The following is a 115,013-nucleotide window of genomic DNA, read 5'->3' on the forward strand; positions in this document are numbered from 1 at the left end:
GTCGACGCCTTCACGGTGCCGGCGCGGGTCGAAGTCGGACCCGAGCAGCTCGCGCAGAGCCGCGAAACTGTCGGGGTCGCGGGCCCAGGCCATCGAGGCGCCACGGGCCAGCGACACGGCCTCGGCCCGGATCCGTGGGATCTTGAACGGACCGTAGGTCTGCGGCAGCAGCACCAGCTTGCGCTTGCGCAGCAGGGCGAGCTTCTTCGGCCAGGCCACGGTCCGGAACCGGTGCTCGCCGTAGATGTCGCTGAAGCTGTCGCCGCCGCTGACGTCGAGCACCACGTCCGCGTCGTCGATCGCGCTGACGCCCTGGTTGCCGAGGCCGCCGAACGCCGCGCTGAGCCGCATGTTCACATAGGACTCGGGACGGTGGTAACGACGGGAGTGGCGGGCGCCGGACAGCCTGATCGGCACCGCCTGGCCGTGCACGTACGCGGTGCCCTGTCGTTCACCCCAGCCGTCGTCGAAGACCGTCATCCGGGCGTCCGGCACGCGGGCCAGGAACGCTCCGATCGTGGCCGCGCGCAACGCGCCGACGCCAAGGTTCAATGTGGACCCTGGAACACCGAACAGACACGCACCGACGCTCACAGCGACATCACCGCCTTCTCACAGGTGTACGCCTCGGCATACCTAGATCGGCATTCCATACCGCGCAGTCGGGCCAGACCGAGGAAGACCTCGTCGTCCCACCAGTCGCGGTCCTTCTGTGACGGGAAGTTGGCATGCAGCAGCTCCACCTTGCGGCGGGCGCGCTCGTCGGGCAGCGGCACGTAAACGTTACGCCGCCCCAGATCGCCGTCCCATTTCGGGATCTCGTAGTGCAGTACGACCGCGTCGCGGAACGCGGTCGGCGCGAGCTCGGCCAACAGCCGGTGGTCCTGGTGCGCGTCGTCCTTCGCGGGCGCGACCACCAGGTCGGCACCCCCGATGGCGGCCGCCTGGACGACCTCCTTGGCCCGCTCCCAGTGCGCCGGCGCCCGCCCGTCGGGCAGGTCGTGCAGCGCGAAGGTGATGCGGGCGCCCGGCAGGAACGCGGCCGCGGCGGCCCGCGCCTCCGCCTGGCGGTCCGGCGTGCCGCTGAGCAGCACGTAACGGACGTCGAGGTCGGGCACGGAATCGGCCAGGGTGAGCAGCAGGCCGCCGGCGCCGATCTCGATGTCGTCGGGGTGCGCGCCGAACAGGACGACCCGCCGGATTCCCGGCAGTGCGAACGGAAGCATCGGCGTCAGGAGACCAGCGCGGGGGCGAGCGAGCCGCCGGTGCGGTTGGAGTCCCAGAGCATCCACGGGCAGCGCGCCGAGAAGTAGAGCTGTTCGAGCTCCGCCCGGTCCTTGAACGTGTCGGCCGCCCGCCAGAAGCCCTTGTAACGCTGGGCGATCACCCGTCCGCTCGGCATCAGCCGCTCCAGCGCGTCCGGCACCAGCTCTTCGCCCTCACGCATGTGGTCGAAGATCTCCGGCCGGAGGATGAAGTAGCCGCCGTTCTCCCACTGGGTGAGCTCGCGCATCGGCGTGATGCCGGTCACCCGGTCGCCGTTCTCGATGTCGAGCACGTGGTGCGTCGACTGCACCGGCACCGCCAGCAGGCTGGCCACCGCGTCCGTCTGGCCGAAGCGCTTGACCATCTCGTCGAGCGGCGCGTTGGTCAGCGTGTCGGCGTAGTTGGCCAGGAACACCGGCTCGTTCTCGACGTGCGCCCGCACCCGCATCAGCCGTTCGCCGATGGTCGAGTTGAGCCCGGTGTCGATGAACGTGATGTTCCAGTCGGTGATGTCCGACGAGAACAGGTGCAGGTCCCGGTCACCCATGGTGAGCGTGAAGTCGTTGGACAGCGTCTCGTCGTAGTGCAGGAAGTAGTCCTTCACCGCGGCGGCGCCGTAGCCGAGGCAGAGCACGAAGTCGGTGTGCCCGAAGTGCGCGTAGTACCGCATCACGTGCCAGAGCAGCGGACGGTCGCCGATCATCGCCATGGGCTTCGGCGCGGACTGGGCATCCTCCCGCATCCGCATGCCGAGGCCGCCACAGAACAGGACGACCTTCATCACACCACCTCGAGGTCCGGGATCGGGAAGACCAGCCGGCCGCCCCACTCTCGCACGTAGGCGAGTTGCGCCGAGAGCTCGGTGCGCAGGTTCCACGGCAGCACGAGCACGTAGTCCGGGCGGTCCTGCGCGATCCGCTCGGGCGCGTGGATCGGGATGTGCGTACCCGGCAGGAACATGCCCTGCTTGTGCGGGCTGCGATCGACCGTGTACTCGAGCAGGTCGGCCCGGATGCCGCAGTGGTTGAGCAGGGTGTTGCCCTTGCCCGGCGCGCCGTAGCCGACGACCCGCTTGCCCTCGGCCCGCGCGGTGAGCAGGAAGTCCAGCAGGTCCCGCTTGATGTCGAAAACCGCCTCCGCGAAGCCCTTGTGGCCTTCGACGGTATGCAGTCCGGCTTCGGCTTCGGCCTCGAGCACCGACTTGACGTTGCTGGAGGTCTCACCGGCCGCGGCGCCGTGCCGGGCGTGCACGCGCAGTGACCCGCCGTGCGTCGACAGCTCCTCGACGTCGACCACCACGAGGCCGGCGGTGGCCAGCGCGCGTTGGGCGGTGAGCAGCGACAGGTACTGGTAGTGCTCATGGTAGATCGTGTCGTACTGGCGCCGCTCGATCAGCCGCAGCAGGTGCGGGAACTCCAGCGTCACCAGGCCTTCGGGCTTGACCAGCGCGGCCAGGCCGGCGGTGAAGCCGACGAGGTCGGGCACGTGCGCGTAGACGTTGTTGCCGGCCACGAGGTCCGCGCGGCCGTGCTTGGCGGCCAGCGCCGCGCCGGTCTCGGCTCCCAGGAACTCGTTCTCGGTGCGGATTCCCCTGCTCCGCGCGACTTCGGCGATGTTGGCCGCCGGCTCGACGCCGAGCACCGGGATGCCCCGCGCGACGAAGTGTTGCAAGAGGTAGCCGTCGTTGCTGGCGACCTCGGTCACCAGACTGTCGGGGCCGAGGCCCAACTGCTCGGCCATGGTGTCGGCGTAGCGCTTGGCGTGCGCGACCCACGAGTCCGAGTACGAGGAGAAGTAGGCGTAATCGGAGAAGATGTCTTCGCCGGGCACGTATGCGGGCAACTGCACCAGAAGACAGCTCGAGCAGAGCCGGACGTGCAGTGGGTAGAAGGTTTCCGCGCTGTCCAGCCGTTCGGCAGGAAGGTAGCTCTCGCACAGCGGGGACATGCCCAGGTCGACGAACGTTTCGGTCAACTCCGCCGCACAAAGGCGACATACGGCAGTTGTCATGCGCAGGTACCCCGATTTCGAGCAAACACCGGTCAGCGCGGACAGTCGGCCCCGGCCCGCGCCCGGCGAAACGCTAGCCAGGTGGCGCATGGCCATGGGGCGTGGAGTAAGAAGTCCGACACTAGTCCGGTCCGTCCCGCCGAGCCGTCCGTAGACTCGCGTTTCTCACCCCGGACAACGCTGCGGAGCTTCACCATGCGCACACTCGTGACCGGCCACGACGGCTACATCGGCAGCGTGCTGGTGCCGCTGCTGCGGGCCGCGGGACACGACGTCACCGGCCTCGACATCAGCCTGTACGCCGACGGCGTGCTGGGCCCGATCCCGCCTGCGGTCCCGGCCCTACGGGTTGACCTGCGCGACGTCGAGCCCGAGCACCTACGTGGCTATGACGCGGTGGTGCACCTGGCCGCCCTCTGCAACGACCCGATCGGCAACCTGAACCCGGACCTCACGTACGACATCAACCACCGGTCGACGGTGCGGTTGGCCAAGGCGGCGAAGGAAGCCGGCGTCGGCACGTTCCTGTTCTCGTCGTCCTGCTCGCTCTACGGCGCCGGTCTCGACGACCGCCCGCTCGACGAGGAGGCCGGCTTCGCGCCGGTCACCCCGTACGGCGAGTCGAAGATCCTCTCCGAGCAGGACCTGGCCGGGCTCGCGGACGACGACTTCTCCCCGGTCTACCTGCGCAACGCCACCGCCTACGGCTTCTCGCCCCGGCTGCGCGGCGACCTGGTGGTCAACGACCTGACCGCGCACGCGCTGCTCACCGGCGAGGTGCGGCTGCTGTCCGACGGCACCGCCTGGCGCCCGCTGGTGCACGTCGAGGACATCTCGGCGGCGTTCCTGGCGCTGTTGGAGGCGCCGCGTGACGTAGTGCACAACCGGGCCTACAACATCGGGCAGACCAGTGAGAACTACCTCATCCGCGACGTGGCCGAGATCGTCCGCGACGTGGTGACCGGTTCCACGGTCACCTTCGCCGGCGGCGCGTCGGCCGACTCCCGCAACTACCGGGTGAGTTGCGACCGGATCGCCGCCGAGGTGCCCGGCTTCCGTCCAGCATGGACGGTGCGCAAGGGCGTCGAGCAACTCGTCGAGGAGTACGGGCGCCACGGGCTGACCATCGAGCAGTTCACCGGCGAGGGGCACCAGCGGCTCAAGAAGATCCGCGCGCTGCTGGCCGCCGGCCGGATCGACGAGCAGCTCCGGTGGACCTCGTGACCCGCTGCTCCGCCTGCGGCGAGGGCGAGCTCGTCCCGTTCGCCGACCTGGGCACGATTCCGGTGTTCTGTGGCGTGCACTGGGCCAGCCGGGACGAGGCGCTCGCCTCGCCGCTCGGCCGGATGGAGCTGTCCTACTGCCCGTCGTGCGCGTACGTGCGGAACGTGGCCTTCGAGCCGGAGCTCCTGCACTACGACACGACGATGGACACCAACCTGCACCATTCGCCGGCGTTCCAGTCGTTCTCGGCGGAGCTGGTCAAGCACCTGACCGAGCGCTACCCGTTGCGCGGCGCGACCGTGCTCGACATCGGGTGCGGGCAGGGCGAGTTCCTGCGTGAGCTGTGCCACGTCGCGGGCGCGCGGGGCATCGGCTACGACGCGATGTACGCCGGCCCGGTCGGCCCGGACCCGTCCGGTGCGGAGTTCCACAGTGGACATGCTCCGCTCGACGGGACGACGCCGCCGTTCGACTTCGTCACGTCCCGGCACTGGTTCGAGCACATCGACGACCCGTACGACTTCCTCGTGACGTTGCGCACGCTGGCCGGCGACCGGCCCGTGCGGGGCTACCTCGAGGTGCCGGACGCCTGCTACGACATGGCCACCGCGGGCTGGGAAGTGATCTACCCGCACGTGTCGTACTTCGACGCGTACTCGCTGCGCCGGATCGTCGAGCGTGCCGGCTGGCGGGTCGAGGACACCGGCCCGCTGTTCCAGGGGATGTTCCGGTTCGTGGAGTTCTCGGCCAACGTGTCCGGCCCGCCCGCCTCGACCGCGCCGCTGCCCGGCGCCGACGCGGTCTCCCGGCAGTTGGAGGCCATCCGCGGCTTCGGTGCCCGGCACTTCGCCGAGCGGGACAAGTGGCGCACCCTGATCGCCGACCGGATCGCCGACGGCGACCACCCCGTGCTCTGGGGGGCCGGCTCGCGTGGGGTCCAGTTCCTGCACCTCGCCGACCCCGACGGCAAGCTCGCGGCCGTGGTCGACGTGAACTCCCGCAAGTGGGGTAGGTTCCTGCCCGTGACAGGGCACGAGGTCACCGCGCCATCGACGCTGGCCGGCTTGGGCACCCGCACCGTCATCATCACCAACCCGGCGTACCGGGACGAGATCGGGGCGACGCTGCGCGACCTGGGCGTCGACGCCGAGCTTCTGGTGGCGTGATGCCCCGGGTCACCATCGGCGTTCCGGTCTACAACGCGGCCCGCTACCTGCCGGTGGCGCTCGACGCGCTGCGCGTTCAGGACCATCCCGACTTCGAGATCGTCATCAGCGACAACGCGTCGACCGACGAGACGTGGGACATCTGCCAGCGCTACGCGGTGGCCGACCCGCGCATCCGGCTGTGGCGCAACGAGCGCAACCTGGGCGGCCACGCCAACTTCGGCAAGGTCGTCGAGCTCGCGTCGGGTGAGCTGTTCAAGTGGGCCGCGTACGACGACATCTGCCGGCCCGGTTTCGTCAGCGCGTGTGTCGCCGCGCTGGACGCCGCCGGGCCGCGCGCGGTGCTCGCCTACCCGAAGACGGTGTTGATCGACGAGGACGGCGTGGAGGTCGGCGCGTACGCCGACAAGCTCGACCTGCGCGACCAGCGGGCCTGGAAGCGGCTGTCCGGGCTGGCCAACAACATCAGCCTGTGCCACGCGCACTTCGGGGTGTTCCGGATCGAGGCGCTGCGCCGCACCGGGCTGATCCGGCCGTTCCTGTCGTCGGACTACACGCTGATGGCCGAGGTCGCGGCGATCGGCGAGATCCACGAGGTGCCGGAGCGGCTGTTCCTGCGCCGGGTGCACGGTGCGTCGACCCGGCAGGCGGGCAACAGCGCGGCAGCGGCGACGACGTGGTTCGCCCCGGAGGGCGGAGGCAAGTCCGCACGGTCGCCAAGGGCGAACATGCTCCGCCAGACCGTACGCGTGCTGCGCGGCCATCCGGGCGGGCTGACCAACTCGGCAGCCTTCCTCGGCACCTGGTTCGCGCGGCGGGCCCGGGTGCGGCTCGGCGCGTTGCGGCGCCGGCTGAGCGGCAAGCCGATGCCGGCGCTGACCGAGAGCGGCGCGTAGGTGGTCTCGGCACCGACCGCCGCGCCGCCGGCCCCGCGCAAGCCCGGCGTCGGCAGCGCGATCGGCTGGTCGTACGTGCTCTCGGGCGGCCGGATCGGCTCCACGGTCCTGGTCACCTTCGTGCTGGCGAAGCTGCTCGGCCCGAGCGAGTTCGGCGTCGTCGCGATGGCGACTGTGTTCATCACGATCGCGCAGACGATCCTCCAGCAGGGCCTGGTCTCGGCGATCGTGCAGCGCGACAAGCTGACCTCCGAACACCTCGACGCCGCGTTCGGCGTGATGGTCATCTCGGGCTTCGTGGTCGGCGGCGCCGCGGCGGCGCTGAGCCCGGTCTGGGCGCTGGTCAACCGCGAACCCCAGCTCACGACCGTCTGCCTGGCGCTGTCACCGCTGGTGCTGATGCAGGCGCTGACCATCGTGCCCGAGGCGGTGCTGCGCCGGGAGCTCGCGTTCAAGTCGGTCGCGGTGCGTACCCTGAGCGCCTCGGTGGTCAGCGGCGTGGTCGGGGTGGTGCTGGCGCTGCTCGGCGCCGGCGTGTGGGCCCTGGTCGCGCAGTCGCTGGTCAACGCGTTCGTCGGCCTGGTCGTGCTGTGGACGGTCTGCCCGTGGCGGCCGTCCCGCCGGCCCCGGCTCGGTGCGGTGCGCGACCTGTGGAAGTTCTCGATGCACTCGGCCAACGCCGGCCTCGGCTCGATGCTGAGCTCGAAGGCCGACCTCATCTTCACGGGCCTGTTCTTCGGCCCGGTGGCGACCGGCATCTACCGGCTGGCCGCGCGACTGCCCGACATGCTGGTCGACGTGACCGTGCGGTCGCTGCAGCAGGTGGCGCTGCCGTCGCTGTCCCGGCTGCAGAACGACCGCCCGGCGTTCATCCGGCACCTCACCACGCTCCAGCACCTGGGCGCGATCACCGGCCTGCCGCTGCTCGGCGTCCTGGTCGCCGGGTCCGGCCCGCTGGTCGGTTTCCTGGGGCCGCAGTGGGCCGGCACGGAGGTCCCGCTCGCGCTGCTCTGCCTCTACGGCGCGCTCAACGCGTACGGGGTGCTGCTCGGCCCGGCACTACAGGCGATCGGCCAGCCGGCCAAGCTGGCGGTGATCCTGTGGACCCGCGGCCTCCTCGGCGTCGGGGTGTTCGCCGGGGTCGGCACGCTGCTGCACGACTCGACCGCCGCCCGGCAGGCGACCGCGATCGCGCTGGCGGCCATCGGAATGCAGATCGTGATGAACGCGGCCTCGGTCTGGGTCACGGTCTCCCGGGCGGTCGGCGGGTCGATACCGCGCTTCCTGGCGCCGACCCTCCCGGCGGTCCTCGCGGGCGGGGTCGCGGCGGCGGTCCCGCTGCTCTTCGACGCGGCAAGCGTCTCGATCGAGCCACCGTTGCTGGCGCTGTTCGTCTACTGCGCGGTGGCCGCGATTCTGTCCGGCGCCCTGCTGTGGGTGCTCGACCGCCGCCTACGCACCCTGGTCCGCAAGAAGCTCGGCGGCCGCCTGTCCTGGCTGCCGCTGAGCCACCCACGGACGGGCCGGCACGAAGCCTGACCGCCGGACGCGCGTCCCACCGCGACTGACTGGAACTCGTCGCGGTGGGCTGGTCCCCATTTCCTACCGGCTGCGGGCGGTGATGTGGCCGTGGGAGGTGGTGGCGCGGATGTCGAGTCGCGCGTCGCCGTCGTTGCGCAGGGCGTTGTCGATGCGGCCGTAGCCGGTGCCGGCGTCCAGGGTGGCGGAGACGCCGGTGGCGGCGGTGACGGCGATGTCGCCGGAGTGGGTGCGGAGCACGACGGCGCCGGCGGCGGCTTCGGTGATCCGGATGTCGCCGCGTGCGGTGCTGATCTGGGCGGGTCCGCCGAGCCGGCCGATCTCGACGTCGCCGTCGATGGCGGTGAGGTGCAGGCTGGCGGCTTCGTCGATGCTGATTTGGCGGTAGGCGCCGTCGAAGGTGACGTCGCCGAGGCGGCCGACGCTGCGGACCTCGCAGCAGGCGGTTTTGGCGTCGATGCGGGAGCCGGCGGGCAGTTCGATGGTCACCTCGATGGATCCGGAGGAGCCGACGAGCTTGTTCTTCGAGGTCGGGTCGGTGATCCGTAGGACGCCGTCGTGGTAGTCGACGGTGGTCCGCTGTGCTGCTTTGACGTCGCGGTTCTTGGCGGCGTTGGCGGGCTGGATCCGGACGGTGGTGTCGGTCTGGTCGGTGGCGATGAGTTGGACGCGTCCGGCGGGGATGTCGAGGATGGCGGTGATCGGGTTGGGGGTGTCGAAGTTCCGCATGTTGTTGTTCATGCGTCGACTATCGGCACCGGGGCTGCCACGCCCCCGCCACGGACCTGACACGTCCGCTGACACGGCAAAGCCGCACGCGGATGGGCACTATCGTTCGGGTGTGCACATCCGATTTGACGTCCCAGCCGATCCGGCCTACCCGGGCCGCGTGGCCGCCGCACTCAGCGGTGTCGCGCTACGCAAGTACGGCTACGTCGGCGCGGTGCTCGCGGCGTTGGGCGTGATCGGTCTCGCCATCTCGCAGGGGCTCTCCTGGGGCGACCAGATCTCGCCCCTGTACATCGCGATGATCGTCGGTGGCGTGCTGGCGATGCTGTACTCGCCGCTGCTGAAATGGCGCGCCCGCCGGCGCTCCGGCGGCTACACCGTCGACGGCGACTACGACATCACCGACGACAACATCATGATGCGCAGCGGCACGGAGACTGGCGGCATCGCCTGGGACGGAGTCGCCCAGGTGACGGAAACCCCCGAGTTCTGGATCGTGTACGTCGGCCGGATGCCGGCAACCGTGATCCCACGCCGCTTGATGTCCACCGCGGACGACGAGACGTTACGCGCCTTCCTGACCAGACGTGAGCTGCTCGGCGGTTAACGCGACAGGAAGGCGAGCTGGGCCGTCTTGTCCGGTGTCGTCACCACGGCGTCGAAGACGAAACCTAGGCTCCGCCAGCGGATCAGGGCGCGTTCGTTGTGGATGTCCGGCTCGATCACGATGCGTTTCGTGCCTGGGTGGGCGAAGGCGAACCGGAGCAGGGCACCGGCCACCGCGCCCAGGAAGCCGGGGACCGGCTGCTGCGCAGGGGCCAGGAACAGGTGGATGCCGAAATCGCCGTCGCGCACCTCGTAGTACTCGCCGATCGGGTCAGCGGCCGGCTCGTACGTCTGGAAGATGCCGACCGGCGTGCCGGCGAGCCGCATCAGGTACGCGTGGTGGGTCGCCAGGCCGTCGACGAACTCGTAGATCTCCTGGACGACCTCGGGGGAGTGCTCGGTCATGCCCCAGAAGCGGGCGCGTGGCTGGCTGACCCAGCCGTGCACCAGGTCCCGGTCGCGCGCCGGGTCCAGCCGGACCAGCGCGAAGGGGCCGAACCCGGGCAGGTCCTCCGCGTACGCCGGATCGGTCATCGCCGGCTCGCCAGCGGCAGCGGGCACACGAGCATCCGATGTGGACGCCAGCCCGGGAACGGCACGAGGTCGCCGACGTGTGCGAAGCCCAGTGCCCCCAACGCGCGCCAGACCCGGGTGTTGGTCTCGGCCACCGCCATCGTGACGCGCTCCTCGGGCCGGCTGGTCAGCAGGTCGAGGATCAGCGGCACGCCGAGCCGCTGCCGGCGGTGCTCGGGGAGCACGAACGCCTCGCAGATGGCGAACGTGCGCCCGGCCCATTCCCGCGCCACGGCCGGGTCGGCGTCGGCCAGGTCGCGCCACCACAGCGTTTCGGTCGGCAGTGGGCAGCCCAGCACGGCGCCCGCGAGTTTGCCGTCGACGTGGGCGACCGTGGCGGTGAAGCCCGGCGCATCGACGGTCCAGGCCAGCCGCTGCTCGACGGTCGGGTCTTTGTGGTCGACGAGATGCAGGTCGGCCGCGTGCACGTCGCGATAGACCCGGGACAGCTCGGCGATGTCCACGGTCGTCGTCAGCGTCACTGACGTCAAGGAAGGCTCCTAGAACTTTGGTTAGGCTCACCTAACCACAGGAGGTCGGATTTCGGTAGTCGCTTGTGGAGTGTCAATCGGTTACCGAGCGTCGCCCTGTTGGCAACGGTCGGTCAACGGCCAGGAAACGGCTGCGCAACGGGCGCTGCGGACGATGTGACTCCCATCGACGCATGGAGGATCGATGCTTGCCGATCATGGGCGCCGCCGCACCGCTTTAGCACTCGTCCTTGCCACGACCCTGGCCCTCGCCGGTTGCGGCAGCAAGACCGGTCAGAACGCGTCCGCCGTCGGTGCCAGCGTGGACACCTCGGGCGACGCGGTCAAGGTGGGGCTGCTCAACTCGCTCTCCGGAACCATGGCGATCAGCGAGGTCACCGTTCGCGACGCGATCCTGCTCGCCGTCGAGGAGATCAACGCGGCGGGCGGCGTACTCGGAAAGAAGATCGAGCCGATCAGCGAGGACGGCGCGTCGGACTGGCCGACGTTCGCGGAGAAGGCGGAGAAGCTCATCAAGGAGAACGCCGTCGCCGCCGTGTTCGGCTGCTGGACATCGGCCAGCCGCAAGGCGGTCAAGCCGGTGTTCGAGGAGAACAAGTCGCTGCTCTTCTATCCCGTGCAGTATGAAGGGCTGGAGCAGTCGCCCTACATCTTCTACACCGGCGCGACCACCAACCAGCAGATCGTGCCGGGCCTCGACTACCTCAAGTCGCAGGGCAAGACATCGGTCTACCTGGTCGGCAGCGACTACGTCTTCCCGCGCACGGCCAACAAGATCATCAAGGCGTACGCCGAGGCGAACGGGATGAAGGTCCTCGGCGAGGACTACGCCCCGCTCGGCTCCACCGAGTTCGGCACGATCGTCAACAAGGTCAAGGCGGCCAAGGCCGCGGCCGTGTTCAACACGCTCAACGGTGACAGCAACGTCGCGTTCTTCAAGGAGTACAAGTCGGCCGGGTTGACCGCGGCCGGCACGCCGGTGGTGTCGGTGTCGATCGCGGAGGAAGAGGTCAAGAGCATCGGCACGCAGTACCTGGCCGACCAGTTGACCGCCTGGAACTACTACCAGACCACGCCGGGCGCGGCCAACCAGAAGTTCGTCGCGGCGTACAAGGCGAAGTACGGCGCCGACAAGCCGACCAGCGACCCGATGGAGGCCGCGTACGTCTCGGTCCACCTGTGGAAGGCGATGGTCGAGAAGGCCGGCTCCTTCGAGGTCGAGAAGGTCAAGGCCGCCGCCGACGGCGTCACCTACGACGCCCCCGAGGGACTGGTCACGGTCGACGGCGCGACGCAGCACATCCACAAGACCGCGCGGATCGGCAAGGTGGGGCCGGACGGCCTGATCACCGAGGTGTGGAACTCCGGCGCTCCGCTCAAGCCGGACCCGTACCTCAAGGGCTACCCGTGGGCGACAGGCCTGTCGTGATGACGGTCCTCGTCGGTCAACTCTTCACCGGAGTCAGCATCGGGGCGGTGCTGTTGCTGATCGCCCTGGGCCTATCCCTGACCTTCGGCCAGATGGGCGTCATCAACATGGCGCACGGCGAGTTCATCATGGCCGGCGCCTACACGGTGTACGTCCTGCAGGGCGCCATCGCCGGCGCGGGCGTCTCGTTGCTGGTGGCGTTGCCGGTGGCCTTCCTGGTCGCCGGCGCGCTCGGCGCCGCCCTGGAATACCTGCTGATCCGCCGGCTCTACGCCCGGCCGCTGGACACCCTGCTGGTCACCTGGGGCGTGTCGCTGATCCTCCAGCAACTCGCCCGCGACATCTTCGGCGCGCCCAACGTGCAGACCCGCGCGCCGGACTGGCTCACCGGCAACGTGCCGGTGTTCGGCGACCTCACGCTGTCGACCAACCGGCTGTTCATCCTGGGTCTGGCGATCCTCGCGGTGGCCGGGCTGACGCTCGTCCTGCGGCTGACCCCGCTGGGCCGGCGGATCCGCGCGGTGGTGCAGAACCGCGACCTCGCGGAGGTCTCCGGCATCCCGACCGGCCGGGTCGACCGCCTGACCTTCTTCATCGGTTCCGGTCTGGCCGGCGTCGCGGGAGTGGCGCTGACCCTGCTGGGTCCGATCGGTCCGACGATGGGCACCAACCTCATCATCGACGCGTTCCTGGTGGTCGTGGTGGGCGGCATCGGGACACTGAAGGGCGGCGTGATCGTCGCCTTCGTGCTCGGCACGCTCCAGTCGCTGGTGGAATACACCACCACGCTCAGCGTCGCCAAGGTGGTCGTCTTCGTGGCGATCGTCGGGTTCCTCCAGTGGCGGCCCCAGGGCCTGTTCACCCTGCGCACCCGGAGCCTGGCATGACGGCGACGACGGCGCCGTCCACCCCCGACACCGCCGCACGGGCTCCGACGCCGCAGCGGCGACGGACTCTCGGCCGGCCGGCCCGGGCCGCGATCGGCTTCGCGTCCGGGGCGCTGCTGCTGTTCGCCCTGGCACCGTCCGTGCTGTCGGACTTCCGGCTGAGCCTGCTCGCCAAGTACCTGTGCCTCGCGATGGTGGCCGTCGGCATCGGTCTCGCCTGGGGCCGCGGCGGCCTGCTCACCCTTGGCCAGGGCGTGTTCTTCGGCCTGGGCGGCTATGCCATGGCCATGCACATGAAGCTCGCCGACGCCGGACCCGCGCAGTTGCCGGACTTCATGGCGCTGTACGGACAACTCGACGAGCTGCCGTGGTGGTGGCGCCCGTTCGCGAGCCCGTGGTTCGCGCTGCCGGCGACCGTGCTCCTGCCGATGCTCGTCGCGTTCCTGCTCGGCTCGCTGGTCTTCCGGCGTCGGGTGCGTGGCGCGTACTTCGCCATCCTCAGCCAGGCCCTCGCCGCCGCACTGGTGATCTTCCTGATCGGGCAGCAGGGCACGACAGGCGGCACCAACGGGTTGACCGACTTCCAGGGCTTCTTCGGGTACGACCTCGACGACCCGGTCAACCAGCGGATGGTCTACTTCATCGTCGCCGGCGGCCTGCTCCTGCTGCTCGCCCTGGCCCGCCAGCTCATGCACAGCAGATACGGCGAGCTCCTGGTGGCGGTGCGCGACGGCGAGGAGCGGGTGCGCTTCCTCGGCCACAACCCGGCGACCGTCAAGCTCGTCGCGTACGTGGTCGCCGCCGGGATGGCGGGTCTGGCCGGAGCGCTGTTCGTGCCGGCCGTGGGCATCATCAACCCGGCCCTGATCGGGGTCGTGCCGTCGATCGAGTTCGTCGTCGGCGTCGCGGTGGGCGGCCGGGCGGTGCTGCTGGGCCCGGTCCTCGGCGCGGTCGCGGTGGCCTGGGCCCGGACGAGCCTGTCCGAGGAGTTCCCGGCCGCGTGGACGTACCTGCAAGGGCTGTTGTTCGTCGTGGTCGTCGCGTTCCTGCCGGGCGGCCTGGCGGCGTTGCCGGCGCTGCTCCGGCGACGGCGAGGGGAGGTGGGCACGTGAACGGGCTGGAGATGCGCGGGCTGCGCGTGAGCTTCGACGGGTTCGTGGCCGTCGACGGTGTCGACCTCACGGTGGCGCCGGGTGACATCAGGTTCCTGATCGGCCCCAACGGTGCCGGCAAGACGACGCTGGTCGACGCGGTGACCGGGCTGGTCAAGGCGACCGGCTCGGTCCTCTTCGGGGGCCGGCAGTTGCTGGGCCGGCCGGTGCACCGGATCGCGCGGCTCGGGGTCGGGCGCACGTTCCAGACGTCGTCGGTGTTCGAGGGCCTCAGCGTGTTGCAGAACCTCGACATCGCGGCGGGTGCCGGGCGGGGCGCGTGGACGATGGTGCGGCGCCGCCGAACGGTGCCCGAGGTCGTCTCGCGGGCGCTGGAGACGATCGGCCTCACCGACCGGCGGGACGCGCTGGCCGGCACGCTCGCCCACGGTCACAAGCAATGGCTGGAGATCGGAATGCTGCTCGTGCAGAACGTCGACCTGCTGCTGCTCGACGAGCCGGTGGCGGGCATGAGCCACGAGGAGCGCGACGCGACCGGCGCGCTCCTGGCGTCGATCAGCGCCGAACGCACCGTGGTGGTGATCGAGCACGACATGGACTTCATGCGGAGCTTCGCCCGTACGGTCACGGTGTTGCACGCGGGCCGCGTCCTGAGCGAGGGCACGGTGGCGCAGGTGCAGGCCGACCCGCGGGTCCAGGAGGTCTATCTGGGTGCTGCCGCATGATGCTGTCGATCGAGGACGTCGCCGCGGGCTACGGTCGCACGTCCGTCCTGCATGGAGTGTCCGTCGCGGTGCCGGACGGCCGCATCTCGGCCCTGCTGGGGCACAACGGCGCGGGCAAGAGCACGCTGCTGCGCACCGCGATCGGCCTGCTGCGCCCGCGCCACGGCACGGTCACCTTCGACGGCGCCGACGTCACCCGGCTGGCGCCGCACGAGCGGGTGGCCCGGGGAATGGGCTACGTGCCGCAGGGCCAGCAGTGCTTCCCGCACCTGACGACCGAGGAGAACCTGCGGCTGGTCGCCGACACCCGACGCGGCGGCCCGGCCGCGATGGCGGAGGCGATGGACCTGTTCCCGGCGCTGGGTCCGCTGCTGGCCCGGCGGGCCGGTCTGCTCTCGGGCGGTCAGCGCCAGCAGCTCGCCATCGCCCGCGCCCTGATCACCGCACCACGGCTGCTGCTGCTCGACGAGCCGACGGAGGGCATCCAGCCCTCCGTCGTGGCCGAGATCGAGCGCGCCATCCTGGAGATCAGCCGGGCCAGGGGCATCTCGTTCCTGCTGGTCGAGCAGCACATCGGCTTCGCGGTGCGAGCCGCGGACCGCTACTACGTCCTCGAGTCCGGCCGGGTCACCTCACAGGGCGCGGGCGGCCAGGCGGCGGAGGCCACCGTGCGAGCGGCACTGGCCGTCTGAGCCGTCAGGCCCGGCGGCGGAGCAGCTCGCGGAGCGCGTCGAGCTCGGCTTCGAGGGCGTGCCGGCCCTGGGCCGTGATCCGGACCCAGGTCTTCGGCCGGCGGCCGTGGTAGCCGCGTTCGAGCTCGATCAGGTCGGCCTCCTCCAGGACGGCGAGGTGCCGGGAGAGGTTGCCGGGGGTCAGTTCCAGGGCCTCGCGGAGGTAGCTGACCTCCACCGTCTCCGTCTCGGCCGCGATCGTGAGGATGCCGAGCCGGTGCCGTTGATGGACGGTGTCGTCCAGCCCGTTGGTCGGAAAGGGGTCGCTCAAGCGGGCCGCCTCGTGAGCAGGGCGGCGGTGCCGCCGACGAGCAGGATGACCGCCGGCGGCACGGCCGCCAGCAGGAAGCTCCAGCGGCTCAGGTCGCCGGGCTCGAACTCGCTCAGGTGGAACCAGCCGTTGACGGCGACGACGGCCGCGGTGAAGCAGAGCGTCACCACCAGCAGGGCTCGGCTGCGTTCGAGTCGGGCCAGCACGAGCAGGCCGACCGCGATGACCAGGTGCGGGAACATGCCCCGGTTGGCGACACCCAGCAGCGAGATGGTCACTCCGCTGGTCGCCCCGGACACCCCCGCGTCCGTGTTGAACAGCAGGAAGCGCAGGACGACCGGCAGCAGCACGCCGGCGAGCGTGCCGATGACCCCCGCCCGCAGGTAGGCGCGGGTCGGAGTGCGCAGGCCGGTCCGTTCGCCACGCCAGCGATACCAGCCGAGGCTGATCAGAAAGCCGGCGAGCAGCGCGACCAGCCAGTACCAGCCGAGCCCGGTGGAGTGCTCCAGGAAGTCTCCGCCCAGGGCGGCCAGCAGGGGACCGTCGCCCGGCAGGCCGACCATGCCGACCCGCTCGGCCGACTCCAGGTAGAAAGGCAGGGCGGCCGCCATGAGCAGGCCGAACAGGATCAGCGGGAACCAGTACGCGTGGCGGGCCGCACGGGTGCGCCGGCGCAGGTCGGCCATCGACGCCAGGAGCTCACCGGGTGCCGCGTCGTGGTGCGGTTTGTCGGACATATCGCTCCTCCATGGGGTCGATGCCGAGCTTCTGCACTACCAAAAGCTTTGCATCACAAACCATTCTGCGCAAGAGTAGGACGCACAGTGGAGGGTGCGGACGACCTACTTGTCGAGGACGGGCGTGCGGGAGTCGGCCCAGAGGTTGGTGTCGGCCCAGGTGATGCCGGGGTGGTCCGGGCGGGCGACCACGCCGTAGCGGAAGTCGCGGCCGAAGACGTTGCGGCGGAAGGTGACCGAATCGGCCTTCAGGTCGTCGCGGATGCCGATCGAGTAGTTGCCGCCGTTGCAGTAGTTGTCCTCGAAGACCAGGTCACGGACCAGCGGCGTGGTGGTGGAGCCGACCATCAGGCAGGCGTTGAACGGGTCCTGCGTGGCCTTGTCGTAGAGGTCCAGGCGGTTGTGCTTGACCACGATGGCCGTGCCGCCGGTGGTCTGCAGCGCGTCGTTGTGCGAGCTGTCGGTGCGGGCCAGGTCGTGCACCCACGAGTCGACCACGGTGACGTTGTTGCCCAGCCGGGGACCGTCGATGACGTTGCGCACCTCAGCCCGGCGCAGCGTGTAGTTGTCGCAGCAGACCGCCGTCGAGTTGATGCCCGTGCCGTCGATCTCCACGTCTTCCAGGACGAGGTTCTCGGTGGTGTCGAAGGTGCGGACGGCCCAGGTCTTGCGGTCGCAGGTGATCCGGGACTGGCGGATCGTCACGTTCCGCGCGTGCACGTCGACGCAACCCTCGATGTCGAGCCCGGTGAGCACCTCGCCGTCGGTGACCAGGTCGAGGCTCTCGACCTTGGTGAGCGCCAGGCCCTCCGGCACGCCGGTGTTCGACGCGTCGGGCCACGAGGTCGGCACCGGACCCTCAGCCTCGACCCGCACACCGGGGGAGGCGCTCGGGACCTTGGTGGCGGCGGCCGGTGGCGGAGTCGGCTCATCGCTGGGCAGCAACCACGGTGCGACCAGCGCACCGACCAGCACGACGGCCAGCACACCGAGGGCGATCGCGATCGGGCGACGCCAACGGGCCCGGAACGGGCTCGGGGGTGGTGGATCTCCGGGGCCACGCACGTGGGCGACGCCGACGGCGGTGTTGGTCACGGTTCCCCCAGGTTTCGCGCGGCACGACGCCAAGAACGGCGCCGCCGGGCTGCGAACGCACCGACGCTACAAGGCGCGGTCGATCAGTAACAAGGCCGGTTCGGCATTTGCGCGGTCAGCGTGCCTCCTGCCGAGGCATGACCACCTCGCGGACGATGAGTTGCACCGCGGCCACCGCCGGGATCGCGACCAGGGCGCCGAGCACGCCGAACAGGCCGACGCCGACCAGTGCCGCCACGATCGCGGCCACGTCGCTGACCTTGACCGACTTGCGCATCACCTTCGGATAGATCAGGTAGTTCTCGACCTGCTGGTAGACGAGGAAGAACACCGCGGCCGCGATGCCGACCGTGAGCGAGTCGGCGAACGCGACGATGGTGACGATGACGGCACCGATGGTCGCGCCGATCTGCGGGATCAGGTCACAGACGGCGACCACCACGGCGAGGGCGAACGGGTACGCCAGACCGACGATCATCGCGAACACGAACGCGCTGATGCCGGCCAGCACCGCGATCGCCAGCGCGCCGACGATGTAGGCGCCGACCTTGGCGAGGATCTCGTCGGAGAGCAGCCGGACCCGCTCGCGGCGGGACGCCGGCACCAGGCCGTACGCGGCGCTCTTCATCTTGTCGAAGGACGCCATGAAGTAGATGGTCAGCACCAGCACGGTGAGGACCTGGAAGATGGTGCCGAAGAGCAGCTTGGCGCCCCCGAAGACACCGCCCAGCGCGCGGCTGAGCGTCTCCGGGCTGGCCAGTGACTTGACCCGGTCGACAAGGTCGAACTGGCCGACCAGGTCGTTGATGGTGTCGTTGCGTTGCAGCGCCTCGATGTAGCCGGGCGCCGCTGTGATGAAGTCACCCACCTGGGTGACCAGCGGCGGCACCAGCGCACCGATCGCGCCGCCCAGCACCAGCACGAGCGCGAGCGCGACGATCGCCACGGCACCGCCGCGCGGCACGCCGATCTTGCGCAGCCGGACCACCGCCGGGTTGAGGCCGATGGCCAGGAACAGCGCGATGAAGATGAGCACGAGGATGCCGAGCGCGTTGCGTGCCGCGAGATACGTGGCGTACGCGAGGACCAGGCCCAGCCCGCCGACGAAGCCGATCGTGAACGGGCTGCGCCGGAACGGCCGGCCGGGCTTGCCGAAGGGCAGTTCGTCGGTTTCCGCGGACCGTGGCTTGGGAACCGGCTCGTCCTTGGTCGCCTGCTCGTCAACCGTCGGGGCCGGATCGTCGGTGCTCACCGTGGCTCCCCCTTCCACCCGTCCAGGCCCGGCACGTTACAAGACCGGTGCGACGGCCGCACTGCCGCCGCACCGGCCGGCGGCTCAGCGCACGACGCCGATACCCGAAATGGTCTTGTCGTACTCGGTGAAGGTCTGGTTGTTGTAAGGCCCGTAGACCCAGGTGTGCAGCGACTCGGTGGACGTGTCGATCTCGACCAGTCGCACCGGGTTGGTGGTGTTCGAGTGGAAGGTCTGCAGGAACGAGTAGATCTTGTTGCCGTGTACGCCGGTGTCGACCCGGCTGCCGGCGATGCCGACGTGGCCGGAGAAGACGAACCGGATGTTCGCGTACTGCTTGACCAGGTTGTCGTAGAGATACTGCGGGCTGGTCGCCCCGTACGACGCGCTCTGCTCGATGTTGCCGTTGCCGTCGATGTAGTCGTGCGTGACCACGATGACGTTGCTGTGCGGGTTGGCCGCGACAACGCTCCTGGCCCAGTTGACCGCCTCGACCCGGGGCCACAGCTCCAGGGTCAGCACCAGCCACGAGGCGGTGGTTGCCGATCGCGAGCGAGTAGGGGATCCGGGCGGTCTCCAGCGGGCGCATCGCGTTGCGGGCGATCACGTACTGGGAGTGGTCGGGCGTGTCCCAGTTGACCACGTCGCCGGAGGAGGTGACGAACCGGAGGTCGAGCGCGGAACGGTTCCCCACCAACCAGTTGGTCCGGTTCAGGAACCGGGTGTCCGCGGCGTTCAGCACCTCCTGCTGCGTGTCCGGCATGACCGCGAAGCTGAACTTGGTGTCCGCGACGGCACCGGACATCTTCGCGTACGCGATGTGCACGTTCCGGTCACAGGCCGCCAGCCTGGTCCTGCTGACCCGCATTGTCGGTTCCTCCATGCATGGGTGTCCATGGACAACCCGCATGTTAGGTACGCGAAATGGACGCCAGCCGTCGTGATCGTGACCAGTTAGTCGGCGGTGAGCGTACGGCTCTTGTGCTCGGTGGCATCGACGGTCGCGGTGAGCGCGGCCGCGTCGACCTTCCCGTTGCCGTTGGACCCGGCGGCCTCAGCGGCCTCCGCCGGCTCCGGTGCGACGGCCGCCGCCCGTGCCTCGGCCAACGACTGGTGTGCCTTCGCCAGCTCGGCCTGGGCCTCGGCGAGCTGCTTGCGGGCCGCCTCGGTCTCCTGCTGGGTGGCGGCCAGCCGCTCGGCCTCGTCGTCCTGCTGCCGGCGGATCGCCGCGGCGTGCTCCTCGGCCTGGCGACGCAGCTCGACCGCGTATCGCTCGGCCTCCACCCGCTGGGCCGTGACCTGCTGCTCGATGCCGGTGCGCCACTGCGTCAGCTCGCGTTCGGCGGCGGCGCTGCGGGACGCGTAGTCCTGCTCGGCGCCGCTCTGCCGGTCGCTGATCTGCTGCTCGAGCGCCGTGCGGTGCTGGCCGAGCTCCTGCTCGATCGCGGCCCGCCCCTCCGCACCCGACTGCTCCAGCGCGGCGCGCTGCTCGGCGCCCGCGCGTTCGAGCGCGGCGCGCTGCTCGGCGGTCTCCCGCTCGACCGCGGCCCGCTGTGCGGCGACCAGCGCTTCGGTCTCGGCGCGCAGCGCGGCCAGCTCGCGTTCGGCGGTGGACCGCCGGCCGCCGATCTCCTGGTCGACCGCGGCGCGCACCGAGTCGGCCTCCTGCCGCGCGGTGACCAGGATCTGGCTGGACTCGCCGTGCAGCCGTTGGATCTCGGCGTGGGTCGCGGCGAGCTGTGCCTCGACCTCGGCCCGGCGGGCGACGTCGACCCGCTCCTCCTCGCCGCGCCGGGCGGCCAGGGCGAGCTCGAAGTCGCGGACCGCCGAGGCGGCGTGCCCGCGGGCCTCGTCGACGATGTTGTCGGCCTGGTCGCGCTGGGACTGCACCGAGCGGTGCGCGTCGGAGCGGATCTCGTCGGCCTGCTCCTCGGCCAGCGCGAGGATCTGCTCGACGCGGGGACCGAGGTGGCGGAACCGCACGACGTCGATGCTCGCCGCCTCCCGCCGCACCGTGGCCAGCTCGACCTGGAGCTGCTCGACCTGCGCCGAGAGCGTGTGGATCTGACCGAAGTGGTGTTCGCGTTCGGCCAGCAGTGCGGCGATCTCCTGCTCGGCCTGGCTGACGTAGCGGTCGACCTGGCGACGGTCGTAACCGCGCAGCGCGGACTCGAAGTGGGGGGAGTTGTCGCCGCCCAGAGCGAACAGTTCCGCGCCGTTGGACATGGTCACATCCTCACATGCGCCGTCCCGTAGCGCTCCGATACACACCGCATGGCGGGACGTGCGACTGTTGCTGCCGAATTGAGGGGAGTAGACCAATATTAGCCGAGCGCTCAGACGGCGACAGGCCGCACCGCGAACTCGCGATGCGGCCTGACGATGCCAGCCGTTTGCCCCAGCAGCGGGGTCAGGCGGTGGCCGCCGACTTGTCCTCGGCGTCCTTGTCCTTCTTGGTCTCCTGCTTGGGCGCCGCCACCGAGGGGACGATGCCCGCGAGGCCCGACAGCATCTGGCCGAGCTGCGCGGTGACCGCGTCCTTCTGACGGGTGAGGTCTTCGACCTCGCGCCGGGCGGTGTTCGTGGTGATCTCGGCCTCGCTGCGCGCCTCGGTGAGGTGGCGGTGCGCCTCGGACTGAGCTTCCTTGAGGTTCTTGTCGGCCGCGGCGCGGGCCCGGTCGACGGTCTCGGCGGCGGTGCGCTCGGACTCGACCCGGCGCGCCTCCGCACGCTGCTCGATCTCCTTGGCCCGGTCCTCGGCGGCGCGGGCGCGCTCCTCGGCCTCGGCGACCAGCTTCTGGGTCTGCGCGACCTGCGAGGCGTGCCGTGCGGACTCTTCGCGCTCCGACTTCTCGCGACGCTCGGCCAGCTCCAGCGCGAGGGCCTGCAGGTCCTTGTCGCGCTTGTCGCGGGCGTCGCTGAGCATCTTGGTCGCCTCGGCGCGCTTCTCCTCGGCCTCGCGGCCGGCCTTGGCGCGGAGCTGGGTGATCTCCCGCTCGGCGGTGGCGCGCAGCGTGGCCACCTCGCGCTCCACGGTCGACTTGAGCTCGGCGACCTCGTGCGCGGTGACCGTGCGCAACTGCTTGGTCTCGCGGTCGGCGTCGGCGCGCAGCGTGTCGGCCTCGCGGCGGGCCTGCACGCGGACCTCGGCGGCCTCGCGCTCGGCGGCGGTGCGCAGGCTGCCGGCCTCGCGCTCGGCGGTGGCCTTCATGGCCGCGGCCTCGGCGCGCGCCTTGTCGGTGATCTCGCGGGCCTCGAGGCGGGCCGCGGAGAGGATGCCCTCGGACTCGCGCTTGGCCTCGCCCCGGTGGTCGTTGGCCTGCTCCTCGGCGAGGCGCAGGATCTGCTCGACCCGGGTGCCGAGACCGGAGAGCGTCGGCCGGTTGTTCTCCTCGAGCTGCTTGTTGGTGTCGTTCAGCTTCTGCTCGAGTGCGCCGAGCCGCTGCTCGGCCTGGCGCAGGCGGCGCTGCGCGTCGTTGGTCTTCTGCTCCGCGTCGGCGCGCTCCTTCTCGGCAGCGGCGAGGCGGTTCTGCAGGCGCGAGATGGTGTCGTCGACCTGCCTGCGGTCGTAGCCGCGCAGAGCGACGGTGAACTCTTCCGTCGAGTTAGCGTTCTCGAAGAAGCCAAGGGAGGACTGCTGCTGGGGCATTGGGACATCCTGGCAGACCTACCAGGGGGCAGCGCAAGGGCGGTGCGGCCGTTGTCGCCCGACAAAGCATGGTCATCTTACCAGCCTTGGCCGTCGACATAGGAAATTCCGCCGATCGTGGACAAACGGCGAGTCGGCTATTCGCCCCGGAACCTGTTGATCGCTTGTTCGTGCCGCGCGCGCAGCTCAGGATCACGAACGCCCAGCCCCTCGGCAGGTGCGAGGCAGCGGACGCCGACCTTTCCCTGATGCCTGTTGTGTTGTACGTCGAGGGTCGCTTGGCCGGTCTGCTCCAGCGGATAGACGCGGGAGAGCGTCGGGTGGATTCGAGCCGAAGAGATGAGTCGATTCGCTTCCCACGCCTCGCGATAGTTGGCGAAGTGGCTGCCGATGATCCGCTTCAGGTTCATCCACAGATAGCGGTTGTCGAACTCGTGTTGGAAACCACTTGTCGACGCGCACGTGACGATCGCCCCGCCCCGCCGCGCGACGTACACGCTGGCGCCGAAGGTCTCCCTCCCCGGGTGCTCGAAGACGATGTCCGGATCGCGCCCGCCGGTGAGCGTCCGGATCAGCTCGCCCAGTCGGCGCCACTCGCTCGGGTCCTGGGTGTGCTCGTCGGACCAGAACCGGAAGTCCTCCGCGGCGCGGTCGATGACGAGCTCGGCGCCCATCCGCCGGCACAGCTCGGCCTTCTCGGGCGAGGACACCACGCAGACCGGCGTCGCGCCGCCGTGCAGCGCGTACTGGGTGGCGTACCCGCCGAGCCCGCCCGAGGCACCCCAGATGAGCACGACGTCACCCTGCTTCATCGCGGCGCCGTGGTGCGAGACGAGCTGCCGGTACGCGGTGGAGTTCACCAGCCCCGGGCAGGCGGCCTCCTCCCAGGTCAGGTGCCGCGGCTTCGGCATGAGCTGGTTGGCCTTGACCACGGCCAGCTCGGCCAGGCCGCCGAAGTTGGTCTCGAAGCCCCAGATCCGCTGCTCCGGGTCGAGCATCGTGTCGTCGTGCCCGTCGGCCTCCTCCAGCTCGACCGACAGGCAGTGCGCCACCACCTCGTCACCCGGTTTCCATTTGGAGACGCCGGCACCCACCCGGAGCACGACGCCGGCGGCGTCCGAACCCACCACCTGGTACGGCAGCTCGTGCCGCTTGGTGATCGCCGAGAGCTTGGCGTAGCGGCGGAGGAACGCGAACGTCGGCACCGGCTCGAAGATGCTGGTCCAGACGGTGTTGTAGTTGATGGCGCTCGCCATGACCGCGACCAGCGCCTCGCCCGGCGCCAGCTCCGGCGTCGGCACCTCCTGCACGTGCAGCGACTTGCGGGGGTCCTTGTCGCCGGTGGCCAGCCCTTCGAACATGCCGGTCTCGTCGGCCCGCACCACCACACCGCGATAGGTCGGGGGCACCGGTATCCGCCCGAGTGCGGACAGCTCGGACGAAGTGGAACCTTCGCCCGCCATGATCGCTTCGACGATCTCGCGCACCCGGAACCTCCGCAGCCCCCGACAATCCCGCTGATCCGGACGTTACGCACGCCGCCGCCGGCCCGGACCCCGTTCGCGAAACGAGCCACTAGGGTCGGCGCCATGCCGAAGCCGTTTCGCTTCACCGCGTCCATGCCGGGCCTCAACCGGAGCCCGGAGCAGTGGCGCGATCAGATCCGCCGGATCGAGGAGCTGGGTTTCAGCTCGGTGGCCGTGTCCGACCACTTCACCGACGGCTGGGCGATGGACCCGATCGTGGCGATGACGGTGGCCGCCGAGGCGACCAGCCGGCTCCACGTGCTCGCACTGGTGTTCTGCAACGACTTCCGGCACCCCGTGCTGCTGCACAAGTCGATGGCCAACCTCGCGGTGTTCTCCGGTGGCCGGGTGGAGGTCGGCCTGGGCGCCGGTTGGAAGCAGAGTGAGCACGAGGCGGCCGGGCTCACCTTCGATCCGCCGGCCGAACGGGTCGAGCGGCTCGCCGAGTCGATCGAGGTGGTCTCCGGGCTGTTCGGTCCCGCGCCGCTGACGTACGCCGGCAAGCACTATCGGATCACCGAGCTCGACGGGCTGCCCAAGCTGGATCGGCGCCCGCCGCTGCTGGTCGGCGGGGGCGGTCGCAAGGTGCTCGAACTGGCTGGGCGCACGGCGGACATCGTCGGCATCAACCCGCGGCTGACCGCCGGGGGTGGGCTGGCCGCGGCGATGGCCGACATGACCGCCGAGCGGATCGCGCGGAAGGTCGCCTGGGCGCGCGCCGCCGCCCCCGAACCCGAGCGGCTCGAGTTCCAGATGACGATGCTCGACGTGCGGGTGACGGTCGGTGGCGAGACGCACGGCTCGACGTCGAGCCAGGCCGCGGCGGCGACGCCGGAGGAGTTGGCCGCGTCGCCCGCGGTGCTGCACGGCACCGTCGACGAGTGTGTCGACAAGCTGGTCGAGGTCCGTGAACGGTTCGGGATCAGCTATTTCCACCTGGGCGGCAACCTGGCCGCCGCGGCCCCGATCGTGGCCAAACTGGCCTAGCGGGGCGGCTCGACGAGCTCGACCAGCACGCCGCCGGCGTCCTTCGGGTGCACGAAGTTGATCCGGGAGCCGGCGGTGCCGCGCCGGGGTGCGTCGTAGAGCAGCCGCATGCCGCGGTCGCGCAGCACGGCGGCGGCCACCTCCACGTCACGCACCGTGTACGCGACCTGCTGCACGCCCGGGCCGGACCGGTCGAGGAACTTGGCGATGGCCGACGCCGGCGACAGCGGCGCGAGAAGCTGCACGCAGCCGCCCTCGGTGGTCGGGCCGACCGACATCATCGCCTCGCGTACGCCCTGGTCGGTGTTCTCCTCGATGTGCACACAGGTCATCCCGAACACCCGGGTGTAGAACTCGACGGCTTCGTCAAGGTCGGCGACCGCCACCCCGACATGGTCGATGCGGAGCAGTCCCACATCCGAAGTGACAGAGTCGTCAGCGTGCTTCGCGGCGGCGTCCTGGCCCATGGCGATATTCTGGCCGAACGATCGCTAAGGTGACCGGTCGACACCCGTTCTGAGAGGTAAACGACATGACGAGCGTGATCGTTGGCGGCGCGCGCACGCCGATGGGCCGGCTGTTGGGCAACCTCAAGGACTTCCCGGCGACCAAACTGGGTGGGTTCGCCATCAAGGCGGCGCTCGAGCGCGCCGGTGTGGCGGCCGACCGGGTCGACTACGTGATCATGGGTCAGGTGCTCCAGGCCGGCTCCGGGCAGATCCCCGCCCGTCAGGCCGCCGTCGCGGGCGGCATCCCGATGTCGGTGCCGGCGCTGACCATCAACAAGGTCTGCCTCTCGGGTCTCGACGCGATCGCCCTCGCCGACCAGCTCATCCGCGCGGGCGAGGCGGAGATCGTGGTGGCCGGCGGCATGGAGTCGATGACCAACGCGCCGCACCTGATGCTCGGCCAGCGGGGCGGCTACAAATACGGCGACGTCACGGTCAAGGACCACATGGCGCTCGACGGCCTCACCGACGCCTTCGACCAGATCAGCATGGGCGAGTCGACCGAGCGGCTGGGCACCAAGCTGGGCATCGGCCGGGCCGAACAGGACGAGTTCGCCGCGCGCAGCCACCAGCGGGCCGCCGCCGCGCAGAAGAACGGCTTCCTGGCCGAGGAGATCGTGCCGATCGAGGTCCCGCAGCGCCGGGGCGAGCCGATCGTGATCAGCGAGGACGAGGGCATCCGGCCCGACTCGACCGGCGAGTCGCTGGGCAAGCTGCGCCCCGCCTTCGCCGCCGACGGCACGATCACCGCGGGCAGCTCGTCCCCGATCTCCGACGGCGCCGCCGCGGTGGTCGTGATGAGCAAGGCCAAGGCCGAGGAGCTGGGCCTGTCCTGGCTCGCCGAGATCGGCGCGCACGGCATGGTCGCCGGTCCCGACAACTCCCTGCACTCGCAGCCGTCCAACGCGATCAAGAAGGCGCTCGCCAAGCAGGGGCTCTCCGTCGCGGATCTCGACCTGATCGAGATCAACGAGGCCTTCGCCCAGGTCGGCATCCAGTCGATGCGGGACCTCGGTGTCACCGACGAGATCGTCAACGTCAACGGCGGCGCCATCGCGCTCGGCCACCCGATCGGCATGAGCGGCGCCCGGCTGGCGCTCACCCTCGCGCTGGAGCTCAAGCGGCGCGGCGGCGGCACCGGCGCGGCGGCCCTGTGCGGCGGCGGCGGCCAGGGCGACGCCCTGATCATCACCGTTCCCAACGCATGACCGTTCGGCGCAGCCGAAGCGTTCCCGAGCTGGTCGAGCAGGCCCAGGCCGGTGACCACCGGGCCGTCGCGCGGCTGATCACCCTCGTGGAGAACGGTGACGAGCTGCTGCCCGAGATCGCGGCCGCGCTCGCGCCGCACACGGGTCGGGCGCAGGTGATCGGCCTGACCGGGTCGCCCGGCGTCGGCAAGTCGACGACCACCAACGAGCTGGTCAGCCACCTGCGCAAGCAGGGGCATCGGGTGGGCGTGCTGGCGGTCGACCCGTCCAGCCCGTTCACCGGCGGCGCGATCCTCGGCGACCGGGTGCGCATGCAGGACCACGCCACCGACCCGGGTGTCTACATCCGGTCGATGTCGTCCCGCGGGCACCTCGGCGGGCTCGGCGCCGCCACCCCGCAGGCGGTCCGGGTGCTGGAGGGCGCCGGCTGCGACGTGGTGCTGGTCGAGACCGTCGGTGTCGGGCAGGCCGAGGTGGAGGTCGCATCACTGGCGGACACCACGCTGGTGCTGCTCGCGCCCGGCATGGGCGACGCGATCCAGGCCGTCAAGGCCGGCATTCTGGAGATCGCCGACGTGTTCGTGGTCAACAAGGCGGACCGGGACGGTGCGGACAACACCTACCGGGACATCCAGGGCATGATCAGCCTCGGCGAGCGCGGCCCGGGTGACTGGCGGCCGCAGGTGGTGCGCGCGGTGGCCAGCAAGGCCGAGGGCATCACCGACATCATCGAGGCGGTCGACAAGCACCGCGCCTGGCTGGTCGAGCACGACCAGCTTCGCCGCCGCCGGGAGAAGCGGGCGGCCGCCGAGGTCGAGGCCATCACGCTGGGCGCGCTGCGTGCCCGGATGGCCTCGTTCCGCGACGGTACGACCCTTGGAGAACTGGCCTCCGCGGTGGCCGCAGGCGAACTGTCCCCTTATGCCGCGGCCGATCGGTTGCTGTCGACTCTCGAGATCGAAAACTAGGCAACCTTCGGGGCGACGTCGCGCGTTACGTTCCCCGGAGGTGAGCCAGTGTCCGGTCTGATCGTGACTCTGCGCGGCATCCGATCACGGTTTGGCCGGTCGACGCTCGTCGTCCTGCTGTCGACGGTCGCTATCGCGGCCGCCGTGCTCGTGCCGCTGTATTCGAGGGCTGCCGCGCAGTCGGTGCTTACCGACACGGTCGCGGGCCCGCCGCCGATCGTGGCGGGGTTGACGGCGCGCAGCACCGAGCTGCAGGACATGTCGACGAAGGTCGACGCTCGGCTCAAGGCCACGCCGATTGTGGCCTCCGTCCTCGGCAGCCCCCAGGACACCATCGCCAACAGCGTCGACCCCGCCATCAAGCAGAAGAGCCGGGGCCGACTGGTCTACCGCCCGGGCGCCTGCGAGCACCTCACGATCGTCGAAGGGCGCTGCCCGGGCGAGAACGAGCTGATGATCAGCGACCGCACGGTCGAGCGGATCGACGTGCACATGGGCGATCTGGTGCGGTTGCCGGCCACCGGCGGCAGCTCGCGCACCACGATTGGCGCGCCGCCTCCGAAGAACCCCAGCTTCCCGGTCGTGGGCATCTACCGGATCGGGGACCCTACCGACCCGTACTGGGAGACCACCGGCTTCTTCGGTGGCTCCGAGTTCAACGAGTACGGCGACGGCACAAAGATCGTCGACGAGCTGTTCACCGGCACCGAAAGCACCGTGCGGAGCATCCCGCTCGGTCGCCCGGTGGCCTCCATCGAATACCCGCTGGTGCCCGAGAGGGTCCGGCTGGGCGACGTGCCGGAGCTGCTCCGCGAGCTCAACGCCTTGAGCGCGGCCAACTCGATCGAGGACGTGGCGTTCACCATCGGCCTGCTGGACAGCTTGCGGGTCGCCGACCGGCAACGATCGGCCATCACCGCCTCGGTGCCCACGGTCGCCCTGCCGCTGGTGGTCCTCTGCTGGTTCGTGTTGTTCCTGGTGGTCGCGGCCGTCACCGACGACCGGCGGGCGGAGATCGCGGTCGGCAAGCTGCGTGGGCTCAGCCTCGGCGGGATCACCCGGTTCGCGGTCGGTGAGCCGTTGCTGCTGATCGCCCTGGCCGCGCCGCTCGGCCTGCTGCTCGGCATCGGGCTGACCAACCTCGCGGCCGGCGCCTTCCTGGCGCCCGGCGTCGACGTCCAGGTCGGCTGGCCGGCGTTGCTGGTGGGCCTCGGCGCGCTGTTCGGCGCCGTGGCCGCCGCCGTGCTCGGCGCCCGGGAGACCGTACGGGCGAGCATCGGTGCGCTGTTGCGCCGCGTGCCGCACCGCGCGCGGCGAAGGGCGCTGGTGGTCGAGGCGATCGTCGCGGCGCTCGCGCTGGCCGCCCTCTACCAGCTCCTGGCCGGCAGCGACGGGCAGAGCGCGACGCTGGGCTATGCGGCGCCGGCGCTGATCGCCCTGCTCGCCGGCCTGCTCACCGCCCGGCTGCTCGGCCTGGTCGCCCGTCGCCGGCTGCCCAGGGCGGTCCGCCGGGGCCGGCTGCCCACGCTGCTGGCCGCTGCCCAGGTCGGCCGCCGGCCCGAGAGCGCGCGGCTGGTCGCTGTGCTGACGGTGGCGCTGGCGCTGCTGACCTTCGCGGCGACCATCTGGGACGTCTCCTCGGCGAACCGGCTGCGTACCGCCAACGCCGAGATCGGCGCCGACCGGGTGTACGTCGTCAACGCCACCGAGCCCAACCAGGTGCGTGCCGCGGTCGCCCGGATCGACCCGACCGGCCAGGTCGCGATGGCGGTGACGCGGGTCAAGCAGAGCTACAACCTCGACTACGTCGACCTGATCGGGGTGGACGCGGAGCGGATGCTCGCGGTCAGCCGCTGGCCCGACAAGTCACCCGAGCAGGTCGCCGCCGTGGCGAAGAGCCTCGACGACGCGAGCGCACCGACCGTGACGCTGAAGACGGGTCGGGTGCAGGTGCGGGCGACCGTGCGCGCGCTCCAGCAGAAGCGGCCGATGAGCCTCGGCATGGTGGTCGGCGAGCCCGGCGCCGCGCCGCGCTCGATCTACCTTGGTCCGCTCAAGTCCGGGTCCGCCACGTACTCGGGCGACCTGACCTGCGCCCCGGCCGGGTGCCGGCTGCTCGGCCTGCAGGTGCGCCGTTACCCGGGTGACAACGAGCCGGGCGCCGCGACCGTCACGATCGAGAGCCTGGAGCTCGGCGGCGCCCCGCTCGACGCGGCGCTGAGCGTTCCCGGCGCCTGGCGCCCGACCGAGCCCCTGCCGGCAACCCAGACGATGAACATCAGCACCGACGACAGCGGGCTCACGCTCGACGTGACCGGTGCCAGCAGCATGGACATCGTGGCGCAGTACGGCGACGTGTCCGCGGAGGCACCGGTCGTCCTGGCCGGCCCGGCGCCCGCCGACGACCCCGAGGCGGGCAGCTTCTCCTTCCCGCTGCTCGGCAGGGCGCCGGACCCGGTGAAGGTGGTCGACCATGTCGACCTGGTGCCGCGCGGCGGCGGAAACGCGCTGCTCTTCGACGGCCCCGCGATGGTGGACCGGGCCGAACGCTCCGCCGGGCTCAACACCGACCAGATGACCTTCGAGGTCTGGGCGACCGATGCGGCACCGGCCGACCTGGGCGCGCGGCTGGCCGCCGAGGGCGTGCCGGTGGTGCGCACCGAGAGCTGGTCCGCACAGATGACCCAGCTCGGCCGAGCCGCGCCGGCGCTCGCCCTGCGGCTCTACCTGTTCTCCGGGCTGGTCGCCTTGCTGCTCGCACTGCTCGCGCTGGTGCTCGACGCGGGCATCACCGCGCCGTGGCGCCGCGAGCAGGCGCGCGGACTGCGGCTGACCGGCGTCCCGGCCAAGGCCCTGCGGGCGATGGCCAACCGGGAGAACCTGATGGTGCTCGGGTATCCGGTCGTCGCCGGGGTCGTGGCCGGGGTCGGCGGTGCTGCTCTGGTGCTGCCCGCGATCGCGCTGGTCTCGATCGACGGCGGCGACCAGGCTTATCGGCTGGGCGGCTGGTGGCTGCTCGGCTCGCTGTTGTTCCTGTTGGTCGCGCTCGTGGGCGCGGGTCTGGTGCTGCGCCGAGTGCGGGGAGGTGCGCGATGAGCGCGCGAGTCGACACGCTGGACACCGAGGTGGGCTTCGTGCCGCTCGGCGTCACCTGCCGGGGCGTGGTCCTGATCTACCGGCTGGAGGGTTACGACGTGGTCGCGCTGGCCGGCGTCGACCTCGACATCGCGCCCGGTGAGTCGGTGGCCCTGGTCGGGCCGTCCGGTGCGGGCAAGTCCACGCTGCTGTCGCTGATGTCCGGTGTGCTGCGGCCCTCGGCCGGGCGGTTGCACGTCGGCGAGCTCGACCTGGTCAGGGCCGGGCCGGCCGAGGTGCAGCGGCTGCGGGCGGTCGACGTCGGCGTCTCGCTGCAGGGCAGTGCGCGAAACCTGTTGCCGTACCTGACCTGCGAGCAGAACGTGCGGTTCGCCCAGCGCGCGGCCCGCAGCCATGGCCGGCGCCCGCCGGACCCGACGGTGATCCTCGACGACGTGGGCCTGCTGGCCAAGCGCCGCGCGGAGCCGGGTGAGCTGGCACCGGGTGAGCGGCAACGGCTGGCGTTCGCGGTGGCCCTGGCCGCTCGGCCGGGCCTGCTGCTGCTCGACGAACCGACCAACCAGCTCGACGAGCACTCCCGCGACGAGGTGCTGGAGGTGCTGCACCGCCTGCACGCGGCCGGCACCACGGTCGTGGTCGTCACCCACGACATCGAGGTCGGCGCGGCGCTCGGCCGCACCGTGACCATCCGCGACGGCCGGGTCGGCGCCGAGGGCCGGCGCGGAGAGGACTACTCCGTGGTGGGGCGCGACGGTAGCGTGCACCTTCCGACGGAGCTGCTCGACCGGCTGCCGCCGGGCACGCTTGTCAAGATCGCGTCCGACGCCGACGGCACCATCCGGCTCGTACCGGCGCTCGAAGGGGGAAACCGATGAGCAGGACCATCGTCGTCGACGAGGTGACCGTCGCGTACGGCGCGGGCGAGCCGGTGCTGGCCGGCGTCTCCGCGCTCGCCACGCCGGGGCAGGTGCTCGCCGTGACCGGCCCGTCCGGAGCCGGCAAGACGACGCTGCTGTGGACCATGGCCGGGCTGCTGCGCCCGTCGGCGGGCAGCGTGACCGTGGACGGCGAGGCGGTCCGCGACCGGGACTTCGCGGTCGCGCAGCAGATCGTGCTGGTGCCGCAGGACAACGGGCTGGCCGCGATCCTGACCGCCGCCGAGAACGTGCAGGTCGCCCTCATCGCCGGTGGCGTCACACCGCCGGAGGCGCGCCGGCGCACCGCCGAGGCCCTGGAGCGGCTGGGCCTGAGCGGCCAGGCCGACCAGCTCGTCGAGGAGCTCTCCGGTGGCCAGCAGCAGCGCACGGCGATCGCCCGGGGGCTCGCGCTGCACGGTGACGTGGTGCTGGCCGACGAGGTCACCAGCGAGCTCGACGCGACCAACCGGCAGAAGGTCATCGACCTGCTCCGCGAGGAGGCGTTCCGGGGCGCGGCGGTCGTGTTCGCGACTCACGACCCGGAGGCGGCCGCGGCCTGCGACGCGGAGCTGCACCTCGTCGACGGGCGGGCCGAACTGGTGCGGGGTGCTGCCGTCAAGGCCGGCTGACAGGGTTGCCTGGCGGGGCTAGGGTGCCGGCCATGACCGAAGCCAGCACCACGGCTGCCGACGACGCGGCGGCGGCCCAGGCACACGTGCCAGCACAGCGGCCGGAGAGCAACGGCGAGGGTGTCGCGATCTCCGAGGTGGTCGAGCGCGCCACGGCCGCGTCCGGCCGGGTCGCGTCGGCGGTCGTCGAACGACTGCGCAACGAGGGTTCCCTGGCCGCCGAGCGCGGCGCGACCACCGTCGCCGACGAGGTCGTCGAGAAGATCGCCGGGATCGCCGTGCGCGGGGTGCCCGGCGTCCACGACCTCGGCGGCGACGTCGCCCGGGTGTTCGCCGGCCTGCGCGAGCGGGTCGGCCTCGGTGACGCCGACGACGCGGCCGACCGGGGCGTCAAGGTCCGCCTCCAGGGCGACCAGGCCACGGTCGAGATCACCCTGGTCATCGAGTACGGGCAGGTCGTGCGCACCGTGACCGACGCGGTCCGGGCCGAGGTGATCAGCTCCGTCGAGAAGATGCTCAGCCTGCACGTGACCGAGGTGAACATCAGGGTTGACGACGTACACGTACCAGAGGCTTAGCGATCGTTCAGGCGAACCATCTAGACTGGCCCGATGGACGCCGAGGAGATCGCTGCTGGGCGAGCGCGCTGGCAGGCCCGCTACGACGCCGCACGCAAGCGCGACGCCGACTTCACCACGCTCTCCGGCATGCCGGTCGAGCCGGTCTACGGGCCGCCTCCTGGCGCCGACGTGCCCGGTTTCGAGCGGGTCGGCTGGCCCGGTGAATATCCCTACACCCGCGGCCTCTACCCGACCGGCTACCGGGGCCGCACCTGGACGATCCGGCAGTTCGCCGGCTTCGGCAACGCGCAGCAGACCAACGAGCGCTACAAGCTGATCCTCGGCGCCGGCGGCGGCGGGCTGTCGGTCGCGTTCGACATGCCGACCCTGATGGGTCGCGACTCCGACGACGCGCAGGCGCTGGGCGAGGTCGGCCATTGCGGCGTGGCCATCGACTCGGCCGCCGACATGGACGAGCTCTTCGACGGCATCGACCTGGCCTCGGTCACCACCTCGATGACGATCTCCGGGCCCGCGGTGCCGGTCTTCTGCATGTATCTGGTGGCCGCCGAGCGGCAGGGCGCCGACCTGAGCAAGCTCGACGGGACGCTGCAGACCGACATCTTCAAGGAATACATCGCGCAGAAGGAGTGGCTCTTCGAGCCGGAGCCGCACCTGCGCCTGATCGGCGACCTGATGGAATACTGCGCCCGCGAGATCCCCCGCTACAAGCCGCTGTCGGTCTCGGGCTACCACATCCGCGAGGCCGGCTCGACCGCCGCGCAGGAGCTCGCGTACACGCTCGCTGACGGCTTCGGCTACGTCGAGCTCGGCCTGTCCCGGGGTCTCGACATCAACACGTTCGCTCCCGGCCTGTCGTTCTTCTTCGACTCGCACGTCGACTTCTTCGAAGAGATCGCCAAGTTCCGCGCCGCCCGGCGCATCTGGGCGCGCTGGCTGCGCGACGTCTACGGCGCCACCGACGAACGCGCCCTCTGGCTGCGCTTCCACACGCAGACCGCGGGCGTCTCGCTGACCGCGCAGCAGCCGGTCAACAACGTCGTCCGCACCGCCGTGGAAGCGCTGGCCGCGGTGCTCGGTGGCACCAACTCGCTGCACACCAACGCGCTCGACGAGACGCTGGCGCTGCCCACCGACGAGTCGGCCGAGATCGCCCTGCGCACGCAGCAGGTGCTGATGGAGGAGACCGGCGTGACCAACGTGGCCGACCCGCTGGGCGGCTCCTGGTACGTCGAGGCGCTCACCGACGCCATCGAGGCCGAGGCGGAGAAGACCTTCGAGCGGATCCGCGAGCTGGGCTCCGACGGCACGATCACCTCGGGCATCCTGCGCGGCATCGAAGACGGCTGGTTCACCGCCGCGATCGCCGACTCGGCTTTTACTTACCAGCGTGCCCTCGAAAAGGGTGAGAAGAAGATCGTCGGGGTCAACGTGCACACCTCCACCACCGCCAAGGAGCTGGAGATCCTGCGCATCTCGCACGAGGTCGAGATCGAGCAGAAGGCGCTGCTGGGCCGCCGCAAGGCCGCCCGCGACGAGGCGGTCGTCGAGGCCGCCCTCAAGCGGATGGTCGACGTGGCCAGGACCGGCGACAACATGATCCCGGCCATGCTGGACGCCGTGCGCGTCGAGGCGACCCTGGGCGAGATCTGCGGCGTCCTGAAGGACGAGTGGGGCATTTACCGGGAACCCGCACGCTTCTGAGGCCAGCTCTGCTAACGCTGTGATCACGGGGCTGCGCTATCGCCGTCATAGGTGATAGGCAGTACCCGTGTCGGGTCTCGCTGTCGCATGTCGCCGGGTGGTGCACATCTATCGTGCCGAGGCGGGCGATGTCGTCGCCCTCTCCGGTGTCGACCTGTCGATCGGTCCCGGCGAGATGCTCGCGCTGGTCGGCCCGTCGGGTTCAGGCAAGTCCACGTTGGTCGCGCTGCTCGCCGGGCTCATGCGCCCGTCCGCCGGGCGGGTCAACGTCGGCACCTTCGACCTAGGCAAGCTCAGCGACGCCGAGATCTCGCGGCTGCGCGGCACCCAGATCGGTGTGGTGCTCCAGGGCGCCGCCCGCAACCTGTTGCCGTACGCGTCGCTGGAGCGCAACGTCTGGCTCGCCCAGCGCCGCGCCGCCCGCACCGAGGGCATCGAGCTCGAAGATCCGGAGCGCATCCTCGACCTGGTCGGCCTGCGCGGCAAGGGCGCGGCGCGGCTGACCGACCTGGCGCCCGGCGCCCGCCAGCGCGCCGCGCTCGCGGTCGGCATCGCCGCGTCGCCCGGCCTGCTGCTGGTCGACGAGCCGACCAGCCAGCTCGACTCGCACGGCCGCGACGAGGTGCTCGACGCGCTGGAGACGGTCAACGCCGAGCGCGGCACCACCGTCGTCGTGGTCACCCACGACGCCGAGGTCGGCGCGCGCCTGGGCCGGGCGGTCACCATCCGCGACGGCCGGGTCGGTGCCGAAGGACGCGGGGGCCAGGACTTCGCCGTGGTCGCCGGCGACGGCACCGTGCAACTACCGCCCGACGTGCTCGGCCACTTCCCGCCCGGCACCCTGTTCACCGTCGACCAGGCCGACGGCAGCGTGACCCTGGTTCCCGGCGGTGCCGCCCAGCTCCCGGAGTCGCACACCGGCGACGCGGCGTAACCCGCGGATGTTCGGAGTCGTTCGGGGCGCGCTGCGGGCGCGCCGTGCACAGGCCGCCACGGTGCTCGTGCTCACCGGCCTCGCCGTGGCCGTCGCCGCCGCCGCGCCCTGGTACGTCCGAGCCGCGGAACGCTCGGTCGCGGTGGCCGATGTCGACGGTGCCCGTTCCAGCGAGCTGGTGGTGCGGATCGCCGGCCAGGTCGAGGGCGCGATCGCGGCCGGTGGCCGCGTGCGTCCGGGGGCCGACGTGGTCTCCGAGGTCGACCAGCAGGCCGGCGCTTTGGTCGACGTCCCCGGGGCCGACAGCACCGTGTCCCTGCGCGAGACCGGCGCGATTGTCTCTGAGTTGGCCCGGGTGAGCCTACGGGTGGTCTACCGCGACGACATGTGCGAGCACCTGGCGGTCGAGGGCACCTGCCCGCGCGCCGCCGGTGAGGTGCTGCTCAGCCGGCGCACCGCGCAGGCGCTCCAGGTGAAGGCCGGCGACAAGGTCGACTTCGTGCTGTCCTCACAGCCGCCGATCGAGTTCACCGTCGTCGGCATCTACCAGTTGTCGGATCCACTCGGCCAGTACTGGGCGCTGACCGACTTCGGCGGTTCGTCGGCACTCGACCCTGGCGCGGACGGGCCCGGCGACCCGGCCTTCGTCGGCTCCGACACCGTCGCGGCACTGCCGATCAAGGAGATCTCGGCCGACTACCACGTGCGGATCCCGCCCGGCATGTTCCTCGACGACCTCGCCGGGCTGCGTGCCGACCTCGCGCCGGTCGGCCGGGACAACGGCGCCTGGCGGGTCAACACCGACGCCGTCACGCTGGCCAACCGGATCGACCGGGAACGTGACCTCGTCAGCCTCGGCGTCGGCGTGGCGGCCGTACAACTGCTGGTGCTCTGCTGGTTCGGGCTGTTCTTCGCGGTCCGGCACACGGCCGAGCAGCGCCGGCCCGACATCGGCCTGCTGAAACTGCGTGGTGCCGCGCGGTGGCGGCTCTGGCACCTGGCGATCGCGCAGAGCGCGGTGCCGATGCTGTTCGGCGCGGTGATCGGTGCGGCCGCCGGGCTCGGTATGGCAAGGCTGGTCGCCGGCAACGTCCAGGAGACCGGCTCGGCCGCGATCCTGTCCGGCATCGCCGCGCTCGCGGCCCTGGCCGGCGCTGTGCTCGCGGCGGTCGCCGCGGACGCCGGCGGCATGCGCGCACCGGTGACCGACCTGCTCCGGCATGTGCCGTCCCGGCGCCGCGGCTGGCGGGCCGAGGTGGTCGACCTGGTCATCGTGCTGGTCGCCGCGGCCGGCCTCTACCAGAGCTACGCGACCTCGGTCGAGCGCGACGACACGACCGGCCTCTCGCTGCTCGCGCCCGCGCTGGTCGCGGTCCTCGTCGCGCTCGCCGCCGGCCGGCTGCTCACCCCGTTGGCCGGCCGGGTCGGCCGGCGCGCGCTGCGATCCGGCCGGGTCCCGGCGGCGCTCGGCGCCACCCAGCTCGCCCGGCGGCCGGGCACGCACCGCGTTTTCGCGTTGCTGGTCATCGCCGTCGCGCTGCTCGGCACCGCGATCGGCGGCTGGACCGCGGCCAGTGACAGCCGGGTCGAGCGGGCCCGCCACGAGCTCGGCGCCGACCGGGTGCTCACGGTCCAGGCCCGCAGCCGCGCACAGCTCGTCGCCGCCGTGCGTGCCGCCGACCCCGGCGGCCGGCAGGCGATGGCTGTGGTGCGCGGCCTCAACGGCCCCGCGACGGTGCTGCTCGCCGTCGACTCGGCCCGCTTCGCGGCGGTCGCCGACTGGCAGCCGGTGTACGGAGGCCCGCCGCCCGCCACCCTGGCCGACCTGCTCCACCCCGCGGCACCCGCCGCACTGTCCACCGCCGACGGCGAGCTGACCCTCGACGTCGAGGTCAAGCTGCTGCCCGCACCCCTGGCACCCTTGGAACCGGGCGACACCGGCGGTGCCGCGGGTGGTGCCGCCTCGGCCGTGGCCGAACCCCTGCTCGTCCTGCTGCACCTGATGGACCCGGCCGGCGACCAGATCACCGTGCGGTTCGGCCCGGTCAGCGGCCCGCGGGCCAGCTACACCGCGACGCTGAGCGGTTGCGGTGGCGGCTGCCGGGTGCTCGGCATCGAGCCGGTGAACCGCAACTTCGCCGGCCGCTCGGTGGTGCCGGAGCCGGGGACGACGGTCACCGTCTTCGGGCTCTCCGGTGCCGGCGGGCCGGTCCTGCCGCCCGCCGCACTCGCTGACGTATCGCGCTGGCGGGCCGGAGTCGGCGCCGACATGGTCGGCCCCAACCTGACCATGGCGGACGGCGCACTCACCATCACCGCCGTCCGCGCCGCGCGCGAGTCCGACCGGGCCACCCGGGTCTACGCCGTCGACGCGCCCGCGCCGCTGCCGGTGGTCTCCACCGACAACGCGCCGACACCGGCGGCCGGCGACCCCCGGCTGCCCGTCTTCGGGGGTGAGGACGTGCCGATCCGCAAGGTCGGTGTCGTAGGCACCCTGCCCACCGCCGGCCGGTTCGGCTACCTGATGGACCTGGAATACGCGGACCGGATCGCCGAGAACCCCGGCACCGAGGACGTGCCGCAGGTCTGGCTGACCGCCGACGCCGCACCCGACATCGTCGACCGGCTGCGGGCCGGCGGGGTGACCGTGATCTCCGACGAGACGTCGGCCAGGTTGACCGACCGGTTCGGCCGCGAGGCACCACCGGCCGCGTTGGGCTTCCAGCTCGTCGCCGCCCTCGCCGGACTGCTGCTCACCGCCGGCGCGTTCATCGTGGTGGCCGCCGTCGAACGCCCCGAACGGGCGGCCGAGCTCGCCGCGTTGCGCGCACAGGGCCTGCCACCGCGAGTCGTCAGCCGGGTCGCCTGGGGTGGTTACCTCGGGCTCGCATTGGCGGCGATCGCGCTCGGCATCGGCGCGAGCGCGCTGGCCCAGGCGGTCACCCGCCGGCCGATCCCGCTCTTCGTCGACGGCTGGAACGTGCTGCCGGTCGCCGCTGGCCCACAGTTCGTCCCGCTCGGCCTGGCCCTGCTCGGCGCGCTGCTGGTCGTCGGCACGGCCGGCGCGGCGGCCGCGACGCTGCTCGTCCGCGCGGTCGACGAGGAGTCCGCGTGATCGCTCTGGTGACCTTGATGCTCACGGCCCGCCGGGCGCAGGCGGCGCTGGTGGTGCTGCTCAGCGCGTTGGCCACGGCAGCGGCCGTGGCCGGCCCCGTCTACACGGCCGCGGTCGACCGGGCCTCGGCGGTCGCCGAGGTGGCCAACACCCCGCCGGCCGAGCGCACGGTGTCGATCCAGGCCGGGATCGACAGCACCCAGCGGGACCGGTTCGACGCGGTGGCCAACGACCTGGCCGAGCTGCCCCGGTTCGACACCGTGCTGACCGCGGTGGTGCCGGTGCTCGGCCTCGACAGCGAGCCGGGCGAGATCGCCTGGATGACGTTCCGTGACGGCCTCTGTGACCACGTGCGGATCGTCGCCGGGCGCTGCCTGATGGCGGCCGGTGAGGTCGTGGTCGGCGAGGCCACGGCCCACCGACTGGGCCTGACGCCCGGCCGGTCGGCCATGTTGAGCTGGGCCCGCTACGACAACATCAGCCGGACCTGGGTGATCGCCGGCCGGCCGGCCCCGACCACCGTCGTCGGCGTCTACCAGCCCGTCGACCGGGCCGAGCCGTACTGGGGGCGCAGCGGGTATTTCGCACCGACCGCGCCGGACACCACCGCGGAGCCGCTGTTCGCCGGGCGGCCGACGGTCGACGGGCTCGAGCACGACTCCGACAACCGCACTGTCGAGGCGATCCCCGGTCCGGGCGCGTTCGACGCCGACCACCTGCCGGAGCTGTCCGCCGCGCTCGACGAGCTGAGCGAGGACCTGGGCTCCAACGACGAGACGGCCCGCTTCGCTTCGCTCATCGACGAACTGCCCAACCTCTTCGAGCGCGTACGCCGTTCCGACCAGCTCACCCGCGAGCTGGTGCCGTTGGCCGGGCTGCCGCTGATCGGCCTGTGCTGGCTGGTCATCTTCGTCGCGGTGGCCGGCGCGACCGCCGCCCGCCGGCACGAGCAGGCGCTGATCGCGCTGCGCGGCGCGCCCAGGGTCGGCCGGTTCTGGCTCGCCGCCGGGGAGAGCGTGATCGCGATCGCGGTCGGTGCTCCGCTCGGCTACCTGGCCGGGACCCTGGCCACCCGGGCGGTCGCCAACGCCCGATTCGGCCCGATCCCCGTCTTCGACCTCACGCCGGCGCCGGGCGCGGTGTCCGCAGCCCTGATCGCGGTCGCCGGAGCGGTGCTGGTCGGGCTGCTCGCGCTCCGCCGTGACCTGGCCAGCCCGGTGGTCGACCTGCTGCGTCGGGTGCCGCCGCGGGGCGCCGCGTGGCGGACGATCGCGATCGACGCCGCCGCGGTCGTGCTCGCCGTGCTGGCCGCCGTGCAGCTTCGCGCGTTCGACGGGCAACTGCTCGGGCTCGGCCTGCTGGTGCCGGGGCTGATCGGCCTGGCGATCGCGGTGCTCACCGGCCGGCTGCTGGTGCCGCTCGCCGCCCGGCTCGGCCGCCGCGCGGTCCAGCGCGGCCGGCTCGGGCTCGCCCTCGGTGCCCTCCAGGTCGCCCGCCGGCCCGGCAGCCAGCGCCTGTTCGTGCTGCTGGCGGTCGCGGTCGCCGTGCTCGGCTTCGCCACCACCGCGGTCGACGTGGCCGACCAGGCGCGTGCCGACCGGGCCGCGGTGCAGACTGGCGCCATCCGCACGCTGACCGTGCCACCGACCGACTCGGGCACGCTGCGGGCCGCGGTGCGGGCGGTCGACCCGGACGGCCGGTTCGCGATGGCGGTCGGCACCCGGCAGGTGGTCGACGGGCCGCCGGTGCTCTTCGTCGACACCGCCGCCCTGCCTGACGTGGCGATCTGGCGGCCGGAGTACGGCGACCGCTCGCCCGCCGAGGTAGCCGACGAGTTGCGCCCACCGGCAGACGAACCGATCGTGGTCAAGGGCTCGGAGCTCGCTCTGACCGTGGACTATGCCGCGCCGGCGACGGTTGGCTCGGCACCACCGGCGACCCGCACGGAACTGCGGCTGACCGCGTTGCTGCGCCCACTGACCGGCGGCGCGCCGGTGCGCGCCGGCAGCGCCGAGATCGAGCCCGGCCGGCACACCTGGGAGCTGGCCAGCCAGGCCTGTGTCGACGGCTGCCGGCTGGCCGGGATCGAAGCGGTCTACGAGGCGGCCGGCGGTGAGGCGGCCGAGCTGTCGATCGTCTCCTTGGCCGCGCGCGCCGACCGGTCCCAGCCGTTCACCGACGTGGTGCCGGCTTTCACGACCGACAAGTGGCGGGCCGGCGACGACGCCAAGGTGACCGCGGAGGACGGTGGCGTGCACGTGGTCGTGCCCGGTGCGGTCATTCAGCCTCGGCCGACCGTGCTGCTGCCGGCCGGCACACCCGCCGACGTACCGGTGCTCAGCGGCGGCCCACCGCCCAAGTCCGGTGAGGCCGAGGGCGTCGACGGCAACGTGGTGGCGATCCGGCCGGTCGCGCAGGGTCGCGCACTGCCCCGGATCGGCACGGGCCTGCTGATGGACCTCGGGTACGCCGAGCGCCTCGCGACCGGCAACACCGACCTGGCCACCGCCGAGGTCTGGCTCGGGTCGGCGGCTCCGCCCGACATCGAGCAGCGGTTGGCCGAGCGGGGACTAGTGGTGATCGGCCGGGACTCGATGACGGCGGCCGCCGACCGGCTCGACGGGCGTGGCCCGGCGCTCGCGGTCTGGTTCCACCTGCTGGCCGGCGGGGTCGCGGTGCTGCTCGCCGCGTGCGGCATGTGGCTGATGGCGGCCGTCGACCGCCGGCGGGTCCTCGACGACATGGTCGCCCTGCGACGGCAGGGACTCGCGGCGCGTACCGGCGGAAGCTGGGTGCTCTGGGCCTATCTGCCGGTCGCCGTCGCGGCCGTGGTCACCGGTTTGGTGGCGGCCGTCATCGCCTGGGCGGTCGTCGGCCGGTATGTCCCGTATTTCGTCGATGATGACTTCGCGCTCGCGGCGCCGACCTGGCCCGGGCCCATCGCGATCGCCCTGCCGGCGGTAGCAGCGGCCCTGCTATTCACCACGGTGGCGGTCGGTCTGCGTCGCGCGCTGCGCGTGCGAGACTAGGGAACCATGAGCGAACCACGGACCTCTCCGTCGATCTTCACCCGCGGTGCGGTCGATCTCGGCGCACTGCGGCCGTCCGGATCACCGTCCCCGGCGGCCGGTGCTGGTGCGGGCGGGCCGGCCGGACCACCGGCCGAGCAACCCGCGTTCTCACCCTCCGGCGGCGGCAACGCGGCCGTGATCGAGGTGACCGAGGCGACCTTCCAGACCGAGGTCCTCGAACGTTCCATGACGACACCCGTGGTGATCGACTTCTGGGCCGAGTGGTGTGAGCCCTGCAAGCAGCTCTCCCCGGTGCTGGAGAAGCTCGCGATCGAGGGCGCCGGCGCCTGGATCCTGGCCAAGATCGACGTTGACGCCAACCAGCGGCTCGCGCAGATGTTCCGGGTGCAGGGCATCCCGATGGTCTTCGCCGTGGTCGGTGGCCAGCCCGTCGACGCGTTCTCCGGCGTCGTGCCCGAGGCGCAGCTCCGCCAGTGGATCGGCGCGGTGCTCAAGGCCGGCGGCGTCGAGGTCGAGGCACCGGCCGACCCGCGGCTCGAGTCCGCCGACGACGCGCTGATGGTCGGCGACCTCGACGCGGCCGAGGCGGCCTACAAGAAGATCCTGTTCGAGGCGCCGGCCGACGCGGCCGCCGAGGCCGGGCTCGCCCAGGTCGGCCTGTTCCGGCGGGTGCAGGGCGTCGACGCGGCGGCAGCGCTGACCGCGGCGTCCGCGGCCCCCGACGACCTCGAGGCCCAGATGCTCGCGGCCGACGTCGAGGTGCTCGGCGGCGAGGCCGAGCGTGCCTACAAGAGACTGGTCGACCTGGTCCGGCGCAGCGTCGGCGACGACAAGGAGACAGTCCGCAAGCATCTGGTGACGTTGTTCACGATCGCCGGACCCGACGACCCGGCGGTCTCCGCGGCCCGCCGGGCCCTGGCAAGCGCGCTGTTCTGAGCCGGTGAGCGCCGTGCGCCGGATCGCACTCCTGGACGCGCCGTCGAACCTGGGCCTACGACCGCCCACGCCGACGTCAACTCCTGGCTGCGCCAAGGCGCCCGGCGCTCTCCGCGACCACGGCCTGCTGGGCCGGCTGGTCGCCCGCGACGCGGGCTGCCTGACCCCACCGAGGTACGACCCGGGCGACTGGCGACCCGGCGACGGGGTCTGCCACGCCGACGCGATCGCCGCGTACTCGGTGGCCTTGGCCGGTCGCATCGGCGCGATCATCGACGCCGACGAGTTCCCGGTGGTCCTCGGCGGCGACTGCTCCATCCTGCTCGGCTCGGCCCTGGCCATGCACCGCCTCGGCGAGGCGGTCGGCGGCCGGATCGGCCTCGTCTTCGTGGACGGGCACTCCGACTTCCGGCACCCCGGCAACGCCTCCTATGTCGGCGCGGCGGCCGGCGAGGACCTGGCCCTGGCGACCGGTCGCGGCCAGGCCGAGCTGGCCGCCATCGAAGGCCGAAGACCCTACTTCCGCGACATCGACGTGGTGGTGCTGGGCATCCGCGCCCAGGACGAGTACCGGCTGGACCTCCAGGCCGCCGGCATCCTGACCCGCCCGGTGCCGGCCCTGCGCGCCGAGGGCGCGGCACGCTCCGCGCAGTGGGCACGCGACCAACTCGCCGACTGCGCGGGCTACTGGGTGCACGTCGACGTCGACGTCCTGGACCCGGCCGTGATGCCCGCGGTCGACGCGCCCGATCCGGGTGGGATCGCCTTCACCGAGCTCGAGCTGCTGATCGCCGGCCTGGTCGACACCCCGCACTGCCTGGGCATCGAGCTCACCGTCTTCGACCCGGACTACGACCCGGACGGCGCGTACGCGGCCGAGATCGTGAGCTCCCTTGTCGCCGGTCTGGCTCCGATCCGCGCGGCCGCCTCCGCTTCGACCAGGTCACCGCTGGCCTTCACCCAACGCCGCCGCCCGGCGCCCGACGCTGACCGGTTCCGCCCGCCGCTGACGGCCGTCGAACCCGACCCGGAGCCGGCTGCGGTGGCCGTCCTCGCCCCGGTCGTCGAGCCGCCGGCCCCGTCGGAGCCGGAGCCGGAGCCGGTGGAAGAGCCTGAAGAGGTGGTGGCGCCGGCCGCCGAGGAGGAGAGCCCGTCTCCCGAGCGGAAGAAGCCCACGATCGGGCGCCAACGCCGGTCCGCCTTCGACGTGATCCCCGGCGACGCCGGCAAGCGCCGTTCGGCGGCCGACATCCTGGCCGCGCCGCTCGGCGGCGACTCGACCGGTCCGGGCCGCCTACGCCGCACCACCGACGGCGAGGCCGTCCGGTCCGGCGGCCTGCGGCGCGCTACCGACGGCGATGCCGCCACTGACGTCCGTCCGGGCGGCCTGCGGCGCGCTACCGACGGCGAGGCCGTTCGGTCCGGCGGCCTGGGGCGCGCTACCGACGGCGATGCCGCCGCTGACGTCCGTCCGGGTGGCCTGGGGCGCGCTACCGACGGCGAGGCCGCCACTGATGTCAGGCCGGGCGGCCTGCGGCGCGCTGCCGACGGTGAGGCCGCCGCTGACGTCCGTCCGGGTGGCCTGCGCCGCAGGCCCGCGGCGGACGGCGATGCCGTGCCCACCGATGTGCGGCCGGGCGGCCTGCGCCGTAAGGATTCGCCGGCCGACGCCGACGCCGACGCCGTCACGACCGACGCGCGGCCGGGCGGGCTTCGCCGGAAGACGTCACCCGATGACGGGGACGCGGTCGCGCTGGACGTCCGGCCGGGTGGCCTGCGCCCCGATACCGACGAGCCGCCGGCCGCGGACGAGGGCTAGGCGTCGGCCCTCGCTTCCTGCCGATGATCATCGGAGGAAGACTCGTCAGTGCAGGGCGCGGATGAAGCGTTCCGCGGCCGGGACCGCCGTCGTGCCGCTGCCGCCGCCGTTCTCGACGAAGACCGCGAACGCGATGTCGCCCTGCCAGCCCACGAACCAGGCGTGCGTGTGCTCCGGGTTGTCGTCGAACTCCGCCGTGCCTGTCTTGCCGGACACCGCGCCGCCCGGCACGTCCTTGAGGGCCGTCGCCGTCCCCGACGTGACCACCTGCCGCATCATCGACTTCAGTGGTCCGAGCGCGTCGGCCTTCAACGCAGAACCGTCGCCGGCACCCGGCCGGTCCGACAGGACCTTCGGCGTCACCGCCGCGCCCTTCGCCACCGACGCCGTCGCGGATGCCATCGACAACGGCGACACCAGCGTCGTGCCCTGGCCGAAGGCCGCCGCCGCCCGCTCCGCCGCCGAGCCGCCGGTCGACACCTTGCCGCTGAACGCGTCGACGCCCAGGTCCCACTTGGCCTCCAGGCCGAGCGCCCGGCCGGCCGCCGCCAGGCCGTCGTCGCCGAGGGAGGGCGCGAGAGACGCGAACGCCGTGTTGCACGACTTGGCGAAGTCGACCTGGAACGGCACCTTGCCGAGGGCGAAGTTCTCCGAGTTCTTGAACGACCGGCCGTCGACGGTGAAGGTCTTCGGGCAGTCGACCGCCGTCGACGCGGTGACCTTGCCGCTCTCCAGCAGGCCGTAGCCGCTGACCACCTTGAACGTCGAGCCCGGCGGGACTTGCGCGGTGAACGCCAGGTTCTCGCCGCTGCCGCCGTCGGGGCCGTTGGCGGCCGCGAGCACCGCGCCGTCGCTGACCCGCACGGCCACGAGCGCGGACCGCTGCTTGAGGCCCGCCAGGGCGGTGTCGGCGGCGTTCTGCACCGAGACGTCGAGCGTGGTCTTCACCGGCGTGCCGGGCTTGGCCTCCGACCGCCACAGCTCCTCGCCGTCGGTGACCTCGCCGTCCGGGCCCTTGTTCGCGATCACGACGGAGACGCCGGGCGTACCCCGTAGCTGCTTGTCGAGCGCACCCTGGAGGCCGCCGTGGCCGACCAGGTCACCCGCGGCGACCTCGTCCGGCCGTTTGTCGATGTCTTCCTTGAGCGCCGGGTCGGCCGAGCCGAGCAGCGCGCGGGCGAACGCCCTGGTCGGGGCCAGGTCGCGCTTCTCCTCGCGGAACCGGGTGCCCTCCAAAGGCTGGATCTTGGATCGGATCTGCAGGTACGCGTCCCGGCGCAGCGACACGACCTCGAGGAACTGCTCCGGATCCTCCGCCGAGGTGATCCGCTTAGGCAGGTCCGACACGTCGATCTTGGGCAGTGCGGGCCGCACCGACTTGAACGCCGAGTCCAACGCCCGGGCGATGCCCGCGGGGTCGTCGACGCCAGCCGGCTCGACGCCGACCACGACCACGTCGCGGGGCTCGACGATCGGCTTGCCGGCGCCGTCCAGGATGCCGGCCCGTTCCGGTCGTTGGCGCCGCAGCGCGAGCTGGTCGCCGCTCTTGAGCTTGGCGTTGAGGATCGCCGGCTCCCAGATCACCGACCAGACGTCGTCGTTGCCCTGGATCAGCCGGACCGTGGACGGATAGGTCCAGTGCGTGCCGCCCGGCAGCGTCCAGTCGAGGGTGATGGCCGCGGTCGCGCTGCCCTCGACCTCCTTCGGGTCGCCGTCCCGGCGTACCGCCGGCGGGGTCTTGAAAAGCTCCCCGGACAGCTCCTTGAGCGCCGTCGTGACCTCGGTGGCGGCGACCTTGGAACCGGTCGGCTCGACGAACGCGATCTGGCTGAGGTCGCCGGACTTCCACGCGGACAGGAACCCGTCGACGGCGTCGTCGGGACCAGGGTCGCTGGAACATCCGGCCAGGCCGGCCGCGACGAGCGCCAGCCCGGCCAGCAGCGCAGTGGGACGTCTTGTCATCGACCGACGCATGGCAACAATCCTTCCCCCGGAAACATCAGGGACCCTAGTACGCGACGCAAAACGGGTATGAGCACCAGTACTCAGGAAGGCCCGATCCGACGCGGAACCTTTACCGGGACCGCCGTACGCTGACGGGATTGGGCCCCACAACGTGGTGGGTTTCGAGGGGAGTGGCACCGATGGACCGGCGTCCCACGCGTACGTCGCAGAGCACGGCACGGACCCGCGGCGGTGCGCGCCGCCTAGACCGGCCGGACCTGACCGAGGAGTACGACACCGCGCTAGACGACGACGCCGATGTCGTCGCGCCTGTCGGAGCCGGCACGGCCACCGCGACCGCGACCGCCGACGACGGTGACGAGAGCGAGCTCGACGAGCCGGTGCCCAACGCCGAGCGGCTGGTCGCCGAGGCGGTCACACTGGCCGGCCCGGGCAGTCCGGAAGCGGCCCTGGTGGCCCGATTCTGGCGGTTCGCTCCCGACGAGGAGCTGGTCGGCTGCACCGCGCAGGAGATGGCCGACGCCGTCGAAAGCCACCGCGACCTGGCCGAACAGCGGATGCCGGGGCAGCTCAAGCTGCGGATCACCGACCCGGTAGCCGACCTGCCACACACCGTGATCGAGATCGTCATCGACGACATGCCGTTCCTGGTCGGCTCGGTCACCGCCCTGCTCACCGGCCGGCACCTGGACGTCCACCTGCTCGTGCACCCGCTGGTCGTGGTCCGCCGCGAGCCGATGGGCAAGCTGGTCGAGGTGGCCGCCGAGGTCGAGCCCGACGACGCCATCGACGGCGACATCGTGGAGAGCTGGATGCGCGTCGAGATCGACGCGATCCGGCACGCCTCCGAGCGTGAACAGCTCGAACGCGAGCTCGTGCGGGTGCTGACCGACGTACGCGAGGCGGTCGAGGACTGGCCCAAGATGCGGCAGAAGGCCCTCGCGATGGCCGACGAGCTGTCCGCCACCCGCACCACCGACTCCCGCCCGCCGGTGCCGGAGAAGGACATCACCGACTCGGTCGAGCTGCTCCGCTGGCTGGCCCACGAGCACTTCACGTTCCTCGGCTACCGGGAGTACCGGCTGGTGCCGGGCGACGGCGGCGAGCAGCTCCTCGCCGCCCAAATGGGCACCGGGCTCGGCATCCTGCGCCAGGACCAGACCACCCCGCTGGCCTTGAGTGCTCTGCCGCCCGAGGCGCGGGCCAAGGTGCTGGAGAAGCGGCTGCTGATCATCACCAAGGCCAACTCCCGGGCCACGGTGCAGCGCTCCGCGTACCTCGACTACATCGGTTTCAAGGTCTTCGACGACAAGGGTGAGGTGATCGGCGAGCGCCGGTTCCTCGGCCTGTTCTCCAGCGCCGCCTACCGCACCAGCGTGCGCGAGCTGCCGGTGGTGCGCCGCAAGGTCGCCGAGGTGTTCGACCGCTCCGGGCTCTCGCCGCGCAGCCACTCCGGCAAGGATCTGCTCCAGATCCTGGAGACGTACCCGCGCGACGAGCTCTTCCAGATCAAGACCGATGACCTCTACCGCGCGGTGATCGGCGTGCTGCGGATGGCCGGGCGGCGCCAGCTCCGGGTGTTCGTCCGCCGCGACGGCTACGGCCGGTTCATCTCGTGCCTGATCTACCTGCCCCGCGACCGGTTCACCACGCACAACCGGCTGCGCATGCAGGAGATCCTGCTGCGCCGGTTCAACGGCGTCGGGCTGGACTACACGACCCGGGTCACCGAGTCGCTGCTGGCCCGGGTGCACGTGGTCGTGCGGACCGACCCGACCAACCCGCCCGGCGTCGTCGACATCGACGCGCTGGCCGAGGAACTGGCGGACGCCACCCGGCTCTGGGACGACGACTTCAACCTGATGCTCGGCCGCAAACTCGGCGACGAGCAGGGCAAACAGCTCTTCGCGCGGTACGCGGGCGCGTTCCCGGACGGCTACAAGGAGGAGAACAGCCCGTACGAGGCGTTCAAGGACCTGGCCAAGCTGGAGCTGCTGGAAGAGCCCGGCCAGCTCGAGATGCACCTGTTCCGGAAGAACCGCGACGACCTCGACGTGCGGTTCAAGGTCTTCCGGTACGGCGAGCCGATGGTGCTCTCCGCCGTGCTGCCGGTGCTGCACTCGCTGGGCGTGCGGGTCGCCGACGAGCGGCCGTACGAGGTCGAGCGGGCCGACGGCACCGTCTACCTCTACGACTTCGGCCTGGAGCTGCCCGACGGCCAGACGCTGCCGACCGCGGTCCGGCCCCATGTGGAGAACGCTTTCGCGGCGGCCTGGCGCGGTGAGGCCGAGGTCGACGGCTTCAACCAGCTCGTCCTGCTGGCCGGGCTGACCTGGCGGCAGGCGGTGATCCTGCGGGCGTACGCGAAGTACCTGCGCCAGGCGGGCACGGTCTTCTCGCAGGACTACATGGAGTCGACCTTCGTCGCGTACCCGGAGATCGCGACCCGGCTCGTCGAGCTGTTCGAGGTGCGCTTCTCTCCTCGGCTGGCGCTGGACGAGCCCGAGCGTGCCGAGCGCGCGGCGACGCTGGTCGACGAGATCGGCAAGCGCCTCGACGACGTGAACAGCCTCGACCAGGACCGGATCCTGCGGTCCTACCTGACGCTGATCCAGGCGACCCTGCGCACCAGCTTCTTCCAGCGGGGCAGCGACGGACGACCGAAGTCGTACGTGGCGTTCAAGCTCGACCCGCAGGCGGTGCCGGACCTGCCGGCGCCGCGGCCTCGTTTCGAGATCTTCGTGTACTCGCCTCGGTTCGAGGGTGTGCACCTGCGGTTCGGGCCGGTCGCTCGGGGCGGGCTGCGCTGGTCCGACCGGCGTGAGGACTTCCGCACCGAGGTGCTCGGGCTGGTCAAGGCGCAGATGGTGAAGAACGCCGTGATCGTGCCGGTGGGCGCCAAGGGCGGCTTCGTTCTCAAGCAGAAGCCGGGCGACCGTGACGAGGCGGTCATCTGCTACAAGCTGTTCATCACCGCGCTGCTGGACGTCACGGACAACATCGTCGGTGGCGACATCAAGCACCCCACGGATGTCGTACGCCATGACGGCGACGACCCCTACCTGGTGGTGGCCGCGGACAAGGGCACGGCGACGTTCTCCGACCTCGCCAACGCGATCTCGGTGGCGCACGGGTTCTGGCTGGGTGACGCGTTCGCGTCGGGCGGCTCGGCCGGCTACGACCACAAGAAGATGGGCATCACCGCCCGCGGTGCGTGGGAGTCGGTCAAGCGGCACTTCCGCGACCTGGGCACCGACATCCAGACCACCGACTTCACCGTGGTCGGCGTCGGCGACATGTCCGGCGACGTGTTCGGCAACGGGATGCTGCTCTCGCCGCACATCCGGCTGGTGGCCGCGTTCGACCACCGGCACATCTTCCTGGATCCGTCCCCGGTCGCTTCCTCGTCGTTCGCCGAGCGGCGCCGGCTGTTCGACCTGCCGCGCTCGTCGTGGGCCGACTACGACGCTTCGCTGATCTCGTCCGGTGGCGGGATCTTCGCTCGTACCCTCAAGTCGATCCCGATCTCCCCGCAGGTCCGGGACGCGCTGGGGCTGGGCGAGGAGGTCACCGCCATGTCTCCGTCGGACCTGCAGAAGGCGATCCTGCAGGCGCCGGTCGACCTGCTGTGGAACGGCGGCATCGGCACGTACGTCAAGGCCACGTCGGAGACGCACGCCGAGGTCGGCGACAAGTCCAACGACGCGATCCGGGTCAACGGCAAGCAGGTGCGCGCGCGGGTCGTGGGCGAGGGCGGCAACTTGGGCCTGACCCAACTCGGCCGCATCGAGTACGCGGTGCGCGGCGGCCGGGTCTACACGGACTTCATCGACAACAGCGCCGGCGTCGACTGCTCCGACCACGAGGTCAACATCAAGATCCTGCTGGGCGGCGCGGTAGCCGACGGCGAACTGACCGTGCCCGACCGCGACGCGCTGCTGGCCGAGATGACCGACGAGGTCGCCGACCTCGTGCTGCGCGACAACTACAGCCAGGCCACCGCGCTCGGTACCGCGATCGTCCAGGCCGAGTCGCTGCTGCCGGTGCACCGCCGGCTGATCACCGACATGGAACGCTCGGGGCTGCTCGACCGTTCTTTGGAGGGCCTGCCCACCGACGAGGAGCTGGCGACGCGCCCCGGCGGCCTGACCGCGCCGGAGTTCGCGGTGCTGCTCGCGTACGTGAAGATCGACCTCGAAAACCAGGTGCTCGCGGACCCGCTGGTCGACGAGCAGTGGACCTTCGAGGTGCTGGCGGACTACTTCCCGACCCCGCTGCGCGCCGCGTACGCGGACCGGATGGCCAGCCACCGCCTGCGCCGCGAGATCGTCACCACGTCGCTGGTCAACGAGGTCGTCAACCGCGGCGGCACGTCCTTCGTCTACCGCGCGATGGAGGAGACCGGAGCATCGGCCGCCGACGTCATCCGGGCGTTCGTGGTGGCCAGGGAGATCTACGGCCTGCGCCGGATCTGGGAGTCGGTGGAGGCACTGGACAACTCGGTGCCGACGGTCGCGCAGACGAAGGTCTACCTGGAGCTGCGCCGGTTGCTCGACCGTGCGGTCCGCTGGCTGGTCACCAACCGCCGCTCGCCGCTGGACGTGACGGGCGAGATCGCCCGCTTCGCGGCGGTGTCGGACCTGCTCGGCGAGCTCGACACGAGGTTCGTGGGTGCCGAGCGCGAGTCGCTGCTGTCGCACATGGAAGAGGTCGAGGCGCGCGGCATGCCGGCGAGCCTGGCAACGGCGATAGCCCGGGTGATGTACGGCTTCGGCCTGATCGACGTGGTCGAGACGGCCCGGGTCACCGCCCGCGCCCCGGGCGACGTGGCACAGGTGTATTTCGTCCTGAGCGACCGGCTGCGGGTCGACGCACTGCTGTCGAAGATCTCGCTGCTGCCACGCGAGGACCGCTGGCAGACCCTGGCCCGGATGGCGCTGCGCTACGACCTCTACGCGGCCCTGGCCGCGCTGACGGCAGGCATCCTCCAGTCCACACCGGACGGATCGCCGGTCGAGGAACGGGTGGAAGCCTGGGAGGCAGCCAACGCCACGGCGGTTGGTCGGGCCGAACGCGCGATCAACGAGTTCGGCGAGTCGAACGCGGACCTGGCCGCCCTGTCGGTCCTGTTACGCCAGATCCGCCAGTTGGTCCGCCAGTCCTCCGCGAACTGATAGCCGGCCGCGGCGACCGCCTTCCCGGCGGTCGCCGCCGCCCGTTGTTCCCCCTTTAGCCCGTTTCGCTTAACTTTCTCAGGGATCGCCGGGACCACCTCTTGCTTGACTTCATACCCCCCAGGGGTACTCTCGGGGCATGGGGATACCTCCCGGGGGTAAGGTGGGCGGCGTGGTGGAGAACCGGATCGAGTTGGCGATCGGGGGGATGACCTGCGCGTCCTGTGCCAGCCGGATCGAGAAGAAGCTCAACCGGCTCACCGGGGTCACGGCATCCGTCAACTACGCCACCGAGACCGCGACCGTGTCCGCTCCCAGCACCGTCTCCGTTGACGATCTGATCGAGACCGTCAAGAAGACCGGTTACACCGCTGAGCCGGCTCCCTCGCCGTTCGAGGCCGCCACCACGACCAACGACGAGGCGCGCGACGAGACCCGGGAGCTTCGCGACAAGGTCGTGGTTTCCGCCCTGCTCGCCGTACCCGTGATCATCCTGGCGATGGTCCCCGCCTGGCAGTTCACCTACTGGCAGTGGCTCTCGCTCACCCTGGCCGCGCCCGTCGTGGTCTGGGGTGGCGCCGCCTTCCACCGGGCCGCCTGGGTCAACCTGCGGCACGGCGCCGCGACCATGGACACCTTGATCTCGATCGGCACCCTGGCCGCGCTCGGTTGGTCCCTCTGGGCCCTGTTCTTCGGCATGGCCGGCGAGCCAGGGGTCCGGCACGGGTTCGAGCTCACCCTCGAACGCGGCGCCGGCACCGACTCGATCTACCTCGAGGTCGCCGCCGGTGTGACCGTGTTCGTGCTGGCCGGCCGCTATTTCGAGGCGCGGGCCAAGCGTCGCGCCGGTGCCGCGCTCAAGGCCCTCGCCGACCTCGGCGCCAAAGAGGTCACCATCCTGAGAGCGGACGGCCAGGAGGTGACCAGACCGGTCGCGGAGCTTCGCAAGGGCGACCGCTTCGTCGTGCGGCCCGGCGAGAAGATCGCCACCGACGGCGTGGTCGACGAAGGCGCCTCCGCCGTCGACCAGAGCCTGCTCACCGGCGAGTCCGTGCCGATCGAGGTGACACCTGGCGACCCGGTCGCGGGCGGCACCGTCAACGCCGACGGGCGTCTCGTCGTCACCGCGACCAAGGTCGGGGCCGAGACCCAACTCGCGCACATCGCCCGGCTGGTCAGTCAGGCGCAGAGCGGCAAGGCCGAGGTCCAGCGGCTGGCCGACCGGATCTCCGGGGTGTTCGTCCCGATCGTCCTGGTGCTCGCCGCCGGCACGTTCGGCTACTGGTGGGGCACCGGCGGCGGCCTGGCCGCCGCGTTCACCGCCGGCATCGCGGTGCTGATCATCGCCTGCCCGTGCGCTCTCGGGCTGGCCACGCCGACGGCCCTGCTCGTGGGCACCGGGCGCGGTGCGCAGCGCGGCATCCTGATCAAGGGGCCGGAGGTGCTGGAGTCGACCCGCACTGTCGACACCATCGTGCTCGACAAGACCGGCACGGTGACGACAGGCAAGCTCGCGGTGGTCGAGACGGACGGGCCCGAAGAGCTCCTCCGGTACGCCGCCGCGGTCGAGGCCGGCTCCGAGCACCCGATCGGCCGCGCCATCGTCGCCGCCGGACCAAAAGCACTGCCGCCGGTCACCGACTTCCGCTCGACGCCCGGCCGTGGGGTTCGCGGCATCGTCGAGGGGCACGAGGTGCTGGTGGGCCGGGCCGAGTTCACCGGCACTGAAGCCACCGAGAACCTGACCGGGCACACGGTGGTCACCGTCGCGATCGATCAGCGCGTACGCGGCCGCCTCGTGCTCGCCGACGAGATCCGGCCCAGCAGCCGGGACGCGGTCGCGGAGCTACGCCGGCTCGGCCTGCGGCCGGTGCTGCTGACCGGCGACAACACCGCCGCCGCCCAGGAGGTGGCAAAGGCGGTCGGGATCACCGAGGTGATCGCCGAGGTGCTGCCGGCCGACAAGGTCGACACGGTCAAGCGGCTCCAGGACGAGGGCCGCGTGGTCGCCATGGTCGGCGACGGCGTCAACGACGCGGCCGCGCTGGCCCAGGCCGACCTCGGGCTGGCGATGGGCGCGGGCACGGACGCGGCGATCGAGGCCGCCGACCTGACGCTGGTCCGCGACGACCTGATCGCCGCCGGCGACGCGATCCGGCTGTCCCGGCGCACGCTGCGGGTCATCAAGGGAAACCTGTTCTGGGCCCTGGCCTACAACGTCGGCGCGCTACCGTTGGCCGCGGCGGGACTACTCAATCCGATGATCGCGGGTGCCGCCATGGCACTCTCGTCGGTGTTCGTGGTATCCAACAGCCTTCGGCTACGACGCTTCCACTGACCTGGAGGTCCCGGGTGCTCGACACGCGCCTCTACCACCATCTGGTGACCTGGTTGGGCCAATGGCCCACCAAGCAGGCGCTACAGGTCGTCGGCTTCGAGAGACGGCTGCGCCCGGCCTGGGACGGCGCCATCCGTCCGGCGGTCGGCATCGGCGCGCCCGAGGGCGTGCTGCTGTCGGTGCCGCCGCAGCGGGTCGAGACCGTCCGGGCACTGGCCGACCTGCCGATGCCGGACCTGCTCGACAAGCTTCCGGGCGCGGTCGGCTACGACGGTTGGCGTGCCTCCGGCGCCGTCTTCCGCTGGACGACCGCGCCGACGCCGCTGCCCGACGCGGGGGAGTGGGTGCCCGTCGACGACCCGGTGGTGCCGGGGTGGCTGCGCCCGTTCGGCGGCGAGGTGCTGATCGCCCGCGACGAGGCGGGCCGCTACCTGGCCGGCGTCGGGATCAAGCGGCACGACCAGTACGGCAACGAGCTCGCGGTGGGCACCGAAACCGCCGCCCGCGGCCAGGGGCTGGCGCGCCGGCTGGTCGCCCAGGCGGCGCGCCGGATCCTGGACGAAGGTGCGGTGCCGACCTACCTGCACGACCCGGAGAACCTCGCGTCCTCGAAGGTCGCCGAGGCGGCCGGCTTCCCCGACCTGGGCTGGGTCGGCTACGGGGTGTTCGGGCCGGAAGGTCGATAACCCGGAAGGTCGATACCTACGAGGTGGTCGAGCCGAAGACGTCGTCGCGGACGGCGTCCAGGGCCGTCAGCAGCGCGCCCCGCAGCACCGGCTCCTCGTCGACCTGGGTGACCACGACCTTCGGCGAGACCAGCGTGATCGCGGCCACCTCGTGCTGCACCCGCTCGGCCAGGGCGGTGCCACCGGCCTGGCCGACCTCGCCGGCCAGCACCACCAGCGGCGGGTCGAGCACCACACAGGTGCTGGCCACACCGAGTGCCAGCCGCCGGGCGATCTCGTCGAGGGCCGGCCCGCCCTCGGTGCCCGCCGCGATGGTCGCGCGGATCGCGTCGGCCGCCGAGCCGCCGCGGAAGCCGTGCTCGCGGGCCACCGCGCGGAGCGCCGCGGCGCCGGCGAGCTGGCCGAACGGCGGCTGGGAACGGCGTGACTGGTCGCGGTTGACCGCGACGCCCGGCACCGGCAGGTAGCCGATCTCGCCGGCCGCGCCGCTGCTGCCGTGGTGCAGCCGGCCGCCGAGCACGATCGCGAGACCGACGCCGACCCCCGCCCAGACCAGCACGAAGTCGTCGACGCCGGCGGCCGCGCCGAACTCGGCCTCGGCGCAGGCGGCCAGGTTGGTGTCGTTCTCGAAGACGACCGGGGTGTGCAGGTCCTCGCGGAGCGCGGCGAGCAGGCCGCGGTGCCAGCGGGGCAGGTTGAACGCGAAGGTGATGTCGCCGGAGCCCGGGTCGACCAGACCCGGCGTGCCCAGCACTACCCGCCGCACGCTGGCCAGCGGGGCGTGCGCGTCGCTGGCCGCCTGCATGACCGCCTCGTGCACGACACCCACCGGGTCGTCGGTGTCCTTGGTGGACATCTCGACCTGGCCGATGGTCTTGCCGGTGATGTCGGCGCAGGCCGCGACGACCCGGTCGGCGGAGACGTCGACGCCGACCACGTACGCGCTGCTCGGCCGGACGGCATAGAGCTGCGCGTTGGGGCCGCGGCCGCCGGCCTGTTCGCCGACCCGGGTGACCAGGCCGCGCTCTTCCAACCGCTCGACGAGCTGCGAGGCGGTCACCTTGGACAGGCCGGTGAGCTCACCGAGTTGGGCCCGGGTGAGCGGGCCACGCGTGAGCAAAAGCTCCAGTGCGGCGCGGTCGTTCAGCGCGCGCAACAGGCGCGGGGTACCGGGCAGGCGGGTCGACCCCATGCGACATCCTCTAGCAATAAGGAATCTTTACTAATACATTAGTCGCCTTACGAGTAGGCGTAGCGTACTGGGAAGCGAATGGTGCGACGATCACACGACCCGGCAGCAGCGAGTCACAAGAGGGTGAGTACCGATGGCGATTGATCCCGCTCTGCGCCGGTTAGCGCTACGTACGCTGCTCGCTGCCTTCCCCGGCACGACTCCGCCGCCCTGGGCGCTCGACCTCGCCGCCGACGGACTGGCCGGCTACACGCTCTTCGGGTTCAACATCGTCGACCGCGATCAGGTGGCCGCCTGCACGGCCGCGCTGCGCGCCGCGAACCCCAACGTGATCGTGGCGATCGACGAGGAGGGTGGCGACGTCACCCGGCTCGCGCACCGCACCGGCAGCCCGTACCCCGGCAATGCCGCGCTCGGTGCGCTCGACGACGTCGAGGTGACCCGCGCGGTCTACCGGGCGATCGGCGCGGAGCTCGCCGCCGTCGGCGTGACCGTCGACCTCGCGCCGACCGTCGACGTCAACACCGCCGACGACAACCCGATCATCGGCACCCGGTCGTTCGGCGCCGACACCGCGCTGGTCGCCGCGCACACCGCGGCCGCGGTCGAGGGTCTCCAGGAGACCCGGGTCGCCGCCTGTGCCAAGCACTTCCCGGGGCACGGCGCGACCGTCGCCGACTCGCACCTCGAACTGCCCACGGTGGACGTTCCGTTGGCCGTGCTGCGCGAGCGCGACCTTCCGCCGTTCGCGGCGGCGGTGGCGGCCGGCACGCAGACCGTGATGACCGCACACATCCGGGTGCCCGAGCTGACCGGCGACGCGCCGGCCACGTTCAGCCGGGCGGCCCTGCACGACCTGCTGCGCGGTGAGCTCGGCTTCACCGGCGCGCTGATCACCGACGCGCTGGAGATGAAGGGCGCGGCGGTGGTCGCCGGTGGCACCGCGCAGGCCGCGCCGCTCGCCCTGGCCGCCGGTGCCGACCTGCTGTGCATCGGTGCCGACATCGACGCCCCGCTGGTCGAGGAGACCGCCGCCGAGATCGTCGCCGCGATCCAGGACGGCCGGCTCGACGCGGCCCGGGTCGAGGAGGCGGCCGAGCGGACGGCGGCCCTGGCCGCCTGGACGGCACCGACCGCACCGACGGAGCCCACGCCGGAGAGCCTCGGCTACGACGCCGCCCGCCGCGCGGTGCGGGTCGAGGGCGACCCGCTGGTCGGCGCCGAGCCGCTGGTGATCGAGCTGGCCGCGACCTCGACCATCGCCGAGGGTCGGGTCCCGTGGGGCCTGGCCGGGCACGTCAACGGCGTGGAGCAGATCCGGACCGTGGCCGCCACGACGGGCGCGGACGAGCTGCTGGCACGGGCGGGTGGCCGGCCGATCGTGGTGGTCGCCCGGCACGCGCACCGGCTGGCCAACGCGACGGAGCTGATCGAGGCACTGGCGGCGCGTCACCCGGTCACCGTGGTGGAGATGGGCTGGCCGTCGAGCTGGCGGCCGGCGGGGGTGCGCGCGTTCGTGACGACCTTCGGTGCCAGCCACGCCAACGGGCGGGCGGCAGCGGCGGTGCTCGGGCTGCGCTGATTGAACACGTTCAACTCTCGCGTACGATGAGTCGCACTCGGAAGTTGAACGTGTTCGACACGGCGGAGTCGAGTCGGTACGGTGAGAAAAATGACCGACCGATCCGTTCCGCCACCCGCCGACGCCGGCGGTGCCGCCGAGCAAACGGGGGTCGGTGGCGCCGCCGGCGCCGAGCCGGTGACCGCCCGCGGGGAGGCCGCGGGCGCCGAGCCGGTCACGGCCCGCGGTGAGCAGACCCGCAAGCTCATCCTGGACACCGCGCTGCGCCTGTTCCGCGAGCGTGGCTACGCGCAGACCACGATGCGCGCGGTCGCCAAGGAGGCGGGCGTCGCGGTCGGCAACGCCTACTACTACTTCGGTTCCAAGGAACACCTGATCCAGGAGTTCTACGCGGAGACGCTGGTCGAGCATCGCGGCCGGGCCGCGCGCGTGCTGGCGACCGAGACCGACTTCGCCGAACGGCTGCGCGGCGTGCTGCACGCCGGCGTCGACACCATGACGCCCTCCCACGAGTTCGCGGCCACCTTCTTCAAGACCGCCGCCGAGCCGACCTCACCGCTGAGCCCCTTCTCGGCCGAGTCGTCGCCGACCCGGGAGGCGTCCATCGCGCTGTTCCGTGAGGCGCTGACGGGCTCGACGGCCAAAGTGGACCCCGAGCTCCGCGACGAGTTGCCGGAGCTGCTCTGGCTGGCGTACATGGGAGTCATCCTCTACTGGGTCTATGACCGTTCCGCCGATCAGACGAAAACCCGCGCGCTGATCAACGGCGTCGTGCCGCTGATCGACCGTCTGGTCGGGCTCTCCCGCCTGCGGGTTCTGCGTCCGGTGACCCGCGACGTGCTGGGGCTGATCCGCACGCTGCGTCAGTAAATGCTTTGCTGAGCGTGGCGGTCGCGGCCGACCATCGACAGCATGGACGTATTGACGGTCACCGCTCTGTGCAAGCGGTTCGGCTCCGTCGTGGCCGTCGACGGTGTCAGCTTCACCGTCGGCGCCGGCGAGGTCGTCGGCCTGCTGGGGCCCAACGGCGCGGGCAAGACCACCACCCTGCACATGGTGCTCGGCCTGACCAGGCCCGACTCGGGCACGGTCGAGATGTTCGGCCACGACATGGCGCGCGACCGGTCGCGGGCGTTGGCCCGGGCCAACTTCGCGGCGAGCTACCTGCACCTGCCGGCCGTGCTGCGGGTCGGCGAGATCCTCGACGTCTACGCGCACCTCTACGGACTGCGCCGGCCGGCCGCGCGAGTCGCCGAGATGGTGGAGATGCTCGACCTCGGTCCGCTGCGGCGGCAGCAGTTCTCGCGCCTGTCGTCCGGCCAGCAGACCCGGGTGCTGTTGGCCAAGGCCCTGCTCAACGACCCGGGGCTGCTGGTGCTCGACGAGCCGACCGCCAACCTCGACCCGGACGCGGCCGACCGGATCCGGGGGCTGCTGGTCGAGCAGGCCGTGACGTCCGGGCGGGCGATGCTGATCACCTCGCACAACATGCGCGAGGTGGAGCGGATGTGCGACCGGGTGCACTTCGTGTCGGGCGGCCGGATCGTCGCCACCGGCAGCGCGGTCGAGTTGGCCGGCGCGTACGGGGTCGACGACCTGGAAGCGGTGTTCTTGCGAGTGGCCAGGGGAGGTGCGCCATCGTCTACGACGTGACCACCGCCGCCGCCCGTCGGAGCCGGGTGGTGGGCATTGTGAAGCGCGACTTCTACGCCCTGCGCGGCAACGGCGGCCGCCTGCTGGAGATCTTCTTCTGGCCGGTGCTGGAGTTGGTGATCTGGGGCTTCGTCTCGGTGTTCCTGCGCGCCAACAACGTGCCGATCGCGGTGTCGATGCTGCTCGGCGCCGTGCTGCTGTGGCAGGTGGTCGGCCGCGCCCAGGGCGAGCTCGCCGCGATGTTCCTGCACGACGTGTGGAGCCGCAACCTGCTCAACGTGTTCGTCAGCCCGACCTCGCTGGCCGAGTTCCTGACCGGTCACGTCATCTTCGGTGCGGGCCTGATCGCCCTCAGCACGGCCGTCATGTCCGGGCTGGCCCTGCTGCTCTACGGCTTCGGCATCGCCACGATCGGGCCGGCGCTGGTGCCCTTCGTGACGCTGCTCGTCGTGATGGGCTGGGGGCTGGGCGTCGTCTCGATCGCGGTGGTGATCCGGTTCGGCGAGAGCACGCAGTCGGTCGCCTGGGTGCTCTCGGCCGCGTTCCAGCCGTTCGCGGCCGTGTTCTACCCGGTCGGGGTGCTGCCACCGGTGGCGCAGGCGATCGCGCATGCCGTCCCGGCCAGCTACGTCTTCGAGGGCCTGCGCGGCGTGCTCGACGGACACGGCATCGACTGGTCGGGCGTCGCGATGGCCGGGCTGCTCGACCTGCTCCTCGTCGCGGGGGCGCTGGCCTTCGTGGCACACGCGTTGCGGCACGCCCGGCGCACGGGCCGCCTCAGCAAGTTCGGCGAGTGAAGCAAGGGTCCCTTCTTATCGCTTTCCGCATAGGAAGGGACCCTTGTTAACGCGCCACGTCAAGTCGCTGGCAGAGCGAGCATGGCGACGCCAAGAGCCACGGCGACGCTGGCCGCGACGCGTACCCGGCCCATGGGCTCTTTGAAAGCGATCACGCCGATCACGGCCGCGACCACCACGCTGCTCTCGCGCAGCGCGGCGACCGCGGCCAGCGCACCGCGGGTCTGTGCCCACAGCACCAGGCCGTAGGCCGCAGTGGCCATGACGGTGACGGCGGCCGCACCCAGCCAGGCACGGGCGCCGGCAGCCAGGATCGGGCTCTTGACGCGCTTGCGCAGGGCGAGCGCGAGCAGCGCCGTCGCCGCGAACTCCAGACCGCACAGCCACAGGGTGTAGCCGGCGGCGCCCTCGCTGCGGCGCACGCCGACGCCGTCGACCACGGTGTAGCTCGCGATGGTCAGACCGGTGAAGACCGCGGCCAGCACGGCCGGGCGGTTGGCCCTGACGCGACGCCAGGGTGTCAGCCCGAGCACGCCGATCGAGGCCGCGATGACCAGCACGCCGACCGCCGGCAACGGTGCGAGCGGCTCGTGCAGCACCAGCGCCGCGAACACCGCCACCACCACCGGACCAAGACCACGGGCCAGGGGGTACGTCTGGTTGAAGTCACCGAGCCGGTACGCGGCCAGCAGGCCGAGGTTGTAGAAGACGTGGATCACCACCGAGGCGATCAGAAATCCCCAGGAGGCCCGGGCCGGCGGTTCGATGAACCACACCGCGACCAGGCTCGCCGCCGCGCCGACCAGGCTGGAGCGGGCCATGATGCCGATCTGGTCGCCGCTGCCCTTGACCACCGCGTTCCAGGTCGCGTGCAGCACGGCCGCGGCCAGCACCGCGACCACCGCCGCGGGGCCGGCCCACGGGCTCATATCGTGTTCGCCGCCGCCACCCGGGCGGGATCCGGGTCGGCCCAGCTCCAGTTGGGATGTGCCCGGTTGGTGAGCAGCACGAAGACCAGCCGCCGGTCGGGGTTGACGACCAACGAGGTGCCCGTGAATCCGGTGTGTCCGAACGTGCGCGGCCCGGCCAACTTGCCCATGAACCACGGCTGGTTGAGCACCACACCCAGGCCGTGGTCCGCGGTGCGGTGCGGCCGCTCCGGGTCGACCGCGGGCTTGCCCTTGTTGGCGTTGGTCAGCATCCGCTTGACGGTCGCCGCGGAGAGGATCCGCTCGCCCTTGTACGTGCCGCCGTTGAGCAGCAGCTCACCGATGACAGCGACGTCGGCCGCGGTGCTGAACACCCCGGCCGAGCCGGCGACCCCGCCCATGATGTTGGCGACGTCGTCGTGCACCGTGCCGCGCAGCAGCCCGCGCGAGGTGCGGGCGTCGGTGGCCGCCAGGCGCTTCGCCTGGGCGTCCTTGCTCAGCCAGGTCAGCGGCTTGAACCCGGTGTCGCGCAGGCCGAGCGGGCCGGTCAGGTCGTTCTTCAGCACGACGTCGAGGCGTTGGCCGGTGACCTCCTCGACGAGGAGCGCGGCGACCATCAGACCGACGCTGGAGTAGCGGAACGTGTTGCCCGGGACCGCGCCCTTGACCAGCGGCGTAGCCAGCACCGCGGCGCGCCGCGCGGCCTCGGACGACAGCCCGGTCACCGTGGCGCCGACCGGCAGCCCGCTGGTGTGGGTGAGCAGCATCTGGACGGTCACCGCGCCCTTGCCCGCGCCGGTGAAACCGGGCAGGTACGAGGCGACCGGCGCGGCGAGGTCGACGGTGCCCTGGTCGACCTGCCGCAGCAGCAGGATCGAGGTGCAGACCTTCGTGAGCGAGGCGAGGTCGAAGATCGAGTCGGTGCGCATCGCGACCCGCTGGGCCTTCGGCAACTCGACCGGGCCGGCGCGGTAGCGCAGCGCGTCACCCACCGCGACCTGACTGATCACCTTGCCGGCGACGCTGACCAGCGCGACCGCGCCGGCGTACGTCGGGTGCTTCGGATTCTCGCGGCTCGGCGCGAGGTAGCGGCGCAGGGTCTCGGCCAACTTGGCGGGCGGTTGCTGTTTGATGACCGCGGACCCGGCGGGCCGGGGCGAGGGCACCGCCGGCCGTCCGGCGCCGGCTCCGGCACCAGGTGCGGCCGGGTCACCCTGGCCTGCCAACCAACGGGATCCCGGATCGGCGCAGGCGCCGGTGGCCGCACCAACCGCGGCGGCCAGGCCACCGGTCAACAACACACGCCGCGAGACAGACACGGCGCCGATCGTCACATGCGACCCGGGTGCTGGGCTACCCCGCGTCTGGTTAGCAAGGGACCCTTCCTATGCGGAATGCGTTAACAAGGGTCCCTTGCTTCGCCTGTCAGGTGTCGGCGGCGGTCGGCCACGTGCCGAAGAAGCGCAGCGAACGGTCGTTGCCGACCAGGCGGGCCGGTGCGGCGAGCGCCTCCAGCCAGGACGGTGCCACGACACCGCGGGCCAGGCTGGCGTTGGCGACCGCGGTCGCGCGCAGCGCGGAGAACGCGGCCACGCTCGCGGTGCGCCAGACGGGCCGGGCGGCATGGCCGGTCTCCGGGTCGATGATCTGGTGGAGCAACTCCTCGGCGGTGTCCCAGTGCCGGTGATGGCTGCTCGCCGTGGACACGGCCGCGCCGCCGGGCAGCGACACCCGGGCGGCCGGGTCGACCGGGCCGTCGCGAACCAGCAACGGCCAGCCGGCCCGCGGTGCCGGACCCGCGGTCGCGACGTCGCCGCCGACCGAGACCAGCACACCGGTGTCGAGCGTCGCGGCGACGAGCGCGGCGCAGCGGTCGACCGCGCGCGCCCGCATCGTGTCGGACAGGTCGAGCGTGACGCCCTCCGGGATGGTCAGCCGCCGGTCGTCGAGGCGCACCTCTTCCCAGGTCGGTGGGCGATAGACGGCGAGCTGACCGACCTGGACGTGCCGGGTGGGACGGGTCGCCACCAGGGCGCCGAAGTCCGGGTCGTAGCCGAGGCTGCCGAGCATCGCGCCGACCGTCGGGTCGACGTCGCCGTCGGTCTCCCGGGCGGCGGACAGGGCCACCGCGACGAGCTCGGCCAGCAACGGGCTGACCTCGCTGCCGTCGCCGGCCGAGGCGAGCTCGGAGTCGGGCCGCAGCCGGCTCGCGGCGACGTCGATCGCGTCCAGCTCGCCACCGACCAGCTCGGCCGCGCGATCGAGCTTGCCGGCCTCGGTCACCGAGACCCGGACGGGCTCGTCCCAGAGTGTCCACTCCGATGTGTTGACGGTGGACGGATCATCGCCCGCCACCGACAGCATCGGCCACTGGGTGAACGCGGGCGGGGGAGGCGGTGCGTTCTCCGGTGGCGCGGCCCCGGGCGGGGGGCCCTGCCCGGAACCGCGCGCGGACCCCGACGCGGGCACCTGGCGCCGGCCGGAGTTTCCAAAGACACTGGCCACAAGGGCCACCAGAAGCACTCGTGTCAACACCATCGCTGCCCCCCGCGTGACGGATCTCTCAGGCTTAGCGCGGCTTCCTGTACGTTGTCTGAGAGTCCGTTACGGGTGGGTACTTATGCGGCCCGTGCGGTGTAGCGGCCGGCGTTCCGCGCGACGACCAGCGGCTGGCCGAAGGTGTTCGAGAGATGTTCCGCGGTGATCGTCCGCTCGACCGGGCCCTGCGCGACGATCGCGCCGCCACGCAGCAGCATGGCGTGGGTGAAACCGGGCGGAATCTCCTCGACGTGGTGCGTGACCAGCACCAACGCCGGCGCGACCGGGTCGTCGGCGAGGGCGGTGAGGCGCTTGAGTAGGTCTTCGCGACCGCCGAGGTCCAGACCGGCGGCGGGTTCGTCCAGGAGCAGCAGCTCTGGGTCCGTCATCAGCGCGCGGGCGATCTGTACCCGCTTGCGCTCACCTTCCGAGAGGGTGCCGTACGTCCGGTCGGCCAACGAGGCGACGCCGAGCTGGTCGAGCAGCGTGCGGGCGCGGGCCTCGTCCAGCGGGTCGTACTGCTCGCGCCAGCGACCGACCACCGACCAGGCGGCGGTGACCACCACGTCGAGCACCCGCTCCTCGCCCGGCACCCGCTCGGCGAGCTTGGCCGTGGTGATGCCGATCCGGGTGCGCAGCTCCCAGACGTCGGTGCGACCGATCTTCTCGCCGAGCACGACGGCACTGCCGGTGGTCGGGTGAAGCTGGCCGGCCGCGATCGACAGCAGGGTGGTCTTGCCGGCGCCGTTGGGGCCGAGCACCACCCAGCGCTCGTCCGGGTAGACGGTCCACGCGACGTCGCGCAGCAGCTTGTTGCGGTTGCGCGTGACGCCGATCCCGTCGAAGGAGAGCACCGCGTCGTCGATCATGTTGGTCGGCACGCGGTCATCAAATCACGCAGCCCACCGGGCGGCAGGTGCGCCCCGCGGCCCGGCGACCGGGAGCACATGCTCACCCACCCAACAACGCCTCGGCGGCCAGGGTCAGGTGTGCCACGGACAGGTCCGCGTCGCGCGGCGGCACGAAGACGACGGCGTCGGCGCCGGCCGCCGCGAGCCGGGAGACGGCTTTGCCGCAACTGTCGGCGTCGCCGACGACCGCGTACCGGTCGACGATCTCGTCGGGCAGCGCGGCGGCGAGTGCCTCGAGGTCACCCTTCGCGTCGGACACCAGGCCGGCCAGCACGTCGGCGTCGGCCGGGTCCGAGGGCTGCACCGGCGAGCTGAACTGCGCCGCGAGCTCGGAGCGCGCACTGCGCGGCGCGTCGTCGAAGTCGAGGTGGGCGTAGACGGTGACCCGGTGCGGATCGGTGCGCCCGGCCTCGGTGCGGCCCTCGTCGATCCGCGCTCGCGCCCAGGCGATGTAGGCGGGCGCCGCACCCTCGGCCAGGATCGTGCCGTCGGCGACGCGCCCGGCGAGCCGCAGCGACTTCTCGTTGCGCACGCCGGCCGAGATCAGCGGCGGTTCGGCCGGCGGGAACGCCAGCTTCACCCCGTCGAGGTCGACGTGGCGGCCGTGCGCGGTGACCGTCTCGCCGTGCAGCAGGGCGCGGACGGCGGCGATGGTCTCCTCGAGCACGGCCAGCGGCGACGGGTGGTGCGCGCCGACCTGACGGACCCAGTCGGGCACGCCATGCCCGAAGCCCGGCAGGATCCGGCCCGGGAACAGCCGGCTCAGGTTGGACAGCTCCATCGCGGCGAGCGCGGGGTTGCGGAACGCCGCGGGCAGGATGCCGATGCCGATCTTCAGCGACTCGGTGCTCGCCGCGGCCACAGCGGCCGCCGACACCGCACCGGTGAAGAAGCAGTCCTCGACCACCCACAGCTCGTCGTAGCCGAGGCGTTCGGCGAGCTGTGCGTACGCGGGGAGGTTCTCCGGCGGGCTGTCGCAGCGGAACATGACCCCGATCGGTGGATTGTCCATGGGGAGCAGCCTGCCAGAAGAGCCCTAAACTCGCCGACTATGGATCAGGCCCGGGTCGTGGTCGTCGGAAGCACCAACATGGATCTGGTCGCCAAGGCGGCGGTGCTGCCACGACCGGGTGAGACCGTGCTGGGCGGCGAGTTCGTCACGGTGGCCGGTGGCAAGGGCGCCAACCAGGCGATCGCGGCGGTACGCGCGGGCGCCGCCACCAGGCTGCTCGGCGCGATCGGATCCGACGCGTTCGGGGTCACGCTCAAGGCCCGGATCGACGCCGCCGGTGTCGACACCGGACTGTTGCGGGTGGTCTACGGCGCGTCGGGGGTCGCGCTGATCACCGTCGACGCGGCCGGTGAGAACACCATCGTGGTCTCGCCCGGCGCCAACGGCAGCTTCACCGACCTCGACGAGCGGGAGCGGGCCGCGATCGCCGAGGCCGCCGTCATGCTCGCGCAGTTGGAGATCCCGGTGGAGACGGTCACCGCCGCCGCGCTCGCCGCGCGGTCGGCCGGCACCCGGGTCGTGCTCAACGCGGCGCCGGCCCGGGCCCTGCCGGCCGAGCTGCTCGACGCGGTGGACCTGCTGGTGGTCAACGAGACCGAGGCGGTCGCGATCAGCGGGGAGAGCCGGCCCGAGCCGCTGCTCGCGTCGGTGCCCAGGGTGGTGTTGACGCTGGGTGCGCAGGGTGCCTGGTACGTCGACCGGGAGGGCGCCTCGGTTCAGGTCCCCGGCGTACGGGTGGAGACGGTCGACTCGACGGCCGCCGGCGACGCGTTCACCGGGGCGCTGGCAGTGGCCTGGGCCGAGGGCCGCGAGCTCGTCGAGGCGGTCGGCTGGGCCTGCGCGGCCGGCGCCGCCTGCGCCCGCAAGCTGGGTGCCTCGACCGCGCTGCCTACCCGCGCCGAGATCGACGAGTTGTGGTCGGTCAGTCGAGGTCCTGACCGCGCTTCGTGAGCATGCGCAGGCCGGGGATGCCCTTGACGGCGAGCCGCAGCTCGCGGGTGACGTCCAGCAGCTCGTGGATGTCGGGACCGACCCGGTCGAGGGTGGCCAGGATCGGCAGGATGTCCTCGTCCATGTGCTTCGTGAACCGGGGCAGCTCGTCGATCAGCTTGATCGCCGCGTCGACCTCTTCGTCGGAGAGCTGCTCGACGAACCGGTGCGCCATCGGCGCGCCCCGGCGCAGCGCGGGCGCGTAGATACCGAGCAGCTCGTCGGCCGTGCCGGCCGTGAGCTCGGCCTTGTCGACCAGGCCGTTGGCCTTGACCGCGACCGTCTCCGCCTCGCCGATGACGGCGCGCGCGTCGGTCACGGCCGTGCCCGCCGCCTCCGTCAGCCGCTGGGTCTCCGCGACCAGGATCGCGGCGGCGGTGACCACCCGGGTCACCTTCTCGACCTGTGTGGTCGCGGCCGTGCTGACCGCACGGGCGCGCTCGAGCACGGACTCGGCGTCGGTGACCGCGGCGTCGACGCCGTCGATCAGCGCGCTGGCCCGGTCGGCCAGGCCGTCGACCCGGTCCAGGAACGCGTCGGCCCGGTCGGCGATCCGGCCGACTCGCTTGACCAGCGCTTCGATGTCGTCGATGACGCGCAGCGCACGGAGGGGCACGGTGACGGCGGTGCGGGTCAGACCGATGAGGTCACCCGGCGTCGGGATGGGCAAGGCCATGCCGACCATTCTTACCTGCCGGGGCCACCCCGGCAGGTCAGGCCAGGTTCGACGAGCGGGGATAGGCGTCGGCCGGGTCGGTGAGCACGTTGACGAGGTAAGGCACGCCGGCCGAGAAGGCTCGCTCCAGCGCCTCAGGGAGGTCGGCTGCCTTGCTGACCGTCTCGCCGGCGCCACCCATCGCCCGGACCACGTCGTCGTAGCGCAGGCCGGGCTGCAGGTCGGCGGCCACGTCGTAGCCGTACATCGCCTGCATGGGGTGCTTCTCCAGGCCCCAGATGCCGTTGTTGCCGACCACGATGACGACCGGAAGCTGCTGGCGGACCAGGGACTCGACGTCCATCAGGGAGAAGCCGGCGGCGCCGTCGCCCATCAGCACGCAGATCTGCCGGTCGGGGTAGGTGACGCGGGCGCCCATCGCGTAGCCCATGCCGGTGCCGAGGCAGCCGTACGGGCCCGGGTCGAGCCAGCTTCCCGGCACCGAGGGCTCCAGATAGCGGCCGGCGTACGAGACGAAGTCGCCGCCGTCACCGATGGTCACCGCGTCCGGGGCGAGCACGCGGCGCAGTTCGCCGTACACCCGGGCGGGCTTGATCGGGTCGGTGTCGGCGGCCATCTCCTGCGCGTCGCGGGCCTTGCCGGCGTCCTCCGCGGTGCGCAGGGTGGCGATCCAGTCCTCGTGGTCGGCGCGGACGCCGGTGTAGTCGGCCAGCGCCGAGAGGATCAGCCGCAGGTCGCCGGCGGGGGAGACGACCGGCTGCACGTGGGTCGCGCGCTGGCTCGGCGCGTCGACGATGTGCACGACCTGGGCGGAGCCGAAGTCGCCGAAGCTGAGCCGGAAGTCGAGCGGGGTGCCGATCACGACGACCACGTCGGCGCCGCGCAGCGCGGCGCGGCGGGCCTTGGCGAACGCGAGCGGATGGGTCGGCGGCAGCGCGCCACGGCCCATCCCGTTGGCGATCACCGGTACGCGCAGCGTCTCGGCCGCCTCCCGCAGCGCGGCGACGGCGTTGGAGGCGTACACATCGGAGCCCGCGATGATGACCGGGTGCTGCGCCTCGGCGATGAGTTGGGCGGCCCGGGCGACCTCGTCCGGGTCCGGCTCGATCACGGCGACGTCGGGCGCCCCGGGCGCGTCGGCCTCGTCGTGCGAGAAGACGATCTCCAGCGGAATATCGAGGAACACCGGGCCGCGGTGCGGGGTCAGGGCGGCGCCGAGCGCCGTGCGGATCGCGCCCGGGATCTCGCTGGTGGCGAAGACCGTCGACGCGTGCTTGGTGACCGGGGCGACCAGCGGCACGTGGTCGAGCTCCTGGAGGCTGCCGGATCCCCAGCGCATCGCCGGTGCCCGGCCGCCGATCACCATCACCGGCGAGGCGTTGAAGTAGGCGCTGGTCAGACCCGAGATGCCGTTGGTGACACCGGGTCCGGCGGTCAACACCGCGAGGCCAGGGCGGCGGCGCAGCTTGGCGACGGCCTCGGCGGCGAACACCGCGGACTGCTCGTGGCGCACGTCGTAGATCGGGAAACCGCTCTTGTGCGCCGCGTCGTAGAGCGGGAAGACGTGGCCGCCCGACAGCGTGAACATCTCCTCGACACCCGCCGCGCGCAACGCCGCGAGGGCGAGTTCGCCGCCGTGACCCTCGATCCGCTCGCTCATCGCCACTCCCGTCGTCGGTTCGCTGCGAGCACCTTACTAGCCAGTAGGCAGCGAACGTGAAGACGACTCACCTAAGCCCGTCGACCCAGCGCCGGATGCCCTCGATGATGTCGGTGTAGGAGTCGCCCGTGGCGTAGTGGAACGCCACCACGGCCGCGGCCACCGGGGTCGCCACCAGCAGGGCGAACATCAGCAGACCACGCAGGAACCGGCTGAACCCGCCGCGCCGTCGCCTGGGTGCGGGCCGGGCCGGGGCCGGCCGGGGCTCGTCCCAGACCGGCTTGCGGTCGTCGCGGCGCGCGGGTGCCGGCTCGGGATAGACCCTCGGCTCGTCGTGGCCGGACAACGCGCGCAGGTCGGCGACCAACGCCGGCTCCGCGAGCGTGTCGCGGCCGAAGCGGGTCGGGCGGTTGGCACTCTTCGGCGTCTTCACCGGCACCGCGGCGCGGCCCGGCGGGAAGGCGGGTGCGGCCGGCAGCGGATCGGTGGCTGGCTCGAGCCGGGGACCGCTGCCGTTGCGGGCCGGGGAGACGGGCGCGCTGGCGACCGCGGCCGGCCTGTCGGGTGCGGCCGGTGAGATCGGCGCGACCACGGCCGGCGCCGCGAGTGCGCCGTTGGCCGGCTCGACGATTCTCGGGAACTCGCCGGTCACCGGCACCGACGCGGGCGCGCTGGCCAACACTGCGGTGGCCGCCAGCACGGCGCCCTCGGCCACCACGAGCTCGGGCTGCTCGATCACCACCGGCGGCTCACCCAGCTCGCGGTGCAGCAGGGTGGCCAGCAGCGGGATCCGGCTCGAGCCGCCGACCAGGAAGACGCCGGCGCGGTTGCCCTCCGGCAGCGCCGCCGCGTCTATCACGGCCTTGGTCACCTGCACGGTCTGGGCCAGGATCGGCGTCGCGACCTTCTCCAGCTCGGTGCGGGTCAGGTGGGCTTCGACGTCGCAGATCGGGATCACCAGGTCGGCCGAGGGCGAGCGCGACAACCGCTCCTTGGCCACGCGTACGTCGTCCCAGAGCTGCCGCTTCGCCCGCCGGTCCTCGACGGTCATGGGCGCGCGCAGCCGGGCCCAGGCCTCCGGATGGGCCGGCGCGTAGGTGTCGGCCAAGTGCTCGACGAGCGCCGCGTCGACGTCGAGGCCGCCCAGGTCGCCGCGGCCGTCGACGGCGAGCACTTCGAAGCCCGTCGAGCGGCGGACCACCACGCTCGCGTCGAACGTGCCGGCGCCGAAGTCGTGCACCACCACCGCCGAGCCGATCGGCACGTCGCGGCCCAGCACCTCGGCGAAATAGGTGGCCGCGGCCACCGGCTCGGCGACCAGCCGGCCCTCGCCCAGGCCCGCCTCGGCGGCCGCGGTGGAGAGCAGCGCCCGCCGGGTCGCACCCCAGGTCGCCGGGCAGGTCAGGGTCAGCGTGAGCGGGGTGTCGGCGGTGACCTCGCCGGTGGTCAGGTCGCCGACCGTGCGGCGCCACTCCTCGGCGAGCCGGGCGAGCACCGCGGTGACCAACTCGGCCACCGGAATGTCGCGCTCGCCGAGCAACACGCTGCCGTCGTCGACCCGGCGCTTCGGGTTGGGCTCGAACCGGGCCGGGTCGAGCCGGGCGCTGTGCACCGCGTCCCGGCCGGCCACCAGCAGCAGGTCGCCCGGTGGGGCATAGACGGCCGAGGGCAGCAGGGGAGAGCCGTCGACCAGCAGTGGGCGCGCACGACCGTCGGGCCAGCGCACCACGGCCACCGTGTGCGAGGTCCCGAAATCGACCCCTAGCGCGGCCCCCGGCGACATGCGCAGAGCCTACCGGGAATGCGCCCGTTCCCGACCGTGACGGATCGGTAACCGACGGTCAGCGGCCGGTGAAGTCCGGCTTGCGCTTCTCGACGAACGCGGCCATGCCCTCGCTGCGGTCGTCGGTGGCGAACAGGGCCGCGAAGAGCTGGCTCTCCCAGGCGAGGCCCGAGTTCAGGTCCATGTCCAGGCCGCCGTCGATGGCCGCCTTGGCCGCGCGGATCGCCTGGGCGGGGCCGTTGGCGTACGGCCGGACCAGTGAGATCGCCTCCGCGTAGACGTCGGCGGCGGGCACCACGCGGTCGGCGAGGCCGATCCGCAGTGCCTCCTGCGCGTCGACCATGCGGCCCGACACCACGATGTCCTTGGCCCGCGCCGGGCCCACCAGGCGGGCGAGCCGCTGGGTGCCACCGGCGCCCGGGATGATGCCGAGCTTGATCTCCGGCTGGCCGAGCTTGGCGTCGTCGGCCACCACCCGCCAGTCACAGGCCAGCGCTAGCTCGCAGCCGCCGCCGAGGGCGTAGCCGGTGATGGCCGCGACCACCGGCTTCGGGATCCGGGCCACCGCGCCGAGCGCCGCGGACAGGTTCGCCGCCCGGGCCGCCATGTCCACGTACGACATCTTGAGCATTTCCTTGATGTCGGCGCCGGCGGCGAAGACCTTCTCGCCCCCGTAGACGACGACCGCACGGACGCTGTCGTCCGCCGTGGCCTCGACGGCCGCGGCCCGGATCTCCTCTTGCACCTGGGTGTTGAGCGCGTTCATCGGCGGCCGCTCCAGCCGGATCGTGCCGATTCCGTCGTGCTTCTCCAATCGGACAAGCTCGCCCACGTCACACCTCCATGTGCTTATCGCGTTCGAGACACATTACGGGGTCTCCGACTGGGTAACTTAGATGTGGGTCCTATCAGGTGGCAGGTGATGATCACTTACTACAACGACCGTGCGGTGCAGGTCACGTCCCAGGCGATCCGGGTCGCCGACCGCAGTTACCCGCTGGCCACGCTGTCGCGGGTCTGGCACCGGCGCGGTGAGCGCTCCTGGGGCACCGTTGCCGGCCGGGGTGCGATCGGCGTGGCGCTGATCGTGCCGCTGGTCGCCGCCGGGCTCGGCATCGCGCTCGCGCTGCGGCTGCACACCACGATGACCATGACGGTGCTGATCGTCGGCTGTTCGGTGCTGGTCGGCCTGGCCGCCGCACCGCTGGCCGACTTCCTGCTCGGCCGCCTCGACATGTCCTATTCGAAGGGCGCCCGCGCGCTGGAGATCTGGGCCGAGGTCGGTGGCCGGCCCACCCTCCTGGTGCGCACCGCCGACGCCCTGAAGTTCGGCCAGATCTACCGGGCGCTGCAACGCGCGCTCGAGGCCGCGCCGAGGTATTGACGCCGGCAGCTTTGCTGAAGTGGTGACCGTCTATTACCGCGACCCGCACGTCCAGGTGACGTCCGACGCGGTGCGGGTCGACGGCGTCAGCTATCCGGTGACGGCGCTGGAGCTCGTCTGGCACCACCGCGGCAGTGGCACGACCCGCACCAGGTCCCGGCGGCTCGGCCGGGGCGTGCTCATCCTGATCATCTCGATCCTGCCGCTGGCGGCGATCGTCTGTGCCATCTCGCTGGTCTATTCCGCGAGCGACCGGGCGGCCTGGGGGCTGGCCGCCGGCGTGCTCGCGGTCGGCGTGATCGGCGCGCTGGCGCTGGCCCCGCTGGCCGAGGTGCCGCTCGGCTGGCTGGACCGGTCCTACGACCGCGGCAACGCGGTCAACGAGCTATGGGTCCGGTACGCGGGGGAGGACCGGCTGCTCCTGCGCACCTCCGACGCGCTGCGCTTCGGCCAGATCTACCGCGCCGTGCAGCGCGCCGTGGAGCAGCACGGCTAGCTCCCTAGGCGCCCAGGCGGGCCTGGGCCGTGACGAGCTTGGGCGAGGAGAGGTCGGCGTAGAGGTTGCGCGCCTTGAGCCACATCTCGGTGCCCGCGTCGACGTCGCCCCACTCGACCAGCACGTCGCCGAGCAGCAGGAGCGCGTCCGCGATGCCCGGGCGGTGGCCGGTCTCCCGGAGGATCAGCAACGCGCTGCGGACGTCGCGAATGGCCGCGGGCGGACGGCCCAGGTCGTGCGCGCAGCCGGCCAACACCCACAGCGCCCGGCCTTCGAGGATCCGGTAGCCGGCCGCGCGGGACTGGTCGAGCGCCGTCTCGGCGAGCCCCTCGGCGGCCTCGGGCCGGCCCTGCTGGCGGCGCAGGTCGGCCAGCGTGAGCCCTGCGCTGATCTCGGTGTGCGGGTACGCCGCCTGGCGGGACAGCCGGATCGCCTCGTCGAGCGCCTCGGTGGCCAGGCCGATGTCGCCGTTGCCGTAGTGGGCGACGCCGAGCGCCTTGTGCCCGTCGGCGAGCAGCCGGGGCCGTTCGGTCTCGACACCGATCTCGACCGCGCGCCGGGCCGTGCGCAGCGCGTCCGCGCCCTCGCCGCACGCCGCGTGCACCTGCGCGATCGCGCAAAGGATCTCGCCCTCGGTGCGTCGGTTGGCGTTGCGGACCGCCATCCGCAGCGCGCCGTTGAGCGTGCGCCGGGCCTGGCGGTAGCGGCCCTGGTCGGCGCGGATCAGCCCGAGGCCGAGGAAGGCGATCGCCGACGACTGTGGCCAGCCGGCGGCCCGGTGCAGGCGCAGCCCGCGCTGGAGCACCTTGGCGGACTCTTCGAGCCGGCCGAGCGCCCAGTAGAGGCCGGACAGGTTGCCCAGCACGGTCGCCTCGGCCGTGCTGTTCTCGTTGCGCTGCGCCACCTCGATGCTGCCCTCGAACAGCGCCACCGCGTCGTGCAGGCGCCCGTTGCGCCAGTAGAGCAGCGCGAGGTTGCCCATCACCCCGCCCTCGCCGGTCTGCCAGCCGCTGGATCGGGCCAGCTCCAGGGCGCGCCGGTAGTGCGGCTCCGCGGCCGGCAGGTCGTTGCGCTGCGCGTGCAGGTCGCCGAGGCTGATCTCGGCCGCCGCGGTGCCCATCGGGTCGTCGTCGGCGCTGGCCGCGGCCAATGCCGCCTCGGCGATCGCGCGCCACTCGGTCGGGCTGCCGGCGGACCAGAGGAACGGGCGCAGCGCGTCGGCCAGCCGCACCGCGGCCTGGCGCGGGCCGTGCTGCGCGGCGGAGGTCACCGCCGGCACCAGGTTGGGCAGCTCGGCCGTGATCCACGCGACGGCGTCGGCGGCACCCGGATAGGAGGCCACGGCGGGTGTCGCCGTCGTCGGCGCGGGCAGGCGGGAGAACTCGGGGTAGACCAGCCGGCTGGCGGTGTCGACGTGGTCGAGGTAGTAGCCGAAGAGCCGGTCGCGGGCCTCGTCGTGGTCGGGCTCGTCGGCGGCGAGCCGGCCGCGCGCGTATTCCGCGACGAGGTCGTGCAGGCCGTAGCGGCCGGTGTCGCGCTCGTTGACCAGGTTGGCCGCGACCAGCGCGTCCAGTGCCGGCCCGACGTCGGGCAGGTCGGCCACCGCGGCCGCCGGACCGGCACCGAACTCGGGCCCGGGCACCAGCGCGAGCAAGCGGAACAGTCGCCGGGTGGGTTGGGGCAGCGCCGCGTAGCTCAGGTCGAAAGCCGCCGAGACGGTGGCCGCCGCGTCGTGCTCGATGCCGAGCCCGGCCAGCCGGTCGCCGTCGCGCAACCGCTGGTTGTAGGCGGCGATCGGCGTCGGGCGCTCGGTGTCGACCTGCGCGGCCGCGATCCGCAGCGCGAGCGGGAGGTGGCCGGTCAGCGCGGTCAGCTCGGTCGCGGCGGCCGGCTCGCGCATCACCACGTCGGTGCCGAGCAGCCGGCCGAGCAGCGCGGTCGAGGTGGTCGGCGCCAGCACGTCGAGCGGCAGGGCGACCGCCCCGTCGACCGCGACCAGGCCGGTGAGCCGGTTGCGGCTGGTCACCAGCGTCACGCTGCCGTCGCCGGCGGGCAGCAGCGGCCGGACCTGGTCGGCGTGCTCGGCGTTGTCGAGCAGCACCAGCAGCCGCTTGTCGGCGGTCAGCGTGCGGTAGAGCTGGGCGGCCTCGTCGAGGTCGGCCGGCGTGCTGGCCGACGGCACGCCGAACGCGGCCAGGAACCGGCCGATCACCTCGGACGGGCGCAGCGACCGGGTCTGCGCCCAACCGCGCAGGTCGATCGCGAGCTGGCCGTCGGGGAAGCGGCGGCGGGCCCGGTGCCCCCAGTGGACGGCCAGGGTGGTCTTGCCGACGCCGGCCATGCCGGAGACGACCACCACGACCGGACCGGTGCCCTCGCCGGCGACCAGCGCGTCGAGCCGGTGCAGCGGCTCGTCGCGGCCCAGGAACGTGCGTGCCGGCGCCGGAAGCTGGGCCGGCGCGGTGCGTTCGTGCGTGGCGGCCCGCAGGATCCGCCGGTGCAGGTCGCGCAGGTTGGCGCCCGGATCGACGCCGAGCTCGTCGGCGAGCAGCCGGCGGGTGCGCTCGTAGGCGGCCAACGCCTCGCCGCGCCGGTCGGCCCGGGCCAGCGAGCTCATCAACTGCGCCTGGAGGCGTTCGCGCAGCGGGTGCTGCTCGGCCAACGCGCGCACCTCGGCACCGATCTCGCGGTGCCGGCCGAGCTCCAGCTCCAGCTCGAAGCAGTCCTCGTAGGCGGCCAGCCGCAGCTCGTGCAGCCGGGCGGCCTCGGCCCGGACCCGATCGCCGAAGTCGTCGCCCTCGTAGGCGGTGGCACCGCGCCAGAGCCCGAGCGCCCGGCGCAGCTCCCGGCGCGCGGCCTCGCCCTGCCCTTCGGCGCGTAGCCGGCCGGCCTGCGCGACCAGCGTGTCGAACAGGTCGGCGTCGAGCTGGCCCGGCGGCACCGTGAGCAGGTAGCCCGCCGGCGACCGGGTCAACGCCTCGTCGCCGACAGCGCGCCGCAGGTGGTGGACGAGCACCCGGATGGCGCCGCGCCGGGTCTCCTCGCCGGCGCCCTTGTCCCATAGGGCCTCGGCGAGCACCGCCACCGACACCGGGCGGTTGGCCTCGACCAACAGGTTGGCGAGCACCACGCGGTGCTGGCGGGCGGCCAGCACGATCACCTCTGGATCGGTGCGCTGCGTGCGCGCATCAGGCTCAGTGCGCAGCACGCGCAGTGGGCCCAGAACCTCGAATCGCACGGCATCTCCCGTTGTTACCATGGCAAAGACGGTTACTCACGTTAGCGCACGAATGCTAGCCCTTGCCGGTTCAGCCAACGCAGATCCAACACTGGCCCTGCACAGTAGGCACCGGCCGCACCCGCCCAGCGCGCAACCGGCCGCCTAGGAGGGTGACGCGGCCAACGGGGGGCCGCGTCTTCCCCTTGCCTCTGCCTGCCCGTTGCCGCCGCCTGCCTGTTACTTAGGCGCGGGCGGGTCTTCCTTTTCCTTGCGTAGGTCTTCCTCGCGCCGACGTAGGTCGGCCTCCCAACGCTCGAAGAGCTCGGTGTCTTCCTTGCTTCGTTGGTCGAGTGACTTGAGGAACTCGGGGTCGTCGTCCGGCGCCTGCTGACGCGGCCGTTCGTTTTCCGGGAAGCCGCTGCCCGGGCGCCGACTCCCGGCCGCCGGACGCGACGCGGGCCGCCCCGCGAGGAACCAGGCCACGCCGCCGACCAGGGGGAAGAACAGGATGATGAGCACCCAGGCGATGCGCGGCAACGCCCGGATCTCGCTCTCGTCGGCGGACAGGCAGCTGATCAGTGCGGCCACAGCCAGCACGAGCTGGGCCACGAAGAGGAGTCCGTAGAGGCGCACCATGCGGACATGATGGACCGTCCGTGCCAGTTGCGGCCACCCCATGGCGTTGCCAAAACGGTTGTCACAGGGTGAAGAGCATCAACAACCCCAGGACGGCGTACCCGGGAGCGATCAACGCGGCCACCGTCAGCATCCGCGGAGTCACTGGTGAAACGGGCCGTGACCGGCCGGAAAGCTGCCGCAGCCGACCGAGCACCCACAGCCCGGCGGCGCCCCAGCCGGCGATGGACACGGCGGCGAACACCACGCCCGCTGTGCCGTGCCGGACACCGAACCGGGCGGCGAGCACCGCCGTCACGGCGAGCGTCAGCACGGTGCGGCCCCAGGCCAGCCGGGTGCGGATCCACGCGACGCCGGTGTCGACGACCCGGAAGTCGGCCCCCTCCGGGGCCGGCTCAGCCACGGGCCGTCTCGTTCCGGCGTCGGTCAGCCACGGGCGGCCTGCACCAGGACGGCCACCACGAGCAACAGCGCACCGGCGGCGACCAGGATGGACAGCAGGGCGGGAAACCGCGACGGCGGCAGGTCGCGGCGTTGCCGCATGGCCCGCTCGGCGCGTGCCCAGTGGTCGACCGCACGCAGTGCGACGAAGCCGCCGATCACCAGCAGCGCCACCGCGATGACCTCGCGCAGGTGGGCGATGCCGAGCACCGGCAGGAACTGCGCGGCGGCCAGGCCGCCCGCGACCAACGCCAGCGCGGTGCGGATCCAGGCCAGGAACGTGCGCTCGTTCGCCAGCGAGAACCGGTAGTCCGGGGTCTCACCCACGTCCTGGGGGTCGAACCACCGCTTGATCACGTACCGATTATCTGTCGACAGGTCGCCTAACCTGAGCCGGTGACTGAACTGGACATCACCGCCCTGCGTGACGCGTACGACAGCCAGCTCCGCGCCTACGATCCCGAGCTGCCCGGAGTGACGGTCGAGTTCGACGGTCCGCTCAAGCGGGCGTCCGCGATGATGGGCGGCGGCTACATCGTCTACCAGGACCTCGGCGGTCTCGCCGGCGCCGAGCTCGACGAGCTGATCGCCCGCCAGCGTGACCACTTCCGCGACCGTGGCGAGCAGGTCGAGTGGAAGCTGCACGGCCACGACGAGCCGGCCGACCTCGCCGAGCGGCTCACGGCGCACGGTTTCGTGGCCGAGGAGCGCGAGACCGTCGTGATCGGCCCGGTGGCGCCGCTGGCGGCCGCGCTGCCGGTGGTGCCGGCCGGTGTGCGGTTGCGCGACGTCAGTCAGCGCGCCGACTTCGACAGCATCGTGCGCATGGAAGCGGCGGTCTGGGGCGACGACCGGAGCTGGATCGCCGACATGCTCGAGGAGGAGAGCGCCGCCCACCCGACCGACCTCGTCGTGACGGTGGCCGAAGACGTCGAGACCGGCGAGGTGGTCAGCGCCGGTTGGGTCCGCTTCGTGCCGGGCACGGCGTTCGCGACGCTGTGGGGCGGCTCGACGCTGCCCGCGTACCGGCGGCGCGGCATCTATCGGGCGCTCGTCGCCCACCGGGCACGCCTCGCGGAGGTCAACGGATTCACGCTGCTCCAGGTCGACGCGTCCGAGGACAGCCGGCCGATCCTGGAGCGGCTGGGCTTTGTGGCGGTCACCACCACGACGCCGTACGTCTACCATCCGTGATCGTGACTGAGCTGACCGATCACGAACGGGCGACCCTCAAACGCGCTGCCTTCGGCGTGGTCTACCTGGTCTCCAACGCGGACCCCGGCTTCCTGGCGATGCTGCGGGAGAGCGTCGCGGCGTCCGGCGCGTTCACCGGCGCCCGCGGACTGGCCCGCGACGTGCTGACCAGCGGCAGCTTGCCGAGGTTCCCGCGCCGGGACCCGGGGCGGGTCGAGGCCGAGGTGCTGCCCGCGTTGACCGAGTCGCTGGCGATTCTGCGCGCGAAGGCACCCGACGAGGTCGACAACTACCGCGACGCGGTGTTGTCGGCGGCGCAGCGGGCCGCGGAGGCGGCACACGGTGTGCGACCTTCCGAGGCGGCTGTCCTGGCGAAGGTGCGTGCCGCGCTCGCCTGACGGGCGTGAGCCGTGTCACGCTGATGGTCGGCTGAGCCGATGCTACTGGCGGGTAAGTTAGCTCTCGGTGGCGGGTGGGAAACTCCACACCGCCGCCAGATTGACCCGGCCTTCCGCCGCCCGGCAGGCTGCGGCCTAAGTGCGCGTTAACCAACCAGGAGGGTCGTCGAAACGCGATGAACATCGTCGTCCTCGTCAAGCAGGTGCCTGACTCCGGCTCGGAGCGCAACCTCGCTGGCGACAACACGGTCGAACGTCAGTCGGCCAACAACGTCATCAACGAGATGGACGAGTACGCCATCGAGGCGGCGTTGAAGATCCAGGAAGCGCATGGCGGCGAGGTCACGATCCTCACCATGGGCCCCGAGCGCGCGACGGAGTCGATCCGCAAGGCGCTGTCGATGGGACCGGACAAGGCCGTGCACGTCCTCGACGACGCCCTGCACGGATCGTGCGCCGTGGCCACGTCCAAGGTGCTGGCCGCCGCCCTCGGCACGCTCAACCCGGACCTGATCATCGCCGGCGCGGAGTCCACCGACGGCCGCGTGCAGGTGATGCCGCACATGATCGCGGAGCGGCTCGGCGTCGCGGCGCTGACCGGCGCCCGCAAGCTGACCGTCGACGGCGGCACGCTGACCATCGAGCGGCAGACCGAGGAGGGCTACGAGGTGGTCACCGCCGCCACGCCCGCCGTGGTGTCGGTCTGGGACACGATCAACGAGCCGCGCTACCCCTCGTTCAAGGGCATCATGGCCGCCAAGAAGAAGCCGGTGCAGACCCTGGCTCTGGCCGACCTGGGTGTCGAGGCGGGCGAGGTCGGCTTCGCCGGCGCCACCTCCGAGGTCGTCGAGCACGCGAAGCGGCCGGCCCGCGCCGGTGGCCAGAAGGTCGCCGACGACGGCAACGGCGGCGTCGCGCTGGTCGAATACCTGTCGTCCGAGAAGTTCGTCTGAGCAGGGGGAGGCATAAACATGGCTGAGGTATTGGTCCTGGTCGAGGCCACCCGCGACTTCACGGTCAAGAAGGTCACCCTGGAGCTGCTCACGCTGGCCCGCACCCTGGGTAGCCCGTCGGCGGTCGTGTTCGGCGCGAGCGGTGCCGCCGCCGCGCTGGCCGACAAGCTGGGGGAATACGGCGCGGAGAAGATCTACGCCGGCGAGGGCGACGAGATCGACGGCCACCTGGTGGCGCCGAAGGCGACCACCCTGGCCGCGCTGGTCAAGCGGGTGCAGCCGGCCGCCGTGCTGCTCCCGTCCACCCAGGAAGGCAAGGAGATCGCCGGCCGGCTGGCCGTCAAGCTCGACAACGGCCTGCTCACCGACGTGGTCGAGCTGACCGCCGACGGCGTGGCCACCCAGCCGGCGTTCGCCGGCCAGGTCGTCGTCAAGTCGAAGGTCACCCGCGGCATCCCCATCGCCACCGTCCGCCCGAACTCCCTGACGCCGACCCCGGCAGCGGCGTCGCCCCAGGTCGAGGCCCTGGAGATCAGCCTCGGCGCGGCCGACACCCTGGCCAAGGTGGTCGACCGGGTGATCGAGCAGAAGGGCTCGCGCCCGGAGCTCACCGAGGCGTCCGTGGTCGTCTCCGGTGGTCGTGGCGTCGGCAGCGGCGACAACTTCAAGCTGGTCGAGGAGCTGGCCGACCTGCTCGGCGGCGCGGTTGGCGCGTCCCGCGCGGCGGTCGACTCGGGCTTCTACCCGCACCAGTTCCAGGTCGGGCAGACCGGCAAGACCGTGTCGCCGCAGCTCTACATCGCACTGGGCATCTCCGGCGCGATCCAGCACCGGGCCGGCATGCAGACCTCGAAGACGATCGTGGCGGTCAACAAGGACGCCGAGGCGCCGATCTTCGAGCTGGCCGACTACGGCGTGGTCGGCGACCTCTTCAAGGTCGTCCCGCAGGCCGCGGAGGAGATCCGCAAGCGCAAGTGACGCGAAGGAAGGGTCCCTTGTCAACGCCGTGCGTTAACAAGGGACCCTTCCTTACGTAAGGACCGCACGGGGCTACGCTGAACCGTGATGGCATACCTGGACCACGCCGCCACTACCCCGATGCTCGACGAGGCGATCGAGGCCTACGCCGCTACGGCACGGGAGGTCGGCAACCCTTCGTCGCTGCACGCGGCTGGGCGCTGCGCGCGCCGGCACGTCGAGGAGTCCCGCGAGCGGATCGCGGCTGCCCTGGGCGCCCGGCCCTCTGAGGTGATCTTCACGGGCGGCGGCACCGAAGCCGACAACCTGGCGGTCAAGGGCATCTTCTGGGCGCGCCGGGCCGAGCGGCCGGGGCGCGTCCGGGTGATCGCGAGCTCCGTCGAACACCACGCCGTCCTCGACTCGGTGGAGTGGCTGGTCCGGCACGAGGGCGCCGCCGCCACCTGGCTGCCGGTCGACGAGGCCGGGCGGCTCGACCCGGCCAGCCTGGCCGAAGCCCTCGACGACGACGTCGCCCTGGTCACCGCCATGTGGGCCAACAACGAGGTCGGCACCGTCCAGCCGGTCACCGAACTGGCCGCGCTGGCCGCCGCCGCCCAGGTGCCGTTCCACACCGACGCGGTGCAGGCGGTCGGCCAGGTGCCGGTCGACTTCGCCGCCAGCGGTGCCGCCGCGCTCACCGTCACCGGCCACAAGCTGGGCGGCCCGGTCGGCGTCGGCGCCCTGCTGCTCGGCCGCGACGTCGCCGCCACGCCCTTGCTGCACGGGGGCGGCCAGGAGCGCGACGTGCGCTCCGGCACGCTCGACGCACCCGGCATCGTCGCCTTCGCGGTCGCGGTGGAGCGCAGCGTCAAGACCCAGCGGGAGTACGCCGCCCGGATCGCCGCCCTCCGCGACGCGCTGGTCGCCGGCGTGCGCGGGGTCGCGCCGGACGTGATCTACAACGGCGACCCGGTTGACCGGCTGCCCAGCAACGCGCACTTCTCGTTCCCCGGCTGCGAGGGCGACGCGCTGTTGCTGCTCCTCGACGCCCAGGGCGTCGCCTGCTCGACGGGTTCGGCCTGCTCGGCCGGGGTCGCGCAGCCCTCGCACGTGCTGATCGCCATGGGCAACGACGACGACCGGGCGCGGTCCTCGCTGCGCTTCACGCTCGGGCACACCTCGACCCAGGCCGACGTCGACGCGCTGGTCGCCGCGCTGCCGGCAGCGGTCGAGCGGGCCCGCCGGGCCGGGATGATCAAGTCGTCCCGGTGACGGCCCACCGCGTACCCTTGCCGCTGTGAGGGTTCTAGCAGCGATGTCCGGCGGGGTCGACTCCGCCGTCGCGGCCGCGCGTGCCGCGGCGGCCGGGCACGACGTCACCGGCGTGCACCTGGCGCTGTCGCGCAATCCGCAGACCTACCGGTCCGGCGCGCGGGGCTGCTGCACGCTCGAAGACTCCCGCGACGCCCGCCGCGCCGCAGACGTGATCGGCATCCCGTTCTACGTGTGGGACATGGCCGACCGGTTCCACGAAGACGTCGTCGACGACTTCGTCGCGGAATATGCCGCGGGCCGCACGCCCAACCCCTGCCTGCGCTGCAACGAGAAGATCAAGTTCGCGGCGGTGCTCGACCGGGCGATCGCGCTCGGCTTCGACGCGGTGGTCACCGGGCACCACGCTCGCCTCGGCGCCGACGGCCTGCTGCGGCGCAGCGTCGACCTGCCCAAGGACCAGTCCTACGTGCTGGCCGTGCTCAACCGCGAGCAGCTCGACCGGTCGATGTTCCCGCTCGGCGACACGACCAAGGCCCAGGTCCGCGCGGAGGCAGCGGCGCGCGGCCTGTCCGTGGCCGACAAGCCCGACTCGCACGACATCTGCTTCATCGCCGACGGCGACACCCGCGGCTTCCTGGCCGAGCGCCTGGGCGAGGAGCCCGGCGACATCGTCGACGCGCTGACCGGCGCGGTGGTCGGCTCGCACGCCGGCGCCTACGCCTACACGGTCGGCCAGCGTCGCGGCCTCAACATCGGCGTGCCGGCGCCGGACGGCAAGCCCCGCTACGTGCTGTCGATCACGCCGGTCACCAACACCGTCACGGTCGGCCCGGCCGAGTCGCTCGAGGTCGGCACCGTGGCCGGCGATCGTCCGGTGTGGACCGGCGGCGCGCTGCCGGACGGCCCGGTCGAGTGCGAGGTGCAGCTACGCGCGCACGGCACCCCGGTGCCGGCCGTGGTCACCCTCGCCGACGGCGTGCTGACCGCCGAGCTCCGCAGCCCGGCCCGCGGCGTCGCCCCGGGCCAGGCCGTGGTGGCCTACCGCCCGGACCCAGCCGGCGACATCGTCCTCGGCTCAGCCACCATCAGCTAGTCGCCCGCTAGGGCGAACCTTTCCGCGTGCACCTGGCGCTTGGGCACGCCGATCTGCTTGAGCGACTTCAGGACCGCGTCGGTCATCGCGGGCGGCCCGCACACGTACACGTCGCGCTCGCGGATGTCCGGCACCAGCGCCGACAGGTTCTCGGGCGCGAACGGTCGGTTGGGCGGGTCGCCCGCGCCGGTGCGGCCGGTCAGCAGGTGCACGGTGACGCCCTGCGTGGTCACGTAGTGGCCCAGCTCCGAGAGCAGCACCGCGTCGTCCTCGGTCGGCACCCGGTAGAGCACCGTGACCGGCCCGGTCAGCTCACCGAGCAGCGACCGGATCGGGGTGATCCCGACCCCGCCGGCGATCAGCAGCGTGGCCTCGCGGGTGCGGTGCAGAGTGGTGAACGCGCCGTACGGACCCTCGACGAAGACCCGCGCGCCGACCGGCAGGTGCCGCAGCCCCGTGCTGGTCTTGCCCACCGCCCGCGCGGTCAGCCGGAGCACCTCGCCGTCCGGCGTCGACGAGATCGAGAACGGGTTGGCCTGCCACCAGCGGCCCTTGGTCAGGAACCGCCAGATGAAGAACTGGCCGGCCCGCGCCTCGAGCCCGGCCAGGTCGCGGCCGGTCACGTAGACCGAGGTGACGTTGTCGGCCTCGGGCACCACGGCGGCCACCCGGAGCTTGTGCCGGGCGTTGCGGACCAGCGGCGTGACCGCCCGCCCGTGCAGCAGGGCGACGATCACCACTCCCCAGAGCCCCCACCAGTACGCCGTGCTCAGCGGGTTGGCCCGGAAGCTGCTGCCCTCGTAGAGCTGGTGCAGCACGGCCAGCGTGACAGCGGCGTAGAGCAGCAGGTGGATGGCGTGCCAGAGCTCGTAGGAGAGCCGGCGGCGGGCGAACCGCACCGAGAGCGCCACGACGATCACGATCAACGCCACGGCCAGCATGCCGAGCAGTGTCGGGAAGATGCCGAGAAAGACGTCGATCTGGGCGAAGACCGAAATGTTGGCGAGTTGGGCGTACCCCGTCAGGATGAAGCTCGCGTGCAGCACCACCGCCCAGAACAGGGCGAACCCGGTCCAGCGGTGCCAAGCGGTCAGCTTGTCGGGGCCGATCCAGGCGTCCAGCCAGGGCATCCGGGCCACCAGCACGAGCTGCAGCATCATCAGCAGCGCGGCGTGCAGCGCGATGAACTTGGCGGTGCCGATCAGCGCGTTCTTCGCCGGGTCGCCCGTGAAGAACAGGACCTCGACGATCAGCACGTTGGCGACCAGCGCACCCCACACGGCGTATCTGGCCGTCCGGGCCTGGTTGGTGGTGGCGCGGCGCGCCTGTGCCGTCGGCGCGGTCGCGGTCATGAGCGGTCTCCTGTCACCGTCGAGCTTCCCGCTATGACTACGGGGTTCCGGCGAGAGTAGTTCAGCTAGGGTGCCTGCATGCTGACCCGCGCGTGGGGAATCGCCCGATCGTTGATTATCTATCACGGCCAGCCTGGTCGGCACCGCCGGCTCGTCCGCTTCTACGGGCAGTTTCTCGGCCCCGGCGACGTCGCCTTCGACATCGGCGCGCACGTCGGCAGTCGGGTCCGGGCCTGGCGGTCGCTTGGCGCGCGAGTGATCGCCGTCGAGCCCCAACCTGACCTGCTGCGCGTGCTGCGCACCTTCTTCGGCCGCGACGACCAGGTCGTGATCGCCCCGGTCGCCGTCGGCGCCACACCCGGCACCGCCCAGTTGGCCCTGTCCACCGCGACGCCCACGGTCTCGACCCTGTCCACCTCGTGGCGCGACACGGTCTCCGCGGACCGCAGCTTCGCCAAGGTCCGCTGGGATCGCTCGGTCGAGGTGCCGGTGACGACCCTGGACGAAATGATCAAGGAGTACGGCGAGCCGGCCTTCTGCAAGATCGACGTGGAGGGCTTCGAGGCCGAGGTGCTGGCCGGGCTGTCCAACCCGGTGCGGGCGCTGAGCTTCGAATACCTGCCGATGGCGCACGACGCCGGGCTGGCGGTGCTCGGCCAGGTCGAGGCGCTGGGCGACTACGAGTACAACTACTCGCCGGTCGAGACCATGCGCTGGGCCCGCGAGTCGTGGATGAGCGCGGCGGAGCTCGTCGCCCTGTTCGGCGAGATCCGTCCGACGGGCCGTTCCGGCGACGTGTACGCCCGCCTCCGCGCGTCGTGAACCGCGCCGTCATCCTGCTCACCGGCATCCAGGCGGCGGGCAAGTCGACGGTGGCCCAGGCGCTCGCGGAGCGGCTGCCGCGCTCGGCGCACGTGCGCGGCGACGTGTTCCGCCGGATGGTCGTCAGCGGGCGGGCCGAGATGAGTCCGGTGCCGTCGGCAGAAGCGCTCGCGCAGCTCCGCCTGCGATACCGGCTGGCCGCCCAGGTCAGCGACGCCTACTTCGAGGCGGGGCTGACGGTGGTCACCCAGGACGTCATCCTCGGAGAGTCCCTGGGGGAGATGGTCGGCCTGATCAAGAGCCGTCCGCTGCTGGTGGTCGTGCTCGCGCCGCGGCCGGCCGCGATCGCCGAGCGAGAGGCCGGGCGGGGCAAGGTCGCCTACGGGACCTTCGCGATCGAGCAGCTCGAACGGGTGCTGCGTGACGAGACGCCGCGGATCGGGTTGTGGCTGGACACGTCGGAGCAGACGGTCGCCGAGACGGTGGACGAGATCCTGGCCAGGGCGTGGACCGAAGCGATGGTGCCGTGAGGGTGCCCGCCGGCGCGCTCGGCAGGCAGCCCGCTGTCTAGCAGCCGCAGTCGCAGCCACATCCGCAGCATCCGCGCATCCTCGCTCACCTCCTTTCGGCGTCGGTCCCGGGCGGGCACCAGGTCCCCGGCTCGGGCGGCGGGCAGTCCGGCGACGGCAGCGCGTCGATCATCCGCACCATCTCGGCGCGCAGCGCGGCCAGCCGGGCCAGCTCCGCGTCGAGCTCGGCCAGGCGCCGCGTGAGCAGCTCCTCGGCCGGCTCGCACGGGCACACCCCGGTGTCCCGCACCGCCAGCAGCTCGCCGATGTCGCGCAGCCGCAACCCGAGCCGCTGCCCACCCTGGATGAACCGCACCCGGTCCGCCGCGCTCTCGTCGTACGCCCGGTAGCCGGACGCCGTCCGCGGCGGCGGCCGCAGCAGCCCGACCCGCTCGTAGTACCGGACGGTGTCCGCGGAAACGCCCGCCACCTGCGCCAACTCGGCAACCCGCATGAGCACCACGCTAAACCTTGGAGCACACTCCAAAGTCAAGCGCTGGATCGATGGACATGCCGCCGGTACGGTCGGCGCCATGGACTCGCTGCCGCGCACCATGTGGACGCTGTTCGAGCCGATCCACTCGGTCACGTACTTCACGCCGCAGGCCAAGGAGGCGTTCGAGGCGGCCAACCTGCGCGGCTTCTGGCGCGGCTACTTCGCCGGCCGGGCGGCGCCGCTGGGTGCGGTCGACGCGGCCCCGGTCATCGCGCTGTTCTGGGGCTTCGCACCGGGCATGGTGACCCGGGCACTGCCCGACGTCTGGTCCCGGGCGACGCCCGCGGAGTCGCTGGCGGCCCGCCTGGCCGGTGCCCGCGCCTCGCTGGCGGCGCTGCTCGACGGCGTCGGCCCGGTCGACGAGGCCGCCGACCTGCTCCGCGAGGCGGCGTCCGCAGTGCCGACCGTGGGCCGCGTGCTGGGCGCCGCGAACGCCGCGTTGCCGTGGCCGGAGGACCCGATCGGGAGGCTTTGGCAGGCGGCCACGATCCTGCGCGAGCACCGCGGCGACGGCCACGTCGCGGCGCTGCTGGTGGCCGGCCTGGACGGCCCGGAGACCGGCGTCTGGCGGGCCTCGATCGACCAGCGCCGCGACTATCTCCAGCCGGCCCGCGGCTGGTCGGACGACGACTGGATCGCGGCGGTCAAACGGCTCAGCGACCGCGGCTGGCTGGACGACTCCGGCGCGGCCACGCAGGTCGCCCTGGACGCCCGCGCCGAGATCGAGGCGACCACCGACCGGCTGGCCGCCGCGCCCTGGCAGCACCTGGGCGAGGCCGGCACCGCGCGCCTCCGCGAGGTGCTCCGCCCGTTGGCGGTCCGCGTCCGCGCGGCCCTGCCCGCGGAGACGCCGATCGGCCTGCCCGCCATCGTGTGAGCCGCCAGACACGCCCGGTGGGCATGAATCCGCCGGGCGTCAGGTTTCATGAATCGGGCACCGCGGAAGGTCGCGGAACCCGACGAGCCGTCCCGGGTATGACGCCCGCCTCGACCCGCCTCATCGCAACAACAGAGGTGTCAGTCATGAAACTCTCGTCTCGCTTCGCATTGGACATGGTTTACCTGACCGCGGGAGCGTTCCTGCTCGTCGCCGCGATGACGTTCACGTCCGGGACCGCCGGTTGGCTCGCCTTCGCGGTGGGCGCCGGGGTGACGCTGCTAGCCGGCCTCAGCGCCGTCCGGGCGACCCAGCGGGCCACCAGGATCGGCCACGGCATCGTGGCGGTGGCGGCGCTCTGGTCACTGGTCGCCGCGCTGACCTTCACGGGCGCCACCCAGACCTGGCTGGTCTTCGCGAACGCCGCCGGCCTGGCCCTGCTCGCCGTGGCCGACCTGGTCAGCCACGAGGTCACCACCGAGAGGGTGGTCCACGAGTTGGTCGTGCAGAACGCGCCGCACGACCAGACGGTGGCGGAGCCCTTGCGGGCCGCCTAAGTCAGAACCTGAGAACGCGAAGGTGGCGGGCCCAGTGCCCGCCACCTTCGCGTTTACGACGCGGAGCCGCGGACCGCGGCCGGGTTAGCAAGGGGCCCTTCCTATGCGGAAAGCGATAAGAAGGGTCCCTTGCTTCAGTTGTTCGGGGTGAGCGGGCGGTAGCGGCCCAGCCATTCGACTAGCTCGTCGGCCGGCATCGGGCGGGCGTAGAACCAGCCCTGCGCCACGTGGCAGCCGACCGAGCGGAGCAGGCGCCAGGTGCGCTCGTCCTCGACGCCCTCGGCGACCACCCGTAGGCCGAGCGCGCCGGCCAGGTCGATGACGGTGCGGACGATGGCATGGTCGTCGGCGTCGGTCGCCATGCCCAGCACGAACGAGCGGTCGACCTTGACCTCGGTCAACGGCAGCCGGCGCAGGTGCTGCATCGACGAGTAGCCGGTGCCGAAGTCGTCCAGGGCGATCGCCACGCCGAGCTTGGCCAGTTCCGAGATGGTCGCCAGCACGCGCCGCGGGTCGGCCATCAGGGCGCCCTCGGTGATCTCCAGTTGGAGCTGGTCGGGAGAGACCCCGAAGCGGGCCAGCCGTTCCCTGATCTGGTCGACGATCTCCAGGGTGTGCAGGTCGCGGATGCTGACGTTGACGGCCGCCCGCAGCGTCACACCGGCGGCCTGCCACTTGGCCAACTGCTCGACCACGTCGTCGACGACCCGGCGGGTGAGCAGGCGCATGACCGCGCTCTGCTCGGCCACTTTGATCAGCTCTTCGGGGTCGACCATGCCGCGCGTCGGGTGCCGCCAGCGCAGCAGCGCCTCGACGCCGACCACCTCGCCGGTCTGGATCTCGATCTGCGGCTGGTAGTACATCGTGATCTCGCCGGCGGCCATGGTGGCCAGGTCCGGGTCGAGCGCGCGCCGCAGGTCGCCGAGCAGGCTCAGGCGCTCGGGCGTGTTGTGGTCGGACTCGGGCTTGTAGACGACGACCGTGTCGTTGCGGTGCTTGGCGTCGTACATGGCCACGTCGGCGTGCCGCATCAGCGTCGCGAAGTCGTCGCCGTGCTCCGGGAACAGCGCGATGCCGATCGAGCCGGCGACGTCGAGCGGCAGGCCGTCCAGCGCGACCGGCTCGGACAGCGCGGTCACGATGCGGTCGGCCAGCGCCCGGGCGCCGGCGGCGTCGGTCAACCGGGGCGTCAGGATGGCGAACTCGTCGCCGCCGAGCCGGGCGACGACGTCGTGCCGGTCGACCGCCTCGACCAGGCGGCCGCTCACCTCGACCAGCAACTGGTCGCCGACCGCGTGGCCGAGCGCGTCGTTGACGTGCTTGAACCGGTCGATGTCGAGCAGCAGCAGGGCGAAGTGCCGGTCGGCCGCGCCAGCCGCGGCGCGGGCGCAGTGCAGGGTGGCCTGCTCGTGCACCTCCGCCAGCAGGGCCTTGCGGTTGGCCAGGCCGGTGAGCGGGTCGAGCCGGGCAAGCTGCTCCTGCTCGGACGACAGGCGCGACATCCGGTAGACCGCGAACAGCGGCACCAGCATCAGCGGGATCAACGCGACGCTGTGCGACGCCGGCCCGACCAGGATCGGAGCGAGCAGGAGCAGGGCGCCGATCGAGACGGACTCGAAGGCGACACCCTGGCGGAAGGTGGTCCACCAGTTGCCGCCGGAGTGCAGCCGAACCGCGATGGTCACTGTGCCGTACTTGACGACGAACCAGGCCACCGCCGCCAGTGTCACCGCGGCCACGTCGATCCAGGTTGGACCGGAGCCCTCTCCGAACGCCGTCTCGCCCAGGGCGTAGGTGACCGCCTCCGCCGCGCCCAGAGCCAGCGTGTACTGCGCGATGTTGAACACCGCGCGCCACACCGCGTGCCGCATCCGCCATGAGGACACCACGACCGCGGCCGCCTGCACCAGCACGGCGGGGCCGAGCCCCCACGCCAGCAGGATCGCGAACGTGAAGCAGATGGACGGGAAAACCGCGGAGCTCTGGCGGCGGCCGGGCGGCGTGAACGGCCGGTAGTCACAAAGGACAGCCAGCGCCGCCATCACCCAGAACGCGGCCGGCAGGTCAGGAAGCGTCTCGGTCAGCCGCGCGACCGGCATGGCGGCCACCAGCACGGCCGCGGCGATGACCGCACCGACGAACGTGTAGAACGACCGCGCCCGTTCGGCGGGAACGTAGTTACGACGCGCGGCAGCGTCCATCCCCACCTCCCCGCTCGCCCCACACAATGCGCCCCCCGGCGCCGGCCACAGTGCACTAAAGATCCCACCCTATGGTTGCCATACGCCAACCGAGCGAAAGGGACAGAGTCGTAATTAAGTTGGTATAGACGGCAAGCGGGCAACTATGGGCCGATAGCCGTCAGCTCAGGAGTCGTCACTCACCGCAGCGGCGCGTGCCGCGTCGGGCCCGTCGGAGAGCAATATCCGCAGGCCAGCCTCGTCGAGGACGGGAACCTTGAGGGACACCGCCTTGTCGTACTTGGAGCCGGGATTGTCGCCTACGACGACAAAGTCGGTCTTCTTGGATACTGAACCGGTGACCTTGCCGCCACGCGTGGCGATGGCTTCGGTCGCCTGGTCGCGGGAGAACTCGGCGAGGGTGCCCGTGACCACGAAGGTGAGGCCCTCCAACGGGCGTGGCCCCTCGTCGGCGCGCTCCTCGGCCATCCGCACGCCGGCCGCCCGCCACTTGCGGACCACCTCGCGGTGCCAGTCGACCGCGAACCATTCCTTGAGGCTCACGGCGATCGTCGGACCGACGCCGTCGACGCCGGACAGTTCCTCGACGTCGGCCTCGTCGATCCGCTCAACGGACTCGAAATGCCGGGCCAGCGCCTGGGCCGCGGTCGGACCGACATGCCGGATGGAGAGCGCGACCAGCACCCGCCAGAGCGGGCGCGCCTTCGCCTCTTCGAGGTTGTCGAGCAGCTTGACCGCGTTGCTGCCGAGCGTGCCGTCCTTGTTGACGAAGAACGGGCAGTCGCGCAGCGCCAGCGCGTCGATGTCGAACAGGTCGCCCTCGTCGGTGATCGCGCCGCACTCGAGCAGCGCCGTCGACGCCTTGTAGCCGAGCACCTCGATGTCGAGCCCGCCCCGCCCGGCCAGGGCGAACACCCGCTCGCGGAGCTGGGCCGGGCACGACCGGGCGTTGGGGCACCGGATGTCGACGTCGCCCTCTTTGGCCGGGGCCAGCGTGGTGCCGCAGCTCGGGCACTCGGTGGGCATCTCGAACGGCCGCGCGTCGGCCGGGCGCAACCCGATCACCGGGCCGAGCACCTCGGGGATCACGTCGCCGGCCTTGCGCAGCACGATGGTGTCGCCGATCAGCACACCCTTGCGCTCGACCTCGCGGGCATTGTGGAGCGTGGCCAGCGCGACCGTCGACCCGGCCACCTTGACCGGCTCGAGCACGGCGAACGGGGTGACCCGCCCGGTGCGGCCGACGTTGACCTGGATGTCGAGCAGCTTGGTGTTGACCTCTTCGGGCGGGTATTTGAAGGCGATCGCCCAGCGCGGTGCCTTGCTGGTCGAGCCGAGCCGCCCCTGCAACGCGAGCTCGTCGACCTTGACCACCACGCCGTCGATCTCGTGCTCGACATCGTGCCGGTGCGCGCCGTAGTAGGCGATGTAGTCGTCGACCCCGGCGAGGTCGTCGACCACCTTCCACCGCTCGCTGGTCGGCAGCCCCCACCGGCGCAGCGACTCGTAGGCGTGGGACTGCGACCTGGGCGCGAAGCCCTTGCGGGCGCCGATGCCGTGCACCACCATGCGCAGCGGCCGGGAAGCCGTCACCCGTGGGTCCTTCTGCCGCAGGCTGCCGGCCGCGGCGTTGCGGGGGTTGGCGAACGGTGCCTTGCCCTGCTCGACCAGGCCGGCGTTGAGGTCGGCGAACGCGGAGATCGGGAAGTAGACCTCGCCGCGCACCTCGAGCAGCTCCGGGACGTCTTTGCCCTTGAGCCGCTCGGGGATGCCCTCGATCGTGCGGACGTTGCCGGTCACGTCTTCACCGGTGCGCCCGTCGCCCCGGGTCGCGCCGCGGACCAGCCGGCCCTTCTCGTAGGTCAGGTTGATCGCCAGGCCGTCGACCTTGAGCTCGCACAGGAACCGCACCGGCCCGCCCGCGTCGCGGATCGTGCGCTCGGCCCAGCCGGCCAGCCCCTCGGTGCTGAACACGTTGTCGAGGCTGAGCAGCCGCTCCAGGTGCTCGACGGCGGTGAACTCGGTGGTGAACCCGCCGACCCGCTGGGTCGGCGACTCCGGGGTGCGCAGGGCGGGATATTCGTCCTCTAGCGCGGTGATCTCGCGCAGCAGCGCGTCGAAGTCGGCGTCGGACACCGTCGGCGCGTCGAGCACGTAGTAGCGGTAGGTGTGCCCGTCGATCTCGTCGGCCAGCGCCGCGTGTCGCTCACGGGCCTCGGGCGGCGGCTCGTCACCCGCGGCCGCCGCCTGGGCCGCCGTCACCGCCTGGGAGGGAAGGGCTTCCTCGGACACCGCGCGCTACCTCCGGGAGGACTAGGTCTACCCAGCAACCTAGCCGCCCCGTACGACAAAGTCTCAGACCTCGAACACCAGACAGAACGGGTGCCCCGCCGGGTCCTCGAAGACCCGGAAGTCCGCCCCGTCACCGGGCAGCCGCTTCGCGCCCAGAGCGATGGCCTGCGACTCCGCCTGGTCGATGTCGTCGACCATCACGTCCAGGTGGAGCTGCTGCGGCCGCTCCGGGTCGGGCCAGCGCGGTTCGCGCAGGTCGGACGCGAGCTGGAAGGCGATCCGGACCCGGTCGTCCGAGATCACCACCCAGCCTTCGCGCTTGTGCGTGACGGGCATGCCGAGCAACTCGCTGTAGAACCCGGCCAGAGCGGACGGATCCGGACAGTCGATCACGACGTTGTAGAGGCGGCCGATCATGCCCGACATCTTTCCCTACCTGGCCGCCGGTTATTCCTCGACGAGCCGACGCCCGGCGTCCCGGCAGGCCGCGAGCACGTCCTTGGCGTAGGTCAGGGAGGCGCCCGCCAGCCCGCAGGTCGGCGTCACCACCACCTGCTGCGGCAGCAGCCGCGCATCGAAGCCGAGGTGGTGCCAGACCGTGCGTACCCGGTCGACCAGGTCCTTGTGGCTCGGCGCGCGCGTGCCGCTGGTCGGCGCCACGCCGGCCAGCAGGCCCACGCCGGCGTCGATCGCCTCACCCAGCGGGTCGAGGGCCGTGACCAGCGAGAGGTCGATCGACAGGGCGCTGGCGCCCGCCGCGACGAGCAGCGAGATGGGCACGTCCGGCGCACAGCAGTGGAACACCGTCGGCGCGTCGACCCGGGACACGAGCTCGCGCAGCGCGTCGGTGGCCGTGGTGACCTCGACCGGCCGGTACACGCTGAACCCGCTCTCGGTCGGGACGTGGCCGGCCAGCACCGTCGGCAGCGACGGCTCGTCGATCTGGAGCAGCACGGTCGCGCCGGGCAGCCGGCGCCGCACGTCCTCGACGTACCGCCGCAGCCCTTCCGCCAGCGACGCGGTCAGGTCGCGGACCGCGCCCGGGTCGCGCAGCAGGCGCCCACCGATCGGCAGGTCAACGCCGGCGGCCATCGTGTACGGCCCGGCCGCCTGCACCTTGACCACGCCGGTGTAGCCGTCACCCTGCTCGGTGAGCTGGTCGAGGTCGCGGTCCAGCAGGTCGAACGCGCGGCGCAGGTCGCGACCGGGCCGGGAGGCGATCCGCCAGCGCCCGGTATAGACCTCGACCGGCATGTCGACCAGGAACGCCGACGTCCGCCCGATGATGTCGGCACCGGCGCCCCGGTCCGGCAGTTCGGGGAGATGCGGCAGGTCAGGAAGCTCGCCCAGCACCACCCGCTGCGTCTCGGCGATGTCGGTGCCGGGCATCGAGCCGACACCCGTCGCGCTGCCGGCCGGCCACAACCATCGTTCCTGCTCATTCACGAGGCAGGAGCCTACCGATGACCTGGGTACGGGTAGCCGGGTGACCGTCACGCCAGAGCCACACCACGTCGCGCCCGAACGACTCGACCAGCAGCGCGAACGCGACCAGGAGGAGCACCACGTTGGCCCGGAACGGCAGCACGCCGGCAGTGGTCGTGATCAGCGCGATGCCCTGGGTCGCGGCCACCACCTTGCGCCAGTAGCGGGGCGGGAGCGTGCCGCGCATCCAGCGGGTCGACCAGATGCCGAGCAGGAACGCGTACCGCATGCCGCCGATCGCCAGCACCCACCAGCCGGCGGAACCGGCCACGTACAGGCTGAGCACGAGGAGCAGGAACGAGTCGGCTTCCATGTCGAACCGCGCGCCGAACGCCGACGTCGTGCCGGTGCGCCGGGCTACCTGCCCGTCGACGCCGTCGAGCAGCAGCGCGACGACCACCAGGCTGACGATCGCACCGACCGCCGGCGCGTGCTCGAGCGAGTCGACGACGAGCGCCGTGACCACCCCGATCAGGGTCGTCCGACCGGCCGTCACCCAGTCGGCTGGGCCGTACCCGTTGAGTCCGGATGATGACAGTCCGTGTTGGAGAAGGATCATCGTGACGAGTGCGAACGCGACGCCTGTGAACCAGGCGACAGCGCCCATGCCGACCGCGGCCCCCACCGCAACAAGCACTGTGAGCTGGGCAAACATGCCGACCAGGGGGCCGGACCGAACCAGGCGCATCGTTCCTCCGTGTCATGAAGCGGCACCAGATAGCACGGGAGATGGGATCGTTCGGTTCATGAACATGACGGAGAGCCACGAATGAGCCTGTCGGAACGCGCATTCTGGGTGGTCAAGCCCGGCTTCGGCGAGATCCGCCCGGCCGCCGTCGACCCACCCGGTCCCGACGAGGTTCTGGTCCGCACGATCCGGTCCGGTGTCAGCCGGGGCACCGAGACCTTGGTGTTCCGCGGCGCTGTGCCGGCGAGCCAGCATACGGTCATGCGCGCGCCCTTCCAGGAGGGTGACTTCGCCGGATCGGTGAAGTACGGCTACCTGAACGTGGGCGTGGTCGAGCAGGGCCCGGCCGAGCTGCTCGGGCGCACGGTGTTCTGCCTTTACCCACATCAGAGCGCGTATGTGGTGCCCGCGTCAGCGGTCGTCCCGGTGCCGGACGACGTGCCACCGTCGCGCGCGGTGCTGGCCGGCACGGTGGAGACCGCGGTCAACGCGCTCTGGGACGCGCCACCGCTGGTCGGCGACCGGGTCACTGTGGTCGGTGGCGGCATGGTCGGTTGCGGCGTCGCGCGGCTGCTGGCGCGGTTCCCGGGCGTGGCGGTCGAGCTCGTCGACGTCGACCCCGCGCGAGCCGCGACGGCGGCGGAACTCGGTGTCGACTTCGCCCATCCGGATGACGCCGCGACCGGTCGTGATCTGGTCTTCCACGCCAGCGCCTCGGAGGCGGGCCTGCGTCGAAGTTTGGCTCTGCTCCGCCCGGAGGGCACGGTGGTCGAGCTGAGCTGGTACGGCGACCGCGAGGTCAGCGTGCCGCTCGGTGCCGGGTTCCACTCCGGACGCCTCGCCATCCGGGCGAGCCAGGTCGGCATGGTCGCGCCGGCCCGGCGTTCGAGCCGGTCCTATGCGGACCGGATCGCGCTCGCCCTCGACCTGCTCCGCGATCCGACGTTCGACGCCCTGGTCAGCGGCGAACACCCGTTCGAGCGTCTACCCGACGTGCTCCCCGCACTCGCGTCTGGCAGCCTGGCCGGGTTGTGCCACGTCATCACCTACGGAGAGTAGAGAAACACATGTTCAGCGTCACGGTGCGCGATCACATGATGATCGCCCACAGCTTCCGCGGCGAGGTCTTCGGCCCGGCTCAGCAGCTCCACGGTGCGACCTTCCTCGTCGACGCCACGTTCCGGCGGGCCGAGCTCGACGCGGACGGCATCGTCGTCGACATCGCCCTGGCCTCCGAGGAGCTCAAGGCCATCGTCGGGCAGTTCAACCTGCGCAACCTCGACGACGACCCGACGCTGGCCGGGATGAACACGACGACCGAGGTGCTGGCGAAGGTGATCGCGGACCGGCTGGCCGAGCGGGCCTCCTCCGGCGCGCTCGGTGCGGGCGGGCCGGAGCTGGCCGGCATCACCGTCACCCTGCACGAGTCGCACATCGCGTGGGCGAGCTACGAGCGATCGCTGTGAACCTTTCGCCGCCGGGCGGCGTACAGGTCATCGTGCCCGACGACATCGACAACCCGGCATTCCCCAGCGGTGGGAACGCGTACGACCGCCGGGTCCTCGATGCCCTGGTGGGGCTCGGCTGGACGGTGCGTGAGCACCTGGTTCCGGTCGGTGCTCCGCTGGGTCCGGTGTTCGATGCACTGCCCGACGGCGATCTGGTCCTGGTCGACGGTCTGCTGGCGCCGGACGTGCCGGTGGACCGGGTCGGTCGGCTGCGCCTCGTCGTGCTGGCCCACATGGTGTTCGGCACGCCGGCCGAGCGGGCCGTGCTGGCCGCCGCCGACGCGGTCCTGACCACCAGCGAGTGGTGCCGCCGGCACCTCGCCGACGCCTACGGTGTCGTGGCCACGGCGGCCGCGCCCGGCGTCGAGCCCCAACCGGTCACGTCGCCCAGCGCGACCGGTGAGCGGCTGCTCTGCGTCGCCGCCGTCCTGCCCCACAAGGGCCAGGACGTGCTCGCCGACGCCCTCACAGCGCTGCCCGAGGCGGGCTGGAGCTGCCGGTGCGTGGGCTCGCTGGACCGGGAGCCCGACTTCGCCGCCGAGGTGCGCGGGCGGGCGCCGGCCGCGATGCGGTTCACCGGCCCGCTGGTGGGTGCCGACCTCGACGCCGCGTACGCCGACGCCGACCTGCTCGTGCTGCCGTCCCGCGCGGACTCGTACGGGATGGTGGTCACCGAGGCCCTGGCCCGGGGCATCCCCGTGCTGACCACCACCGCCCAGGGACTGCCCGACACGCTGGGCCGCGCACCCGACGGCAGCCGGCCCGGGATGTTGGTCCCGCCCGGTGACTCCGGCGCGCTGGCCGCCGCGCTGCGGCGTTGGCTCACCGAACCCTCCGCCCGTGACGCGCTGCGCAGGTCCGCCCTCGAACGTCGCACGACGCTGACGGGCTGGCCGGTCACCGCGAAGCTGGCCTCCGATGTCCTGTCCACGGTCGCGATGCGGGAGAGCACGAGCAGATGACGAGCGCCCTGATGCCCAAGGCCAGCCCCAACTGGCTGCGCCTGCGTGAAGCCGCCGACGCGGCCGCACGCTCCGCCGAGCTCGTCGCCGAGGTGCACGAGCGGATCGGTGCGGCGAGCCGGTTGGTGATCCACGACCTGGGCTGCGGCACCGGCTCGGCGGCCCGCTGGCTCGCACCGCAGCTACCGGCCGCGCAGCACTGGATCATGTGGGACCGCGACCCGGACCTGCTGGCCGCGGCCATGTCCGGCAAGCCGGAGCAGATCACCGCCGCGACCCGGCAGCGCGATCTGGGCACCCTGACCGCCGCCGACCTGGCCGGGGCCGACCTGGTCACCGCCTCGGCGCTGATCGACGTGCTGACCCTCGACGAGGTCGAGGCGATCGCGGCGGCGTGCGCGGGGGCCGGCGTACCCGCGTTGATCATGCTGTCGGTCGTCGGGCGGGTGGAGCTCGACCCGGCCGACCCGTTCGACGACGAGGTCGCGGCCGCCTTCAACGCGCACCAGCGGCGCGCGGTGGGTGGTCGCCGCCTGCTCGGCCCGGACGCGGTAGCCGCGCTGTCCGACGCGTTCGCCCGTCACGGGGTGTCGACCACGCTGCGGCCCAGTCCCTGGGAGCTCGGCGTGGACGACCGGGATCTGCTCGTGGTCTGGTTCCAGGAGTGGCTGGACGCCGCCGTCGAGCAGGTGCCCGCGCTCGGCAAGCCCTCCACCGGCTACGCCCGCCGCCGGCTCGCGGAGATCGCTGACGGGCGCCTCACCGCGACCGTCCACCACGTCGACCTGCTGGCCACGCCGTGACCCGGGCACAGTTCTGGGGCTGGGCCCGCCTCGTCGGTGGCGGGGCCGTGCTGGTCGTGCTGGTCTGGCGGCTGGGCAGTGGGCCGTTCCTCACAGGCCTGCGCGGGGTCAACGCCACCGCGGTGACCATCGCCTTCACGATCGGCGTAGTGACCACCGTGGCCTGCGCCTACCGGTGGGCGCTGGTGGCCCGCGGGCTCGGCGTGACGCTGCCGCTGCGGGAGGCGGTCGGCGCCTACTACCGGGCGCAGTTCCTCAACACGACGCTGCCCGGTGGAGTGGTCGGCGACGTGCACCGGGCGGTCCGGCACGGCAAGGACATCGGCGACGTCAAACTGGGCGTACGCGCGGTCGTGGTCGAACGGATGGCCGGCTTCGTGGTGACGATCGCCCTGTCGGTGATCACCCTGGCCGTGTTCCCGTCGCCGGTGCGTAGGCACATGCCGATGGCCGTGGCCGCGCTGGCGGTCGTGGCGCTGGTCGCGTACCTGGTCAAGGGCCGGATGCGGATCCGCACCGGCCTGTTCTCGGCCCGCACCGGCATCGGCGTGGTGCTCACCACCGCGGCCGTGCTGGCCGGTCACCTGATCACCTTCCTGGTCGCGGCGCGGACGGCGGGAGCCACCGCCCCGCTGACCCTGCTAGCCCCGCTGACCCTGCTCGCCCTGCTGGCGATGGCGCTGCCCTGCAACATCGCGGGCTGGGGTCCGCGCGAAGGGGTGGCCGCCTGGGCGTTCGGCGCCGCCGGTCTGACCTCCGAGCAGGGCGTCGCGACCGCGGTCGTGTTCGGCGTGTTGGCGCTGGTCGCGAGCCTGCCGGGGGCCGTGGTGCTGGTGCTGCGTTGGGCGGACGCCCGTCGCGCTGCGGAGAAACCGGTAATGCTGGAACATGAGCGTGTCCACCGGCAACCGGAGTACAGCCATGGCTGAGCGGCCCTACATCGTGCTGAGCTGTGCGATGTCGATCGACGGATACGTCAACGACACCGCCGACGACCGCCTCATGCTCTCCAACGAGGCCGACTTCCACCGGGTCGACGAGGTTCGGGCGAGCTGCGACGCGATCCTGGTCGGCGCCGAGACGGTCCGTCGCGACAACCCGCGTCTCGTGGTGAAGTCGCCGGAGCACCGGGCGGCCCGGGTGGCCCGCGGCGAGCACCCCACGCCGCGCAAGGTGACCGTCACCGAGGGCGGCGACCTCGACGCGGAAGCCGCCTTCTTCCAGTCGGAGGACGCCGAGAAATTCGTCTACTGCGCGACCTCCACCGTGGAACAGACCCGGCGGCGACTGGGCGCGCATGCCACCGTCGTCGACGGCGGTCAGCCGGTCAACCTGCGCCAGGTCACCGAGGACCTCTACGCTCGCGGCGTCAGCCGGCTGATGGTCGAGGGCGGCGGCACGATCCACACCCAGTTCCTGTGCGAGGAGCTCGCCGACGAGCTGCACCTGGTGGTGGCACCGTTCTTCGTCGGCGACTCCAAGGCACCCAGGTTCGTCGGCGACGGGGACTTCCCCTGGTGCCAGGAGCGCCAGGCGACCCTGGCCGAGGTTCGCCAGGTGGGCGACGTAGTGCTGCTGCGCTATGCCCTGTCGCCCCGGTTCGGCACCGTCTGATGAGGAGATTGATGGACGACGCGACGATACGCACGCAGGTATCGGTCCCCCTTCGGTTCCCCGACGGCTACGCCACGAAGGCGGAGGTGTTCACGTTCCACGGTCTCGTGGACAACCGCGAGCACATCGCGTTCGGGCTCGGCGACTGGCGCGACACCCTGGCCCGGGACGAGGCGCCCCTGGTGCGGCCGCACAGCGAGTGCCTGACCGGTGACGTGTTCGGCAGCGAGCGCTGCGACTGCGGCCCGCAGTTGCGCGAGGCGGTCGAGCGGATCAGCAACGCCGGCGGCCTACTGCTCTACCTCCGGCAGGAGGGGCGGGGCATCGGCCTCTACGCGAAGCTCGACGCGTATGCCTTGCAGGACACCGGAATGGACACGTACGAGGCGAACCTCGCGCTCGGGCACGGCGAGGACGAGCGCGACTACACGCCCGCCGCGCAGATGCTGCGCGCCCTCGGCGTATCGCGGATCGCGTTGCTCTCCAACAATCCCGACAAGGAGGAGCAGCTCACGTCGCTGGGCGTGGCGGTCACGAAGCGGGTGCCGACCCGGCTGCACCTGTCCCCGGCCAACGCGGGCTACCTGGCGGCCAAGGCCAGATACGCCCGACGGACGGTGGAGCCGGACTGGCTCGCGTCGTGAAGAGCCGGATCCTGACCGGCCTGGCCGCTTTCTTCGTTCTCCTGCTCCTGCTCGTGCCCGACGACTTCGCCGCACTGAGCCCGTGGGCCCTGCTGGCGATCCCGCTGGAGGCGCTGGTCGGCGTCGCCGTCGTGGTGTTCCTGCCGCCGCGCGTCCGCACGGTGGTCGGCATCGTCGCCGGCGTCCTGCTCGGCGCGATCAGCATCCTCAAGCTGCTCGACCTGGGCTTCGGCGTCACGCTGTCCCGGCAGTTCGACCCGCTCTCGGACTGGTCGCTGTTCCGCGCGGCGTCCGAGTGGGTCTCCGAGTCGTTCGGCAAGCCCGGCGCGGTCGGCGCCGTGATCGTGGCGATCCTGCTCGCGTTGGCGCTGCCGGTGTTGGCGGTGCTGTCGATCCTGCGGCTGTCCCGCGTGGTGTCGGTGCGCCGGAACCTCGCGCTGCGGGTCGTCGCCGGGCTCGCCGTGGTCTGGGTGACGCTGGCGATCCTGGGCGTGCACCTGGTGCCCGGCATCCCGGTCGCCGGCCGGAGCACGGCCGCGGCGGCCTACGACCACGCCGCCCAGCTTCGCGCGGACATCAGGGACCAGGCGGCGTACGACCGCGAGGAGTCCACCGACGCCTACCGCGACGTACCCGCTTCCCAGCTCCTGCAAGGGTTGAAGGGCAAGGACGTCATCTTCGCGTTCGTGGAGAGCTACGGCCGCGACGCGGTGAACTACCCGCAGACCGCCGCCCTGCTCGCGTCGCGTACACAGCAGTTGACCGCGGCCGGCTTCCAGTCCAGCAGCGGTTGGCTGACTTCGTCGACGATCGGCGGCGGAAGCTGGCTCGCCCACTCGACGTTCCAGTCGGGTCTGTGGATCGACAGCCAGCGGCGGTACGGGAAGTTCACGGAAGGCACGCGCTACACGCTGACGACGGCGTTCTCCAAGGCCGGCTGGCGCACGGTGGCCGTGATGCCGGCCAACCGGCGCGACTGGCCCGAGGGCGCGGTCTACGGCTGGGACAAGGAGTACGACGACCGGACGCTCGGCTACAAGGGCCAGGGCTACGCGTTCTCCTCGATCCCGGACCAGTTCACGATGCACTCGTTCCACGGCACCGAGTTGGCCCAGCCGCTGCCCGCCCGCAAGCCGGTGATGGCCGAGATCGACCTGTTGTCCAGCCACGCGCCGTGGACCCCGGTGCCGCCGATGATGGACTGGGACAAGCTCGGCGACGGCTCGACGTATCCGGGCAACGGCGGCAAGGGCGGCAACCCTGACGAGATCAACAACGAGGACGCGAACACGGTCCGGGACAACTACCGGCGTACGGTCGAGTACTCGGTCGACAGCCTGGTGTCCTATATGGAGAAGTACGGCAACGAGAACACCGTCATGGTGATGCTCGGCGACCACCAGCCGTCCCCGATCATCACCGGCTCTGACCCGAACCGCGACATCCCGATCACCGTGATCGCCAAGGACCCGTCTGTCCTGCCGCGCATCGCGAGCTGGGGTTGGTCACCCGGGCTGGCCCCGGTCGCCGACGGCCCGGTCTGGCGCATGGACGCCTTCCGCGACCGCTTCCTCGCCGCGTTCGCCAAGTAGGCCGGTCAGCAGGGCCCGCAGGGCGCGGCCGAAGAGGTCGTCCTTCGGTGGAGGTCCGGGGTTGGCCAGCGCGGCCGCCAGATGTGGGTGGTGCGCGGGGTCGAGGGCCGCGAACGGCTGCGCGTCGGCGTTCGTCGTGGCGCGGCTGAACAGGACCACCACGCCGGTCATCAGCGCGATCGCTTCGAACTTGGCGGTGGTGGGCGCCGGGACCTCGCGCAGGACGCCGAGGCAATGGTCGAACCAGGAGAGCGTCTCCGGGCCGGCACCGGTCGGGCGTTGGCTCAGCTCGCCCAGCCAGCGGTGCCGGCGGTGCAGGTCGAGCTGTCGTTCGGCCAGGGCCTGCAGGTCGTCGAGCCAGTCGCCCTTCGGTCGCGGGTACGGCCGTAGCTCGCCCACCGCGCGGTCGGTCATCAGGTCGAGCAGGTCGTCGCGGGACGACAGATAGCGGTAGAGCGAGCCGGCCGTGGTGTCCAACGCCGTGGCGACCGCGCGCATCGAGACCGCGGGTAGTCCTTCGACGTCGGCCAGTCTCATGGCGGCCGCCACGATCTCGTTCCGGCTGTGTCCGGGCGCCGGTCCACGCCGGCCGCGTTCGGGTCGGGTCCAGATGGGTTGCGCGTCGCTCACCGCATAACTGTAAACTGCAAACGACGTTCGCAGTTTAGGGGAGGGGTCATGGAGCGGGTCACGACATTCGACGGCGCCACCATCGCGCTGCATTCGACGGGCACGGGGCCGGGCATCGTGGTGGTGCACGGAGGCGGCGTGACGATCGACGTCTACCGGCGCTTCGCGGCGGCGCTGGCCGACCGGTTCACCGTGCATCTCTACAACCGCCGGGGCCGGGCCGACGCGTGCGCGCGGGTGCTGCCCTACACCTTCGAGCAGGAGGTCGACGACCTGTCGGCGGTGCTCGCGCACACCGGCGCGGTCAACGTGGTCGGGCACAGCGGCGGCGGCTTCATCGCACTGTCGGCCGCGCTGCGGCTGCCGATCGAGCGGCTCGCGCTCTACGACGCGGCGATCTCGATCGACGGCAGCTTTCCGGCGGCGTGGCTGCCCGCCGCTCGCGCGGCGGCTGGGGCCGGCGACCTGCCCCGGGCCATGGCGCTGACCGCTGGTGGCATCAACACGCACCAGGCCACATCGCGGTTGCCGCTCCCGGTGCAGGTGGCGATGTGTCGGCTGTTCCTGCGCACGCCGATCGGCCGGATGATGGGCGACCTGCTGCCGATGACACTCGACGAGTCCGCCCTGATCGCGGCGGCCGACGGCTCCGCCGACCGCTGGGCCGGCGTGACCGCGTCGGTGCTGCTGGCCTGCGGGGCCAAGGGTCCGCGCTACTACGTGGCCGCCGACGATGCCCTGGCTGCCGCGCTGCCGCACGCCCGGGCCCTGGAGATCCCGGGCTGCGGCCACGACGGCATCAACCGCGCACCCGCGCACCTGGTCGAGGTGTTCGCGGACTTCTTCGCGATCCCTGCGCCGCGGCCTTCCGGCGAGCCCGTCCTCTGAAGCGAAGCGAGCGGTCCCCGGCGGGAGCGACGGTCGTGCCGCTCGCGAACCCGGGAACCGCTCGTTCGTTTAGTCCTTTTAGGACTTCAGCTCGCGCCGAGGCGTTCGAGAATGAGCTCTCGAACCGTCTTGGCGTCAGCCTGCCCCTTGGTGGTCTTCATGACGGCGCCGACCAGGGCGCCGGCCGCGGCCACCTTGCCGTCGCGGACCTTGGCGGCCACGTCCGGGTTGGCGGCGATGGCCTCGTCGACCGCGGCCGTCAGCGCGCCGGTGTCGGAGACGACGGCGAGCCCGCGGGCCTCCATCACCTCCGTCGGGGAGCCCTCGCCGGCGACGACGCCCTCGATGACCACCCGCGCCAGCTTGTCGTTGAGCTTGCCGCTGTCGACCAGCGTCTGAAGCTCGGCGACCTGCGCGGGGGTGGCACCCACGGACGCGAGGTCGATGCCGGCCTCGTTGGCACGCCGGGCGAGCTCGCCCAGCCACCACTTGCGGGCAGCCGCCGCGGTGGCACCCGCCGCGACCGTCTCCTCGATCAGCTCGACCGCGCCCGCGTTGACCACGGACTGCATGTCCAGATCGGACAGACCCCAGGACTCCTGGATGCGCTTGCGACGATCCCGCGGCGGCTCCGGAAGAGCCAACCGAAGCGATTCGACCCAGGCCGGGTCCGGTGCGAGCGGCACCAGGTCGGGCTCCGGGAAGTAGCGGTAGTCGGTCGCCGTCTCCTTCGAGCGGCCCGGGCGGGTGTCGCCGGTCTCCTCGGAGAAGTGCCGGGTCTCCTGGACGATCCGGCCGCCGCCCTCGAGCACCGCGGACTGGCGGATGATCTCGGTGCGGACTGCGCGTTCGACGGAGCGCAGCGAGTTGACGTTCTTGGTCTCGGTGCGGGTGCCCCATTCGTCGCCGGGCCGGTTGAGCGACGTGTTGACGTCGCAGCGCAGCGAGCCCTCTTCCATCCGGACGTCCGAGACGCCGAGGCCGCGGATCACCTCGCGAAGCTCGGTGACGTAGGCGCGGGCCACCTCGGGCGCGAGCGCTCCGGTGCCCGGGACCGGCTTGGTGACGATCTCGACCAGCGGGATGCCGGCGCGGTTGTAGTCGACCAGCGACTCGGTCGCGCCGTGGATGCGGCCGGTGGCACCACCGACGTGCAGCGTCTTGCCGGTGTCCTCCTCGAGGTGCACCCGCTCGATGCCGATCCGGACGGTCTTGCCGTCGACCTCGACGTCCAGGTAGCCGTCGACGCACAGCGGCTCGTCGTACTGGCTGATCTGGAAGTTCTTCGGCATGTCCGGGTAGAAGTAGTTCTTCCGGGCGAACCGGCACCAGGTGGCGATCGAGCAGTTCAGCGCCAGGCCGATCCGGATCGTCGCCTCGATGGCCGCCTTGTTGGCCACCGGCAGCGAACCGGGCAGGCCGAGGCAGACCGGGCAGACCCGGGTGTTGGGCTCGCCGCCGAAGTCGGTCGGGCAGCCGCAGAACATCTTGGTGTTGGTGCCGAGCTCGACGTGGGTCTCCAGGCCGATCACGGGCTCGAAGCCGGCGATCGCCTCGTCGTAGGTGGGCAGCGTCGTGGTGGTCATCAGCCCTCCAGGGACGGCGGGGTCAGCGTGCCGACGGCGGACTCGAGCGCGGCGGCGACCCGGTACATGCGGTCGTCGGCCATGGTCGGCGCCATGATCTGGAAGCCGACCGGGAGCCCTTCGGAGAGACCGCAGGGCACCGAGATGCCCGGGCCGCCGTACAGGTTGGTCGGGATCGTGAAGAGGTCCGCGAGATACATCTGGTACGGGTCGGAGGTGCGCGACCCGAACGGGAACGCCACGAACGGCGTGGTCGGCGAGACCAGCACGTCGACCTGCTCGAAGGCGGCGTTGAAGTCCTGCGTGATCAGCGTGCGGACCTTCTGCGCCTGGCCGTAGTAGGCGTCGTAGTAGCCGCTGGACAGCGCGTACGTGCCGAGCATGATCCGGCGCTTGACCTCGGGGCCGAAGCCGGCCTCGCGGGTCAGCGACATGACCTCTTCGAGCGAGCGGTTGCCGTCGTCGCCGACCCGCAGCCCGAAGCGGACCCCGTCGAACCGGGCGAGGTTCGAGGAGCACTCGCTCGGCGCGATCAGGTAGTAGGCGGGCAGCGCGTACTGGAAGTGCGGCGCGGACACCTCGACGACCTCGGCGCCCAGCTTGGTGAGCGCCGCCAGCGCGTCGTGGAAAGCGGCCAGGACGCCGGGCTCGGCACCCTCGCCGTTGAACTCGGTGACCACGCCGAGCTTCACGCCGGTCAGGTCGCCGGTCATGCCGAGCCGGGCGGCCTCGACCACCGGCGGGACCGCCTGCGGGATCGAGGTCGAGTCGCGCCAGTCGTGGCCGGCCATCACCTCGTGCAGCAGGGCCGCGTCGAGCACGGTGCGGGCGCACGGGCCGGGGGTGTCGAGGCTCGACGAGAAGGCGATGAGCCCGTAGCGGGAGGTGCCGCCGTAGGTGGGCTTCGAGCCGACCGTGCCGGTGACCGCGCCGGGCTGGCGGATCGAGCCGCCGGTGTCGGTGCCGATCGCCAGCGGCGCCTCGTAGGCGGCGATCGCGGCCGCGCTGCCGCCGCCCGAGCCGCCCGGGATCCGGCCGAGGTCCCACGGGTTGTTGGTCGGCCCGTAGGCGGAGTATTCCGTCGACGAGCCCATCGCGAACTCGTCCATGTTGGTCTTGCCGAGGATCACGGTGCCCGCGTCCCGCAGTCGCTCGACCACCGTCGAGTCGTACGGGGGACGCCAGCCCTCGAGGATCTTGGAGCCGGCCGTGGTCGGCACGCCGCGGGTGGTCAGCACGTCCTTGACGGCGACGGGAACACCGGCGAGGGGGCCGAGCTCGTCGCCGGCGGCCCGCTTGGCGTCGACCTTGCGGGCCGCGTTGATCGCGCCGTCGGCGTCGACGTGCAGGAAGGCGTGCACCTTGCCGTCGACCGCGGCGATCCGGTCGAGATGCGCCCGGGTCACCTCCTCGGCCGATGCGTCGCCCTTGGCGATCGTCCCGGCGAGCTCGGCGGCGGTCATCCTGGTCAGGTCGGACACTGTTGTCACGCCTCCTCGTCCAGGATGCGCGGCACCCGGAACCGGTCGTCCTCGACATCCGGCGCGCCCGCGAGGGCCTCTTCCCGGGTCAGGCAGTTGATCACGACGTCTTCCCGCAGCACGTTGGTCAACGGCACGGAGTGCGAGGTCGGCGGAATGTCAGCCGCCGCCACCTCACCCACCCGCGCCACGGCCTGGAGAATCACGTCCAGCTGGCCGGCAAACGTGTCGAGCTCCTGCTCGGTCACGGCGAGCCGCGAGAGCCGCGCGAGATGCGCGACCTCATCGCGGGAAATGGCAGCCATCAGTGCCCCCTTGCGTCGTGTGGGCGATTCGTATGTGGTCAGCAGCGAGCGTGGCACGCTCTTCGCGACCCGAGCGAGTCTATTTGTCCGCCGGGGGTGGTCGGTCGCGGCCCCTCCGTGATTGCCGTCGCGAAACCGGGGCCGGGTTGCGATGCCGTATCGACATCGAGTGCGGGGCTGCGTGCGGATGGTGATGATCGCCACCCTCGTCCCATGACCACTTGGCCGCGCCACCGACGTCAGAGCCTCATCGCGATGTGTTCCGCAGCCCTCGTCACCCTGCTCGCCGCCGGGTGTGGCGGGACCGACCAGCCGGAGTCCGCGCCGACGGTCGCCGCCACGACGGCCGTTCCGAAACCCGAGGAGAAGCCCGGCCCGGGTGACCACGACCTGACCCTGCCATGGGACGGCAAGCAGCGCGACTACACGCTCCACGCGCCGCCCGGCTGCACGCCCGGCGAGCCGATGCCGCTCGTGCTGGCCTTCCACCCGTACCCCGGCACGGGCAAAGGGGTTCGGGTCACCACGGGTCTTGACGCGCTCGCCGACAAGCACGGCTTCCTCGTGGCCTATCCGAACGGCCTCGCGGGCGGGTTCAACGCGCTGGTCTGTTGCGGCAACGAAGACGACGTCGGGTTCGTCGGCGCGCTGGTCGAGCACCTCACGAAGAACTGGGGCGGGGACCCCGACCGCGTGTACGCGACCGGCATCTCCAACGGCGCTGACCTGTCGTTCCGGATCGCGATCGACCTGCCGGGCGTGTTCGCGGCCGTCGCTCCGGTCAGCGGTGGGTTCGGCGGCCCTCGGGCGGCGGATCCCACGTACGCGCCGAAGGAGCCGGTCTCGGTGTTGACCTTCATCGGCGGTAAGGATCGTTTCATCGGCGAGTTCGAGGCAGGCATCAAGAACTGGCAGACCCGGTCGGCCTGCAAGCCCGGGAAGGCGACGTCGGTCAAGGGCGGCACCGGGATCACCCGCACCGTCGCTCCCTGCGGCAAGGGCGGCGAGTTCGTGACCTACCGCCTGCCGGAGCAGGGGCATAGCTGGCCCGGGGCGACTCAGGGCGGGCTCGCCGCGCCGGACGCCGGCATCAACGCCTCGGAGTTGATCTGGGAGTTCTTCCAGGCCCACCCGCGTAAGTCCTGACGACGGAGGGCCTGCCGGCGGTCGGGTTCAGTTCCCCTGGGTCAGCCGCTCCGCCAGGAAGGCTTCGAAGCGTTCGGCCGGGGCCGGGTGGGAGAGGGCGAAGCCCTGGCCGAGTTGGCAGCCGGCGGCGCGGGCCTGGTCGATCTGGGCGCCGGACTCCAGGCCTTCCGCGATGATCTCCATGCCGAGTCGGCGGCCGACGCTGACCACGACGTCGATCAGCGGTTTCGCCATGCCGCCGCTCTGCCGGCTCGTGGCGTGCTCACCGACCAGGGCACGGTCGACCTTGAGGATGTCGATCGGCAGGCGGCGCAGGTGGGCCAGGCTCGCCTGGGCGGCGCCGAAGTCGTCGAGCGCCGTGCGTACGCCCAGCGCCCGCAGGCCCGCCAACTGGGTCACCACGGTCGGGGTGTCGGAGCCGACGCGGCCCTCGGCGATCTCGATCACCAGGCGCTCTGGGGGAAGGCGGTTGGCGACCAGCGTCGCGGCGACCTGGCTGACGAAGTCGGGTGCGGCCAGCTCCGCCGGGGAGACGTTGACCGAGAGCCACAGCCGCGGGTCCCAGCCGGCGATGCGGCGGCAGGCGTCCTGGAGCACCCACTGGCCGATCTCGCCCATGACGCCCAGGTCCTCGGCGACCGGCAGCAGCTCGTTCGGGAGCACCGTGCCGAGGGCGGGACTGCGCCAGCGCAGCAGCGCCTCCGCGCCGACCGGCTGACCGTCGTGCAGGCCGAGGATCGGCTGGAAGACCAGATCGAGCTCGCCTCGGCTGGCCGCGCCCGGCAGTTCGCGCTCGAGGTCCATCCGGCGGACGAGCTGCTCTTCGAGGTACACGTCGTACCACTCGATGCGGTTGCGGCCGAGCTGCCCCGCGCGGCGGCGGGCCAGGTCGGCCCGGCGCAGCACGTCGTCGACGCCGTCGCCGCCGGAGAGCTCGGCGAGGCCGACGCTGACGTAGATGTGCACGGTGGCGCCGGGCAGCAGGTACGGCTCGGTGAGCGCGGTCAACAGCCGGGTGCCCAGCGCGTACGCGACGACCGGGCCCTCGACGGTGACCACCGCGAACTCGTCGCCGGCCAGCCGGGCCGCCACGTCGTCGGTGCCGACCGTGGAGCGCAGTCGGCGGCCCACCTCGATCAGCACGGCGTCGCCGACCTCGCGGCCGCGGGCGTCGTTGACCCCGGCGATGCCGTGCAGGTCGATCACCAGCAGGGCACCGGTGTGTCCCTCGACCGAGCGCTGGGTGGCGATCGTGCGCATCAGCTCGCGCCGGTTGGCCAGGCCGGTGAGCTGGTCGGTGAACGCCAGCTTGTGCAGCGTGCGCTCCAGGTGCCGGCGCTCGCCGACGTCGCGGATGTGCACCACCAGCCCGGCCACCTCGGGGATGCCGCGTTGGTCGCTGAGCGTCGACTCGGTGTCGCGCCAGGCGCCGTGGCCGTCGCGCAGCCGAGCGGGAACCAGCGCCGGGCGGGCGGCATCCTCACCGTCCTTGTCGGACAATGTCTGGTTGAGCACCGCCAGCACGTCGGCGGCGTCCTCAGGATGCATCAGGTCAGGAAAGGCGCGACCGACGACGTCCGCATCGGACAGTCCGAACAGCCGGGCCGCTGCCGGTGACTGCCACCGCACCATCAGGTCCTCGCCGATCACCATGGTGAGGTCACCCGCGCCGGACACCAGCGAGCGGAAGTGCGCTTCCTGTGTGGACATTCGCTTGGCATAGCGGCGTACGTCGGAGACCGCGAACACCTCGCGCGCGACCACCGTCGGGATCACCAGGAGGCCGAGCACGACCGACGTCTCGTCGAACTCGCCTACGGCGACCAGGTGCCAGGCGGCGGCCAGGGTGGCGACGACGGCGGGGATGGTCAGCAACGGATACGCGGACAGTTGCGCCTCGGGCTCGCCGGCCGTCGCCGGTTCCACGCCGGCCTCGGTGCGCGCGGCGCCGGCGAGGATCAGCCCGGGGCTGACCGCGAGCGCCGCCCCCGCGACCAGCAGCGCCCAGTCCGGACCCCCGTACCCGAGGATGATCGCCAACCCGCCGATGCCGCTGAGAGCGGTGCCGACGCCGGCGCCGCACAGCCAGGCCGCCCGCCGGTAGGCGACCACCCGCAACACGATCACCGTGACGGTGGCGAGCCCGAACGACCCGAGCAGCGTCGCGGCGAGCGCCGCCGGCGGCATCGTGCCCGGCGGCGGCAGCAGCCAGACGGCGAACGCGATGCTGATGCCCAGGCTCAGGCCGTCGAAGCAGCGGCGCAGCCGGGCGTGCGTGGTGGTGGCGGCGCCGGGCAGCAGCAGGAGGCCGATCACGTAGAGCACGGACGCGAAGGCGAGACCGACGGCCGCGATCGTCGGCCGGGCGCTGGGCTGCGCGACGGTCAGGAGCACCACGGACACGCCGGTGGCCAGCGCGCCCATGCCCAGGTAGCCGGCACCGCGACACGGACCGAACGAGTGCACGCGGGCGTGGATGCGCAGCGCGAGCCGGACCAGCCGGAAGGTGCCGACGGCGGCCGTCAGCGCCGTCGCGGCCGCGAGGGCGGCCAACGCCGGCAGGACCCCTGCGCCCGCGCAGATCAACGTCGCCAGGGCCGCCGCGGGCGGCCCGGCGATGGCGACGATCCGCACGAACCGGGGCAGCTGTGGGGACGTAGATGACACGGTGGTCATCCCCTTGGGTGGAGGGGCCGGGGGAGTCGCGGCGACAAGATACCGCGCCTCACATCGTCAACGAGTACACCTGGCGGAAAGTTACGCCGACTGATTTTCCCCAGGTCAGCCCAGCAGCGCGTAGACCGTGTGCGCCTGGGCCGCGGGCGCGCTGGCACCGTCGGGAGTCAGCGTGATGTCGGCGAAGGCGAGGGTGCGTCCGAGCTTGGTGACCTTGGCGAACACCTGGACGTCGACGCCGGCGATCGGACGCTGGAAGGTCGTCGAGAGCTGCACGGTGGTCATCGGCACGAACGCGGCCCGGGCGGCGGAGATCGCGATCACGGTGGCCGTGTCGGCGGCGGCCATCAGCGCCTGGCCGCTCATCGCGCCACCCTCGCGGGCCAGCCGGTCGGACCACGGCAGTCGCAGCGTGGCGATGCCGGGCTCGACGTGCTCGACCACCAGAGCGAGATCGCGCACCCAGGGTGCGAAGTTGTCGGCCAGGACTCCGTTGGCGTCTTCGACGGTGAATCCCACGTCCCGAGGGTACGGGCTGCGGGGTGCTTCCGTTGTGGCTCCGGCGCCGGTCGCACACGGCGTGCCAACCACACTCGCGGCTGAGCCCGCCAGGCCGGCGTGGTTGGGGCCGTCAACCGCTGCGGAGCCCCACCCGGTGGTCGTGACCGCTGGGTCGGCAGGTCAGGGTTCGTCGGGTGCGGCGGCGAGGGCCGCGCCCAGGGGCGTGAGGCGGTAGAAGACCGAGCGGCCCGTTCTCGCTCGGGTGACCAGGCCGGCATCGCGGAGCACGGCGAGGTGGTCTCCCACCGCGCCGAGGGTCATACCGAGCGCGCCGACGAGTTGGGTGGTGCTGGCCGGCTCGACCAGGGACCGCAGCAACCGGGCGCGGGCGCGGCCGACCAGGCGGTCGAGGCCACCGGCGGCCGGCGCGTCGGTCGGTGCGGCGATGCCGCGCGCGGGGTAGACCAGTGCGTAGCCCTCCGGTGGATCGGCGCCGATCCAGCCGCGGCCGAAGCCGCCGGGCACCAGAACCAGACGGGCGCCGCCGACCACGTACGGTGCGCCGTCCCAGTCGTTCACCTGGATCGCGCCGCTGTCGAGCCAGCGGAAGCCCTCGCGCAGGCCCGCCAACGCCTTCGCCCAGCCGTAGGTGGCCAGCCGGCCGGCGCGCTGCACGACGTCGCGTTCCAACAGCGCCCGGCGCACCGGCCAGTCCGGCGCGAGGGTGTGGTCCCACAGCGTGGCGAGCCCGTCGGCGAGGCGGTCGAGGGCGTCCGGTGCGGTGAACGCCGGTGTCGGCCCGACCGCCGCGATCCGGCCCGCGTTGTGCGGCCCGGCGTGCGCGGTCAGGGCGAGGTCCCGGTGCACCCGCTCGATCGGGGTGGATCGGATCCGGGCGAGCTCTGTGGCGAAGTCGGTGTCCATTCCGGACGGTGCCGGCACGAGGAAGTCGGGCGTCCAGCGGGCGTCGCGCATCGTGGTCAGCAGCGCGGCCAGCGTCGGCTCGGCGGAGGCGACCGCTTCGAAGACGGGCCGGTGGCGGTCGACCCAGGGTTCGAGCCAGCCGCGGGGTCCGCCGCGATCGGCGACCGTGGCCAGCGCACCGACGAGCTCGACCATGGGCGACAACGCGAAGCGAGTGTTGGCCAGGTCGGTCGGATCGACAATTACTAAGGTCATTTTCGTCCTCAGCCGAAACTCTACCGGTTCAGCCCGCGAGCGCCCGATAGTGCCGGCGTGACGACCTACCGCGAGATCTTCGCCAACCGGGAGTTCCGAGCGATCTTCGCCGGCAACGCCGCGACGGTCGCGGGCAAGACGATCCAGATGCTGGCGCTCTCCGCGCTGGTGTACGCATCAACCGGTTCACCACTGCTGTCCGCACTGGCGTTCCTGGGCGGCCTCCTGCCTCAAGCGCTGGGCGCGATGACTCTGCTGGCCTACGCGGACCGGGTCCGACCACGCGGCTTCCTCGCCGCCTGGGACCTGGCCCGGGCCCTCGCGGCGGTGCTGCTGGCCACGGGCGTCCTGCCGGTCTGGGGCATGCTGCTGCTGATCATGGCCTTCGGCGTGGTCGACGCACTCAGCGGCGGCGTCCGCAGCGCGATCCTCGTGGACGTGCTCCCCGGCGGCTTCGTACTGGGCCGAGCGACCCTCAACATCTCCGTCGGCGCGATGCAGATCCTCGGCTTCGCCGCGGGCGGCACCCTGATCGCGACTTTGGGGCCGCACCGGTCTCTGGCGGTAGCCGCCGGGCTGATCGCGATCTCAGCGGTGGCCACCTACTTCGGCCTGCGCACCCGAGCGCCACGCGCCACCGGCCGCGCCGGCGTGGCCGCCACCTGGCGCGGCAACCGAGCCCTGTTCGTGAACCGGTCAATCCGCGCGACCCTGCTGGCGAGCTGGGTGCCTAACGGCCTGATCGTCGGCGCGGAGGCCATGTACGTCCCCTACGCCGGCGACTGGGCCGCCGCCCTGTTCGTGGCGGCCGCGGCCGGCATGCTGGCCGGCGACCTGGCGGTCGGCCGTTTCATGCCCCGCGACATGCTGGACCGGTTCATCACCCCACTGCAGGCGCTGCTTGCCGTGCCCTACCTGCTCTTCTTCCTGAATCCCGGCCTCGTGATCGGCGCGACGGCGGTGCTCGTGGCCTCGTTCGGCTACGCCGGCACGCTCGGCCTCCAGGCGCGGCTGGTCGACCGCACCCCGGAGGACCTGCGCGGCCAGGCACTCGGACTGGACAGCAGCGGCCGAATGACCTTCCAGGCGGTGGGCGCGGCCCTCGTCGGCTCGGTGGCCGAGGCGACAGGGCCGGCGGCCGCTATGACGGTGGCGGCGGTGGTCAGCCTGGCGGTGACCGCGCTGCTCCGGCCCCAACTGCGGCGGGACCGCCCGGCGGGCGCCGTCACCGGATCCGGTTCAGCCGGACTGGCGACGTCCGCGAGCCCGCCACGTTGATCGACGCACCGCTGTAGCTAGCGACGGCCCGCGCCCGGCCCTGGGTTTGACCGTGCGCAGCCGTCGCTGGTGACGGCCGCGCCGGGTGTGACCCTGCGCTTGCGCCCGCCCCGGGTGTGACCATGCGCCGGCGCTCGCCGCCGCCGCTGGCGACGGCCCGCCCGCCCTGGGTGTGCCCGCCACAGCGCCGCCGACGATGCCTGCCTTGACCGTGACGGCCAACGGCGCCTACGCCCGCCGCCAGCCCTGGGTGTGACCGTGCACCGCGCTCGAGCGCGAGTCACCGGTACACCGCGCGGCGTCCGGCGAGCAAAGTCGGAGCGCCACGTAGAAACTCGCCTCCCACCGGCCGAGCCACCTGCGGTGCCGGCCCGGGCGGCCTGCGGCTGGTCCGGCGACCGAGGCCTGGACCCCCGCGTAGCGCGGCGGGCAAGATCCGACCTCTTACCGGGCGCTCACGCGGAGCGCGGCATCGTGAGAGACTGCCCGGCGTGGCGATCCTGACCGGCGCGCAGACCTCCACGCCCGCAGTGTCGCCAGGTTCCGGCCGGCGCCGGCCGGGCGCCGCTGTGCTCACCGCTCTCGCGCTCGGGCTGGCCGGGCTCGGCTTCCGGATCGCCGTACTCCTCGCCGACGCCCCGCCGACCAACAGCGACGAGGGCACGATGGGCCTCGCGGCCCTGCACATCGGCCAGGGCAACGGGCTGCCGGTCTACTTCTACGGCCAGAACTACATGGGCACGCTCGAGGCGTACCTGGCCGCGCCCCTGGTCGCACTGGCCAACGGCTCGGTGTTCGCGCTCCGGCTGCCCAACCTGCTGCTCTACGCGGCCTTCCTGGCGGCGATGTGGGCGCTGACCAAGCGGCTGTACTCGCCGTGGTTCGCCACCTTCGTCGTCGGCCTGCTGGCCCTAGGATCCGACCGAATCCTCAAAAACCAGCTCATATCGGGCGGCGGCTACCCGGAGATCAACCCCGCCGGCGCCGCGCTCATGCTGCTCGCGGTCGGGCTCGCCGTGCGACCCCGCACCGCTGGGTACGCCGCCTTCGGACTGATCGCCGGCCTCATGGTGTGGGTCGATTGGCTGGTCCTCCCATATCTGGCCGCCGCGTCGTGCGTACTCCTGATGAAGAAGGCAGCGAAACGCGCCTGGATCGCGCTGGCGGGCGGCGTGCTCCTCGGCGCCGCGCCGCTCCTGATCCATGATCTGACCTCGCCCTGGAAGCACAGCGCGGTCCCGACGTTCCTCGGCCTCAATGGCGGCGGGATCGAGGCGTCGTGGGGCGACCGCCTGCACGGCGGCGTGCTGACCGGCATCCCGCTGGCCACCGGCCTCTGCGCCCCGGGCCGCTGCGAGCCCTGGCAACTCTGGTGGGCGCCCGCCTGGCTGATCCTGCTCGCCGTCGCCGGTTACGCCGGGTGGCGAACCTTCCGGACCCAAACCGATCGGGTACGCGCGGCGGGGCGCCTGGCGCTCGTCGGAGCAGCCCTGGTCAGCCTGGTGGTGTACGCGCGTAGCAACGCCGCCGGCAACACCCCGATGGAGAGCGGTCGCTACCTGCACTGCCTCCTCATCTCGACGCCGGCCGTGCTGTGGCCACTGTGGACGTTGCGCGGCCGGGTCACCCGCTGGGTCGGTGCCGCCGGCCTCGCCGTGGTCTGCGCCTTCTCGCTCGTGGCGACCGGCATGGTGGTGCACGAGCTGCCCCGGATCGCCGCCGTCGACGACCGGCAGGTAGGCCTGCTCGCCGAGCTCGACCGACGCGGCGTGACCCACGTCTATTCGGAATATTGGACCTGTAACTACATCGCCTACATCTCCTCTGAGCGGGTGCGGTGCGCGGTGATCGCCGCCGACCTGGGGCCGGGTTTTGACCGGTACCAGCCCTACAAGAAGGCCGTCGCTGACGCCCCCACGCGGACCTTCGCCCTGCCGACCGGCTCGGCGGAGAGCCAGGCGGTGCGGGAGTATCTCGACAGCCAACGGCTGACCTATGACGAGACCGTAGTCTCCGGGTACGACATCTATCAGCCGGCGACCCGCGTCGATCTTCCGCTGCCGGGCTGACGGTAACGTGAGCCGTGTGAAGGTCTGGATCCCCCACCCGCACGGCCGCGACCTGATGGGTGCGGTGCCGGCCTCCGTGACGCTGGAGATCGCAGAGCGCCCCGACGCGCTCCCGTCCGATCCGGCCGACCTGGTGTTCTGGGTGCCGCCGTTCCTGGCGCTGTCCGACTCGGTGCGGCTGGCCGCTCAAATGCCTTCCCTGCGGGTGGTGCAGCTGCTCAGCGCGGGTGCCGACGCCTGGTCCGGCCACCTGCCGCCCGAGGTCAGCCTGCACGATGCCCGTGGCGTGCACGACTCGTCGACGGCCGAGTGGGTGCTCACCGCGATCCTGTCGTACCTGCGCGAGTTCCCCGGTTTTGCCCGCGCCCAGGCGCGGCACGACTGGTCATATGCGGCTTATGCGCCGACCGACGAACTGGCCGGCAAGCACGTCCTGATCGTCGGAGCCGGCTCGATCGGCACGGCGATCAAGTCCCGCCTGGAGCCGTTCGAGGTCACGGTGACGTCGGTGGCGCGCACGGCCCGCG

General features: G+C 71.9%; 101 protein-coding genes (2 of these 101 running past the window's edge). 56 read left to right on the top strand and 45 right to left on the bottom strand.

What is annotated here, in order from left to right; translation table 11 throughout:
- The 4 genes in view from BLV39_RS18270 to BLV39_RS18285 are tightly spaced (at most 38 nt apart) and all read right to left on the bottom strand, a layout consistent with a single transcriptional unit that may run on beyond the window.
- Positions 1–552, bottom strand: the beginning of a protein-coding gene (locus tag BLV39_RS18270) for a polysaccharide pyruvyl transferase family protein (protein ID WP_090793688.1). It extends 672 nt beyond the left edge of the window; 552 of the gene's 1,224 nt are visible here — the first part of the coding sequence; its start codon is at positions 550–552; its stop codon lies beyond the left edge, outside the window.
- Between the two features lie 38 nt (positions 553–590).
- A complete protein-coding gene (locus BLV39_RS18275) occupies positions 591–1,226 on the bottom strand; it encodes a PIG-L deacetylase family protein (protein WP_090793691.1) in 636 nt (211 codons plus the stop codon).
- 5 nt (positions 1,227–1,231) lie between these two features.
- On the bottom strand, positions 1,232–2,047 hold the full coding sequence (locus BLV39_RS18280; RefSeq protein ID WP_090793694.1) for a glycosyltransferase family protein: 816 nt from the start codon (positions 2,045–2,047) through the stop codon (positions 1,232–1,234).
- Positions 2,047–3,276, bottom strand: coding sequence for a class I SAM-dependent methyltransferase (locus BLV39_RS18285; protein ID WP_090793697.1), 1,230 nt, complete (start codon positions 3,274–3,276; stop codon positions 2,047–2,049). The genes BLV39_RS18280 and BLV39_RS18285 overlap by 1 nt, the downstream gene beginning before the upstream one ends.
- A 195-nt stretch (positions 3,277–3,471) precedes the next feature.
- On the opposite strand from BLV39_RS18285, the gene BLV39_RS18290 reads away from it, so the two are divergent.
- The 4 genes from BLV39_RS18290 to BLV39_RS18305 are packed head-to-tail and all read left to right on the top strand — an operon-like array spanning position 3,472 to position 8,101.
- Positions 3,472–4,500, top strand: coding sequence for an NAD-dependent epimerase/dehydratase family protein (locus BLV39_RS18290; protein ID WP_090793700.1), 1,029 nt, complete (start codon positions 3,472–3,474; stop codon positions 4,498–4,500).
- Positions 4,488–5,666 (top strand): class I SAM-dependent methyltransferase, encoded by a 1,179-nt coding sequence (locus BLV39_RS18295; protein WP_090793702.1) that lies wholly within the window; start codon positions 4,488–4,490, stop codon positions 5,664–5,666. Before BLV39_RS18290 ends, BLV39_RS18295 begins: the two co-directional genes overlap by 13 nt.
- Entirely contained in the window at positions 5,666–6,562 is an 897-nt protein-coding gene (locus tag BLV39_RS18300; protein ID WP_090793706.1) for a glycosyltransferase family 2 protein, read from the top strand. Before BLV39_RS18295 ends, BLV39_RS18300 begins: the two co-directional genes overlap by 1 nt.
- Complete coding sequence (locus BLV39_RS18305; RefSeq protein ID WP_090793709.1) at positions 6,563–8,101, top strand: lipopolysaccharide biosynthesis protein; 1,539 nt, start codon at positions 6,563–6,565, stop codon at positions 8,099–8,101. It abuts the gene before it with no gap.
- Between the two features lie 63 nt (positions 8,102–8,164).
- On the opposite strand, the gene BLV39_RS18310 is transcribed toward BLV39_RS18305, so the two are convergent.
- On the bottom strand, positions 8,165–8,842 hold the full coding sequence (locus BLV39_RS18310) for a DUF4097 family beta strand repeat-containing protein (RefSeq protein WP_342342462.1): 678 nt from the start codon (positions 8,840–8,842) through the stop codon (positions 8,165–8,167).
- Between the two features lie 100 nt (positions 8,843–8,942).
- Here BLV39_RS18310 and BLV39_RS18315 point away from each other — a divergent pair, with 100 nt between their 5' ends.
- Positions 8,943–9,437, top strand: coding sequence for a YcxB family protein (locus BLV39_RS18315; protein WP_090793711.1), 495 nt, complete (start codon positions 8,943–8,945; stop codon positions 9,435–9,437).
- On the opposite strand, the gene BLV39_RS18320 is transcribed toward BLV39_RS18315, so the two are convergent.
- Both BLV39_RS18320 and BLV39_RS18325 read right to left on the bottom strand, forming a co-directional pair.
- Positions 9,434–9,970, bottom strand: a complete 537-nt coding sequence (locus BLV39_RS18320; RefSeq protein WP_090797496.1) for a GNAT family N-acetyltransferase — start codon at positions 9,968–9,970, stop codon at positions 9,434–9,436. The genes BLV39_RS18315 and BLV39_RS18320 overlap by 4 nt on opposite strands.
- On the bottom strand, positions 9,967–10,491 hold the full coding sequence (locus BLV39_RS18325) for a GNAT family N-acetyltransferase (protein WP_239083858.1): 525 nt from the start codon (positions 10,489–10,491) through the stop codon (positions 9,967–9,969). The genes BLV39_RS18320 and BLV39_RS18325 overlap by 4 nt, the downstream gene beginning before the upstream one ends.
- Before the next feature lie 193 nt (positions 10,492–10,684).
- On the opposite strand from BLV39_RS18325, the gene urtA reads away from it, so the two are divergent.
- From urtA to urtE, 5 genes are read left to right on the top strand one after another with little or no spacing between them, the layout of a single operon-like run.
- Entirely contained in the window at positions 10,685–11,929 is a 1,245-nt protein-coding gene (urtA, locus tag BLV39_RS18330) for an urea ABC transporter substrate-binding protein (protein WP_090793717.1), read from the top strand.
- Positions 11,929–12,816: an urea ABC transporter permease subunit UrtB gene (urtB, locus tag BLV39_RS18335; protein ID WP_090793721.1), complete on the top strand. Its 888-nt coding sequence runs from the start codon at positions 11,929–11,931 to the stop codon at positions 12,814–12,816. The genes urtA and urtB overlap by 1 nt, the downstream gene beginning before the upstream one ends.
- Positions 12,813–13,928, top strand: coding sequence for an urea ABC transporter permease subunit UrtC (gene urtC, locus BLV39_RS18340; RefSeq protein ID WP_090793724.1), 1,116 nt, complete (start codon positions 12,813–12,815; stop codon positions 13,926–13,928). The genes urtB and urtC overlap by 4 nt, the downstream gene beginning before the upstream one ends.
- Positions 13,925–14,653 (top strand): urea ABC transporter ATP-binding protein UrtD, encoded by a 729-nt coding sequence (gene urtD / locus BLV39_RS18345; protein WP_239083855.1) that lies wholly within the window; start codon positions 13,925–13,927, stop codon positions 14,651–14,653. The genes urtC and urtD overlap by 4 nt, the downstream gene beginning before the upstream one ends.
- Positions 14,650–15,345, top strand: coding sequence for an urea ABC transporter ATP-binding subunit UrtE (gene urtE / locus BLV39_RS18350; RefSeq protein WP_239083854.1), 696 nt, complete (start codon positions 14,650–14,652; stop codon positions 15,343–15,345). The genes urtD and urtE overlap by 4 nt, the downstream gene beginning before the upstream one ends.
- A gap of 4 nt (positions 15,346–15,349) precedes the next feature.
- Here the strand turns inward: urtE and BLV39_RS18355 are convergent, their stop codons facing one another.
- The 8 genes from BLV39_RS18355 to ccrA form a co-directional block, all read right to left on the bottom strand.
- Entirely contained in the window at positions 15,350–15,655 is a 306-nt protein-coding gene (locus BLV39_RS18355) for a transcriptional regulator (RefSeq protein ID WP_090793727.1), read from the bottom strand.
- Positions 15,652–16,392: a hypothetical protein gene (locus BLV39_RS18360; protein ID WP_090793730.1), complete on the bottom strand. Its 741-nt coding sequence runs from the start codon at positions 16,390–16,392 to the stop codon at positions 15,652–15,654. Before BLV39_RS18360 ends, BLV39_RS18355 begins: the two co-directional genes overlap by 4 nt.
- A 105-nt stretch (positions 16,393–16,497) precedes the next feature.
- A complete protein-coding gene (locus BLV39_RS18365; protein WP_090793732.1) occupies positions 16,498–17,487 on the bottom strand; it encodes a hypothetical protein in 990 nt (329 codons plus the stop codon).
- Positions 17,488–17,602: 115 nt separating this feature from the next.
- Positions 17,603–18,739, bottom strand: a complete 1,137-nt coding sequence (locus BLV39_RS18370; RefSeq protein WP_373315398.1) for an AI-2E family transporter — start codon at positions 18,737–18,739, stop codon at positions 17,603–17,605.
- An 84-nt stretch (positions 18,740–18,823) separates the two neighbouring features.
- Entirely contained in the window at positions 18,824–19,261 is a 438-nt protein-coding gene (locus tag BLV39_RS43040; RefSeq protein WP_176984967.1) for a metallophosphoesterase family protein, read from the bottom strand.
- A gap of 432 nt (positions 19,262–19,693) precedes the next feature.
- Positions 19,694–20,965 carry a coiled-coil domain-containing protein gene (locus tag BLV39_RS18380; RefSeq protein ID WP_090793737.1) on the bottom strand — a complete coding sequence of 424 codons (1,272 nt, stop codon included), beginning with the start codon at positions 20,963–20,965 and terminating at the stop codon, positions 19,694–19,696.
- A 184-nt stretch (positions 20,966–21,149) separates the two neighbouring features.
- Positions 21,150–22,388 carry a coiled-coil domain-containing protein gene (locus tag BLV39_RS18385; RefSeq protein WP_090793740.1) on the bottom strand — a complete coding sequence of 413 codons (1,239 nt, stop codon included), beginning with the start codon at positions 22,386–22,388 and terminating at the stop codon, positions 21,150–21,152.
- 137 nt (positions 22,389–22,525) lie between these two features.
- Positions 22,526–23,875, bottom strand: coding sequence for a crotonyl-CoA carboxylase/reductase (ccrA, locus tag BLV39_RS18390; RefSeq protein WP_090793743.1), 1,350 nt, complete (start codon positions 23,873–23,875; stop codon positions 22,526–22,528).
- A gap of 102 nt (positions 23,876–23,977) precedes the next feature.
- On the opposite strand from ccrA, the gene BLV39_RS18395 reads away from it, so the two are divergent.
- Positions 23,978–24,901, top strand: coding sequence for a TIGR03621 family F420-dependent LLM class oxidoreductase (locus tag BLV39_RS18395; RefSeq protein WP_090793745.1), 924 nt, complete (start codon positions 23,978–23,980; stop codon positions 24,899–24,901).
- Here the strand turns inward: BLV39_RS18395 and mce are convergent.
- Positions 24,898–25,368, bottom strand: a complete 471-nt coding sequence (mce, locus tag BLV39_RS18400; RefSeq protein WP_090793748.1) for a methylmalonyl-CoA epimerase — start codon at positions 25,366–25,368, stop codon at positions 24,898–24,900. The two genes, BLV39_RS18395 and mce, sit on opposite strands and share 4 nt — an antisense overlap.
- A 65-nt stretch (positions 25,369–25,433) precedes the next feature.
- On the opposite strand from mce, the gene BLV39_RS18405 reads away from it, so the two are divergent.
- From BLV39_RS18405 to BLV39_RS44825, 12 genes are all read left to right on the top strand, one after another.
- Complete coding sequence (locus BLV39_RS18405; RefSeq protein ID WP_090793750.1) at positions 25,434–26,618, top strand: acetyl-CoA C-acetyltransferase; 1,185 nt, start codon at positions 25,434–25,436, stop codon at positions 26,616–26,618.
- Entirely contained in the window at positions 26,615–27,586 is a 972-nt protein-coding gene (gene meaB / locus BLV39_RS18410; protein WP_090793753.1) for a methylmalonyl Co-A mutase-associated GTPase MeaB, read from the top strand. The genes BLV39_RS18405 and meaB overlap by 4 nt, the downstream gene beginning before the upstream one ends.
- Positions 27,587–27,634: 48 nt before the next feature.
- Positions 27,635–30,682, top strand: a complete 3,048-nt coding sequence (locus tag BLV39_RS18415) for an FtsX-like permease family protein (RefSeq protein WP_090793757.1) — start codon at positions 27,635–27,637, stop codon at positions 30,680–30,682.
- Positions 30,679–31,557 (top strand): ABC transporter ATP-binding protein, encoded by an 879-nt coding sequence (locus tag BLV39_RS18420; RefSeq protein WP_090793761.1) that lies wholly within the window; start codon positions 30,679–30,681, stop codon positions 31,555–31,557. Before BLV39_RS18415 ends, BLV39_RS18420 begins: the two co-directional genes overlap by 4 nt.
- A complete protein-coding gene (locus tag BLV39_RS18425) occupies positions 31,554–32,228 on the top strand; it encodes an ATP-binding cassette domain-containing protein (protein ID WP_090793764.1) in 675 nt (224 codons plus the stop codon). The genes BLV39_RS18420 and BLV39_RS18425 overlap by 4 nt, the downstream gene beginning before the upstream one ends.
- A gap of 32 nt (positions 32,229–32,260) precedes the next feature.
- On the top strand, positions 32,261–32,806 hold the full coding sequence (locus BLV39_RS18430; protein ID WP_090797502.1) for an Asp23/Gls24 family envelope stress response protein: 546 nt from the start codon (positions 32,261–32,263) through the stop codon (positions 32,804–32,806).
- 33 nt (positions 32,807–32,839) lie between these two features.
- The gene (gene icmA, locus BLV39_RS18435) at positions 32,840–34,513 is read left to right on the top strand and encodes a coenzyme B12-dependent isobutyryl-CoA mutase large subunit (protein ID WP_090793766.1); all 1,674 of its coding nucleotides are present in this window, start codon (positions 32,840–32,842) and stop codon (positions 34,511–34,513) included.
- 67 nt (positions 34,514–34,580) lie between these two features.
- On the top strand, positions 34,581–35,447 hold the full coding sequence (locus BLV39_RS18440; RefSeq protein ID WP_090793769.1) for an ABC transporter ATP-binding protein: 867 nt from the start codon (positions 34,581–34,583) through the stop codon (positions 35,445–35,447).
- 7 nt (positions 35,448–35,454) lie between these two features.
- Positions 35,455–38,562: an FtsX-like permease family protein gene (locus tag BLV39_RS18445; RefSeq protein WP_090793772.1), complete on the top strand. Its 3,108-nt coding sequence runs from the start codon at positions 35,455–35,457 to the stop codon at positions 38,560–38,562.
- Positions 38,559–41,591 carry an ABC transporter permease family protein gene (locus BLV39_RS18450; protein WP_090793775.1) on the top strand — a complete coding sequence of 1,011 codons (3,033 nt, stop codon included), beginning with the start codon at positions 38,559–38,561 and terminating at the stop codon, positions 41,589–41,591. Before BLV39_RS18445 ends, BLV39_RS18450 begins: the two co-directional genes overlap by 4 nt.
- 6 nt (positions 41,592–41,597) lie before the next feature.
- Complete coding sequence (locus tag BLV39_RS18455; RefSeq protein WP_090793777.1) at positions 41,598–42,530, top strand: tetratricopeptide repeat protein; 933 nt, start codon at positions 41,598–41,600, stop codon at positions 42,528–42,530.
- A gap of 4 nt (positions 42,531–42,534) precedes the next feature.
- Positions 42,535–44,349 (top strand): arginase family protein, encoded by a 1,815-nt coding sequence (locus BLV39_RS44825; RefSeq protein ID WP_275414279.1) that lies wholly within the window; start codon positions 42,535–42,537, stop codon positions 44,347–44,349.
- A gap of 45 nt (positions 44,350–44,394) precedes the next feature.
- Here BLV39_RS44825 and BLV39_RS18465 read toward each other — a convergent pair whose 3' ends face one another.
- On the bottom strand, positions 44,395–46,311 hold the full coding sequence (locus BLV39_RS18465; RefSeq protein WP_239083853.1) for a penicillin-binding transpeptidase domain-containing protein: 1,917 nt from the start codon (positions 46,309–46,311) through the stop codon (positions 44,395–44,397).
- Between the two features lie 182 nt (positions 46,312–46,493).
- Between BLV39_RS18465 and BLV39_RS18470 the strand changes: the two genes are divergently transcribed.
- The 3 genes from BLV39_RS18470 (at position 46,494) to BLV39_RS18480 (ending at position 54,512) form a co-directional block, all read left to right on the top strand.
- Positions 46,494–51,488, top strand: a complete 4,995-nt coding sequence (locus tag BLV39_RS18470; protein WP_090793783.1) for an NAD-glutamate dehydrogenase — start codon at positions 46,494–46,496, stop codon at positions 51,486–51,488.
- 208 nt (positions 51,489–51,696) lie between these two features.
- Positions 51,697–53,826, top strand: coding sequence for a heavy metal translocating P-type ATPase (locus BLV39_RS18475; RefSeq protein WP_239083856.1), 2,130 nt, complete (start codon positions 51,697–51,699; stop codon positions 53,824–53,826).
- A gap of 14 nt (positions 53,827–53,840) precedes the next feature.
- Positions 53,841–54,512: a GNAT family N-acetyltransferase gene (locus BLV39_RS18480; RefSeq protein ID WP_090793788.1), complete on the top strand. Its 672-nt coding sequence runs from the start codon at positions 53,841–53,843 to the stop codon at positions 54,510–54,512.
- Between the two features lie 16 nt (positions 54,513–54,528).
- On the opposite strand, the gene BLV39_RS18485 is transcribed toward BLV39_RS18480, so the two are convergent.
- Positions 54,529–55,704, bottom strand: a complete 1,176-nt coding sequence (locus BLV39_RS18485; protein WP_090793790.1) for an ROK family transcriptional regulator — start codon at positions 55,702–55,704, stop codon at positions 54,529–54,531.
- A gap of 133 nt (positions 55,705–55,837) precedes the next feature.
- On the opposite strand from BLV39_RS18485, the gene BLV39_RS18490 reads away from it, so the two are divergent.
- From BLV39_RS18490 to BLV39_RS18505, 4 genes are all read left to right on the top strand, one after another.
- Entirely contained in the window at positions 55,838–57,286 is a 1,449-nt protein-coding gene (locus tag BLV39_RS18490; protein ID WP_090793793.1) for a glycoside hydrolase family 3 N-terminal domain-containing protein, read from the top strand.
- 90 nt (positions 57,287–57,376) lie between these two features.
- Positions 57,377–58,156 carry a TetR family transcriptional regulator gene (locus BLV39_RS18495; protein WP_090793795.1) on the top strand — a complete coding sequence of 260 codons (780 nt, stop codon included), beginning with the start codon at positions 57,377–57,379 and terminating at the stop codon, positions 58,154–58,156.
- 42 nt (positions 58,157–58,198) lie between these two features.
- On the top strand, positions 58,199–58,939 hold the full coding sequence (locus tag BLV39_RS18500) for an ABC transporter ATP-binding protein (protein ID WP_090793798.1): 741 nt from the start codon (positions 58,199–58,201) through the stop codon (positions 58,937–58,939).
- A complete protein-coding gene (locus BLV39_RS18505; RefSeq protein WP_176984968.1) occupies positions 58,936–59,736 on the top strand; it encodes an ABC transporter permease in 801 nt (266 codons plus the stop codon). Before BLV39_RS18500 ends, BLV39_RS18505 begins: the two co-directional genes overlap by 4 nt.
- 59 nt (positions 59,737–59,795) lie before the next feature.
- Here the strand turns inward: BLV39_RS18505 and BLV39_RS18510 are convergent, their stop codons facing one another.
- The 5 genes from BLV39_RS18510 to BLV39_RS18530 form a co-directional block, all read right to left on the bottom strand.
- Positions 59,796–60,665 (bottom strand): EamA family transporter, encoded by an 870-nt coding sequence (locus tag BLV39_RS18510; protein ID WP_090793804.1) that lies wholly within the window; start codon positions 60,663–60,665, stop codon positions 59,796–59,798.
- Positions 60,662–61,984, bottom strand: coding sequence for a serine hydrolase domain-containing protein (locus BLV39_RS18515; protein ID WP_090797504.1), 1,323 nt, complete (start codon positions 61,982–61,984; stop codon positions 60,662–60,664). Before BLV39_RS18515 ends, BLV39_RS18510 begins: the two co-directional genes overlap by 4 nt.
- 106 nt (positions 61,985–62,090) lie before the next feature.
- The gene (locus BLV39_RS18520; protein ID WP_176984969.1) at positions 62,091–63,029 is read right to left on the bottom strand and encodes an FAD:protein FMN transferase; all 939 of its coding nucleotides are present in this window, start codon (positions 63,027–63,029) and stop codon (positions 62,091–62,093) included.
- 254 nt (positions 63,030–63,283) lie between these two features.
- The gene (locus tag BLV39_RS18525) at positions 63,284–64,072 is read right to left on the bottom strand and encodes an ABC transporter ATP-binding protein (RefSeq protein ID WP_090797506.1); all 789 of its coding nucleotides are present in this window, start codon (positions 64,070–64,072) and stop codon (positions 63,284–63,286) included.
- Between the two features lie 82 nt (positions 64,073–64,154).
- The gene (locus BLV39_RS18530) at positions 64,155–65,126 is read right to left on the bottom strand and encodes an LLM class flavin-dependent oxidoreductase (RefSeq protein WP_090793807.1); all 972 of its coding nucleotides are present in this window, start codon (positions 65,124–65,126) and stop codon (positions 64,155–64,157) included.
- 39 nt (positions 65,127–65,165) lie between these two features.
- Between BLV39_RS18530 and BLV39_RS18535 the strand changes: the two genes are divergently transcribed.
- Positions 65,166–66,077: a ribokinase gene (locus BLV39_RS18535; RefSeq protein ID WP_090793810.1), complete on the top strand. Its 912-nt coding sequence runs from the start codon at positions 65,166–65,168 to the stop codon at positions 66,075–66,077.
- On the opposite strand, the gene BLV39_RS18540 is transcribed toward BLV39_RS18535, so the two are convergent.
- From BLV39_RS18540 to BLV39_RS18555, 4 genes are all read right to left on the bottom strand, one after another.
- The gene (locus BLV39_RS18540) at positions 66,049–66,792 is read right to left on the bottom strand and encodes a hypothetical protein (RefSeq protein WP_090793813.1); all 744 of its coding nucleotides are present in this window, start codon (positions 66,790–66,792) and stop codon (positions 66,049–66,051) included. The two genes, BLV39_RS18535 and BLV39_RS18540, sit on opposite strands and share 29 nt — an antisense overlap.
- 37 nt (positions 66,793–66,829) lie before the next feature.
- Complete coding sequence (locus tag BLV39_RS18545; RefSeq protein ID WP_090793816.1) at positions 66,830–68,452, bottom strand: acetolactate synthase; 1,623 nt, start codon at positions 68,450–68,452, stop codon at positions 66,830–66,832.
- 67 nt (positions 68,453–68,519) lie between these two features.
- Complete coding sequence (locus BLV39_RS18550) at positions 68,520–70,235, bottom strand: Hsp70 family protein (RefSeq protein WP_090793820.1); 1,716 nt, start codon at positions 70,233–70,235, stop codon at positions 68,520–68,522.
- Positions 70,236–70,293: 58 nt separating this feature from the next.
- Positions 70,294–71,067: an enoyl-CoA hydratase-related protein gene (locus BLV39_RS18555; RefSeq protein ID WP_090793823.1), complete on the bottom strand. Its 774-nt coding sequence runs from the start codon at positions 71,065–71,067 to the stop codon at positions 70,294–70,296.
- Between the two features lie 90 nt (positions 71,068–71,157).
- On the opposite strand from BLV39_RS18555, the gene BLV39_RS18560 reads away from it, so the two are divergent.
- Both BLV39_RS18560 and BLV39_RS18565 read left to right on the top strand, forming a co-directional pair.
- Positions 71,158–71,619, top strand: coding sequence for a DUF6232 family protein (locus tag BLV39_RS18560; protein WP_090793825.1), 462 nt, complete (start codon positions 71,158–71,160; stop codon positions 71,617–71,619).
- Positions 71,620–71,641: 22 nt separating this feature from the next.
- Positions 71,642–72,115, top strand: coding sequence for a DUF6232 family protein (locus BLV39_RS18565; RefSeq protein WP_090797508.1), 474 nt, complete (start codon positions 71,642–71,644; stop codon positions 72,113–72,115).
- Between the two features lie 4 nt (positions 72,116–72,119).
- Here the strand turns inward: BLV39_RS18565 and BLV39_RS18570 are convergent, their stop codons facing one another.
- From BLV39_RS18570 to BLV39_RS18585, 4 genes are all read right to left on the bottom strand, one after another.
- Positions 72,120–75,353, bottom strand: a complete 3,234-nt coding sequence (locus BLV39_RS18570; RefSeq protein WP_176984970.1) for an AfsR/SARP family transcriptional regulator — start codon at positions 75,351–75,353, stop codon at positions 72,120–72,122.
- A 219-nt stretch (positions 75,354–75,572) separates the two neighbouring features.
- Positions 75,573–75,971: a PLD nuclease N-terminal domain-containing protein gene (locus BLV39_RS18575; RefSeq protein ID WP_090793831.1), complete on the bottom strand. Its 399-nt coding sequence runs from the start codon at positions 75,969–75,971 to the stop codon at positions 75,573–75,575.
- Between the two features lie 61 nt (positions 75,972–76,032).
- The gene (locus BLV39_RS18580; RefSeq protein ID WP_204082868.1) at positions 76,033–76,374 is read right to left on the bottom strand and encodes a DUF202 domain-containing protein; all 342 of its coding nucleotides are present in this window, start codon (positions 76,372–76,374) and stop codon (positions 76,033–76,035) included.
- A 23-nt stretch (positions 76,375–76,397) separates the two neighbouring features.
- Positions 76,398–76,769: a YidH family protein gene (locus tag BLV39_RS18585; RefSeq protein ID WP_090793835.1), complete on the bottom strand. Its 372-nt coding sequence runs from the start codon at positions 76,767–76,769 to the stop codon at positions 76,398–76,400.
- A gap of 39 nt (positions 76,770–76,808) precedes the next feature.
- Between BLV39_RS18585 and BLV39_RS18590 the strand changes: the two genes are divergently transcribed.
- The 6 genes from BLV39_RS18590 (at position 76,809) to mnmA (ending at position 82,285) form a co-directional block, all read left to right on the top strand.
- Positions 76,809–77,606 (top strand): GNAT family N-acetyltransferase, encoded by a 798-nt coding sequence (locus BLV39_RS18590; RefSeq protein WP_090793837.1) that lies wholly within the window; start codon positions 76,809–76,811, stop codon positions 77,604–77,606.
- Between the two features lie 2 nt (positions 77,607–77,608).
- The gene (locus tag BLV39_RS18595) at positions 77,609–78,004 is read left to right on the top strand and encodes a hypothetical protein (protein WP_090797513.1); all 396 of its coding nucleotides are present in this window, start codon (positions 77,609–77,611) and stop codon (positions 78,002–78,004) included.
- A gap of 176 nt (positions 78,005–78,180) precedes the next feature.
- Positions 78,181–78,957, top strand: coding sequence for an electron transfer flavoprotein subunit beta/FixA family protein (locus tag BLV39_RS18600; RefSeq protein WP_090793840.1), 777 nt, complete (start codon positions 78,181–78,183; stop codon positions 78,955–78,957).
- Between the two features lie 18 nt (positions 78,958–78,975).
- Positions 78,976–79,935 carry an electron transfer flavoprotein subunit alpha/FixB family protein gene (locus BLV39_RS18605; RefSeq protein WP_090793842.1) on the top strand — a complete coding sequence of 320 codons (960 nt, stop codon included), beginning with the start codon at positions 78,976–78,978 and terminating at the stop codon, positions 79,933–79,935.
- A gap of 87 nt (positions 79,936–80,022) precedes the next feature.
- Positions 80,023–81,189, top strand: a complete 1,167-nt coding sequence (locus BLV39_RS18610) for a cysteine desulfurase family protein (protein ID WP_090793845.1) — start codon at positions 80,023–80,025, stop codon at positions 81,187–81,189.
- A gap of 25 nt (positions 81,190–81,214) precedes the next feature.
- Positions 81,215–82,285: a tRNA 2-thiouridine(34) synthase MnmA gene (gene mnmA, locus BLV39_RS18615; protein ID WP_204082867.1), complete on the top strand. Its 1,071-nt coding sequence runs from the start codon at positions 81,215–81,217 to the stop codon at positions 82,283–82,285.
- Here the strand turns inward: mnmA and BLV39_RS18620 are convergent.
- Entirely contained in the window at positions 82,282–83,637 is a 1,356-nt protein-coding gene (locus tag BLV39_RS18620; RefSeq protein ID WP_090793850.1) for a ferredoxin reductase family protein, read from the bottom strand. The genes mnmA and BLV39_RS18620 overlap by 4 nt on opposite strands.
- Before the next feature lie 78 nt (positions 83,638–83,715).
- On the opposite strand from BLV39_RS18620, the gene BLV39_RS18625 reads away from it, so the two are divergent.
- Positions 83,716–84,459 carry an FkbM family methyltransferase gene (locus BLV39_RS18625; protein ID WP_090793854.1) on the top strand — a complete coding sequence of 248 codons (744 nt, stop codon included), beginning with the start codon at positions 83,716–83,718 and terminating at the stop codon, positions 84,457–84,459.
- Positions 84,456–84,989, top strand: a complete 534-nt coding sequence (locus BLV39_RS18630) for an AAA family ATPase (protein ID WP_204082866.1) — start codon at positions 84,456–84,458, stop codon at positions 84,987–84,989. The genes BLV39_RS18625 and BLV39_RS18630 overlap by 4 nt, the downstream gene beginning before the upstream one ends.
- 85 nt (positions 84,990–85,074) lie before the next feature.
- Here the strand turns inward: BLV39_RS18630 and BLV39_RS18635 are convergent, their stop codons facing one another.
- Positions 85,075–85,482 (bottom strand): MerR family transcriptional regulator, encoded by a 408-nt coding sequence (locus BLV39_RS18635; protein WP_090793859.1) that lies wholly within the window; start codon positions 85,480–85,482, stop codon positions 85,075–85,077.
- Positions 85,483–85,561: 79 nt separating this feature from the next.
- On the opposite strand from BLV39_RS18635, the gene BLV39_RS18640 reads away from it, so the two are divergent.
- Positions 85,562–86,401, top strand: coding sequence for an SCO6745 family protein (locus tag BLV39_RS18640; protein WP_425304710.1), 840 nt, complete (start codon positions 85,562–85,564; stop codon positions 86,399–86,401).
- 146 nt (positions 86,402–86,547) lie between these two features.
- A complete protein-coding gene (locus BLV39_RS18645; protein ID WP_143049805.1) occupies positions 86,548–86,958 on the top strand; it encodes a hypothetical protein in 411 nt (136 codons plus the stop codon).
- Between the two features lie 134 nt (positions 86,959–87,092).
- Here BLV39_RS18645 and BLV39_RS18650 read toward each other — a convergent pair whose 3' ends face one another.
- From BLV39_RS18650 to BLV39_RS18670, 5 genes are all read right to left on the bottom strand, one after another.
- On the bottom strand, positions 87,093–89,159 hold the full coding sequence (locus BLV39_RS18650) for a putative bifunctional diguanylate cyclase/phosphodiesterase (protein WP_090793865.1): 2,067 nt from the start codon (positions 89,157–89,159) through the stop codon (positions 87,093–87,095).
- Between the two features lie 165 nt (positions 89,160–89,324).
- The gene (gene ligA / locus BLV39_RS18655) at positions 89,325–91,451 is read right to left on the bottom strand and encodes an NAD-dependent DNA ligase LigA (RefSeq protein WP_090793869.1); all 2,127 of its coding nucleotides are present in this window, start codon (positions 91,449–91,451) and stop codon (positions 89,325–89,327) included.
- A gap of 63 nt (positions 91,452–91,514) precedes the next feature.
- Complete coding sequence (locus BLV39_RS18660) at positions 91,515–91,868, bottom strand: VOC family protein (protein WP_176984971.1); 354 nt, start codon at positions 91,866–91,868, stop codon at positions 91,515–91,517.
- Positions 91,869–91,898: 30 nt separating this feature from the next.
- Positions 91,899–92,840, bottom strand: a complete 942-nt coding sequence (locus BLV39_RS18665) for a uroporphyrinogen decarboxylase/cobalamine-independent methonine synthase family protein (protein WP_090797517.1) — start codon at positions 92,838–92,840, stop codon at positions 91,899–91,901.
- 49 nt (positions 92,841–92,889) lie between these two features.
- Positions 92,890–93,624, bottom strand: a complete 735-nt coding sequence (locus BLV39_RS18670; protein ID WP_090793875.1) for a CDP-alcohol phosphatidyltransferase family protein — start codon at positions 93,622–93,624, stop codon at positions 92,890–92,892.
- A gap of 81 nt (positions 93,625–93,705) precedes the next feature.
- On the opposite strand from BLV39_RS18670, the gene BLV39_RS18675 reads away from it, so the two are divergent.
- The 8 genes from BLV39_RS18675 to BLV39_RS18710 are packed head-to-tail and all read left to right on the top strand — an operon-like array spanning position 93,706 to position 100,747.
- On the top strand, positions 93,706–94,683 hold the full coding sequence (locus tag BLV39_RS18675) for a zinc-dependent alcohol dehydrogenase (RefSeq protein ID WP_090793877.1): 978 nt from the start codon (positions 93,706–93,708) through the stop codon (positions 94,681–94,683).
- 8 nt (positions 94,684–94,691) lie between these two features.
- Positions 94,692–95,090 (top strand): 6-pyruvoyl trahydropterin synthase family protein, encoded by a 399-nt coding sequence (locus BLV39_RS18680; RefSeq protein ID WP_090793880.1) that lies wholly within the window; start codon positions 94,692–94,694, stop codon positions 95,088–95,090.
- Positions 95,087–96,094, top strand: a complete 1,008-nt coding sequence (locus BLV39_RS18685; RefSeq protein WP_090793882.1) for a glycosyltransferase family 4 protein — start codon at positions 95,087–95,089, stop codon at positions 96,092–96,094. Before BLV39_RS18680 ends, BLV39_RS18685 begins: the two co-directional genes overlap by 4 nt.
- Entirely contained in the window at positions 96,091–96,897 is an 807-nt protein-coding gene (locus BLV39_RS18690; RefSeq protein WP_090793885.1) for a class I SAM-dependent methyltransferase, read from the top strand. Before BLV39_RS18685 ends, BLV39_RS18690 begins: the two co-directional genes overlap by 4 nt.
- Positions 96,894–97,826 (top strand): lysylphosphatidylglycerol synthase transmembrane domain-containing protein, encoded by a 933-nt coding sequence (locus tag BLV39_RS18695; protein ID WP_090793887.1) that lies wholly within the window; start codon positions 96,894–96,896, stop codon positions 97,824–97,826. Before BLV39_RS18690 ends, BLV39_RS18695 begins: the two co-directional genes overlap by 4 nt.
- Positions 97,819–98,511: a RibD family protein gene (locus BLV39_RS18700; RefSeq protein ID WP_090793890.1), complete on the top strand. Its 693-nt coding sequence runs from the start codon at positions 97,819–97,821 to the stop codon at positions 98,509–98,511. Before BLV39_RS18695 ends, BLV39_RS18700 begins: the two co-directional genes overlap by 8 nt.
- A gap of 11 nt (positions 98,512–98,522) precedes the next feature.
- The gene (locus tag BLV39_RS18705) at positions 98,523–99,155 is read left to right on the top strand and encodes a GTP cyclohydrolase II (RefSeq protein WP_090793893.1); all 633 of its coding nucleotides are present in this window, start codon (positions 98,523–98,525) and stop codon (positions 99,153–99,155) included.
- Positions 99,152–100,747 (top strand): alkaline phosphatase family protein, encoded by a 1,596-nt coding sequence (locus BLV39_RS18710; RefSeq protein WP_090793896.1) that lies wholly within the window; start codon positions 99,152–99,154, stop codon positions 100,745–100,747. Before BLV39_RS18705 ends, BLV39_RS18710 begins: the two co-directional genes overlap by 4 nt.
- Here the strand turns inward: BLV39_RS18710 and BLV39_RS18715 are convergent.
- Positions 100,661–101,377, bottom strand: coding sequence for a TetR/AcrR family transcriptional regulator (locus tag BLV39_RS18715; RefSeq protein ID WP_239083852.1), 717 nt, complete (start codon positions 101,375–101,377; stop codon positions 100,661–100,663). The two genes, BLV39_RS18710 and BLV39_RS18715, sit on opposite strands and share 87 nt — an antisense overlap.
- A 48-nt stretch (positions 101,378–101,425) precedes the next feature.
- Here BLV39_RS18715 and BLV39_RS18720 point away from each other — a divergent pair, with 48 nt between their 5' ends.
- Positions 101,426–102,265, top strand: a complete 840-nt coding sequence (locus tag BLV39_RS18720; protein WP_090793899.1) for an alpha/beta fold hydrolase — start codon at positions 101,426–101,428, stop codon at positions 102,263–102,265.
- Between the two features lie 86 nt (positions 102,266–102,351).
- On the opposite strand, the gene gatB is transcribed toward BLV39_RS18720, so the two are convergent.
- From gatB to gatC, 3 genes are read right to left on the bottom strand one after another with little or no spacing between them, the layout of a single operon-like run.
- Positions 102,352–103,851 carry an Asp-tRNA(Asn)/Glu-tRNA(Gln) amidotransferase subunit GatB gene (gene gatB / locus BLV39_RS18725; RefSeq protein WP_090793901.1) on the bottom strand — a complete coding sequence of 500 codons (1,500 nt, stop codon included), beginning with the start codon at positions 103,849–103,851 and terminating at the stop codon, positions 102,352–102,354.
- Complete coding sequence (gene gatA / locus BLV39_RS18730) at positions 103,851–105,332, bottom strand: Asp-tRNA(Asn)/Glu-tRNA(Gln) amidotransferase subunit GatA (protein ID WP_090793904.1); 1,482 nt, start codon at positions 105,330–105,332, stop codon at positions 103,851–103,853. The genes gatB and gatA overlap by 1 nt, the downstream gene beginning before the upstream one ends.
- 5 nt (positions 105,333–105,337) lie before the next feature.
- A complete protein-coding gene (gene gatC, locus BLV39_RS18735) occupies positions 105,338–105,637 on the bottom strand; it encodes an Asp-tRNA(Asn)/Glu-tRNA(Gln) amidotransferase subunit GatC (RefSeq protein WP_090793907.1) in 300 nt (99 codons plus the stop codon).
- 255 nt (positions 105,638–105,892) lie between these two features.
- Here gatC and BLV39_RS18740 point away from each other — a divergent pair, with 255 nt between their 5' ends.
- The gene (locus BLV39_RS18740) at positions 105,893–106,783 is read left to right on the top strand and encodes a CE1 family esterase (RefSeq protein WP_090793910.1); all 891 of its coding nucleotides are present in this window, start codon (positions 105,893–105,895) and stop codon (positions 106,781–106,783) included.
- A gap of 27 nt (positions 106,784–106,810) precedes the next feature.
- Here the strand turns inward: BLV39_RS18740 and BLV39_RS18745 are convergent, their stop codons facing one another.
- The 3 genes from BLV39_RS18745 to BLV39_RS18755 form a co-directional block, all read right to left on the bottom strand.
- Positions 106,811–109,459: a putative bifunctional diguanylate cyclase/phosphodiesterase gene (locus tag BLV39_RS18745; RefSeq protein ID WP_090793913.1), complete on the bottom strand. Its 2,649-nt coding sequence runs from the start codon at positions 109,457–109,459 to the stop codon at positions 106,811–106,813.
- 105 nt (positions 109,460–109,564) lie between these two features.
- Entirely contained in the window at positions 109,565–109,978 is a 414-nt protein-coding gene (locus BLV39_RS18750; RefSeq protein ID WP_090793915.1) for a PaaI family thioesterase, read from the bottom strand.
- Between the two features lie 162 nt (positions 109,979–110,140).
- Positions 110,141–111,139 carry an ArsR/SmtB family transcription factor gene (locus BLV39_RS18755; RefSeq protein ID WP_090793918.1) on the bottom strand — a complete coding sequence of 333 codons (999 nt, stop codon included), beginning with the start codon at positions 111,137–111,139 and terminating at the stop codon, positions 110,141–110,143.
- Positions 111,140–111,196: 57 nt separating this feature from the next.
- Here BLV39_RS18755 and BLV39_RS18760 point away from each other — a divergent pair, with 57 nt between their 5' ends.
- From BLV39_RS18760 to BLV39_RS18770, 3 genes are all read left to right on the top strand, one after another.
- Entirely contained in the window at positions 111,197–112,417 is a 1,221-nt protein-coding gene (locus BLV39_RS18760; protein WP_090793921.1) for an MFS transporter, read from the top strand.
- A gap of 491 nt (positions 112,418–112,908) precedes the next feature.
- Positions 112,909–114,486 (top strand): ArnT family glycosyltransferase, encoded by a 1,578-nt coding sequence (locus tag BLV39_RS18765; protein ID WP_239083850.1) that lies wholly within the window; start codon positions 112,909–112,911, stop codon positions 114,484–114,486.
- Positions 114,487–114,502: 16 nt separating this feature from the next.
- Positions 114,503–115,013 carry the 5' portion of a 2-hydroxyacid dehydrogenase gene (locus tag BLV39_RS18770; RefSeq protein WP_090793923.1) on the top strand. 410 nt of this gene lie beyond the right edge of the window, so the window shows 511 of its 921 coding nt (coding positions 1–511); the start codon lies at positions 114,503–114,505; its stop codon lies beyond the right edge, outside the window.

The organism is Asanoa ishikariensis (assembly GCF_900107455.1).
Taxonomy (GTDB): Bacteria; Actinomycetota; Actinomycetes; order Mycobacteriales; family Micromonosporaceae; genus Asanoa; species Asanoa ishikariensis.

Bases quoted from the DNA above. Each gene is read 5' to 3' on its own strand.
- BLV39_RS18275 (WP_090793691.1), bottom strand. From the start codon at position 1,226: ATGCTTCCGTTCGCACTGCCGGGAATCCGGCGGGTCGTCCTGTTCGGC.
- BLV39_RS18280 (WP_090793694.1), bottom strand. From the start codon at position 2,047: ATGAAGGTCGTCCTGTTCTGTGGCGGCCTCGGCATGCGGATGCGGGAG.
- BLV39_RS18285 (WP_090793697.1), bottom strand. From the start codon at position 3,276: ATGACAACTGCCGTATGTCGCCTTTGTGCGGCGGAGTTGACCGAAACG.
- BLV39_RS18290 (WP_090793700.1), top strand. From the start codon at position 3,472: ATGCGCACACTCGTGACCGGCCACGACGGCTACATCGGCAGCGTGCTG.
- BLV39_RS18300 (WP_090793706.1), top strand. From the start codon at position 5,666: ATGCCCCGGGTCACCATCGGCGTTCCGGTCTACAACGCGGCCCGCTAC.
- BLV39_RS18310 (WP_342342462.1), bottom strand. From the start codon at position 8,842: ATGAACAACAACATGCGGAACTTCGACACCCCCAACCCGATCACCGCC.
- BLV39_RS18320 (WP_090797496.1), bottom strand. From the start codon at position 9,970: ATGACCGATCCGGCGTACGCGGAGGACCTGCCCGGGTTCGGCCCCTTC.
- urtA (WP_090793717.1), top strand. From the start codon at position 10,685: ATGCTTGCCGATCATGGGCGCCGCCGCACCGCTTTAGCACTCGTCCTT.
- urtB (WP_090793721.1), top strand. From the start codon at position 11,929: ATGACGGTCCTCGTCGGTCAACTCTTCACCGGAGTCAGCATCGGGGCG.
- urtC (WP_090793724.1), top strand. From the start codon at position 12,813: ATGACGGCGACGACGGCGCCGTCCACCCCCGACACCGCCGCACGGGCT.
- urtE (WP_239083854.1), top strand. From the start codon at position 14,650: ATGATGCTGTCGATCGAGGACGTCGCCGCGGGCTACGGTCGCACGTCC.
- BLV39_RS18360 (WP_090793730.1), bottom strand. From the start codon at position 16,392: ATGTCCGACAAACCGCACCACGACGCGGCACCCGGTGAGCTCCTGGCG.
- BLV39_RS18380 (WP_090793737.1), bottom strand. From the start codon at position 20,965: ATGTCCAACGGCGCGGAACTGTTCGCTCTGGGCGGCGACAACTCCCCC.
- BLV39_RS18385 (WP_090793740.1), bottom strand. From the start codon at position 22,388: ATGCCCCAGCAGCAGTCCTCCCTTGGCTTCTTCGAGAACGCTAACTCG.
- BLV39_RS18395 (WP_090793745.1), top strand. From the start codon at position 23,978: ATGCCGAAGCCGTTTCGCTTCACCGCGTCCATGCCGGGCCTCAACCGG.
- mce (WP_090793748.1), bottom strand. From the start codon at position 25,368: ATGGGCCAGGACGCCGCCGCGAAGCACGCTGACGACTCTGTCACTTCG.
- BLV39_RS18405 (WP_090793750.1), top strand. From the start codon at position 25,434: ATGACGAGCGTGATCGTTGGCGGCGCGCGCACGCCGATGGGCCGGCTG.
- meaB (WP_090793753.1), top strand. From the start codon at position 26,615: ATGACCGTTCGGCGCAGCCGAAGCGTTCCCGAGCTGGTCGAGCAGGCC.
- BLV39_RS18420 (WP_090793761.1), top strand. From the start codon at position 30,679: ATGAGCGCGCGAGTCGACACGCTGGACACCGAGGTGGGCTTCGTGCCG.
- BLV39_RS18425 (WP_090793764.1), top strand. From the start codon at position 31,554: ATGAGCAGGACCATCGTCGTCGACGAGGTGACCGTCGCGTACGGCGCG.
- BLV39_RS18430 (WP_090797502.1), top strand. From the start codon at position 32,261: ATGACCGAAGCCAGCACCACGGCTGCCGACGACGCGGCGGCGGCCCAG.
- icmA (WP_090793766.1), top strand. From the start codon at position 32,840: ATGGACGCCGAGGAGATCGCTGCTGGGCGAGCGCGCTGGCAGGCCCGC.
- BLV39_RS18445 (WP_090793772.1), top strand. From the start codon at position 35,455: ATGTTCGGAGTCGTTCGGGGCGCGCTGCGGGCGCGCCGTGCACAGGCC.
- BLV39_RS18455 (WP_090793777.1), top strand. From the start codon at position 41,598: ATGAGCGAACCACGGACCTCTCCGTCGATCTTCACCCGCGGTGCGGTC.
- BLV39_RS18465 (WP_239083853.1), bottom strand. From the start codon at position 46,311: ATGACAAGACGTCCCACTGCGCTGCTGGCCGGGCTGGCGCTCGTCGCG.
- BLV39_RS18470 (WP_090793783.1), top strand. From the start codon at position 46,494: ATGGACCGGCGTCCCACGCGTACGTCGCAGAGCACGGCACGGACCCGC.
- BLV39_RS18475 (WP_239083856.1), top strand. From the start codon at position 51,697: ATGACCTGCGCGTCCTGTGCCAGCCGGATCGAGAAGAAGCTCAACCGG.
- BLV39_RS18485 (WP_090793790.1), bottom strand. From the start codon at position 55,704: ATGGGGTCGACCCGCCTGCCCGGTACCCCGCGCCTGTTGCGCGCGCTG.
- BLV39_RS18490 (WP_090793793.1), top strand. From the start codon at position 55,838: ATGGCGATTGATCCCGCTCTGCGCCGGTTAGCGCTACGTACGCTGCTC.
- BLV39_RS18495 (WP_090793795.1), top strand. From the start codon at position 57,377: ATGACCGACCGATCCGTTCCGCCACCCGCCGACGCCGGCGGTGCCGCC.
- BLV39_RS18500 (WP_090793798.1), top strand. From the start codon at position 58,199: ATGGACGTATTGACGGTCACCGCTCTGTGCAAGCGGTTCGGCTCCGTC.
- BLV39_RS18510 (WP_090793804.1), bottom strand. From the start codon at position 60,665: ATGAGCCCGTGGGCCGGCCCCGCGGCGGTGGTCGCGGTGCTGGCCGCG.
- BLV39_RS18520 (WP_176984969.1), bottom strand. From the start codon at position 63,029: ATGCTGTCGGTGGCGGGCGATGATCCGTCCACCGTCAACACATCGGAG.
- BLV39_RS18525 (WP_090797506.1), bottom strand. From the start codon at position 64,072: ATGATCGACGACGCGGTGCTCTCCTTCGACGGGATCGGCGTCACGCGC.
- BLV39_RS18530 (WP_090793807.1), bottom strand. From the start codon at position 65,126: ATGGACAATCCACCGATCGGGGTCATGTTCCGCTGCGACAGCCCGCCG.
- BLV39_RS18535 (WP_090793810.1), top strand. From the start codon at position 65,166: ATGGATCAGGCCCGGGTCGTGGTCGTCGGAAGCACCAACATGGATCTG.
- BLV39_RS18540 (WP_090793813.1), bottom strand. From the start codon at position 66,792: ATGGCCTTGCCCATCCCGACGCCGGGTGACCTCATCGGTCTGACCCGC.
- BLV39_RS18545 (WP_090793816.1), bottom strand. From the start codon at position 68,452: ATGAGCGAGCGGATCGAGGGTCACGGCGGCGAACTCGCCCTCGCGGCG.
- BLV39_RS18550 (WP_090793820.1), bottom strand. From the start codon at position 70,235: ATGTCGCCGGGGGCCGCGCTAGGGGTCGATTTCGGGACCTCGCACACG.
- BLV39_RS18560 (WP_090793825.1), top strand. From the start codon at position 71,158: ATGATCACTTACTACAACGACCGTGCGGTGCAGGTCACGTCCCAGGCG.
- BLV39_RS18575 (WP_090793831.1), bottom strand. From the start codon at position 75,971: ATGGTGCGCCTCTACGGACTCCTCTTCGTGGCCCAGCTCGTGCTGGCT.
- BLV39_RS18600 (WP_090793840.1), top strand. From the start codon at position 78,181: ATGAACATCGTCGTCCTCGTCAAGCAGGTGCCTGACTCCGGCTCGGAG.
- BLV39_RS18605 (WP_090793842.1), top strand. From the start codon at position 78,976: ATGGCTGAGGTATTGGTCCTGGTCGAGGCCACCCGCGACTTCACGGTC.
- BLV39_RS18610 (WP_090793845.1), top strand. From the start codon at position 80,023: ATGGCATACCTGGACCACGCCGCCACTACCCCGATGCTCGACGAGGCG.
- BLV39_RS18620 (WP_090793850.1), bottom strand. From the start codon at position 83,637: ATGACCGCGACCGCGCCGACGGCACAGGCGCGCCGCGCCACCACCAAC.
- BLV39_RS18625 (WP_090793854.1), top strand. From the start codon at position 83,716: ATGCTGACCCGCGCGTGGGGAATCGCCCGATCGTTGATTATCTATCAC.
- BLV39_RS18635 (WP_090793859.1), bottom strand. From the start codon at position 85,482: ATGCGGGTTGCCGAGTTGGCGCAGGTGGCGGGCGTTTCCGCGGACACC.
- BLV39_RS18640 (WP_425304710.1), top strand. From the start codon at position 85,562: ATGGACTCGCTGCCGCGCACCATGTGGACGCTGTTCGAGCCGATCCAC.
- BLV39_RS18645 (WP_143049805.1), top strand. From the start codon at position 86,548: ATGAAACTCTCGTCTCGCTTCGCATTGGACATGGTTTACCTGACCGCG.
- BLV39_RS18650 (WP_090793865.1), bottom strand. From the start codon at position 89,159: ATGGACGCTGCCGCGCGTCGTAACTACGTTCCCGCCGAACGGGCGCGG.
- BLV39_RS18660 (WP_176984971.1), bottom strand. From the start codon at position 91,868: ATGATCGGCCGCCTCTACAACGTCGTGATCGACTGTCCGGATCCGTCC.
- BLV39_RS18665 (WP_090797517.1), bottom strand. From the start codon at position 92,840: ATGCCCGGCACCGACATCGCCGAGACGCAGCGGGTGGTGCTGGGCGAG.
- BLV39_RS18670 (WP_090793875.1), bottom strand. From the start codon at position 93,624: ATGCGCCTGGTTCGGTCCGGCCCCCTGGTCGGCATGTTTGCCCAGCTC.
- BLV39_RS18675 (WP_090793877.1), top strand. From the start codon at position 93,706: ATGAGCCTGTCGGAACGCGCATTCTGGGTGGTCAAGCCCGGCTTCGGC.
- BLV39_RS18680 (WP_090793880.1), top strand. From the start codon at position 94,692: ATGTTCAGCGTCACGGTGCGCGATCACATGATGATCGCCCACAGCTTC.
- BLV39_RS18690 (WP_090793885.1), top strand. From the start codon at position 96,091: ATGACGAGCGCCCTGATGCCCAAGGCCAGCCCCAACTGGCTGCGCCTG.
- BLV39_RS18700 (WP_090793890.1), top strand. From the start codon at position 97,819: ATGGCTGAGCGGCCCTACATCGTGCTGAGCTGTGCGATGTCGATCGAC.
- BLV39_RS18705 (WP_090793893.1), top strand. From the start codon at position 98,523: ATGGACGACGCGACGATACGCACGCAGGTATCGGTCCCCCTTCGGTTC.
- BLV39_RS18720 (WP_090793899.1), top strand. From the start codon at position 101,426: ATGGAGCGGGTCACGACATTCGACGGCGCCACCATCGCGCTGCATTCG.
- gatB (WP_090793901.1), bottom strand. From the start codon at position 103,851: ATGACCACCACGACGCTGCCCACCTACGACGAGGCGATCGCCGGCTTC.
- gatC (WP_090793907.1), bottom strand. From the start codon at position 105,637: ATGGCTGCCATTTCCCGCGATGAGGTCGCGCATCTCGCGCGGCTCTCG.
- BLV39_RS18740 (WP_090793910.1), top strand. From the start codon at position 105,893: ATGTGTTCCGCAGCCCTCGTCACCCTGCTCGCCGCCGGGTGTGGCGGG.
- BLV39_RS18745 (WP_090793913.1), bottom strand. From the start codon at position 109,459: ATGACCACCGTGTCATCTACGTCCCCACAGCTGCCCCGGTTCGTGCGG.
- BLV39_RS18755 (WP_090793918.1), bottom strand. From the start codon at position 111,139: ATGACCTTAGTAATTGTCGATCCGACCGACCTGGCCAACACTCGCTTC.